This is a genomic window from Microbacterium sp. zg-YB36, from assembly GCF_024623575.2.
Classification (GTDB): domain Bacteria; phylum Actinomycetota; class Actinomycetes; order Actinomycetales; family Microbacteriaceae; genus Microbacterium.
Genome location: NZ_JANJFD020000003.1, coordinates 112,993 through 225,568, shown reverse-complemented (window position 1 = coordinate 225,568; position 112,576 = coordinate 112,993). Strand labels below are relative to the sequence as shown.

The window sequence follows — 112,576 nt, the reverse complement described above, 5'->3', positions numbered from 1 at the left end:
CGCGGCGGGGCCTTGCCCGCACGTTCCAGCATCCGGCCCTGCAGCTGCACTCCAGCGTGCTCGAGAACGTCCTGCTCGGCGCCCACACCCGGCTGCCGGGCGGGCCCCTGAGCTGGTCCGTCCGGATGCCGGCGACGGTGCGGTCCGAACGGCAGCGCCGGAGCGAGGCGCTGGAACTGCTCGAGCGCCACGGCCTCGGGTGGGCGACGGATCTGCCCGCCGATGAGCTGTCGCACGGCCTGCACAAGGGCATCGAACTGTGCCGTGCACTGCTGTCGCGCCCCAGCCTGCTGCTGCTGGACGAGCCGGCGGCGGGGCTGCCGCACACCGAGGTCGAACAGCTCATCGCGTCCGTCCGCGCGATCCGCGACGACGACATCACCGTCGTGATCGTCGAGCACCACATGGGCCTCATCGCCGCGCTGACCGACCGGGTGGTGGTGCTCGATCACGGCAGCAAGCTCATGGAGGGCACGGCCGCCCAGGCACAGTCGGATCCGCGGGTCATCGAGGCCTACATCGGGAAGGATGCCGTCGATGACGTTGCTTGAACTCGAGAACGTCACGGCGTTCTACGGGCCGGTGCAGGTGCTCGACGGAGTGTCGCTGACGGTGCCCGAGGGCGGCGCGGTCGGCATTCTCGGAGCCAACGGCGCCGGGAAGACCACGACCCTCCGTGCCATCAGCGGCACCGTGCGCGCGGGCGGCAGCATCCGCTTCGACGGCAAGGAGATCCGCGGGCGACGGCCGGACCGGGTGGCGTCCTACGGGATCGCGCATGTCCCGGAGGGGCGGGGGATGCTCGGCGGCCTCACGGTGCGGGAGAACCTGCGCGTGGGCGCCTACCAGCGCAAGGACCGCAAAGGCATCGAGGCCGACGTCGAGTACTGCCTGGACCTGTTCCCGAACCTGCGGGAGCGCATCCGTTCGCATGCCTCCGCGTTGTCCGGCGGTGAGCAGCAGATGCTCGCCGTCGCGCGCGGGGTGATGGCAAAGCCCCGACTCATGCTGCTCGACGAGGCGTCGCTGGGGTTGGCCCCGTCCACCGCGAAGAACGTCTACGACGCGATCGCGCGCCTCCGGCAGGAGTCGGGGATCGCGATGCTCGTGGTCGAGCAGAACGCCAACCTCGCCTTCCGTCTGGTCGACACCGCGACGGTGCTCGAGACCGGGCACAACGCCCTCACCGGCACCTCGGCCGAGCTCAAAGGCATGGACGAGATCCGACGCGCCTACCTGGGGGGCTGACGATGGGGACCTTCATCCAACTCGTGGTCGACGGACTCTCGCTCGGCTCGGTGTATGCCGCGCTCGCCCTGGCCATCGTGCTCGTGAACCAGGCCACCGGGCTGATCAACTTCGCCCAGGGCGGTATGGCAGTGCTCTCCGCGTACATCGCGTGGTGGTTCACCGGGCTCGGTGTGCCGCTGATCCTCGCGATCCTGATCTCGATCGCCCTGTCGTTCGCGTTGGGTGCGCTCATCGAGCGGTACCTGATGCGACGCTTCGAACGCGGCGACCCCGACACCGCGGTCGTGGTCACGATCGGACTGCTCACGTTGATCACCGGCATCTGCGGGTGGCTGTTCACGTACAACAACCAGCAGTTCCCGTCGCTGTTTTCCCTGGACACCATCTCGGTGCTCGGCGCCTCGGTCAGCATCCGCTCCATCGGCACCACGCTCGTGATCATCGCGATCATGATCCTGCTGCAGGGGCTGTTCCTCGGCACGAAGCTGGGGCTGGCCCTGCGCGCCGTCGCGATCAACCCACAGTCCGCCGCACTCTCGGGACTGCCCGTGGGCCGCCTGCTGATGGTCGGCTGGGGTCTTGCCGCATGTCTGGGCGCGGTGGCGGGGGCCCTCATCGCCCCGCAGCTGACGCTGACCCCGGGGATGATGGACACTGCGCTGGTCTACGCACTGGCCGCCGTCATCCTGGGTGGCATGTCGAGCCCCATCGGCGTCGTGATCGCCGCGTGGCTCATCGGCGTCCTGGAGAACCTCGCCGCGGTGTACATCCCCTTCATCGGCTACGACCTGAAGGTCGCGGTGCCGTTCATCCTCATCTTCATCGTGCTGATCGTGAGGCCGCAGGGCTTGTTCGGCCGGAAATCGGTGGTGCGCGTCTGATGTCTGCCTCGTCTGATTTCCTCTCCCGGCGATGGGTGCGGGTGCTCATCGCTCTCGTCGTGGTCGCCGTCGTGTTGGTGCTGCCGCTGGCCCTTCCCGAGTTCGCCAACCAGACCCTCGCCCGCATCGGCGTCTTCGCCGTGGCCGTGCTGGGGCTGAACGTCGTGATGGGCTACACCGGCCAGGTGTCCCTCGGTCAGATCTTCTTCGTCGGGCTCGGCGCCTACATCACCGCCTACGGCGTGAACAACGACTGGAACATCATCGTCGTGTTCCTCGCGAGTGTGCTCGTGCCCGCCGTCGTGGGTCTGCTGATCGCGCTGGCGGCGGCTCGCCTCGGGGGCCTGGCGATCGCGATGGTCACGATCGCCCTGCCGATCGTGGGGGTGCCGCTGGCGAAGCGTCTGGCGGAATTCACCGGCGGGTCGCAGGGCACCTCCGCTCGCTTCTCCGACGCTCCGGACTGGACCGGACTGTACGACGACCAGTGGCAGCTGTACATCGTCATCCTGATCGGCGGGATCGTGTTCCTGCTCACCCGCAACCTCGTAAGCGGCAAGTACGGCCGAGCGTTCGCGATCGTCAAGGAGAACGAGGCGGTCGCCTCGTCGATGGGCATCTCTCCCTACCGATTCAAAGTGCTCGCCTTCACGATCGCCTCACTCATCGGCGGCGTGAGCGGATTCCTCTACATGGTCGTCGTGCAGTACACCTCGCCGGAGACCATGAGCTTCGGTCACTCCATCCAACTGCTGGCCGCGATGGTCATCGGCGGGGCGGGCAGCATCGTCGGATCGCTCCTCGGCGGGGCCTACTACGTGCTGGCACCGCAGCTGACGAACACCGTGGACCCGAACCTCACCGCCGTGCTGCAGGGCGCACTGCTCCTGCTCGTGCTCTTCCTGCTCCCCGGTGGGCTCGCCTCCCTCCCCGCGCGCCTGCGTCGCCTGCGCCGCCGGCGCGGCGGCGGCGGCGAGCATCGAGGGCGCGCATCAGCCACTTCGAGTGCGGACGTCCCGACGCCCGTCGCGCCGAAGGGAACCCAAACAGAGAGGCACGATCAGTCATGAACATGAGCAAGAGACACCGGAACATCGTGGGCATCGTCGCCCTCGGCTCCGCGCTCGCGTTGACGCTCGCCGGCTGCGCCCGCGGCGGCGACGGCGGGGGAACGGATGCCACCGAGGGCGGCGGGGAGGCGAGCCCCGGCATCACGGACAGCTCGATCTCGCTCGGCATCACCACCCCGCTCAGCGGTGCCACCGCCGGACCCGGCACCTGCACCGTCGCCGGAATCACCGCCTACTTCGGCGAGCGCAACGCCGCCGGCGGCATCGAGTTCGGCGACGGCACCACCCGCACCGTCGAGATCGAGGCGCTCGACGACGCGTATGACCCGCAGAAGGCCAAGGCCAACTACGACCAGCTCAAGGACAGCGTCTTCGCGATGACCTCGGGGCTGGGAACCCCGACCAACCGCGCCTATCTGGAGGCGGCGATCGCCGACGAGGTGCCGCAGGTGCTCGTCATGACGGGCGACCCGATCTTCAGCAACACCGAGGAGAGCCCGTGGCAGCTCGGTTTTGTGCCGATCTACCAGAACGAAGGGCTGGCGTTCGGTGAGCTGCTGGCGGCATCCGGCGAAGATCACAAGGTGGCGATCCTCTCGCAGAACGACGATTTCGGCGCGGGGTACGTCGAGGGCTTCAAGGAGGCCGTCGAGGGAGCGGACAACATCGAGATCGTCGAGGAGCTCACATACGAGGCGACCGACACGGCGGTGGACGGCCAGCTGACCGAGCTCGCGGCATCCGGCGCTGACGTGTTCTTCAACGCCATGTCGATCACGCCGCTGGTGATCTCGTCGCTGCAGAAGGCGCAGCAGTTGAACTGGACACCGAGCTGGTTCCTGCCGTCGAACACCTCCAGCCCGGCCGCGATCCTGCAGCCGGGTGGGGCGGAGGCGTTCCCCGGGGTGTACTCGGTGTCGTTCTCCAAGGCGCCCGCCAGCCCGGCATTCGCCGAGGACGAGGACGTGCAGACGTTCCTCGCGAGCCTCAAGGAGTACGCGGACTACCAGGACATGCCCGCGTTCCCGCACTGCATGTGGAGCTACATGGTCGGAGCGACGCTCGAGCAGGCGTTCATGGAGATGACCGAGCCGACGCGCGAGAACTTCATGACGGCGCTGCGCTCCATCACCGACTTCCAGGCGCCGCTCATGCTCGAGGGCACCGCGGTGGACACCACGGTGGACGGTCAGCCTGCCGTGTCGAGCGTGGTCGTCCAGAAGTACAACGGCAAGGGTTACGACACGGTCGAGGCCTTCGGCTGACCTCGCGTCGATCCGCGGCGGCGGCCTGACCCACAGTCGGGCCGCCGTTCGCATGTCGGCCTCAGGTCATGCCAGGCTGCGCAAGAACGCCACGATCCCCGCGAGATGCGCGCGGGTCGCCGCCTCGGCGGCATCCGGATCCCGCGCGATCACGGCGTCGATGATCGCGATGTGCTCCGGCAGCGACTGGGCCGCCCTGCCGGGGGCGAACGCGAGGCGGAACTGATGCCGGGCCGACTGCGCCCGCAGGCGCTCGAGCAGCTGCGCGGCGGTGGCGTGACCGCTGAGTGCCCGCAGCTGCCGGTCCATGTCCTGGTTCAGGCGCGAGTACTCCACCAGATCTCCCGACGCGACCGCCTGCTCGATCCTGGCGCGCAGGTCGCGAAGCACCGCGATGCCGTCGTCGTCGATGCGCTCCGCGGCACGGCGGGCGCACAGCGACTCCAGCCCCGCGCGCACCTCGACGATCTCGACGGCCTCCTCGATGCTGATGGCCCGCACGCGGGCGCCGCGGTTGGGAAGGCGCTCGACCAGCCCCTCGTTCTCGAGAGTCAGCAGCGCCGTGCGGACCGCTGCCCGAGTTGCGTGGAATCGTTCACTCAGATCCGCCTCGATCAGCCGCTGGTGCGGCGCGAACTCGCCGCCGAGGATGGCGTCCCGGATCTGCTGTGCGATGTCGGTTCGCGCGCTGGGGTCGACGGCTCGGGCGGCGGGCGGGAGTGTCATGGGCGCCAACTCTCTCGACCCCGGCGGAGCTGGGGGATCGTCGGCACTATTGTCGCCGATTTTCGCGGCAATCCGCCACCGCGCCCACCGCGGGGGAGTTCAGGACAAGGGCGTGTCGCGGCGCGCCAGCCGCCAGGTTGCGTCGGGGATCACACCGACGGTAGCGACCGTGACCGCCCTGGATGCCGCGGCGTTGGGCTGCAGGTGTGCGACACAGCCATGGGTCGCCTCGATGCGGACGGCGACACCGTGCGGCTGCAGCACCGTCATCAGGGCGTCCGCGATCTGCTGCCCGAGTCGCTCCTGCAGCTGGGGGCGCTTGGCGGCGACCTCGACGAGGGCGGCGATGCGGCTGAGCCCGGCGATGTGACGGCTCGGCGCGTAGTACACGTCCGCCGTCCCGTCGAACGGCAGCAGGTGATGCTCGCAGATCGAGCGGAACGGGATGCCGGTGACGCCCACCAGTTCGCCGGGGTGCTCGTTCTCGGTGAGCGCGACAGGAACACCGAGTGCGGATACAGGGTCGACGCCGAGCCCCGCGAACACGTCGAGCACGAGGTCGGCGACGCGTTCGGGAGTGCGCAGCAAGCCCAAGCGGTCGGCGTCCTCGCCCACCGCGAGCAGGAGTTCGCGCACGGCGGCAACCGCGCGATCACGAGAGGTCTGAACTGCGGAAGATGTCATCGTCTGCGGGAGCCCTCCGGGGGTTCGAGGTGCTCGACGAGGTCGAGCCCATGTCGTGCCCACTGGATCTCGCCGAGCGCACGCTCGACGAGACCCTCATAGGCGAACCGCTTGTACGCGATCGTGCGTTCCCGATCGGCTTCGGCCGTGACGGCAAGTCGGCGCCGCAGCATGGGATTGTCGACGGCGTCGATGCGGCGGATCTCACCCTCCCACTGCTCCAGCTCGCCCTCCCACTGCGCGATGTGCGCGCGTAGGAAGGCGCGGGCCTGGTCGGGTGTCGCCGACTCCAGATACGCGGCGCGAAGGTGAGCAGGATCGCGCACCCGCTGATACTCCGGCGGCGATGCCATCCAGTCCAGGAACGCCTGGTCGCCGGCGGGGGTGACGTGGTACATCCGCCGCATGCCACGCTCCCCGCGTGCCTGCTCCTCACCGAGGATGAGCCCTTCGCCCTCCATCTTCCGAAGCTCCGGATAGATCTGCGAGTCCGGAGCATGCCAGAGGTGACCGACTGACACCGAGAACTGCTTCTGCAGGTCGTAGCCGGACTGCGGGCCCACCCGCACCAGTGCGAGCAGGGCGTAGCGCAGACTCATCGGATTCCCTCCTTCGGCGGCGTCGCGTGCTCGCCGCCGACCGTCTGCCGAGATTACCGGTGGATGCCGGTGGCGACGATTCAGCTCTGATAGCCGGTGCGCCAGCCGCCGTGGTAGGACTGGCGGACGACCGTCGAATACGGCACCGGACTGACCACCACACGCACCTCGGTCTGCTCGTGCCGCTCGACGGAGGCTTTGGCCGTGCCGCCGTCCGGCTCCCCCCAGATCACCTTCAGCTCCGTGCCCTCCGGCACGTTGGGGTCGACAACGCCCAGCGACAGGCCGCGCCGCTCGTTGGCGCTGTACCCGGTGAACATCGAGAACCCGACCGTGGTGCCGTCGGCATCCACGATCGAGTCGTAGTTGGCCGAGCCGTAGTTGGCCAGCGGCAGGTCGAAGAACTTGTACTGCGGCCCGTCCACGTTCAGCAGCGACCCCCACACCCGGGTGAGATCCTCGGCGTTCCAGGCCAGCGTCACCTTGCGGCGCTGGGTCTCCTTGTCGATCTTCTCGAGGGCATCGCGACCGATGAAGTCGTGGTCGAACTTGACGAAGGAGCCGTAGCCGAGCTCCCACGGGGTCAGGTAGTAGTCCTCGATGTTCTCCGAGACGTAGGAGCCGGCCAGCGTGCCGGTGGCCTCGTAGCTGTCCACGCCGAGCCATTCGCGGTAGGCGCGCTCGGGTTCGCCGGTGTAGATCGCCGGCAGGGGCGAGGGGATCCAGCCCGACTCCAGCGTGTTCGAGGGGTAGGCGCGGGACCCGACCGGCACGAGCCCGAATTCGGCGCCCGCCTCGACGATGGCGTCGCGGACCTGGTCGTGGTCGGCGTACGGCCCCCACACCTCGAGGCCGGGTGCGCCGGCCATCCCGTGGCGGAGGGTGCGCACCTCTTTGCCGGCGATGCGCATCGTCGACATGTTGAAGAACCCGAGCTTTTCGAGTTCGCCGCCGTTGAGCTTCTCGATCACGGCCCAGGCATTCGGGCCCTGGATCTGGAAACGGTAGTACTCCCGGGTCACCGGGTGCCCGTAAGGGCGGGAAGGTGACCGGCGGTCGACCGTGACATCGAGATTGCGGTAGCCACCGGTCTCGCCGTGGAACAGCAGCCAGTTCGAGGCGGGGGCGCGGCCCACGTAGACATACTCGTCTTCGCCTTGGCGGAAGAGGATGCCATCGCCGATCACATGGCCCGATGAGGTGGTCGGCACGTATTGCTTGGCCTTGTTCACGGCGAAGTTCGCGACCGAGTTGATGGCGGTGTCGCTGATCAGGTTGATCGCGTCGGATCCGCTCAGGAACACGTTGTCCATATGGTGCGACTGGTCGTACAGCACGGCGGTCTCCCGCCACGCCTGCTGCTCCTTGATCCAGTTCTGGAAATCGGCGGGCACGACGGGGTAGATGTACGAGCCGATCTGCGAGTTGCGCAGCATGTCGACCGGGTTGGTCTGGTCGATCAGCTCCTGCAGGTTCTTTGCCACGGATGAACTCCTCTGTTCTGTGGGTGGACGCCTCGGGCGAGGCATCCGTGTCAGGCGAAGACGATGGTCTGATTGCCGTGCCGGATCACCCGGTCCTCGGCGTGCCACTGGACGGCACGGGACAGCACGGCGCGCTCGACGTAGGCGCCCCGTGCCTGCAGGTCGGTCGCGCTCATCGCGTGGGTGACGCGGGCGACGTCCTGTTCGATGATCGGTCCCTCGTCGAGGTCGCCGGTGACGTAGTGCGACGTCGCGCCGATGAGCTTGACGCCGCGTTCCTTGGCCTTCTTGTAGGGGCCGGCACCGATGAACGCAGGCAGGAACGAGTGGTGGATGTTGATGATGGGCACGCCGACCTGGGTGAGGAAGCCGTCGGAGAGGATCTGCATGTAGCGCGCGAGTACGACCACGTCGACGTTGCCGACCAGGAGCTTCATGATCTCCGCCTCGGCGGCGGCTTTGTCCGGTCCGGGCGAGGGCACGTGGAAGAACGGGATACCGAAGGAGCGCACCGACTCGGCGCTGTTGGTGTGGTTGGAGATCACCATCGGGATCGTGACGTTCAGCTCGCCGCGGCGGTGGCGCCAGAGCAGTTCCAGCAGGCAGTGGTCGCTCGTCGAGGCGAGGATCGCCATGCGCTTGGGTACCGACTGATCGGTGAGCTGCCAGGTCATGCCGTAGGGGGTGAGCGTGTTCTCGAGGTCGCCTTGGATCTCAGGCATCGCGGCCGCGAGGTCGGGGCGGTGAAACACCAGCCGCTGGAAGAACGCGCCACCCTCCGGATTGTCGGAGTACTGGTCCAGGGTCACGATGTTCCCGTTGTTGCGGGCCACCAGTGCCGTGATCGCCGCGACCAGCCCCGGCTGGTCGGGGCCGTGGGTGATGAGGCAGGCGTGATCGCTCAGCGAGTTCGGTTGCAGAGACACGGGCATCCTCAGGACTGGCCGTTGCGGTAGTCCTGCGCCCACTGCGCCGTCGCCTGCAGGCCGCCGAACGTGTAGAAGTGCAGCTTGACCGTTCCCGCGGCGGGGGACTGTGCGAGCTGGGCGGCCAGATCCGTCACGAACCGGTCGGGACCGGCGGTTCCCATGAGGTTGGTCAGCGAGAAGCCGTACTTCTTCACGATCATCGCGTTCGCGCCGACGCCGAAGCGCCGCGCGAAGCCGATCAGCCGTTTGATGCCGGCAGGGCCGGGCGTGCCGATGCGGATCTCGGTCTGGATGCCGCGGTCGCGCACCTGCTGGATCCACACGGTCACCGGGTCGGTGTCGAAGGCGAACTGGGTGAGGATCACCGCTCCCAAGCCCTGCTCCCGCAGCGCGGCCGACTTGTCGTCCAGATGACGCCAGAGCACGTCGTCGGGAATGTCGGGGTGACCTTCCGGGTAGCCCGCGATCGACACCTCCTTGACGCCGTATCGCTGCAGGATGCCGGATCGGATCACCGAGAGCGAGTCAGGATACGGACCCTCTGGTTCGGCCGGGTCGCCGCCCACGGCGAAGACATGGTCGGTGGCACCGACATCCTGCAGTCGGCCGAGGAACTCCTCCAGCTGCCCCTGCGACGACAGCCGCCGGGCCGAGATGTGCGGGACCGGCACGAAACCGAGGTCGACGACGGCCTTGGCGGCGGCGACCCGCATCTGAAGATCCTCGTTGCCGAGGAATGTCACGTTGATCTTCGTGCCGGCGGGGATCGTGTCCCGTGCCTCTTCGAGGCCCGGCACGTCCTTCCCGGTCATCTCCAGCGAGAAGCCGTCGAGGAGGCGGAGGGCGGCGCTGCGTGCCGCCGGTGAAGTCTGGGCCACTGATCGAGGTCCTTTCCTCTCAGGGAGAGGGCATCATTGCGCCTCCGAGATGCAGATTACCTATGGTGATAGGTAATGGCAAGAGGTACTGCGCGAACCCGTGAGACACCATGACGGGGTCCGCCGCTTCGGCGGACCCCGTCATGCGCGCCTGTCGGTCAGTGCGCCATGCCGGCCAGGGCCTCGGGGTCGATCGTGGCGATCGAGCGGGTGTCCTGGAAGGAACGGATTCCGTCGATGCCCTGCTCGCGTCCCATCCCCGACTGCTTCATGCCGCCGAAGGGTGCACGCAGGTCAAGGCGAGTGGCGCCGTGATCGTTGACCCAGACATATCCGCAGCGCAACTGGCTGCCGACGCGGTGGGCGGCGGTGGGGCTGCCGGTCCACACCGACCCGCACAACCCGGCCCACGTGTCGTTGGCGAGACGTACGGCCTGCTCCTCGGTGTCGAACGGGATCACCGGGATGACAGGACCGAACTGCTCCTGGGTCACCACGCGCAGCCCCAGCGGGGGGTCCACGACGATCGCGGGCCGCAGGAAGTTGCCGCCCGCGAGGTCGCCGCCGGGCAGCTCGCCGAATTCGCGGACGTCGGCACCGGCATCCTTCGCCTCGGCGATGATCTCCTCGACGAACGCCTTCTGCGCCGGCTGGTGGAGCGGCCCCATCGTGGTGCCCTCGTCGAGGCCGTAGCCGATGACGACGTTCTCGAGCCGCGCAGTGAGCCCGGCGACGAGCTCGTCCAGCCGCGAACGGTGCACGTAGACGCGCTTGGCGTTCATGCAGATCTGCCCCGTGGTGTCGTACACCGCGGCGTAGAGCCGGTCGAGGTGCACATCGTCGATGACGGCGTCCTCCAGGAAGATCGCGGCGTCGTTGCCGCCGAGTTCCAGCATGACCCGGGTGAGGGTCTTGGACGCCATCTCCATGATCCGCTTGCCGCCGTTGACCGAGCCGGTGAAGGACACCTTGGCGATGTCGGTGTTCTGGATGAGGCCGGTCATGTTCTCGTCACGGCCGGTCACGACGTTCAGCACGCCGGCGGGGAGCTTCTCGGCGAGGCGCTGGACCACCCGGGTCGTGGCCAGCGGCGCCGACGGCGGGGGCTTCACGATCGCGGTGTTCCCGGCCAGCAGCACGTGCGGCAGGGAGGCGCCGAGGATCGCGATCGGCCAGTTGAACGGCACGATCACGGTGACCACGCCGAGCGCCTGGTAGGACACCTCGGTGGACACCGGGATGGCGCCTGGTACGACGGGCAGGGTCCGCGGCACGTCGACCTCGTCGGCGAGCATGAGCGCGAGGTTCCAGCGCAGTTCGAACACGAGGGCATCCACCCACGCTTCGAAGCGCACCTTGCCGTTCTCCTGCGACAGGATGGCGGCATCCTCATCGCGGTCGTCGCCGATACCGGCGATGGCGTCGGCCATGAGTCGCGCGCGCTCCTTCGCGCCCATCGCCTCCCACGCGGGGTGAGCGGCCTTGGCCGCGGCCACGGCATCGCTCACGTCGTCGGCGGAGGCCGCGGCGGCCTCCCCGACGATCAAGCCGGGTCTGGCCGGGTCTGGGATCGACAGGGTCTCGTCGGTGAAGCGTTCCTGGCCTCCGATGTAGAGCCCCGTTCGCGCCCCGGTGGTGATGGCGTCTGCAGTCATCTCGGCATGCACCTCTCTGTGTTCGGCGCAGATCGCGCCGGCGTCGATGGATTCGTTTGATTCTGCGGCCTGACCGTCCCCGGATCAACCGCGGCCGGCACTCTCACGCAGGGTTCCGACGCTCCAGCATGCGCCCGGCACCGGCTGCCCCGACAGCCAGCAGGGGAAGCAGGGTCATGAAGAACAGTGCGGGCACCGCGGTGCCGGTGCCGAGCAGCCCGCCCAGCGGCGAGGCCGCGGCGCCGAAAGCGAACTGACTGAAGCCGATCAATGCGGAACCCGCCCCCGCCGTCCGGGCGGCGCGGCCGACGGCGATGGCGGATGCCGTCGACATGACCGCCCCGCATCCCACGGCGAACCCGCCCATCAGCGGCAGGTACCAGGCCAGGGTGAAGGCTCCGGACACCGCGAGCACACCGGAGATCCCCGCCGCGGTCAGCTGCAGCAGCTGGGCTACCAGCAGGGTGCGGCCGGTGCCGACGCGCTGGGCGACGCGGCCGCTGAGCCACGCGCCCGACATGATGCACAGGCCCGTGAACGAGAAGGTCAGCGAGTAGCCCAGCGGAGTCGTCCCGAAGATGTTCTGCACGATGAACGACGACGAGCTGATGTACACGATGAGCGTGCCGTAGCCGAGGCCGAAGGCGACGGCGTAGCCGACGAACGCGCTGTCGCGCAGCAGGCGACCGATGTTGCCGCCGATCGCGGCGAAGGTGAACGGATGCCGGCGGTCCGGCGGCAGGCTCTCGGGGATGACGAAAGATGCGACCAGCAGCATCGCCGTGGCCAGCACCGCCACCCCGAGAAGCGTCACGCGCCAGCCCCCCGTCTGGGCGAGCCAGCCACCCAAGGGAACCGCGATGGCGGGGCCGAGGGCGATCATGGCCCAGAGCAGGCTGAACGCGCGCACCGCCTGCTGCCGGTCGGCCAGATCTGCCACGATCGCGCGTGCCAGCACCGCCCCCGCGGAACCCGCGAACCCCTGCACCGCGCGGATGGCGATGAGTACGCCGACGGAGGGACTGACTGCGGCAAGGTAGGCGCAGGCGGTGAACACCGCCAAGGCGGCCAGCAGCGTGCGCCGCCGGCCGAGGGCGTCCGAGAATGCGCCGATGACCAGCTGTCCCGCCGCCGAACCGATGAGGAAGGCCGTCATGGTCAGCTGCACGGCGGATGCTTCGACCTGGAACGCCGCCGCGATCTGCGGGAATGCCGGCAGATACACGTCGGTCGAGAGCGACCCCGCCATCGCGACGAACCCCAGGGCGAGCATGAGTCCGGGATCGATGCGTCCCGGGGTGCGCGGCACGGGGCGCGGTGGGCTCATGCGCGGGTCGCCACGTCCGGACGGAACCCCTTCTTCGCCAGCTGGATCTGCTCGTACACATGGCGACGCAGCTCGGTGAAGCGCGGCAGCGACCGCGTCTCCAGCTGGTCGCGCTCCTCGGGGAGGTCGACGAGGAGGTCCTCCTGCACGATGGTCGGCGAGCTCGAGAGCATGATCACCCGCTCCCCGAGATAGACCGACTCGTCGATGTCGTGTGTGACGAAGAGCACCGACAGCCCCAGCGTTTTGCGCACCCCTCGCACGAGGTCCTCGAGGTCGGCGCGGGTCTGGGCGTCCACAGCGGCGAACGGTTCGTCCATGAGCAGCACCTCCGGTTGGTAGGCGATGGCTCGGGCGATGGCCACGCGCTGCTGCATTCCGCCGGAGAGCTGCCACGGATACGACCGCGGTACGTGATCGAGGCCCACGTTGGCCAGCGCCTCCTCGACGAGAGCCCGGCGCTGGTCCTTGCCCATGCCGGAGTTCTTCAGCGGCAGCTCGACGTTCTCGAAGACCCGCAACCAGGGGAACAGGGAGCGGCCGTACTCCTGGAAGACGACCGCCATCTTCTTCGGCGGCGCGGTCACCTTCTTGCCGTCGAGCACGACCTCACCCGATGTCGGCGTAAGTAGGCCCGCGATGCATTTGAGAAGCGTCGTCTTTCCCGAACCCGAGGGGCCCACCAGGCACGTGAGCTCGTTCTTGCCGAGGTCGAAGGTGAGGTCGCGGACGGCCTCGATGTCACCGCCGTCGGTGGTGTAGACCTTCTTCAGGTTCCGTACCGACAACAGGGTGTCCGCAGCGGGCAGGGTGCGACCGTACGAGACGGTCTGCAGTGGTGCAGAAGAGTCAGACAGCATTCTCGAGATCCTTCAGTCCGTAGTACCAGCGGAGGATGCGTCGTTCGACGACGCGGAACAGCATGGCGACGAGGAAGCCGACGATGCCCAGGAGCAGGATCCCCGACCACATCTCGGGGATGGCGTAGGTGCGCTGGAAGCGGATGATGGCAGCGCCCAGCCCCCCGGTGGGGGCGAACATCTCGGAGATCACCATGAGGATCAGCCCGATCGGCAGGCACTGTCGCACCCCTGCCAGCACCTGCGGCGCGGCGGAGGGGAGCACCTGGTAGCGCACCCGGTTGAATCCGGAGATGCCGTACGAGCGGCTCGTGTCGTTCTGCACCGGGTCGGTCGCCCGCACCCCCTCGACCGTGTTCAGCAGCACCGGCCAGACCGCGCCGATGGCGATCACGACCACCTTCATCGCGTCGTTCGGGCCGATGATCAGCAGCAGCGGCGGCACCAGAACCGGTGCGGGCAGGGCGCGGAAGAACTCGAACAGCGGCTCGGTCATCGCCCGCAGGGTGCGGTTCAGGCCGATGACGATGCCCAGGAGCACCCCCACGACGATGGCCAGGGCCACGCCCATGCCGAACCGAGCAAGGCTCGGCAGCACGTCCGCCCACAGGCGAGGGCCGAACCAGAGCCCGAAGAACTCGGCGATCAGCTCGGGGGGTTCCGGGATGAAGAAGTTCGGCGACAGGATCGTGTTGATCCACCAGAGCGTGACGAGGATCACGGGCAACCCGAGGGTGAAGGCGATGGCGACGAGGGTTTTTCTCATGCCGGCACCTCCCCCCGCACCGACGTGTGCCACGACAGCAGCCGGCGCTCCGCCGCGCGGGCGCCGACGTTGATCAGCACCCCCAGGAGCCCCGTCGCGATCATGAGCGCGTACATCGTGTCGTAGTTGCCCGCGTTCTGGGCGAGCGTGATCTGATAGCCCAAGCCCGGCGTGCCGATGATCAGCTGCGCGGTGATCGCCAGGATCAGGGCGATCGCCGAGGCGAGTCGCACGCCCGTCATGAGGAACGGCAGCGCCGTCGGGAACACGATGTCCCTGATGAGCTGCCAGCGGGAGAAGCCGTAACTGCGCCCCGTGCTCATGGCGACCTGATCGACGTCGGCGACGCCGTACAGCACCTGGATGAAGATCTGCCAGAACGCCGCGTACACCACCAGCAGCAGGGTCGCCTCGAACCGGATGCCGAACAGCAGCACCGCGAGGGGGATGAGCGCGACGGACGGGATCGGACGGAGGAACTCCACCGTCGAGTTCGTCGCACGGCGCAGGAACGGCGACAGCCCGATCACGACACCGGCGATCGTCGCCAGCACGAACGCGATGAGCAGGCCCGTGCCCCACGCCAGGAGGGTGTCGCCGATCGCCACCCAGAAGTCGGGGAACGTGGCGATCTGGAACAGGTGGGGGATCACCTCGGTGGGTGGCGGCAGATAGCGAGGGTCCACCAGGCCCGTCCGTGACGCCATCTCCCAGATCGCGAGGAACAGCACGATGCCCGCGATGCCGAGCAGGGCCTTGCGTGGGGAGAACCGCCGTCGAGCGCGCGCCTTCGCGATGGCGACGGTGCGAGTCACCGTGTTGTCGCCGGGTGGTGCGATGGTCATCGTCGACCTCCTTGGTGGGCAGTGGACTCAGCTCAGGGCGTCCCGGAGCCGTAGCGCGCACGCAGATCGGCCTTGCGCACTTTTCCGCTGGCCGTTCTCGGCAGTTCTTCGGTGAAGACCACCCGGGTGGGGATCTTGTACTTGGCCAGTCGGCCGTCCAGGTGCCGGGCGATCGCCTCGGCGGGCAGGTGAGCCCCTTCTTTCAGGCTCACCACGGCCAGCGGCACCTCGCCCCACTTGTCGTCCGCGACACCGATGAGGGCGACCGACGAGATCTCGGGGATCTCCATGATGACTCCCTCGACCTCCGCCGAGTAGATGTTCTCCCCGCCCGAGATGATCATGTCCTTCAGGCGATCCGAGACGCGAAGGTACCCCTCCTCGTCCATCGAACCGAGGTCGCCGGAGCGGAACCAGCCGTCCACGAACGCGGCCGCGGTGGCTTCCGGGCGGCGCCAGTACTCCTTGATCACGTTGGGTCCGCTCACCAGGATCTCCCCGACCATTCCGGCGGGCACCGTGACGCCCTGTTCGTCCACGACCTTCACATCGGTGAAGAAGTGCTTGATCCCCGACGACCCCATCTTCACCTTCGACATCCGCGGCGGCATGGCCGTTGCGCCGGGGGAGGTCTCGGTCATGCCGTAGCCGCAGGAGAAGGACAGGCCCCGCTTCTCGTACGCCTCCAGCATCCGTTCCGGCATGGTGGAGCCGCCGCAGGTGAGGTGCTGCAGGCTGCTGATGTCGGTGGTGTCCCAGTCCGGATGCTCCTGCAGCATCTGGAAGGTCGTCGGCACCCCCGCGAGCATCGTCACGTGCTCCGCGGCTACCGTGTGGAGCACCCCGGCGGGATCGAACTTCTCGTGCAGGATGACCTGGCCGCCCTGCAGAAGTACGGGCAGGGCCCCCATGCTCAGCGAGGCGACGTGGAACAGGGGAGAGATCAGCAGCACGCGTTCGGCGGCGTGGATGCCGTAATCGACGATGGCGTTGAAGCAGTTCCAGGTGAGGTTGCCGTGAGTGAGGACGGCTCCCTTCGGATGCCCGGTGGTGCCGGAGGTGTAGAGGATGATCGCCGGGTCGTCGAGAGTGACGGGAACGTCGATCTCGCGATCCACCCCCGACGCGATCACCTCGTCGTACGACTCGACCGCGGGGTAGGCGTCGGCCTCGACGATGATCCGCCGGGTGACGCCGGTGGACCAGGCGCCGGAGCGAGCGCGGTCACGCAGGTCGGCGTGCAGGATGAGGGTCGTGGATCCGGAGTCCTCGAGGGCGAACTCGATCTCGGGAGCGGCCAGGCGGGAGTTCAGCGGCACGAAGATCGCACCGAGGGTCGCCGTGGCGAACAGCGACTCGAGGAAAGAAGGGTGGTTGTTGCCGAGGTAGGCGACCCGGTCGCCCGCTGAGACACCGCGGTCGGCGAGGGCCGCGGCGAGCAGGCGGATGCGGTGGGCGAGCGTGCGGTAGCCCACCGTCTCGTCGCGGAACGAGATCGCGACGTCGTCCAGCGAACGCTCGCTGCGACGGGAGATCCAGGTCCCGATGCCTTGGTTGTGCACAACGGCCTCTTTCGAAGTCAATCGATCGGTGACGCCCCGCCGCCGCCGGAGCGGCGACGGGGCCGCCGGGTCAGTTCAGGAGCAGAACCTGTTCCAGGTCCGGCTCCTGCTCGAGGAACTCGTACTTCAGAGCGAGGGCGGAGAGGTCCTCGATGATCGACTCGTCCAGATCGGCGGAGAGGTGCTCGAAGTTGATGTTCTCGACGACCTCGGCATCCATTCCGGTGAAGGTCACCACGACCTCGCGGTAGCCATCGGTGTCGGCCATCGCCATCTCGAGCGACTCAGCGATGCCGGCGCGGAACTTCTCGACGATCTCCGGGTTCTCCTCGGCGTACGCCGTCGAGGTGAATGTCACCATCGACGCAAGCCCGGGGATCGCGTTGCCCATCGGTTCGCCGAGCACGGTCATGCCCTCGGTGGCCGCACCGGCGCCGAAGAACGGATCCGGCATCCAGGCGGCATCGATGTTGCCCTGCTCGAGCTGCGGGAGCTGGTCAGGGAAGGCGAGCTCGGTGAACTCCACCGCCGCCGGGTCGCCGCCGTCGAGTGCGACGGACTCCATGATGGCGAGGTCGCCCTGCGTGTTGAAGGCGTTGACGGCGACCTTCTTGCCCTCGAGGTCCTTCCAGGTCGTGATGCCGGAGTCCTCCTTGACGATCACGCCGGTCGGCAGCATGTCGGCGGGGACGTCCACGCTGGAAAAGCCCGCGATGATGCTCATCTCCAGGCCCTGGCTGGCGGCCACGAGCACCGACAGCGGGTTGCCGACTGCGAACTCGATGTCGCCGTTCGAGACGGCCGGCAGCAGCGCGGCGCCCCCCTGGCCGATCTGGACGGACACGTCGAGGCCCTGCTCTTCGAACACCCCGGCGTCGATGCCCATCTGCACTGCGGCGGATGCCGCGATGGGGATGAGCCCGACGGTCACCGGCGTGAGCTCCTCGGTGCCCTCGCCGCCCCCGCCCGGCTCTTCGGTCTCGCCGCTGAGTGAGCCGCTGCCGGCGCAGGCGGTCAGCATCAGCCCCGCCACCGCCATCGCGGCGACGGCTGTCATTCGTAGATTGCGCATCTCAGAAACTCCTTTGTCACTGACGGATGGTGCAGAAACCGCCGCAGGCGGCGGGTACAGCGCAATTTTCAGTTTTGTGGTGTGGGCTGTCGGGTTGTGGTGTGGCTGTGGAGTTGTGGTGTGGTCAGGCGGCGTACAGGCGCTGCAGGCTGCGCGCGACGACGGCGGGCTTCGTGCCGCCCTCCGTCTCGATCGTGATGTCGACGGTGAGCTGGTAGCCGCCGGCGACCTCGGCGACGTCGGCGATCGTGCCGGTCAGACGGATGCGGGAGCCCACCGGGACGGGGGAGACGAAGCGGACCTTGTCCAGCCCGTAGTTGACCTTGGTTCCCGCGCCTTCCACCTCGAGCAGTTCGGTCCACAGCGGAATGAGCAGCGACAGCGTGAGGAAGCCGTGGGCGATGGGTGCGCCGAACGGGCCGTCCTTCGCGCGCTCGGGGTCGGTGTGGATCCACTGGTGGTCATCGGTCGCGTCGGCGAACGTGTTCACGCGTTCCTGCGTGATGTCGAGCCAGTCGGAGTAGCCGAGGTCGGCCCCGACGAGCGAGGGCAGGTCGGCGTAGGCGATGGTGGTGGTCATGGGTTCTCCTTGGGTCGGGATCAGACGAATGCGGACTGGCCGGTGAGGCCCCGCCCGACGATGAGGGCATTGATCTCGTGCGTGCCCTCGTACGAATAGACCGCTTCCGCATCGGCGAAGAAGCGGGCGACGTCGTGCTCGAGCAGGATGCCGTTGCCGCCGAGGGCCTCGCGGCCGAGGGCGACGGTTTCACGGGCCAGCCGTGCGGTCTGCAGCTTCGCCAGCGCCGAGTTCTCGTCGGTGACCATGCCGGCATCCTGCCGCGCGGACAGCTGCACCGCCATACCGAGCGAGGCGACGGTGTTGCCGAGCATGCGGGCGAGTTTCTCCTGCACGAGCTGGAAGCCGCCCACCGGCCGGCCGAACTGCTCACGTGCGGTGACGTAGCGCACGGCTGCCTCCAGCGCCCCGGATTGCAGCCCGGCGGCGATCCAGGCCGCGTCCGAGCGCATCGTGCGCAGGATCGCGGTGACGTCGCGCCACGAGTTCACACCCTGCAGTCGGTCGCTCTCGCCGATGCGCACGCCGTCGAGGTGGATGACGGCGTTCTGCATCGGACGCAGCGACACCTTGCCCTCGATCGTCTCGAGGCGGACGCCGGCGGCGGTGCGGGGCACGAGGAACGCCTTCACCTCGCCGTCGGCGACGTTGCGGGCGAACACCGCCAGCACGTCGGCGGAGGCCGCACCGCCGATCCACCGCTTCGCGCCGTCGATGACCCAGCCGTCGCCGTCTCGGCGCGCGGTCGTGGCCAGCCCGCCGGCGATATCGGAGCCATGGTCGGGTTCGGTGAGCGCGAATACCCCCTTCAGAGCGAACGAGCGCACGTCGGCATCCATGCGCTGTGCCTGGTCGGGTGAACCGCCCAGCGCGACCGTGGCACGGAAGAGCCCCGATTGCGCGTTGTACATCGTCGCGACCGACACGTCCGCGCGGGCGAGGACGAAGGTGCGGAAGCCGGAGAACACCGACGACGTCGCCTCCCGGTGCTCGACACCGGTGGGGTCCATGAGGTGCAGCGGAATGAGCGCCCCGAGCACGCCATCTGGCATCGTCGCCGACTCCCACGCGTCGCGCATGAGCGGTGTGACGTCGCGTTTCAGCACGTCGGCGAGCTCGACCAGTGCCGCGCGGGCAGCCGGAGTCAGGTGCGTTTCGGCGAACCCGTAGGGGTCGAAGCCGAGCGGGCCGGGGGCGGTCTTCACGATGTGTCCCCGAGTCCCAGCAGTCGCGCGGCGTTGTCCTTCATGATCCCGGGGAGCACTTCCGGCTTGAAGGCGGCGTGCTCGGCGTCACGGATCCACCGGTCGGGCGTGATCATGGGGAAGTCCGACCCGAACAGCACGCGCTTCTTCAGCATCGAGTTGGCGTAGCGGACCAGCTCGGCGGGGAAGTACTTGGGGCTCCAGCCGGACAGGTCGATCCAGGTGTTGTGCTTGTGGGTCGCCACCGACAGTGCCTCGTCCTGCCACGGCACCGACGGGTGGGCCATGATGATCTGCAGGTCGGGGTGCTCGGCGGCCACGACGTCCAACAGCATCGGGTTGGACAGGCCCAGCCGGAACCCGCGCCCACCCGGCATCCCCGCACCGATCCCGGTCTGGCCGGTGTGGAACAGTGCGACGACGCCGGCATCCTGCAGCACCCGGTACAGCGGGAAGTGAATCGGATCCGAGGGATCGAACCCCTGCACGGTGGGGTGGAACTTGAACCCGCGCACGCCGCTGTCCTCGATGAGGCGGCGCGCCTGCGTGATCGCCGCGTCGCCCTTGCGGGGGTCGACGGAGCCGAAGGGGATGAGCACGTCGTTGTTACGCGCTGCGCCTTCGGCGATGCCGGCGCTGGAGATCGGGGCGTGGCCGAGGTTCGTCTCGGAGTCGACCGTGAACACGACCGCAGCCATCCGCCGCTCGCGGTAGTACGCGGCGATCCCGTCGAGGTCCGGGCGCGGGCCGTCGGCGCTGAAGTAGGTCGACGCGGCCTCGGCGAGGTCGTCTGGAAGGGACGAGTGCCCGTGCGGGTCGATCTCGATGTGCACGTGCACGTCGATCGCGGTGATCGCGTCGAGGTCGATTGCGGGAGAGTACCGGGTCACTGTCGCTCCATTGCGAGGGGGTGCAGGGGGTGCCTGTGCTGCGGGGTCGTGCCGCCGCGGAGGGCTCGGATCAGGCGGTGGGCGCAGGCTGCTGGAGCTCCTCCGGCAGGGGTGGGAACTTCTCACCGACGCTCTGCAGGTTGCCGCCCAGCAGTGCCTCGCCTGATTCGGTGAGGGCGTCGAACGTCCAGCCCCCCTCGCGGTACGCCGTGACGATGGGCTCGGGGTGCGACCACACCTGCAGGCGGTCGCCGCCGACGCCGATGGCCTGGCCGGTGATGCCGGCGGCGGCATCCGATGCCAGATATGCGATGAGCCCGGCGACGTCGTCGGCGGTGCCGAAGCCGAGGTCGTGGCGGAAGAACTCCGGCATCGCCTCACCCGCGGCATCCGCGGCGACGGCGGCGGCGAAGTACGGCACGGTGGCGGTCATCGCGGTGGCGGCGACGGGGATGACGGTGTTGGCGGTGATCCCCGCCTTCTTCAGCTCGAGGGCCCAGGTGCGCACCATTCCGGCGATGCCGGCTTTGGCGGCGGCGTAGTTGGTCTGCCCGAAGTTGCCTCGTTGGCCCGTGGGAGAGCCGATGCAGATGATGCGCCCTGCGACGGCGTTCTCGCGCATGTAGGTGGCCGCTTCCCGCACGCACGTGAACGTGCCACGCAGGTGCACGCCGATGACGAGGTCGAAGTCGTCGTCGCTCATCTTCCACAGCACGGTGTCGCGCAGCACGCCGGCGTTGGTGACGAGGATGTCCACGCCTCCGAACGCGTCCACTGCGGTCTGCACCAATTGCTTCGCCGTGTCGGTGGGTCCCACCGGCGCGACCACGGCGACGGCCTTGCCGCCGGCGGACACGATGGACTCGACCGCTTCGGCGGCGATCGTCTCATCGACGTCGTTCACGACGACCGATGCGCCCTGGCGAGCGAGTTCCTGCGCGTAGGCGAGCCCGAGTCCGCGACCGGACCCGGTGATGATGGCGACTTTGCCTTCGAGTGACATGCAAGCTCCTTCGGTTGCTCACATGAAACTCCCCATTGTTGAGAATGTCAATTATTTGAGCGGGGACGCTGGATCTGGGCGGGGGCGGAGCCGCGCTCATGCACCGGCGAGGAGTGCTCCATCGGGTGCCGGCGCGTTGACGGCGAGCTGCGCCGAGAGGGTTCGTCCGGCCGTCACGAGAGCCTGCGCGAGGTCGTCGAGACTCCGGCCTCCGCTGCCGGGTTCGAGGTCACTCACCGTCAGCACGAGCACGACCTCTCCCGCACCGTCGAAGACGGGTACCTGTACCGCCGCGATGTCGTCCGCGGCGAGCCCCGGAGTGATGTTCTCGATGGTACGGGAGGCGTATTCGCTCCACACTTTCGCGTAGGAGTCGCGCTCGGCGGCGGGATCGGTGAGCATGCTGTAGAAGCGATCGGTGAGATCCCGGTCTACCGAGATCCCGAACCCGCGCTCCCGGATCGCCGCCAGCTGGGCTTCCACGCTGCGCCGATCGACCGCGCCGACAAGGTGCCGGGCGCGCTCGATCCACAGCGAACGATCGCGCTGCGGGGCCCATGCCGCGAACACCGGTTCGATCGGCGCGGCAAAAGGCAGGGAGACGCCGATCGAGCGCACCCGTCGTTCCTTCGCCTCCAGCTCGTCGCGGCCGGCGACGCCCACCGAAGCCGGAACGATGGCCAGCACCACGACCGACTCGCCGACCAGCGTCGTGATGGCGATGTCCCGCCCGATCCGGTCGGCGACCGACGTGAGAGCGTCCGATGCTGCGCGAGCCGCAGCCAGACGGTCGCCGACGAGCCGGGCATCGACCGCGTCGGCGGGGATCGCGAAGGCGCCGAAGCCGCCACGGCGGTAGAGGAGTGGATCGCCGGCATCGCGCGTCCCGACGCCGAACTTCTCGACACGCCCGACGACGAATCGGTGGTCGCCGAACCGCTCGACTCTCTCCGTACGTGCTTCGAACCAGGCGACAGCATCGTCCAGGCGCGGGATTCCGTGTGCGGTGCGGATGAGTCCCGGCTGTTCGAAGCGCTCGGCTTCCTTGCGGATGAAGGAGCGCAGGATATCGTCCTGCCGTTCGCCCAGCACGCTCACCGCGAAGCGGTCGGCGTCGACGACCTTCGCGAAGCTCGCGGAGGAGTCGTCGCCGAAGAATCCAATCAGTGGCGGGTCCTGGCTCACGGCGACAAAACTGCCGACGATCATGCCGACGGGCTCCCCCGTCGGTCCGAGCGCGGTGATCAGCGAGACCGCGGTCGGGTACTCACCGAGCACGGCCTTCCACCACTCGGTTCGCTCGACGCCGTCTTCTGCCGTTCGTGTCACAGTGCTAGGCCTTCCACACGGTTTTGACGTTGGTGAACTCTCGCATCCCCTGCGCGGCGAGTTCCCGTCCGTAGCCGGAGTTCTTACTTCCCCCGAACGGCAGTTCCGGAAACGACACGGTCATGCCGTTGACGAACACCGCGCCCGCGTCCAGCCGGAGGACGAAGAAGTCCTCTTCGTCCGCGTCCCGCGTCCACACGGACGAACTCAGCCCGAAGGGTGTCTGGTTGGCGATGCGGATGGCCTCGTCGCGGTCCGCGACGCGATACACCGACGCCACCGGACCGAAGGCCTCCTCGAGGACGAGGCGCATGTCACCGGACAGGTCCGTGAGCACGGTGGGCGGGTAGAACCAGCCCCGCTCGTCGGGGACGCCTCCGCCGACCAGCACGCGCGCGCCTTTCGCGATCGCGTCGTCGACCAGCTCAGCCAGTTCGTCCCTTCCGGCACGAGTGGCGAGGGGCCCGACGTCCACGCTCTCGTCCGCGGGGTCCCCCATCGTGAGGGCGGCGACGCGCTCCGAGAAGCGGCGGACGAATTCGTCGAACACGTCGGCGTGCACGATGAACCGCTTCGCGCATACGCAGCTCTGCCCGTTGTTGGTGAACCGCGCAGTGACGGCCGTGGCGACGGCGGTTTCGAGGTCGGCGGACGGCATCACGATGAACGGGTCGGAGCCACCCAGCTCGGTCACGCTCTTCTTGATCTCGCTGCCGGCTGTCGCTGCGACGGAGCGACCCGCCGGCTCGGAGCCGGTGATGGTCACGGCGCGCACCCGCGGGTCGCGGATGACCGCTTCCACCGCACCGGAACCGATGAGCAGAGCACCGAAGGCCCCCTCCGGGAAGCCGCCTCGGTGGAACAGCGTGTCGAGATACAGGGCGGCCTGGGGCACATTCGAGGCGTGCTTGAGCAGACCCGCGTTCCCCGCCATCAGTGCCGGCGCGGCGAAGCGGACCACCTGCCACAGCGGATAGTTCCAGGGCATGACGGCAAGCACGACCCCGAGCGGCTCGTATACGACGGTGGCCATGCGGGCTCCGACGACGGAGGGATCGGCCAGCGGTTCGTCCGCAAGGAAGCCCTCCGCGCGCTCCGCGTAGAACCGCATCGCTTTCGCGCACTTGGCGACTTCCGCGCGCGCCTGGGAGATGGGCTTGCCCATCTCGAGGGTCAGCAGGCCGGCGACCGCGTCTGCATCGGCCTCCAACAGGTCCGCCGAGTGCCGCATCCACTGTGCACGTTGGTCGAGAGCGGTCTCGCGCAGCGTCTCGAACGCGGACTGCGCCGCGGCGATGCGCCGTTCGACCTCGCTGGCATCGTGCGGCGCGAACTCGGCCACGAGTTCACCCGTACGCGGGTCGATGGTGGCGATGGTCATGGTTCTCCTCGGGTTCAGGCGGTGCGCCAGGGGTCGGTGCCGTCCCAGCCGGCGCACATGGCACGCAGATCCTCGAGGGCGGCGGCCTGCGCAGGGGTGAGCTCCACGAGCTCGATCAGCCCGGCAGACCCCGGCGCGCCGGGGAAGAAGGCGACGCGTGCTCCGTTGGGGAGCACGTCCTCGAAGGTGGCGGGCCCGCCGACGGCCACGAGGCCCGCGGCGCGCTCGTCGAACTGGTCGGGCGGACTCGTGATCGCGACGTGATGGAACCCGTGGCCGCGGGAGCGGACCGCGTCGCGGAAGATCGATGGGTGGTCGTCGTGCTGCTGGATCAGCTCGATCATGACGGGGCCGTCGAACGTCCGCGCCACGGTGAGGCTCGCCCGGAACGGCTCGCCCTGGTAGGTGGCATCCGGGGCAGTGAAGGGTCCGCGCACCGTCCACGGGCCGACGCCCAGCGTCTCGGTCCAGGCCCGCGCTGTCGCCTCGATGTCGGGGCTGGTGTAGGCGTACTGGAAGATCTTCATGTCAGTCTCCGATGACCGTTCCACCGTCGACGACGATGTTCTGACCGGACGTGAAGGATCCCGCCGCGGAAGCGAGCCACAGCACCGTGCCGGCTACATGGTAGGGCTCGCCGAATCGACGCATCGGCGTCTTCGCAAGCCGTGCTTCGCGGTGGGGGCCCTCGGTTATCACTTTCGCGAAATCGGTCTGGATGACCCCTGGGGCGATGGAGTTCACTCGAATGCCGGACGGTCCCCACTCGACCGCGAGGTTCCGGGCGAGCTGGGCGTTCGCGGCCTTGGTGAGGCCGTAGACGGGAATCTTGGTGTTGCCACGGATCCCGGCCAGGCTCGACATGATGATGAAGGCACCTCCGCCGCCGGCGGCCATCCGGGGGAGGGCGCACGCGGCCAGGTGCAGGACGCTGCGGACATTGACGTCGAACATCCGGTCGAACTTCTCATCCGATGACAGGTCGCTCGGCCGATCCTCGAGGGAGATGCCCGCGTTGGCGAACACGGTGTCGATACGGCCGAACTCTGCGTGTGTGGCGTCGACGAGCGCGGCCACTTCTTCGGCGGAGGATACGTCGCAGACGCGCCCCACGATCGGCAGCCCACTGTCGGCGAATTGCGCGGCGACGCGCTCGGGATGCTCCGAAGCCAGGCCGCTCAGCACCGTCGTGGCTCCTGCGGAAGCGAGAAGGCGTGCCGTCTCCCGCCCGAGTCCGGTTGTCGCTCCGGTCACGATCGCGACCTGCCCGTGCAGGGAGAACAGCTCAGCAGCGGTCACATTATCGGCCATGCGACAACTATAGAACGAAACGGTTTCGTATATAAGCGCGCGGGTCCCGCTCTACTGAGGCGCGGGAGGCAGTACGCGACGGTTCTTGAGACTACGCTCGGGGGGTGAGTGAAGCGAAGGGCGGGACCAGCATGAGCAACGTGAAGCCGAAGGCGAAGGGCGCCGCACGGTCGCGCGGCGAGGAACGGCGCGAAGACATCCAGCGGGTCGTTCTCGAGCTCGTGGCGGCGCGCGGCATCGAGGGCGTCACCGTCGACGCGATCGCCGCGGCCGCGAAGGCATCCAAAGCGACCTTGTACCGGCGCTGGCCCACCAAGGTGGACCTCATCCGCGAGGCGATCGAAATGTCCTTCGGCGGTCAGCGTCCGAGCGACCCTGGTGACCTGGGTGCCCTGCGGCCGGAACTTCGCGTGATCCTGGATGGGGCAGCGCAGATGCTCCGAGAGAACCGCCGGCTCATCATCGCCCTGCTGGACGGGGCGCAGCGCGATGAGACGGTCTTCCGTCTCATGCGGCAGGAGACGCAGGAGAGTGTGCGGGAGGCAACCCAACGACCTCTCATGCGAGCGATCGCTCGCGGCGAGGTCGGCCCCGGGGTCAACCTCGACCTCGTGCCGGACATCGCATTGCCGATCATGCACCACCGCGCGGTCTGGAACGAGCCGATCGACGACGCCTTCCTGGACTACCTGCTGGACGATATCCTGCTTCCCCTCGCCACCGCGTCGCGGGAGCCGTCCGAGGATTCCTGACTGCCGCGTCGGGGCGCCGTCACTGAGTGACGCCGACCGCACGCTCGAGAGGCTCCGGGCGCTCACCGGTGGCGAGCATCGCGGCCACGAGCTCCTTCGTGTACAGGTGCTGGGGCGACCGCACGACGTCGTCCGCGGCGCCGATCTCCACGATCCGGCCATGCTGCAGGACGGCGATGCGCTCGGACATGAAGCGGACGATCTCGATGTCGTGGCCGATGAACAGGAAGCTCACGCCGGTGTCGCGCTGCACCTCGCGCAGCAGGTTCAGTACCTGGGCCTGGACCGACACGTCCAGCGCCGTCACCGGCTCATCGCAGACGACCAGGGCGGGACGACTCATCATCGCTCGTGCGATGGCGATGCGCTGACGTTGACCGCCGGAGAATGCGGCGGGGAAGCTGTCCGCGGCGCCCGCGGGCAGACCCATCCGGTCGAGGAGGTCCTGGATCCGCGTCGTCGCATCTCGCTCCGTGCGAGGGATGCCCTCCAGTAATGCGCTCCGGACGCGTTTGACGGGGTTCAGCGTGCTGTTGGGGTCCTGGAACACCGCACGGATCTGTGAGCCGAACGCCCGGCGGCGGGCCGCCGACAATGCCGACAGTTCTGTCCCGCGGAAGAAGATCCTCCCCGAGGTGATGGGTGCGAGTCCCAGAAGGGCCCGCCCGATCGTCGACTTGCCCGAGCCGGATTCGCCGAGCAGACCCAGCGTCTCGCCCTCTGCGATCTCGAAGCTCACGCTGTCGACGGCCCGATGTCGCCGTCGGCCAGAGCCGTAGTCGACCGTGAGATCTTCCACCCGGAGCAGTGAGTCAGCAGTCATCGGGCGACCTCCACGGTCTGGGCACGGACCTCGTGCGCGAACAGACAGCGACTCGCCTGGTCGCCCGGGAGGTCGAACAGGGGAACCGGTGCACTCCGGCACTCGACCCGCGCGATCGGGCATCGCGGGGCGAACCGGCAGCCGCTCGGCCATGATCCCGGGGCGGCGACCTGCCCGGGTGTGGACACGAGCGGTAGGGAACGGTCGGCGTCGGCGCGGGGCCGGCAGGCCAGCAGCGCCCGCGTGTAGGGGTGCGCGCTGTGCTCGAGCAGGTCGTCGACTCGGCCCTCCTCGGAAATCTGCCCGGAGTACATCACCATGGCCCGGTCGCAGAGGTGGCGGATCACGTCCCAGTCGTGACTGACGATCAGGAGCGCCATGCCGGACTCCTGCTGCAGGCTGCGCAGCAGGTCCAGCACGCCCAGCCGGATGGAGGCGTCGAGAGCGGTCGTCGGCTCATCCGCAATGAGGAGATCAGGCTCGCCCGCGATCGCCCGTGCGATCGCGACGCGCTGCGCGAGGCCCCCGGAAAGCTCGTGCGGGTACCGTCGGGCGATCGTCTCCGCGTCGGTGATCTGCACGCGACGGAGCAGGTCGAGTGCGCGCGTCCGCGCCTCGCGCTTGGTGATGTCGTGATGCAGGCGAAGGACCTGGGCGAGCAGCTGGCCGACCCGGATTGTGGGCTCCAGGGTCGCCATCGGGTCCTGGAAGACGTAGGCGACGGAACCTCCGCGGTAGGTGCGCAGTTCTTTGCCGGTGAGTTCGAGCACGGCCTGGTCGCGGAAGCGAACCCCGCCGCCGGTGGTTCGGCCGGCTGCCGGCAGGATGCGCGCGAGCGCCCGCGCCACCGTGGATTTGCCGCACCCGGACTCGCCGACCAGCCCCACGGCTTCCCCCGGGGCGATGTCGAAGCTGATGCCGTCGACCACGAGGGCGTCTCGTGACCCGGCCGTGTAGTGCACGTCGAGGTCGCGGACTGAGACGAGCGCGGAGCCGGCCTCGACCTTGGCGGGACGGGTGGCGATCGCGGCCTTGCGGGACGCGCCCGTCCACGGGTCAACGCTCGCCTCCCGCAGGGTGTCACCGAGGACGTTCAGTGCCAGCACGGTGACCGCCACGGCGGCGCCGGCGACGATCATGGGTCCCTGCGACCGGGAAAGGGCGAGGACGGCATCCTGGATCATGCCGCCCCACGTCGCGTCCGGAGGCTGCGGGCCGAATCCGAGGAAGGCGAGGCCTACGGTGAACGCGACGCCGACTCCGGCGATCAGCGTCGCCTGGACGAGCAGAGGGCCGACGATGCGCGGCAGGATGTGCGAGGCCATGATCTTCAGGGGCGGGAGGCCCGCCACTCGAGCCGCGTCGACGAAGTTCTCCCGGCGCACGGCGATCACGGCGCCCCGGATGTTGCGCACAACCGGTGGGGACATCAGCACGCCGAGCAGCACCATGGCGACCAGGAAAACGCCGTCGAACACGCTCAGGATGACGATGGTCATGACCAGCACCGGCATGGCCAGGCCGATATCGGCGCTCGTCGTGATGACCCGGTCCCACCAGCCGCCCTGGAAACCGGCGAGGATCCCCAGCGGGACGCCCAAGAGCAGGGCGACGATGAGGACGACACTTGCGTAGCCGAGCGACGGGATGCCGCCGAACAGCAGGCGGCTGAGGAGGTCGCGGCCCAGCTGGTCCGTGCCGAGCGGGTGCTCAGCGCTGGGGGCGGCCAGCGCGGCGAGCAGGTCGACCTGGTTGGGGTCGGGCAAGGGGAGGACCGGAGCGAGCAGGCACGCGATGATGACGACGGCCAACACCGCACCGGAGACGATCGCGGCAGGGCGGCGGATCAGTCGGGAGAACGGGCTTCGTACGGCTCGGCGTCGGGGGATGACGAGGGAGCGGGTCATCGTCATGACATTCTCGCCTTCGGGTTGAGCCAGCCGTAGAGCATCTCTACGACGAGGTTGACGATGACCACACCGAGGCAGAGTACGACGACGACCCCCTGCACGAGGGGGAAGTCACCGGTCTGCGCCGCGCCGACCACCAGGGTGCCCAGACCCGGGAGGGAGAAGACCGTCTCGGCGAAGACGGTGCCTCCGATCATGGCGATGAAGAACACGCCCACGATGGTGACGATGGGAATCGCTGCGCTCTTGAGCACATGCGCCCAGATGATGCGCATCTCGGACCTGCCGTCCGCGCGCAGCGCCGCGACGAAGTCCTTGGCGAGGGCCTCCTGCATGGAGTCCTTGGTCTGCTTCGCGATTCCCACCAGGGGTGCGGCCACCAAGGTCGCCACCGGGAGGATGAGCGAACGGATCCAGCCGTCGATCGACTGCGTCGGCGGGACGTATCCGGTTGCCGGCAGGAGAGGCATCTGAAGGGCGAACCAGGCGATCAGGAGGAAGCCGAGCCAGAAGGGCGGGATCGCCGAGACGACGACCGCCGCCCACTCGAGCGCGCGGCTCAGCCACCCCCCGCGCAGCGCACCCAGCATGCCGATCAGGACGCCGCCGATCGTGGACAGGGCGAGCGCGGCGAGGACGAGGCTGAGGGTGACCCCGATGCGCTGGCCGATCGTGTCCAGCACAGGCTGAGCGGTCAGCAAAGACACTCCGAGGTCGCCGTGCAGCGCGGCAGTCAGCCAGTTCCAGTACTGCAGGAGGAGCGGCTGATCGAGGCCCAGCTGAGTGCGCACCTCCGCGACCCATTCGGGGGTGGCGGCGTTGCCCAGCACCGTCGCGGCGGGGTCCCCCGGCGCGATGGCGATGAGGAGGAAGGTGAGGAAGGAGACGATGAACAGCAGCGGCACGGCAAGTGCGAGGCGTCCCAGAATGAGGCGGGTCATGGAAGGACCATCTCTCAGTCCTCCGCGATGAATGTGTCGTAGGGCTTCGGTGGGACCGGAACGAGCGCCGGTGCTCGATTGTGACTGTACTTCGTCTCGAATGAGATGGGCTCATCGGGGCGCCCCGGACCGTTCGGGATGGGCGGTTCCGGCGGCGGGGGAGCATCCAGGATGCTCTTTCCGACCTCGCTGGCCCACGTCTGGTAGACGTGCAGGTGCCAGATCTTCCAGCCGGATTCCGTGCGCAGGAAGTCCACCGAGTAGGTGCACCAGTACCAGAACTCGATCTGCGGGCTTCCCTCGACCCAGAAGAAGCGATGTGCTTCATGGCCGGGTGAGTTCCAGACCGCCTTGGCGGTCTGCGCGTCGGCGGCCACCTCGATGACAGGGGTGGTCAGAGTGTGCTCGACGAGCTCGCCGCGGCGGTCGGGCCGGGTGAGCTCCTGCTCGAATGTCACGCCGAAGCAACGGTACGCGGCATCCCGCCCCCGCCAGATCCCGGCGGGCATCTCGATGAGCAGGTCATCGACGTCGGCGAAGAGGTCGACGATCTCGGCGTTGCGGTAGGCGGAATGAAGGTACTCGTACGTGCCCATCACGTTCTGCACGGCCTGGGCCGCCTCCAGCCGGTCCAGGCGTCGCAGGACATCCTCGTCGGTCATGCTCTCGGTCCTCTTCCGCGGCGAATCAACGCATCAGTACAGCGCATCAATACAGGTCCTCAATACAGGGCATCGGCGTGGTCGCCGAGGCTCTGTCCGAGCAGTACTCGGCCTGCGAGTAGCTGTGCGTGGCGCCAGTCCAGGGTGGTGTGATTGCGCATGACCAGCGTGTTGCGGGCTATGCGGTCGTAGTCGGTGCCGTCGCGCAGGACGCTGGCGCCCGCAGCCTGAACGATGGTGTCGACGGCGGCGAATGCCTCCGTGCCGCTGGCTGCCACGTCGAGGTTGAGCTTCGCACGCTCCGCCATCGACGGCTCCGGGCTGCCGGGCGCGTACAGCCGCTCGGTGCGGGAGACGGCGTCATCCAGCAGCAGTCGGCCGATGAGCGCCTGCTGCGCCGCCTGACCGTACGCGGCGTGAGTTTCGGGCTCGTGCAGGTACGGCACGCGGCTCGCCGGGCGCACGCGCGTGCCCATCGCCTGCGGAAACAGTTCCAGTGCAGCCTCGGCCGTGCCGACGGCGACGGCGCTGTGGATGAGGGAGAGGACGCGGTACATCGGATACTGCAGCAAGTCGTATGACGGGTGAAGGGCGGCGCCGTCGTTGTCGCGCGATGAGTAGGCGATGAAGTCGACGACCCGATGGGTGGGGACGAACGCATCGGTGAGCTCGAAGTCGTTCGACCCGGTCGCCCGCATTCCGGGCACGCGCCAGGTGTCGATGATCGTCCCGTCATCGACGCGCGCGACCACCGCGAGCGGTCCGTGCTCTCCGGCGGCGGCGACCACGACCCAGTTCGAGTGCAGGATCGCGGACGCGAAGCGCCACCTCCCGGTCACGCGGTAGCCGCCCTCGACGGGCACTGCCTGCCCGGGAGGGGCGGCGACCGCTGCGGCCAGCCCAGGCCCGGCGCCGAAGATCTCCTCCTGCGCCTGCGTGTTGAGCCGCGACAGCAACCAGTTGTGCGAAAGCAGGAACGCGCCCACCCACCCCGCCGACGCGTCCCCGCGGGAGAGGGTGCGGACGATGTCGATGAAGGTGCCGAAGTCGATCGCCGAGCCGCCGGTGTCCACAGGGCGCATCGCCGTGAAGAAGCTGGCCGCTTCAAAGGCGTCGATGACGCGGTCAGGCAGGCGCCGCAGTGTCTCCGCCTCGGCAGCTGTCTCGCGCAGCAGCGGCACGAGCTCTTCCGCGCGGCTGAGCAGGGTCGCCCCGTCGGCGGCGGTCATGGTGGTGTGGGTCACGATCGGTTCTCCGTGTCTTCCGTGCTCGGCGCCCGCTCAGGGGAGGCCGGGCAGGCCGCCGGCTGTGTTGTGGTTCGTACGCCCGAGGGCGTCGCGCCCCGTGAGTTCGGCGAGGGGATCGAACCGGATGGCGCCGTGCGAAGCGAGGACACGGATGTCGCGGTGCGCGCGTTGGATCTGATTCGTCAGGATGGCGGCGGAGGATCCGAGCGCCTCCTCGATGTCGGCGATCGCGTCGCGGCACAGCCGAATCGTGTAGACGAGCTCCATGTGGGTGCGCGTCGCGTCCACCGGCGAGAAGTCGATGCCCTCGGCACTCATCCGATCAACGGTGTCTGCCACCCGCTCCACGGCGGCCCGCGCCACGTCGATCGCCGCCTGCGACCGCCCGACCGCGATCTGGGTGCCCGGGGCATCCGCGATGGTCGCGTAGGGCAGATTGAACGGCGTCCGCTTGGCTGCGGTGCCGATGAACGACTCCAGGGCGCCCTGCGCCATGCCGACGGCGACGCTGGCGAGGTTCAGGGTGATGACGACGATGCGCGCTTCGGAGCCCCAGGAGAACGTGGGCCCGGTGAACCGGTCCCGCAACGCATTCATCCGCTCCGGCATCTCCCGAAGGTCGAAGAAGCGGCCGTCCGGGATGAACACTTCCTCGTCGGCCACGAGGGTGTTGCTGCCGGTGGCGGCCATCCCGGTCACCTTCCAGTCCTCCACGACCCGGCAGGCCGCGGCCGGAATGAGGGCGAGCCCGCGGCCCGGGGTGCCGTCGGGCTTCTCGAAGTCCGCGCCCACCATGTTCCACGTGGCCGTGCGGCACCCCGTGCCGAACCCCCACGTGCCCTTCACCTTCCAGCCACCGGGGACGGCGACTGCGGAGCCGACCTTACGGGCGAACACCGATGCGCCGGTCAGCCGTGGGCCGGGGACGTCGGCAGAGGACTCGAACACCTCTTTGACGGCCTCGTCGGAGTAGGCGAGAGCGAGGGTGTGGTTCGTCGCGGCTGCCTGAGCGAGCCAGCCGGCCGAGCCGTCACCCTTGCCGACGGCCTGCAGCACCTCAGCGAGGTCGCGCGCGCCCGACGCCGTGCCGCCGTACTCGAAAGGCGTGCCCAGGTCCCACACACCGATCGCCTTGAGGCGGACGTTGACCTCGTCGGTCAGTGCGGTCCTCTGTTCGGCCTCGAGGCCCTGCCGCTGCATCTCCGCGGCGAACTCGAGTACCTCGTCGCGCATGCGGCGCGCGCCTTCGGTCAGGGTCGACTCCGGCGCCGAGGTTTCGCGCGTCGGCGTCGCAATGGCGTTGTCGGTCACGATGATGTTCCTTCGATCGGGTGGTATCGCTGTCGCGATGCCGTGTCAGCGGGGGGTGGAGCCGGGCGGCGGGGACGCCGCGCTCCAGTGCTCGGTCATGCGCCCGCCGCCCACGCGAAACATCGTGGGGATGTTCTTGCGTCCGCCGTCCGGTGTGACCCTTTCCAGCAAGAGGGCGGCGATGTCGCCCTCGACGACGACCGCCACCGGCATCGGCGGCCACATGTCGATCCCCGCCGCAGCCGCACCCTTGAAGAAGGCGGCCAGGGGCTCACGGCCGTCGGTCAGGTGCGCATCGTGCTGCTTGTACCCCTCGTCGAGGAACTCCTCCAGGAGCGCATCGATGTGGCCGGGGATGTCTCCGGTGGCGACGACCCCCGCCATGCGGCGCTGGAACTCGACCGCGAGGCGCTTGACCTCGCGCACGTCCGGGTCGTCGGCGGCGATGAGTCGTTCGATGAACGATTCGTCGTCGATCCACGTTCGGAAGAACGCCTCGTCGTGGATGGTCGCCAGCGGACCGGCGAAGGAGTAGGGGGCGGAGGCCGCCGGGGATCCGGCGACCTCCGTCTCGTTCAGTTCCCGGACCATGACTCGCCCTCGTTCGGGGAGTACGGGGCCGGCTCTGCGGTGACGTAGCTGGCCGGGACGCCGGTGACGCCGGGCTGGACGACCGTGAGCCGGGGAATCGACAGCAGGGTGGTGGACCACTGCAGCTCGTCGACGGCGCGGGTGACGTCGGCGAGCGCCTCGTCCTGCTCTTCTGCCGGCGCGGCCGCAACCGCCGCGATGGCGTCCGACACCGATGCCGGGATCTCCTCCGCGTTCGGGTTGAGCGGAGCGACACCGGTCATGCTGCTCGTGACGAGCGTGAAGACGCTCTCGCCGGGTTCGGTGTAGACGTAGGCCTCGAAGCCGCCGCCGCCCAGGATCTTGCCCATCAGGGCGGTGAACGGGTCGTCGTTGCGGTCGAGGGTCACGGCGACGCCGATCTCCCCGAGCGCGCTCTGCAGGGCGAGCCCGATGAGGTTGCCCGGGTCGGCGGCGGACGGAGAGGTAATCGTCAGCTCGAAGCCGTCCGGGTAGCCGGCATCCGCGAGCAGCGCCTTGGCCGCGTCGACGTCATACGGGAAGGGATCTTCGCCCGTGTGTCCTCCGACCCCCGCGGGCGTCGCGGAGCTGGTGGCTGTCGCCATCCCAGCCTGGAGCGAGGTGTTGAGGTCATCGCGCGGAATGGCGTGGGCGATCGCCTGACGCACGCGCACGTCGGCCAGTGGCCCGGTGGTGCGGTTGCCGAAGACGAGCATGGCCGTACCGGAGTCTCCGATGCCGAGCGCGCCCGTGGACAGCTGCATCCCGGCGGTCTCGGCCTGCTGAGCGAGGGGGGCCAGCAGGGACACTGCGTACGTGACCTGGCCGCTCGTGAGGGCGTTCGCGAGCGCTGACGGGTCGCTGAACGGCTTGATGACGATTTCGTCGTACGTCCTCGTCTCGGGGGCGAAGTAGTGCTCGTTCGGAACGAACGTGTACTCGGTGCCGCTCACCGACTTCGCCTGATCGAGAACGTAGGGCCCTGCGCCCATCGTCTCGGTGTTGAGGGCGTCAGGGTCGGCGGCGCCCGCCTCGGAGGTGATCATCGCGAAGGCGCTGTCCTGGTTCACCAGGGCGAAGGCGTAGGACTGCGGGACCGCGATCTTGAAGGCGATCTCGACGGTGAATTCATCGGTGGCCGAGACGCCGGCGATCTGGGCGCCGTACTGGGGCAGCTTTGCGGACGGTGTGGTCAGGAATCGGGTCATCGAGGCGACGGCGGCGTCCGCGGTGACGGCGGTGCCATCGCTGAACTTCGCGTCGTCCCGGAGCGTGAAGGAGAGTGCCTTCGAGTCTGGGGCGAGCTCCCACGACTCCGCCAGGTACCCGCCGAACTCGCCGTCCGCGGTCTGGAAGAGCGGCGTCGCGTACGCGAACGTGTTGTAGGTCGGCAGGTTGGAGAAGATGGGGTCGAACTTGCCGACGTCCTGCGTCAGGCCGATCGTCAGCGTCCCGCCTTCCTCACCCTCGCCCGCCGGGTCGGCCGTGTCGGAACCCGCGCAGCCCGCCAGCGCCAGGGCTGCGGCCGCTACAAGGGCGGTGAGACCGATGCGGCGCCGTGGCGGTGAGCCCGGGATCGCTCGATGCTGTGACTTCATTGTCTGCTCCAAACGGTGTCATGGCGGCCGCCGGTGCCCGATCCGACTCTGGTTCGGGCGGCAGCGCAAGTGTACTGTACCGAATCGTTCTCCTCAGTGGGAGGCTTTTCCAATGTCAATTCGGCCGCGGTTTACCACGTATCTATGTGCAACTCCGTTGCTAGGAGATTGCGTGAGCATAGCGTACGCTTTCGTACAGTTTACAAAGGGGTGAAGATGACCGACAGTGCGGACCAGCTCGCGGCCAACAAGCAGGTCGTGCTCGACTACTTCCGCGACGTCGTCGCGGCGTTCGACGTACGCCCGCTCGAACATTTCATCGCGCGGGACTTCGTGCTGCACGGTGCCGACGATCTCGTGGGAATCGACGCATTCGAGCAGATCCTGTTGCGCGATTTCGCCGGCCATCCGCCGCTGGACCCCGCCGACGTCAAGCTGTTGCCGCCCGCCTTCGTGCTCGCCGAGGGTGACCTGGTGACCATCGCGTTCTACATGCCGATGGCCGAACCGGATGAGGCGGGTGCCGCCTACGACTACTACGGCTTCAACACGTACCGGATCACGGACGGCAAAATCGCCGAACGGTGGACGAACGAGCACCGCTATGCGCGGCCGCAGTTCCTCCCCGAAATGGCACTCGGCAATCCAGCCACCGGGCCGGAACACGTCGGCGGCACCGACCTCGAGGCCAACAAAGCGCTGGTCGCGGGCTTCTACGCGGAGGTCTTCGGTCCGCTGAACGCGGAGGCGGTGAAGGATTTCGTCACCGACGACTACCTCCAGCACGTGAAGCACATGCCGCAGGGCCGGCGCGGGCTCGAGGCGTTCGTCGAGAGCCTGGCAGCTCAGGCTCCGCCCCCGCCCGCCCCCGCCGAGGACGGGGCGCCGCCGGTCGCGCCCGCCCCCGACGTCCTGCACGCCGAGGGGGACATGGTCGTCATCGCGGCCGGTCTGCCGCAGCCTCTTCGCGATGGCTCTGGCGGCACGTGGAACTACTTCGCGTACGACGCCTACCGCGTGCGCGACGGAAAGCTCGCGGAGCACTGGAGCGGTATCGACAAGCACGCACGCCCTGAGCATGGCTGAGGCCATGTCTGACGGGCGCCTGCTGAGGGAGGAAGAAATCGATATGAGCACTGCGAACGCGCACGCCGCCAGCGTCAGCGGATCCCCTCGCCCTGGCGGTGAGACCGTTGCGCTGCCGGGCGGCGTGTCGCCCGAGGAGTTCAAGCTGGCTTTCCGCAATCACCCCGCCGGTGTCGCGGTGATCACCGCCGACGCGGGCCAGGGCCCAGCAGGTCTGACCGCAACGAGCGTCTTCTCGATCAGTGCTGAACCGCCGCTGCTGATCTTCTCCCTGTCGACACTGTCCTCAAGTACGCCCACCATCGTGGCTGCAGACACCGTCGTCGTCCATCTTCTGGGGGCAAGGCAGCATATGGCCGCCAAACGCTTCGCGACGAGCGGGATCGACCGCTTCGCCGACGTCTCCACGTGGGGCCGACTGCCCGGCGGCGAGCCCTACCTGCTGGATGCCGCAGTCCTACTGCGCGGTCGGATCATCGACCGCTTGGATGCCGGGAGCTCGACCGTCGTCGTCGTGCACGTGCTGGACACGCACGTCGGGCAGGCGGCTGATGAGCCGCCGCTGGTCTATCACAACCGCACATGGCACCAGCTGGACGGGAGCTCCGCGCTGACGGTCTGACCGGCCGACAACGAAGGGGGCGGTGGTCCGGAGTCATCCGGAGCACCGCCCCCTTCGTCGCGTGAGGGGCCGGGCCTTCAGGTCACCAGACGATGAGACCCCCGGGCCCGTCGGCGCCGGTGATGAAGCTCTGATTCACCTCGGTGCCGTCGAGGTGCGCGCGGCCGATGGTGCCGTTGTTGTTGGACCAGTAGATGTACCGTCCGTCGACGGCGACGCCGCCCGGGAAGTCAGCCCCGGTGATGAAGCTGTAGTCCCCCTCCGTGCCGTCCAGGTTCGCCCGGCTGATGGTGTTCTGCTGCATGTTCGACCAGTAGATGTAGTTGTCGTCCACTGTCAGGCCCACCGGTAGGGGTGAGAGTACGGCGCCGCTTTGGCTGCCGGTGTTGATCATGAAGTTCTCGTCTATCTCGGTGCCGTCGATGTTCGCCCGCCCGATCTGACTCGCGACGTTCGACCAGTAGATGTGACGGTCGTCGACTGCAATCGCATTCGGCATCCGGATGCCGGCCGAGAACTTCATGAATTCCTCGTCGATCTGCGAACCGTCCAACCTGGCGCGACCGACTGAGAGCGTGCCGTTGTTGGCCCAATAGATGTACTCATCGTCGACGGCGACACCGACGGCGAAGTAGACCCCCTCGGCGATGAAGGAGTGGTCCGCCTCCGTGCCGTCCAGCTTGGCCCGCCCGATCGTGTTGCTGAAGATGTCGGTCCAGTAGATGTACTCCCCCTGAGCGGCCATACCACTGGGATAGTCGATGCCGTCGATCAGACTCTGGTCGGCCCCGCTCCCGTCGATGTTCGCCCAGCCGATGGTCTCAGCTGTGGCCATCAGCGCGTCCCCCTTGGCGATGCCGTTGTTCGCCCAGTAGATGTGGGTCGGCTCGTGCGGCTCGCTTTCGGGGCCGGGGCCGGGGGCGGGCGTGGCGGTCGGCGTGCTGTCGGTGGCCGTCGGCGCAGCGGTTCTGCCGGGGTCCGCGGCGGCGCCACCGCATCCCGAGAGGAGCGCGATCAACAGCGCCGAGGCGCCGATCATGAGTGATCGCCGCCTCGCCAGGTGGGTGGTCCCCGTGGAAGATCTCATTTACGCTCCTTCATCCCGTCTCCTGCTGCATCGCTCGCCGGCCTCACCGGACGGCGAGGCCGGCTGGGGCGTCTGCGCCCTCGATGAAGCTCTGGTTGGCCTGTGAACCATCGAGCTTCGCCCGGCCGATCGTGTCGTTGTTGTTGGCCCAGTAGATGTGTTCATCGTCGAGGGCGATGCCAGCGGGGAACGTCGCACCGGTGATGAAAGCGACGTCCGGCTCGGTTCCGTCGATGTTCGCCCGACCGATGGTGTTCTCCTGCTGATTCGACCAGTAGATGAATTCACCGTCGACGGCGAGCCCGATGGGGATGGGTGACAGGATCTGTTCGCTCTGGGTGCGGGCATCCAGGATGAACTCCTCGTCGATTCCGCTGCCATCGAGGTTGGCCCGCCCGATCGCGTTTACCCAGTTGGTCCAGTAGATGTAGTCGCCATCCACGGCGATGCCATTGGGCACCTGAATCCCCTTGATGAAGAAGCCGTCGACCTCTGAGCCGTCGATGTTCGCCCGGCCGATCGAGTTCGTGCCGTTGTTCGACCAGTACACATGCTCGCCGTCCACGGCGATGCCGTTGGGCAGGCGGACGCCGTCGGTGATGAACTCCGGGTCGGCCTCGCTGCCGTCCAGCTTGGCGCGTCCGATGCCGCCCTGTTCGATGTCGGTCCAGTAGACGTAGTCGCCGTGGACGGCGACCCCCGTCGGGAACGTGACGTCGCTGATCAGCTCCTGGTTCGTCTCGGTGCCGTCGATGGCCGCCACCCCGATCGTGTGGGCGGTCGCCGACAGGGGCTCGTTCTCGTGGATCCCGTTGTTGGCCCAGTACAGGTGCGTCGGCCCATCGTCGGCGCCGCCCCCCGCGGCCGCACCGCACGCGGCGAGCAGCAGGATGACCAGGGTGGAGGCGCCGACAGCGGCTGCGCGGGTGAGGATGCGCGGGGTGGTCACGGCGCAGCGATGCCCTCGGTCGACAGGGGCGTCCCGTCGGCACCGATGGCCGCCCACACTCCACCGCCGAAGTTGCTGGCCAGACCATGACCGCCCGCGATACCGGGGTTGTTGTCGCCGCCGAAGGTGTACAGCGGACGGTCGTCGAGGGTCAGGTGGTCGAGGTTGTCGTGATTCCAGACGCCGACGGTCGCGGTGACGCCCTCCCCGAGCTTGAGCTCGGGCGCGCCGGTCAGCACGGGCGGCCAGAAACCCAGGCAGTCCAGAGCGTTGCACGCGGGATCCTCGGTGCTGTCCTCCGTGAGCAGGTATACGACATTCCCCTCGAAGTCCACCAGCACCTCGGCCTCGCTGCCATCCTTGAGCGCGACCGTCGCGGTCTGCAACACGGTCGCGTCCGCGGGTGGCGCAGTCGGCGGCGCCGCCGGGGCGCCCTGCGGGGCTTCGGCGCCGTCGGGGGGTTCGACGCCCTCGGGGGGTTCGACGCCCTCGGGCGGTGTCCCCGCCGGTGTCTCAACGGGGGCGGTGGACTCGTTCTCGGGCGCCGCCGGGCTGCTGCACGCGGCGGTGCCCAGAACGAGGCCGGAGGCCAGCAGCACGGGCACTATCAGGCGGTGGATTCTCATCGTCATGCTCTCCTGTCAGCGGTACAGACCGGGCTCGACGACCCCGGCGTAGTAGAGGAAGTTGGCGTGGGTGTACTCGTGACTGCCGCCCATGGTGGCCACACGGTTCGGGCCGTACTCCAGGTCCGCACCGAGGAACGGGGTGAAGCCGGGCTGCTGATTGAGGTAGCAGCGGCCGTCGTCGCGCATGATGCCGATGAGTGTCTCGGTCACGATGCGTGCGCCGACGGGACCGAGGGTCAGACCGCCGGCGGCCACCTTGGCCTCGGCCATCTCGTAGTACCACATGGGGGTCTTGGTCGCGAAGGGCTCGTAGACGCTGCCGATCTCCTCGAGGTCGGCCTTGGTGAGGGCATCGACCCCCATCTCGCGCGCGACGGCCTGCCCGGGAGGCAGGGCCCACGTGAGTACGCGCAGGAGGTCACGCTGCGTCAGCATGCTGAACTCGGTCTCCAGCCCTCCGGGGATGGCCGGACCGGGCAGCGTGAACAGCACGCTCGTGATCTTGGGCGTGATGCGCCGGTTGTGCACGACCTGACCGTCGCCGAAGTCGAAGAACGACTGCCACCCGAGGTACCGCCGCGGTGCCGGATACCCGCCGAGCATGTCGTCACGGTCGAAGGTGTTGTTGTCGAAGCGCGTGGTCGGAATGGCTGCATTGAATCCGAGCCCGTAGAAGGGGGCCTTCGCCGGGTCGGCGCTGGCGCCTGTACCGCTGGAGAAGTTGGCTCGGTAGGCGGCGTCGGCCTGGCTGTGACCGAACTTGAACGAGGCCGAGTTGAACTCGATCGGCATGAAGGCGTTTCCCGCCGGCGGCTTGTAATAGCGGTTGCCGTTCGCGAGCACATCGTCGACGACGGCCTGCCCGACGACCTGCGGCAGGTACTCGTTGATGATCAGCCAGTGGTAGTGCCAGAGGATGACCTCCTTGGCCACCAGGTGACGTTCGTTCAGGTTGGTGAGGTCTGCGTCGCGTGCGGTGGAGTAGGGCTTGAGGTCGATCTCCGACAGGTCGTCCAGAACGCGGTTGTACGCCATCATGTATGCCGCCATGAGGCCCTCGAGCGTCAACGTCTGGGTGTTGCGGCCGTCCGGGGCGAGGGTCTCGTAGGAGCCGTCGGACTTGGAGGTGAAAGGCACTGTCTCGTAGACGCCGCCGGTGCCGATCTTGACCTTGCCATCGGACTCGTACAACCTGCGGGATGTGCCGGGGCCACCGCCGAAGACCGCGTCGAGGTCGAGTGACGGGGTCCGCTCGTTGGGCGTGAGCAGCGGGTTGGCCGGAGCCCCCAGCACCGAGGTCGCGTCGAACGTGATGTCGTGCGTGATGAACTGGCCGAAGAATGTCGTCCCGACCGTCTGCGTCGGGTTGAAAGGGTTGCGTCCGAAGGTGTCTGTCGCCGTGGGAGTGCCGTTCACGGCGGGGTCGAAGAGCAGGCGCTCCGGGGCGACGGTGAGGTCGTCCATGGCGTCCATGATGCCGCCGCGCTTGCCGACCTCCATCAGCGCCTGCCGAACGATGTCGTCAGGGTGTGCGAACGGTTCGGTGCGCAGTGAGGGGAACATGATGCCGAATTTTCCGGCGTTCTGCGGGATCCCCTTCGATGCTGACGCCGCGAGGGTCTGCGAGGGCGTCGGCGCCGGTACGGGGGTGCCGCCGCCCTGCCCCGAGATGGCGGCGGCGATGCCGGCCCCGCCGGCGACCAGGCCCGCCCCGGTCACGCCGAGCACCTTCAGGAAGTTGCGGCGGGAGGAGCCTGCACCCGATTGTGCGTTCTGCTCCGGCGCAGCGTCTGCCCGCTCTCCAGAAGTCATTCGGATCCTCCTTGACCCTTCGCCCGCCAATCGAGCACTGTACGGTACCGTATAGTACAGATCCCAGAAATGCGATATTGAGGTTCCTAGGGATTTTAGTACCGTACTGTACAGTTCACGCGAGCACGAAGGAGTGCGTCGCCGGGTTCTGTCCGCACGAGGGCGTGCCGGCGTCCGGTCAAGTGAGACGAAGGAGCAAGAGCATGGGGTTTTCCCTTCACGAGCACCGAAGGATGCGGCGCATCGTCGCCGCCGGGCTGGCTGTCGGTCTCGCCGCCGTGCTGGCATCGTGCAGCGCCGGCGGCGGAGGCGGCCAGATCTTCTGGACGAACAGCGGCACCGAGGTCGGTGTCCCCAACCGGGACGAGGGGATCAACTCCATCGGGGCCGCCAACCTGGACGGCAGTGAGTCGAACCCCGAGTTCATCACCGGGGCGAGCTTCCCGATCGGAGTGGCCACAGACGGCGAATACCTCTACTGGAGCAACGGAGATCAGAACACGATCGGCCGCGCGACGCTCGACGGCTCGGAGGTCGACCAACGGTTCCTCGCCGAGCTGAGTTCGCCCGCCGGCCTGGCGATTCACGGTGACTACCTCTACTGGAGCAACGCCAGCCACAACACGATCGGACGATCGAGCCTCGACGGCTCCGATGTGAACGACGCCTTCCTCAGTGGCGCTGACTTTCCCAACGCGATCGCCGTCGACGACGACTTCGTCTACTGGGCCAACAACGGCGACAACACCATCGGCCGATCCAACCTCGACGGCTCCGACCCGGACCAGGCTTTCATGACCGGTGTCGTCACGCCGGCGGGCCTGACTGTGACGGATGAACACCTGTACTGGACCAGCCGCAGCGACGGCACGGTCGGCCGGGCGAACCTGGATGGCAGCGAGCCGGAGCCGGACATCATCTCCGGCGCGAACACGCCCGCGGGCGTCGCGGTGACCGACTCGTACCTCTACTGGACCAGCAGCGACGGCACCGTCGGCCGCGCGAACCTCGACGGGAGTGACGCCGACCCCGACTTCTTGACGGGGGCTCAGGGCCCGGGCGCGCTCATCGTCTGGCAGGGGTGACCCCGCTGCTTCATCTGCGGTGAGGAGGGCCGCCCGGAGTCGTTCCGGGTGGCCCTCCTCACTCTGCAGAGACGACGGCTCAGGAGGGGCCGCCGGGACCGCCGAAGAGCGCAACGCCCTGGCGGGTCCACGCGCTGTCGTTGAGCGTCGCGTGCTGGGCGATCGTATAGATGTCGCGTAGCCGACGCTGCAGCGATGAGTCGCTGTAGATGCCGCGGGCGCCGTAGGTGCGGAAGCACATCCCGACCACGTCGATGCAGGTGTCGATCACTGAAGCGTTAGCGGCGGAAGCCTCGGTCATGAGACCGATGAAGTCCTGCTCCGGGTTCTCCCGCAGGGAGAGGGCGCTTGCGCGGATCAACGCCCGAGCGGCGCGCAGTTCGGTGTGCGCGCGGCCGATGCGGTGCTGGGCGACGGCGTCATCCGCGATGCGGGTGCGGGCCATCACGCGTTGACGACCGGCGGCGGAGTCGGCGACGTCGTTCAGCGCCCCCTGTGCGACGCCGATGGCGATGGAGGCGAGTTCGAAGCCGAACTCGATGAGCGGGTACCGCGTGATGCCGGGGATGCAGGGTTCTGCGCCCAGCCCGAAGGTGAACTCCTCCGGCACGAACACATCCTGCAGGGTGAAGTCGTTGCTACCCGTGCCGCGCATGCCCAGCGTGTGCCAGGTGTCGATGATCTCGGCGTCCGCGCGGGGCACCAGCATGGCACGGGTCGCCGGCTGGCCGGGCGGACCGTCCGGTCCACCCGGCCGCGGCTGCCCACCCTGCGTGACCACGCAGTTCGCGAACAGGAAGTCCCAGTTGTCGCAGCCGCTGGCGAACCCCCAGCGTCCGGTGACGCGGTAGCCGCCGTCGACGACCTCTGCCTGCCCCTGCGGACCGAAGGCGCCCCCGACGGTGATGTCGGAGCCCTCGGCGTAGATCCGCTCGAACGTTGCGCGCGGCAGCCAGGAGAGCACCGCGGGGCTCTGGATGCCGATCGAGGTGGCCCAGGCGACCGACCCGTCGACCGCGGCCAGGGTCTCGATGACGTCGAGCACCTCATCCGAACTCGCCTGCAGTCCGCCGTGGCTGGACGGCAGCAGCAGCCGGTACATCCCCGCGTCACGGAGCGTCTTATGCAAGTCGGCCGGAATCCGGCGGAGCCGCTCGATCTCCTCGATCCGCTCACGGATCTCGCCGACCACGTCCTCCATCGCCGTTCGCACGCCGTGTGGTGCCCCGATCGTCGTCATGATTCCTCGCTTCTCATTCGCGCGTCCTCGCACGAGTCGGTCGCTTTGGCGGCGTTCCGATGTGGGATTAAACGTACTGTACGGTACTGTTCTTGTGTTGTCAGCAGACGGAGGGAGATCGAGTGAAGGTGCTCATCACGGGGGCGTCCGGACACCTGGGGCGCGCGGTAGCCGGCCTCCTGCTGGAGCGGCTGGCGCCGGCGGACGTGGTCCTGGGTACCCGGAGCCCCGACGCTCTCGCGGACTTCATGGCGCGCGGTGCCGAGGTGCGCGAACTCGACCTGGACCGCCCGGAGACCCTGCCGGGCGCGTTCCTGGGTGTCGATCGCGTCCTCCTGATCTCCACGGACGCGTTGGGTCGCCGCGGGGTGCAGCATCAGGCCGCAATCGATGCCGCGACGCGCGCCGGTGCGACCTTCATCGCCTATACCTCCTTCCCCGTTCTGGGGTCCGGAGACGTCATCTCCGCAGATCACGCGGCCACGGAACAATCTCTCAAGGACGGTCCGCTGGAGTGGTGCATTCTGCGGAACTTCCCCTATGCCGAAGGCGAGACGCGCGCGTTGGCGGAGGCCGTCGCGCGCGGCGAGCTGGTCTCGAACACGGGGGCCGGGCGCACGGCGTTCGTCTCCCGGGCGGACTGCGCGGCGGTGGCAGCGGCGGTGCTGACCACGAGCGGTCACGCCGGTCAGGTGTATGACGTCACCGGCCCTGCAGCGCTGGATGCGCAGGACCGCGCGCGCCTCTTCTCCGAGGTCAGCAGCCGGTCGGTCCCCGTGCGCCATGTCGATGACGAGACCTTGGCTCGGGAGCTCGCCGCGGCCGGCGGCGCGCCGTTCCCGGTCGCGCTGGCCATGGTCTCGGGCATCGGGGGCGCCACCCGGGAGGGAGCTTTCGCGACCGTCAGTGGAGTCGTCTCGCGGTTGACCGGCCGCGAGGCGACCCCGCTGCGCACCGTCCTGGTGAGCGCGCAGGCAGCTGGCTGACGGGGCGCTAGGCACCCATCCGCCGCGCTGCCGGTGCCCGATGGCCCGGACTGGCCGTCGTGACGATCCGGTTCTCGATCGTGCCGAGACCCGCAACGGTCATCGTCACGACGTCGCCCACCTGGAGCGGTGGCGGCGTCTGCTCGCCTCGCCGACTCCACCACTCGGCGAGGGCGCCGCCTCCGACCGTTCCGGTAGCGAGCACATCACCGGCACCCACCCAGGCGTCGCGCGAGGCGTGCACGAGCAGCTCGGGGAAGCTCCAGGCCAGGGTGGCGAGGCTGTCGCCGCCGACCAACTGGCCGTTGACGCTCACCTGCATGGTCAAGTCGTAGCGATCCGCGGTACGCCATTGCTCCAGTTCGTCCGGGGTCGTGATCCACGGACCCAGGGTGTGGGCGAAATCCTTGCCCTTGCTCGGGCCGAGGCCGACCTGCATCTCGCGGCGCTGGACGTCTCGGGCCGACCAGTCGTTGAAAACGGCGTAGCCGACGATGAGCGATTCCGCCTCGTCCAGTGCAGCGTCGCGCACGCGGGTGCCGACGATCGCGGCCACCTCGAGCTCGAAGTCCAAGGCCGTAGTAAATGGCGGCATGGGGATGTCGCCGAACGGCGCGGTGAGCGCGTGCGGGTTCATGAACAGGAACACCGGCGCCTCGTACCAGGCGTCCGGCACTCCCGCCGCACCGCCGCCGACCGTGGCGTTCACACCTTCGACGTGCCTCTCGAAAGCGACGAAGTCCCGCATGGCAGGCGGGTCGATGGGGGCAACGAGGGCGGCTCGGTCGAGCGGGACCGCCTCGCCAGCCTGGGCAGACAGCTCCTCGCGGGCGTCGGCGGGAAGATTCAGGATGTCGAGCACGTCCGAGCCGACCGGAAGCGGTCGGAGCGTGTCTGCTTCGACGAGGGCGACGCGGATCGCGCCGCCCTCGCGATACCGGGCAACGCGCATCGCTCAGTAATCCAGGGTCTCGTAGAACTCCCGCTGGCGCGTCTCCAGGGCGGGGATCGCCTGCCCGAGGGCCCACGTCTTGAAGTGGTCGTACTCGGCGTGCGCCTTGAAGGCCGCCTCGTCGGTATAGACCTCGAAGATGCGGAACACGTTCGGCTCCGCCGGGTCCTGGTACGGCTGGTAGTAGAGATTGCCCGCCTCCGTGCGGCTGGCCGGCGCAAGCTGTTCCAGGGCCGCGCTCACGGTCTCGGCCTCGCCGTCCTTGGCGGTCCACGTCGCGCTGCAGATGAATGCCATGTCTCGTTCTCCTTCTCATTCGGCGGTCCCGGCGGCGGGACCCCTCGCCCATCCAATACGAGCCGGTGACGGGGACCAGGGGTTACTTCCGATAATCGGAAGCCGTCGGCAGGCACTGATTGCCGTCACATTACCGGTACTGTACAGTTCAGTACGGCGACGCGCCTTCCCGGCTGCGACAGCGCTGTCGAGTCGCCCGCAACGAGAGAGAGCGTCGCCCGTGTTCGACACCGTGGACCACACCCCACCCGCCCAAGGCACTGATCGATTCCTCACCGACGAAGGCCGGCGCATCGCCGCCGCGGTCGCGGAGCTTCGTCCGCGGATCCAGGCCGCCGCGCAGGCTGCCGAGCAAGCCAGAAAGCTGCCGGACGACCTCATTGAGGCTCTCGCCGACACCGGCCTCACGCGCGCGGTGGTGCCCATCGAGTACGGCGGGCTCGCCCTCGGCGCCCGTGACGTCGCCGAGATCGCGATGGAACTCGGTCGCGCCGACGCCGCCGCCGGCTGGGTGTTCATGGTTTCCGGCGGCGCCCGCATGATCTCCACCTTCCCCGAGGAGTTGGTCGACGACCTGTACCGCGAAGTGGACACCTGGAAGGGGCCGATCGCAGCAGGCGGCTCCACGTTTGCGGCTGTCACCGGTGAGGGGCGGCGGGTGGAGGGCGGCTGGATGGTCACGGGCAAATGGACCTTCGTCAGCGGCAACCACAGCGCTGCCCGGATCTTCGGCGGCATGCACTGGGTGGACGGTGAGCGGGAGGGACACGGTCTCGTCATGTTCGACCCCGGGCAGCTCGAGCGCCTCGATGACTGGGCGGTCGCGGGCATGTCAGCGTCCGACAGCAACAGCATGCGGGCCGTCGATGAGGTGTTCGTGCCCGACCACCGATTCGTGGACATGGCCGACCTTCCCCGGCATATGGACTCCGCCCACCAGCGATACGGGGGTCTGGCCTACCAGGCGAAGATGCGGGCCTCAATGCTCACGGTCTCGATCATCACGATCGGGATCGTGGCCGGCCTGGCCAGAGGATCCTTCGACGCCTTCGTGAAGCAGACTGGAAAGAAGCCGTTCAGCCCGCCCTACGCGTCGGTCGCCGAGATGGCGACATCACAGGTGACGGCAGCCAAAGCACGCGCCGCGATCGAGATCGCCGAGACCATGCTCGTGAAATACGCCGACCTGATCGATGCGCACGCGGTTGCCGGCACGGACTTCAGCGGACCCGAGGAGTCGCAAGCAAGCGTGGAACTCGCCTACGTCGGCCAGCAGTGCCACGACGCGATTCAGAGCATGGCCCGCATCATCGGATCTTCGGCATACGCGCTGTCCAACCCGATCCAGCGCTACCTCCGCGACGCTGCGGTGATCCTGTCCCATGGCGCGATGCGCCTCGAGTCGCTCGCCGAGATCTCCGGGCGCCAGCTGCTCGGCCAGCCGCCGTTCGACATGTTCGCTGCCGGCCTGCAGAACAAGGCGCCGGGCAAGTGACGGCGGGCCGCGCTGCCGGCTCCCGGCCGCCTCGTCGGCGCGGGGGGTCACCGCCGCTGGGAGACGCACGCGCTTCCGAATAGCGGAATTCACCCCGGTTCCCTCGCTAGGATGATCCGATGAGGTCTCTCGGCACCGGCGAGGGGGCGGTCGCGGAGGTCGTCGCCGTCATCCGCACAGCGATCGTCAGCGGGCGGCTGGCTCCCGGTAGTGAAATCGCTCTGGCCGAGCTCTCCGAGCAGCTCGATGTCGCGATGACGACCACTCGCGACGCGCTGACGCGCCTCGCCGATCAGCGCCTCGTCATCGAGTCCAGCGACTTCCAGTTCCGCGTTGCGCAGGCGTCCCGCGCAGAGCTCGCCGAACTCACCGAGTTGCGTCAAATCGTCGAAGGCGCTGCCGTGCGGCTGTCGGTGGAGCGCGGCGACTCCGGGTGGGTGCAGCGGGTCCGGGAGAGCTACTCCGCCCTTGCCGCGGTGGAGCGCGTCTCGAATCGCCCCGGGACGCAGGAGGACTGGCGGGCCGCGCACACGGCCTTCCACGAGGCGCTCTGCGCCGATGCGCACAACGCGCGCCTGACCGCGCTGGCGGCGATCCTGCGGGATGAAGCCGAGATCTACCGTCAGCTGTCCGACTCCGCGTCGACGCCCGAGCGTCGCGTCGAGGTCGCGGGCGAGCACCGGCGTCTGATGGAGCTCGCCGTCGCTGGGCGGGGCGACGAGGCGAGAGATCTACTCCACACGCACTTGGCCGGCACGAGGGATGCCGTCATCGGCTCCGTGTGGCCGGACGACAGGCCATGAGGGCGGCCAGGGTGCCGAGGGTGCGCTGATGTCGGTCATCGAACGCAGCGTTCAGATCATGGACGAGCTGGCGACCGCCGGAGCGCCGGTGATGCTGACGGATCTGAGTGCCCGCACCGGGCTGCCGCTGACCACAGTGCACCGGTTGTGCGCCCAGCTTCTGGCGGAACAGCTCATCGAACGCGGCGAGGGTGGCGGGTTGATGATCGGTACGCGCACGTGGGTGCTTGGTCGCAGGCATGCACGGACGGAGCGGACCCGTTTTGTCGCGGGGAGGTTCCTGCACGATCTGCACGAGGTCACCAGAGGGACGGTGGACCTCGTCCTCTTGGATGGCGAGCGCTTGCGCGTGGTCGAACGCTTGAGCGGGCTGACCCACACCCGCGCCGACTGGCGGAGCCTCCCGGAGGGCGTGCCCCTGCACCGTACGAGCGCGGGGGTCGCCATCCTCGCCGCGCGCTCCGATCACAGCGTGGCGGAGCTCCGCCGCGCGGCAGGGCCGGAAGAGGCGGCCGACGTCGACGCCGCGATCCGTGACGCGCGCGCTGGCCGCGTGGTCCGGCGTGCGGACCCTCTGGACGGGCGGCGTGTGACTCTGGCCGCCGCAATCCGCACCAGAGGCGAGGTCGACAGTGCCCTGGTCCTCACCGTCGACGGCGACCGGGCCGCCCGCGTGCAGGCGCCCTCGGTACTCGTCACGGCTCGCCGCATAACGGCGGCGCTGGCCGCCGAGGGATAGGACATCGGATGACGGATTCCGGATACCGGAATCCGTCATCGCCCTCCCGTCCGCCGCTCGCTACGTTGACTTCGGCTCACAACAGCGGGAGGACCGGCACCATGACCATCGGATCGATTTCCGAGATCGGCTACGTCTCGCTGGGGACGCGCGATTTGCGCGCCTCAATCGAGAACGCGGAGAACATCCTCGGCCTCACTCCCGTGGAGATCACGGGGACCAAGGCGTACTTCGGTTCCGGCACGGGCACGCGCGACCTGGTCTACACGGTCTCCGATATCGATGGTGCCGACCACTTCGGTCTCATCGCACCCACCCTCGACGAGCTCCACGCCATCCGAGCCAAGGTCGACCGGGCCGGCTACCGGGTCGTCGCCGATCAGCCGTATGAGGACTACATCGAGGCAGGGTTCGCGTTCGTGGGGCCCGAGGGCTTCACGTTCCACGTGCATCTGGGCCCCACCCGCTGGGCTGTCCGCGCCGGCGGGTTCGGCCCCGACCGTCTCGGCCATATCACCGTCCGCACGCAGCACACTGTCGCCTTCGCGAAGTTTCTGGTCGACGTCTTCGACTTCCGTGTCTCCGACCGGATCGGTGTGTCTGCGGGGTTCTTCCTGCGCTGCAACCCCGATCACCACGGGATCGCTCTCATCGAGAGCACCTGGAGCGGACTGCACCACCACGCCTGGGAGACACAGTCGATCGCCGACATCGGCCGCCTGGGCGATCGCCTCGCCCGTGCGGGCTCCCGCCTCGTGTGGGGCCCGGTGCGCCACGGCGCCGGCCATAACATCGCGGCCTACTACGAAGAGCCCAACGGCGCGATCATCGAGCTCTACACCGATCTCGAGCGTATCTACGACAAGGAGCGCCCCGAGATCGTCTGGGACCCGGAGGATCAGTACTGGCTGAACCAGTGGGACGGCAACATGCCCGTTCGCATGACCACCGCCGGCTGCCCGCTGTTCGACCGCTGATCACCCCCCGACAAGGAAGACCCGCATGCGCATCGCCAATCTCGACTCCCGCGCCGTACTGAAGACCGACGACGGGTGGCTCGACATCGAACGCAGCAGCGGCGGCCGCTTCCCGGCGGACATCCAGGCCCTCTACGAGCGGTGGGCGGAGTTCACCGCCTGGACCGAGGATGCCACCGGCCATGCTGTCGACGTCTCCGCCGACGCCGTCTGGGGCGCGCCGACACCTCGGCCGGCGCAGGTCTTCGCCATCGGCCTCAACTATCAGTCGCACGTCGACGAGAGCCCGGTGGGCGTGTCGCCGGTGCCGGCGGTGTTCACCAAGTTCCCGTCCAGTGTCATCGGGCCCTACGCCGAGGTCGTGCTGCCAGACGGCGGCAACACCGATTGGGAGGCGGAGGTCGTCGTCGTGATCGGCGCAGCGGCCCGCAACGTGAGCGCCGCCGATGCGTGGCGGTACGTCGCCGGGCTCACGATCGGACAGGATCTGTCCGAGCGGATCTTGCAACTCGGTGCGCATCCCCCGCAGTTCAGTCTCGGGAAGTCGTTCCCCGGCTTCAGCCCGATGGGGCCAGAGTTGGTCAGCGTCGACGAATTCGACAACCCCGATGACCTCGGCTTCGGGTGTGCGATCGACGGTGAGGTGATGCAGGACGGGCGCACCCGGAATCTGATCTTCTCCATCCCGACGCTCATCGAGCACTTGTCCGGCGTCCTGAAGCTCTCCCCGGGTGACATCATCTTCACCGGCACGCCCGGTGGTGTCGGCAACGCGCGCGAGCCCAAGCGGTTCCTTCAGCCCGGCGAGGTGCTCACCACGTGGGTAGAGGGCATCGGAGAGATGCGGAACACATTTCGGCCTGAGCGCGCACCGCGGGGCCCCGCCTTCGAGCGCTGAGCGTCGAAGGCGAGGCCCCGTGGGATCCGTTCAGACGCCGACGGGTGCGGGAATCTGACCCGGCTTCGGAGCGCCGGGCGGCAGCTCCATGCGTCGCTCGGGCACCTGCGCCTGCAGGGGGAGCAGCGCCTCCGTCCAGCGCAGCACCTCGTCGAGGTGGAACGGCAGGGTGTCGGCGACGATCGGAGTCGGGTTGAACACGCCGTCCTTCACAAGGGGAGCGACGAAGGGGATGCAGACGTTGTCGCCGATGGGCACCATGCGCAGTGTCGTGACGATCTGCTTGAGCACCTGGACACCCCGCAGGCCGGCTGCGATCCCGCCGTAGCTGACGAATCCGACCGGCTTGTACGCCCACTCCCAGAAAAGATAGGAGATCGCGTTGAGCAGGCTCGCCGGTGGCCCGTAGTTGTACTCCGGGGTCACGAACAGGAACGCGTCGGCGGAGGCCACGAGTCGGCTCCACTCCTTCGTGTGATCGCGCAGATACTGCCCCATGCGCGGATGATTCGGCTCATCCAGCATGGGCAGGTCGAGTTGCGCCAGGTCCGCGACCGTGACGTTGAAGCCGCCGTGCTCGCGGGCGCCCTGGGCGGCCCAGTCGCCGATGGCGCCCCCGACGCGCCCTGGTCTGGTGCTGGCGATGATGACGAGCAGTTCAGGCATAGTGATCTCCGATCGTGGATCTAGGTGCGTACGGTACTGTACGGTGTCGTTCGGTGAGTGGCAAATGCTCCGGTGTGACGACGACCCATGCGGACCGTCCGACTCGGGCAAGACGTTGCCGACCTGATCCCGGCGATAGCCGCGGTCACCGCTGACGATTGAACTGAGGACACCCATGAGCACCGAGACATCCGTCTACGCCACGTCGCCCAAACCTCGCCCGATCCGCGTGCCCAAACTGCACCACGCCACGTTCATGACCCTCGAGATCGACCCCATGGTCCGGTTCTACGAGGCGGTGTGCGGCTTGCAGCCCGTCTTCTACTCGCAGGATGCTGCCTGGCTGACCAACGACGAGGCCAACCACCGCATCGCGCTGCTGCGCATTCCCGGTACGAAGGCGCCGGTGGACAAGCCGCACACCGCGGGGCTTCACCACACCGCGTTCGAGTACCCCGACTTCGACCAGTGGCTCGACAACTACGTGCGACTGCGCGACATGAACATCGTCCCGGCCTTCTCCATGGATCACGGCATGACCATGTCCATCTACTACAACGACCCCGATGGCAACGGCATCGAGATCCAGGTCGACAACTTCCACGACTGGGGCAAGTCGACCGAGTGGATGTGGGCGTCACGCGAATTCTCAGAAGATCAGCTCGGGCCGCAGTTCGACCCGGACAAACTGGTCGAGGCCCGTGCCGCCGGGCTGGACCACGACGAGATCCACCGCCGCGCCTACGCCGGCGAGTACCGCCCAGCCGTCGAAGTGCCCAACCCCGCCTTCCCCGAGGTGTGGGCCGACCGCATTGCGGCCAACCCGGCGCTCGCCGCCGGCGTGCCGTTCCCGACGGGGGCCTGACCTATGCGGATCGCAAATCTCCGCGGCCGGGCTGCCCTCATCACAGACACGGGCGCCCTGGACATTGCAACTGCCTCCGACGGGCGGTTCGGCCCCGACCCGATGAGCGTCTACGAGAACTGGAGTTCCTTCGTCGACTGGGCGGACGCAGAGCCCGCCGGCGACCGGACTCCCTGGGCCGAGTCAGACCTCGGGGTGCCGGTGCCCCGGCCGCCGCAGGTGCTCGCCATCGGTGCGAATTACAAGGATCACGCGGAGGAGGCCGGCATCCCCGCCCCCGACGATCTCATCGTGTTCACGAAGTTCGTCTCCTCCCTGGCGGCCCCCAATGCGACGGTGTCGCTGACCGGCGACGACGTCGACTACGAGACGGAGATCGTCGTCGTGATCGGACGCGGAGGACACCGCATCCCCCGCCAGGATGCGTGGGACCATGTCGCCGGCATCGCCGTCGGCCAGGACTACAGCGACCGCGCCGTCCAACTCCGTCCTCCCGTTCCGCAGTTCTCGCTCGGCAAGTCGTACCCGAACTTCGGCCCCTTCGGGCCGTACGTCGTGACGCCTGACGAGTTCCTCGACCGTGACGCCATCAGCTTCTCGGCCTCGCTCCAGCGAGGGCAGGAGAGGATCGCGCTGCAGACCGGTGACACGGCGCAGATGTTCTTCCCGATCGCGGAGACGGTCCACCGCCTCTCGCAGATCGTCACCCTTCTGCCGGGTGACATTCTGTTCACCGGCACCCCGGCCGGTGTCGGCAAGGCGCGGGGGCTCATGCTGCGCCCCGGCGACCGGCTGACGACTGTCCTGGACGGCTTCGGCTCGTTCACCAACGAGTTCCTCGCCGCGTCATGAGTGACCGTGCCGTTCCCGGGGTAGTCCCGGCGCCCGCACCCGAGATCGCCTGGCAGCCGACCCCCGAGAGCATCGGGTCGGGCCGGCTGTGGGCGTTCAGCGAGTGGCTCCGGGAGCGGCACGGGCTCACCCTTCGTGAGTACCCCGCCCTCTGGGAATGGTCGGTCACGGATCTCGGCACGTTCTGGGACGCCGTGCGCGAGTTCTTCGGCATGGTCGGAGACGGGCTGACAGCCCCCGCGCTTGCGGAGGAGCGGATGCCGGGTGCCGTGTGGTATCCGCATGCAGCGGTCAACTACGCGGAGAACGTCCTCCGGCACGCGACGGAGCGCCCGGACGATACCGCGCTCGTCCACGTCGAGGAGGACTTGACCGTCCAGGAGTGGTCGTGGCGTGAGCTGGCCGGGCGCGTCGGCGCCTTCCAGCAGCGTCTGCGTGCCGCCGACGTGCAGCCGGGCGACCGAGTCGGCGCGACGCTCCCGAACATCCCGGAGACGCTCGTCGCGATGCTCGCGACCGTCGGCCTCGGAGCGATCTGGTCGGTCTCCTCGCCCGACCTCGCGGTCACGGCGACCGTGGACCGGCTGCGACCGTTGACACCGAAGGTGCTCATCGGGGTCCGCGGATACACCTTCAAGGGTGACTGGTTCGACACCTCCGCGGCTCTGGCCGAGATCGGCGAAGCCTTGCCGGGGACCACCGTCCTCGTGGTCGATGACGCCGCCGGCGATCTGGTGGAGCCGACGTTTCATCGCGTGCCCTTCGACGCGCCGCTGTGGGTGCTGTTCTCCTCCGGTACGACCGGCGCCCCCAAGGGGATCGTGCACGGTCACGGGGGCATGATGCTGGAGGCGTACAAGGGGATCGGGCTGCACTACGGCTTGGGCGCGGGTCACCGGTACTTCACGGCGGCCAACACCTCCTGGATGGTGTGGAACACGTTGGGCAACACCCTCCTCACGGGTGCGTCCGTGGTCACCTATGCCGGCGCCCTGACGTGGCCGCGCCTCGATCGGCAGTTCGAGATCGTCGCTGTGTCGAGGGCCACGATGATGTCGACCGGCGCGGCCTACCTCGGTGTGCTCGAGCAGTCCGGGCTGCGCCCCGGCGACGACTGGGATCTCTCGGCGCTGACCGAGATCATGTCCACGGGGTCGGTGCTCGCGCCGTCCACCTGGCGCTGGGTGCTCGACGCGGTCGCACCGGGCGTTCACCTGCACAGCGACTCCGGCGGTACGGATATCTGCAGCGGCTTCATCGGCGGAAACCCTTGGCAGCCGGCCATCGTCGGCGAGTCCCAGGGGCCGACGCTCGGCCATGCGATCGATGTGCGCCGCGAGGACGGCACATCCGCCGGCGTCGGCGAGGTGGGCGAGATGACGATCACCAAGCCCACTCCCTCGATGCCGGTTGCGTTCTGGAACGATCCCGACGGCGCCCTTTACCGCGCCGCCTACTTCGAGCAGGACCCCAGCGTGTGGACACAAGGCGACTGGATCCGCCGTACGGCGCACGGCGGCATCGTCGTCGAGGGCCGAAGCGACGCCACGCTCAACCGCGACGGCGTGCGGCTGGGCTCGGCCGACATATACGCCGCGCTCCAGACCATCCCGGGGCTGCGCGCAGCGGTGGTGCTGGGAGTGGAGCTGCCTGCCGGAGGCTACTGGATGCCGCTGTTCGTGGAGCTCGCCGACGGCGCGGTGATCGACCAGGAACTGGAGGAGCAGATCCGTGCAGGCATCCGTGCCCGCGCCTCGGCGCGCCATGTGCCCGACATCATCGAGGCGGCACCCGCGATTCCGATGACGCACGCCGGCAAGCGGATCGAGATCCCGCTGAAGAAGCTCTTCCTGGGATACCCACCCGAGCGAGCGGTCAACCGCGGCGCCCTGGTCGACCCGGGCGCTCTCGACTGGTTCGTCACCCGGGCCGACGCCTTCATCGAAGACGAAGGGGTCGATCGGAAATGACGGACGTCGACGTCCTCGTCGTCGGGCAGGGGGTCGTGGGGCAGTTCGCCTCCCTGCTGCTGGCGCGTCACGGACATCGGGTGCTGGCGGTCGAGCGACACGCACAGCCCTACGCACTGCCTCGTGCCGTCCACTACGACCCCGACGTGAATCGGATGCTCGCGGGACTCGGCATCGGAGCCGAAGAGCAGGCCACCTTCAGCGAGCCGGCCGCGAGCTATGACTGGTTGAATGCCGACGGACGACTGTTGCTGAGCTTCCCCGCCCCGCTCGATGGGGAGCAGGGCTGGCCGGAATCGACGATGTTCTCCCAGGCCGACCTCGAGGCGTCCCTGCGCCGGCAGCAGGGGAGAACCCCGACGCTCGAGACGCGGTGGGGAACTTCACTCACGGCGATCTCGCAGGACGGTGACCGTGTGACGGCCACGCTGGTCGGCCCCGACGGCACCGCCGAGGTCCGGGCTTCCTATGTGATCGGGTGCGACGGCGCGAACTCGACGGTCCGCGACCTCGTGGGGATCCAGATCCAGGACCTGGACTTCAGCTCGGACTGGCTGGTCATGGACCTGAAGATGCCACCGCGGGTGTGGACCCCGGAGAACGGGCAGATCTGCGATCCGAAGCGTCCGACGTCGTCCGTGTCGGGCGGGCCCGGCCGCCGGCGCTTCGAATTCATGCTCATGCCGGGGGAGGATGCCGCGACCTTCAGCACGGAGGAGAACGCGTGGCGCCTCGTCGAGCCCTGGGGGGTCGACCCCGCCCACGCGGAGCTCGAGCGCCTCGCGATGTACACGTTCCACGCTCACTGCGCGACGACGTGGCACGTGGGTCGGGTGTTCATCGCCGGCGACGCCGCGCACCGGATGCCCCCGTTCTTCGGTCGCGGAATGGTCTCCGGTGCCCGTGATGCGATGAACCTGACCTGGAAGATCGACCTCGTGATGCGGGGGCTGGCCGACGAGCACCTGCTGGACACGTACAGCACCGAGCGGCACGCTCACGTGCAGTACGCATTGGGCATGTCCATAGAGCTCGGCCGGGTCATCTGCGAGACCGACCCGGAGAAGGTCGCGGCGCGCGACGCGCACCTCCTTGCCCGCGGTCCGCTGCCGTGGAACGCCCTGCCGCCGATGCCTCCGGAGATGCTCGGCCCCGGGTTCTTCCCCGGTGGCGAGGCCGGTGCCGACCCCGTGGCGGCGCGCGGCGGACAGCAGCATCCGCTCCTCGGACCCGACGACCGCGTCGCCCTCCTGGATGAGGTGGCCTTCGCCGAGTTCACCATTCTCGTCGACCGCCGTCGGCTGAGTGCCGAGGACGCGGCGGCGATCCGATCGGCCACGCCCGCCGGACTGCCGGCCAAGATCATCGAGGTCGAGCCGGTCGATGCGCAGCGGCCCACCGTGCATTCCGGTGTCGACGTCACCGGGCGCTACGGGGCGTTGTTCGACGCCATCGACCGCGCCGTGATCGTGTACCGCCCGGACTTCCACGGCTACGGCTCGGCCGTGTCGCTCGACGAAGCACTCACGCTGGTCGGCGGGCTGTCCGCCTCAGGATCCCTACAGAAAGGCTGACCATGAACTTCGCCGACGACGACGCGCTGATCGTCTCCATCGCCCGCACGCCGATCGGACGGGCCCGCAGAGGGGGGCTCATCGACGTGCGCGGGGACGAGCTGGCCCGGCAGGTGCTCAGCGCCGTCCTCGACCGAGTGCCCGAAGCGGCGGGCGACGACATCGACGACCTGATGCTCGGCACCGCCGGCCCCGATGGCGAGCAGGGGTTCAACATGGCGCGCGTGGTGGCGACGCTGCTGGGCCGCGACTCGCTGCCGGGCACGACGGTCAACCGTTTCTGCGCCTCGTCCATCCAGACCACGCGGATGGCCTTCCACGCGATCAAGGCGGGTGAGGGCGACGCCTTCCTCGTCGGCGGGACCGAGTCGACGTCTCGCGCTCAGCCTCCGGCTTCCGCCGGCAACCCCGCATTCGACGCGGCAGCCGAGCGCACGCGCCAGGCGATGCTCACAGACGCAGGCTGGCACGATCCTCGGGAGGACGGCCGGATGCCGGATGCGTACATCCAGATGGGGCATACCGCCGAGTACGTCGCGCGGGTGACGGGCGTGACCCGGACCGAGCAGGATGCGTTCGCGCTGCGCTCGCAGCAGCGGGCGGCACAGTCGCAGGCGGACGGCTTCTTCGCCCGCGAGATCGTGCCGGTGGTACGTCCGGACGGCTCGGTCTTCGAGGCCGACGACTCCCTGCGCCGCGGCACCACAGCCGAAGGCCTCGCGGCGCTCGAGCCGATCTTCTCGCCGGCCGGCACGATCACCGCGGGCAACGCCTGCCCGCTCAACGACGGTGCTTCGGGCGCGCTCGTGGTGTCGGGTCGATACGCGAAGGAGAAGGGGATCACCCCCCTGGCGCGTGTCGTCTCCACCGCTGTGACCGGGCTGAGCCCCGAGATCATGGGTCTCGGTCCGGTCGAGTCGTCGCGCCGCGCGCTCGCCCGTGCCGGCCTGCAGACGGGGGACATGGACATCGTCGAGATCAATGAGGCGTTCGCCGTCCAGGTCGTCGCCAGCGCGCGCGAGTTGGGGCTCGACCTCGAGGAGCAGGTGAATCCCTTCGGTGGGTCGATCGCGATCGGCCACCCCTTCGGGGCGACCGGCGTCCGGCTGATCGGCACGTTGCTCAACGGCCTGCGCACGCGCGACCAGACCCTCGGCATGGCAACGCTCTGCGTCGGCGGTGGCCAGGGCATGGCCGTGGTCCTCGAGCGACTGTCCTGAGGAGTGCCCCCACTCCACGGCCGACGAAACTCCCATTGTTGAGGAAGTCAATAATTTGAGGGATCCAGGTTCGGACCTTTAGCATTCAGTCATGTCCTCCGCCTCGCCGTCGCCGTCCGAGCTGCGATCATCCGCCGGCTCAGAGCGACTGTGGGCCACCGCAGCGGGGGGCGACACCGCATTCCTGCTGGCGCGCGCGAACGCCCGTTCCGTGGCCAGTGCCAATCGCGCGCTGGCCGAGTACGAGTTGAAGGTGCGCTCCTACTCGGTGCTCTCGCTGGTCGCCGACGATGCGCGGCCGACCCAGCGCGAGCTGTCGGAGTTCCTGCGGCTGGATCCGAGCCAGATCGTGGCGCTCGTGGACGATCTTGAGTCGCGTGGGCTCGCACGCCGCGAGCCCGACCCGAACGACCGGCGGGCGAACGTCGTGGTGGCAACGCCGGCGGGCCGGGAACTGCACCGTCGCGCCCGCGCTGCCGTCGAGGCGGCGGAGGTCGATACGTTCGGCACCCTCGCCCCGGACGACCGCGAGCGGCTGACGGCGCTGCTGCGCAGTCTCGCCGTCGACCCCGTCACCGTTTAGGCGGCCGGGGCGCCGTCACTGCCGGCCGGCGAGGACGTAGCGGTCGCGTCCGGCGAAGATCCCGGTGATGCTCTGCGCCGCCAGCACCACCAGCAGCAGAGCGAGGGATGCCAGCCACGCCCCGGTAGCGTCGTGCAGCCAGCCGAACACCACCGGGCCCATGGCCGCGATCACGTAGCCCACTGACTGTGCCATGCCCGACAGTGCCGCCGCGGTGTCATGGTCGCGGGCGCGCTGCGCCATCAAGGTCAGCGTCATACCGAGGGATGCGCCAGAGGACAGCCCGAGCATGGGTGCCCACAGCAGCACGAGGTCAGGTGCGACCATGAGGCCCACCACCCCGACGACCGCCAGCGAGGGGACGAGGGCCGGGATGCGGGTGCGCGCGCGCCCGCGCAGCAACAGCGGCAGGATCAGTGAACCTGCGATCGAGAAGAGCTGGTAGAGCATGACGTCCAGGCCCGCGACGATCGCGGAGCGGCCGATCGAGACGGACAGCGGCGCAAGCCACGTCACGATCATGTAGAACACGGATGCCTGCAGGCCCATGTAGAGGGCGACGAGCCAGGCCGTCCGGTCGCGCCAGATGCCGGTCGGCACGCGCCGGCGTCCCCGGCCGGGCGCCGGGCCACGACCTTGGTCCGGCACCGGCACGTCGGCGGGCCCGCGCGTCGCCCACGCCCACGCGACGATCGCGAACGGCAGCAGGGCGCCGCCGGTCACGAGCAGCGAGAACTGCCAGCCGGCCGGATCCTGTGGCCAGGGAGCCTCGGAGATCGGCACGGCGAGCCCGGAAGCGACGGCCCCGAATCCGCCGAGCAGCGCGGAGTACACCGCCGTCATCGACGCGACGTTGCCGGGGAAGTCGCGCTTGACGACAGCCGGCATCAGCACGTTGACGATCGCCAGTGCGATACCGATCAGCGCGGCGCCGATCCACAGGCTCGCCACCGGTCCGGGTACGGAGCGGACGACGGTGCCGACGGCCAGGAGCAGGAGCGACCACAGCATGACGCGGGACATCCCGAACCTGCGGGTGAGGTCGTGCGCGAGCGGGGAGAAGATCGCCCAGGCGACCAGCGGCACCGAGGCGATGAGGCCCAGCGCGCCCGGCGCCATGCCGGTGCCCTCGCCGATCTGCTCCAGCAGCGGGCCGACTGCGGTGATCGTGGGCCGCATGTTCGCCGCGACCAGGCACACCGCCACGATGAGCGCGACGGACGCGGTGCGTCGCGTGGCCACGGCATCGGGGGTCATCAGTACGGGACTATACCCGCCGGTGTGGTTTGCGTGCCGGCATCCGACCGACTCGCGTCAGAACACGATCGTGTGGTTGCCGTGGCGGATGACGCGGTCCTGCGCGTGCCACAGCACGGCGCGGGACAGCACCTGACGCTCGACATCGGCGCCGCGTCGGGCGAGTTCGGCCGCGGAATCGGCGTGGGTCACGCGCACGGTGTCCTGCTCGATGATCGGACCCTCGTCGAGGTCGGTTGTGACGTAGTGGCTCGTCGCACCGATCAGCTTGACCCCGCGCTGCTTGGCCTTCTTATAGGGCTCCGCGCCGATGAAGGCGGGCAGGAATGAGTGGTGGATGTTGATCACCGGCACCCCGAGCTTGTCGAGGAAGTCCGACGAGAGGATCTGCATGTAGCGCGCCAGCACGACGAAGTCGACGTTGCCGACCAGCAGCTCGAGCATCTTCGCTTCGGATTCGGACTTGTCCGGCCCCGGGTTCGACGGTACGTGGAAGAACGGCACCCCGAAGGAGCGGACGTCCTCCGCGGCGGTGGTGTGGTTGGAGATGACCATCGGCACCGTCACCGGGAGGTCGCCCCGGCGGTGGCGCCACAGCAGGTCGAGCAGGCAGTGGTCCTGCTTGGACGCGAGGATCGCCATGCGCTTGGGCACCGACTGATCGGTGAGCGACCACTGCAATTCGAACTCGTCGAGCACGCCGGCGATCTCCGCCTCGATCTGCGGGCGGTCGGCCGCGAAGTCGGGGCGGTGGAACACAACCCGCTGGAAGTACGCGCCACCGATCGGGTCGTCGGAGTACTGGTCGAACGCGACGATGTTGCCACCGATGCGGGTGATCATCGCCGAGACCGCCGCGACGATGCCGGGCTGGTCCTTACCGTGCACGATGAGGCACGCGTGGGCGGGGAGAAGGTGCGGTGTGTGCACGGCCATCCTTCGATTCTGCCGTGCCGCGGTGGATGCCGCCGACACCCGGCATCCGCTCCCCTGTCGCAGGTGGCCGCCGCCGGCCCATACGCGACAGGGGAGCGCGTGGATGCCGCGGGTCAGACCCGCGCGGCGGCGCGGCGGGCGCCCTCGCCGAGGGACGCGAGCTTGGCCCACGCGATGTCCGCGTGTACCCGGCCGCCCAGGCCGCAGTCGGTCGAGGCGATCACGCGGTCGGCACCCACGATGCCGGCGAACCGGGCGATCCGCTGCGCGACGAGGTCGGGGTGCTCCACGACGTTCGTCGCGTGGCTCACGACACCGGGCACGAGCACCAGGTCGTCGGGCAGCGCCTGCTCGCCCCACACCGTGTACTCGTGCTCGTGGCGGACGTTGCCGGCCTCGAACGAGATCGACCCGACGTTGGCCCCCAGCACGACCGGCAGGATGTGCCGCAGCTCGACGTCGGTCGTGTGAGGCCCGTGCCACGAGCCCCAGCACAGGTGCAGGCGCACCTGCTCCTTGGGGAGCCCCGCGATGGCGTGGTTGATCGCGTCGACCCGGATCTTCGTGAACGCCTGGTAGTCGGCGATCGACGGCTCCGGGCTGATCTGGTCGAAGTTCTCCGCCAGTGACGGGTCGTCCAGCTGCACGATGAGCCCGGCATCCACGATCGCGCGGTACTCCTCGCGCAGCGCGTCCGCCCACGCCCAGATGTGCTCCTCCTCGGTGGCGTAGTAGTCGTTGCGCACGCGGGCGGCCGACCCCGGCGCGATCGCGGTGAGGAAGCCCTGCTCGCCCTCGCGCAGCGACGCCTTGAGGTGCCGGATGTCGGATGCCACGGCCGCCTGGCCGCGGTACGTGATCGGCCCCGTCGTGGTCGGGAACCCGGTGGCGTTGCGCCCCACCTCGACGACCTCGGCGTACACCGCAGGGAACAGCTGCCGGTCACGGCGGTCCAGGAACGAGGTGAGCTTGATGTCGCCGGGCTCGGAGCGCACCGGCGGCTCGTTGAACGCGTTGACCTCGGTCAGCGACAGCCCGGCGGCGCGCTGGAACGAGTACGACCACCACGCCCCGTAATCGACGGCGTTCGACATCGCCTTGCCGAACTCACCGTCGCCGACCAGCGTGATGCCGGCGTCGCGCTGACGCTCGACGACGTCGGCCACCGCCTGCGCCGTGAGCTGCTCGAACTCCGGCGTCGACTGCAGCGTGAAGCCGTCGTCGGCGAAGGTGCGGGCACCGTTCGCGTCGATGAGAGCCTGCGTGCGGGGCAGGCTGCCGGCGGTGGTGGTCTGGATCTCGGTCATGAACTGCTGCGCTTTCGTTCGGGGGGCGCCGCGAGCTTATCGGCGGCTCCGGCGGCGGCCCGAAGCGGCCGTCATGTACCGTCACGCAGCGGCGCAGCCCACCCGCGGCGCCGCTCGCCTGCCGCGAAGCGTGGCTTCGCGGGTGCCGAAGCGACATCGCAGGACAGGGGAGCCGAGTGGGCCGGCGCCGCGCGCCGCCCCGACCTCACCGCTCCAGCGGCCACCCGGTGTACGCCTCCGCGAGATACGTGCGACCCGCCTCGGATTCGACCACCGACCGCAGCTCGCCGACCTGCCGCAGCCGGTCGAAGTCGGTGGCATCCGGCGCGACGTGCAGCATGTTCGTCATCCACCACGAGAAGTGCTGCGCCTTCCAGATGCGCCGCAGCGCCCGCTCGGCGAACGAGTCGATCAGCCCCGCGTCGCGGTCGACCAGCAGGGCGCGCAGCGCATCGGCGAGCAGCACGACGTCGGCAACGGCGAGGTTCATCCCCTTCGCTCCGGTGGGCGGCACGGTGTGCGCGGCGTCGCCCACGAGCGCGGCCCGGCCGTGGCGCACCTCGTGCGCGACGAAGCTGCGGAACCTCAGCACATCCCGCTGGAAGATCGGGCCCTCGACGAGCGTCGTGCCCGGCACCCGATCCTGCAGGGTCTGCCAGATCTGCTCCTGCGTGAGCGCCTCGGGATCGGCCTCCGGGTCGCACTGGAAGTACATGCGCTGCACCGTGGGGCTGCGTTGGCTGATCAGCGCGAAACCGTGGTCGGAGTTGGAGTAGATCAGCTCCTCGGCACTCGGCGGCGCTTCGCACAGGATGCCGAACCACGCGAACGGGTATTCGCGGAAGTACCCGCCGGTCGCCGACCCCGTCACGGCGGCGCGCACGACGCTGCGCGAGCCGTCGGCGCCCACCACGAAGTCCGCGTCGATCTCGATCCCGCCGCCTTCGGCATCCGTCGCGATCACCCGCGGCCGGTCGGTGTCGACGTCGTCGACGCGCGTCGCGGTCACCCCGAACCGCAGATCCTGCCCCGCGGCCAGGCGCAGCGCCAGCAGGTCCTTCAGCGCCTCGTGCTGCGGGTACAGCCAGACACCGCGCCCCACGAGGGCCGCGAAGTCGATGCGGTGCCCCTCACCCTGGAACCGCAGCTCGATCCCGTCGTGCCGCCGGCCCACCGTGTCCACGCGGGTGCCAGGGTCGATGCGCCGCAGCAGCTCCACCGTCCCCTGCTCCAGGATGCCGGCGCGCACCGTCGTCTCGATCTCTTCGCGGGAACGCTGGTCGATGACGACGGAGTCGATCCCCGCGTCGGCGAGCAGCTGGGACAGCACGAGGCCGGCGGGACCGGCCCCGACGATGGCGACACGCGTACGCGTGATGGTGGTCATGGCGGCTCCTTCGACGGCTGACAGGCCCCATCGTCGCCCCGCGCCGCGCGAACGCCGCACGAACTCCCGTTCAACGGGAGTCGTTTCCCTATCGGCGGTAGCCGAGTGAGCGCTCGATGTCCCGTGCCGCGCGTTGCAGTTCCACGACCGCGAACTCCGACTCCGCTCCCCGCGGCACGACGACCGAGAGGGCAGCGACGACGTTGCCGGTCTCATCCAGAATCGGCACGGCGATGCCGGTGGAGACCTCCTCGATGTATCCGGGCGCGATCGCGTGCCCCAGCGTGCGCACCTCCGCGAGCTTGCGGCGCACGGCGGCCGGATCCGACAGCGTCGCCGATGTCAGGGGCCGCAACGCACCGCCGAGCACCCGTTCCTGCAGCGCGGGCCCGCCGAACGCCAGCAGGACGAGGCCCGAGCTGGATGCGTGAAGCGGCAGCCGACCTGCGACGCGTGTGATGTTGGCGCCGGAATCGGGGCCGCTGAGGCGCTCGAGGAACAGCGCCTCGTCCTGCTCGAGGATCGCCAGCTGCGTGTGCTCGCGCACCCGCGACTGCACCCGCTCCATGAAGGGCAGCGCCGCCTGGCGCAGCCGCAGCGCCGACGAAGAACGGGTGGCCAGCTCCCACAGGCGCATCCCGATGCGCACGCGCCGATTCTCGTCGCGCTCGAGCAGCCCGGCGTCGGCCAGTTCGCCCACGAGTCGATGTGCTGTCGAGCTCGGCAGCCCCGCCCGCCGCCCGATCTCCGCTGTCGTCTGCACGGTGCGCGTGGGCGTGAAGGTCTCGAGGACGCGGACCAGCCGGTCGATGCCGGATTCGCCGGACGGGGAGTTCGCCATGGCCAGAGTGTGGCACACCCGGCAAGGGCGATTTTCATTCAGTGGGACACCACTCCCCAGGCACGCTTACTCGCGCGACGATAGGACGAGCTGACCCAAGGCGTCGAAGGAGACCCATGACCGACACCACAGCCGCCGCGCCCGAGACGCTGCTCGCCTCGCCCGATCAGTTGTCGCAGGCCGAGATCACGCAGGAGATCAGGGACCGGCACGCAGAGTACGCCGCGCGCGAGGCGTCAGGCGAGCGCCTGCCCGCCACGATGCACGACTTCCCGCCCTACCGTTCCAGCATCCTGCGGCATCCGACGAAGAACCCGAAGCTCGTCGACCCCGAGACGATCGAACTGGTCTCGCCCGCATTCGGCCAGCGTGACGTCGCCGCGATCGAGTCCGACCTGACGCTGCAGCACGCGGGTGAGCCGCTGGGAGAGCGGATGACGGTGCGTGGCACGCTGCGCGACTCGTGGGGGCGCCCGATCCGCAACCAGTTGATCGAGATCTGGCAGGCCAACTCCGCCGGCCGGTACATCCACCAGCGCGACCAGCACCCCGCGCCCCTGGATCCGAACTTCACCGGCGCGGGACGCACGATCACGAATGACGCCGGCGAGTACCTGTTCACCACGATCAAGCCCGGGCCCTATCCGTGGAAGAACCACGTCAACGCGTGGCGGCCCGCCCACATCCACTTCTCGATCTTCGGGTCGTCGTTCACGCACCGGCTCGTGACGCAGATGTACTTCCCCGGTGACCCGCTGTTCGCCCTCGATCCGATCTACAACACGATCTGGCGACAGAGCGACCGCGACCGCCTCGTCGGCGTCTACGACCACGACCTCACCTCGCCGGAGTGGTCCACCGGCTACCGCTTCGACATCGTCGTCGACGGTTCGGATGCCACCTGGTTCGAGCCTGAGGAGCACGACGCATGACCGTCCCCGAGCGCACCCACGTCCCCAGCCCCGGTCAGACCGTCGGCCCGTTCTTCGCCTACGGCGTCGAGTACGCCAAGATGCACGAGGTCGCGTTCCCGCATTCGCCCGGGGCGATCCTGCTCAGCGGCACCGTGTCCGACGGGGAGGGCAACCCGATCCCCGACGCGTTCGTGGAGATCTGGGGCGCCGACCAGGACGGCACGCTCCCGGACGCCCGAGGTGCGTTCCGCCGCGACGACCACACGTTCACCGGGTTCGGGCGCGCCTTCACGAACGACGAGGGCCACTACGAGTTCTGGACGCGCAACCCGGGCGCCGCAGCGGGCAAGGCGCCGTTCTTCGCCGCGATCGTCTACGCCCGGGGCCTGCCCGACAAGCTGCACACCCGCATCTACCTCCCCGACGACCAGGCGGCGCTGGATGCCGACCCGCTGCTGTCCTCGCTCGATCAGGACGAGCGCGCTACGCTCATCGCGTCGCGCACCCCCGACGGCAACCTTCGCCACGACATCCGGCTGCAGGGGGAGAAGGAGACCGTCTTCCTTGTCTTCTGATGCACGCCTCCCCGTCGATGTCGGGCTGCTCTCGCCGGTGACTGCACGGTACGACCAGGACACGACGGATGCCGCGGTGCTCGCCGCGCTCGTCGCCGCCGAGATCGCCCTGACCCGCGCCTGGGCGCAGGTGGGCGTCGCATCGGAGGAGACCGCCGATGCCGTCGCCGCCGCGCTCGGCGGGCGCGACCGGGATGCCGCCGGCGACCTGCCGGACGTGTCGTGGCTGTCCGCCGCGGAACTGGCCGCCGCCGCCCGTGCCGGCGGCAACCCGGTGATCCCCCTCGTCGGCGCGCTGAAGGACCGCGCCCCGGCCGACGGGCGCGAATGGGTGCACCGGGGAGCGACGAGCCAGGACATCCTCGACTCCGCGCTCATGCTCACCGCGCGTCGCGCCGGCGCGCTGATCGTCGCCGACCTCGCCGCGCTCGAGATCCTGCTGGCATCCTTCGCCGCCACCCATCGCGACGAGGTCGCCGCCGCGCGCACCCTCGGCCAGCATGCGGTGCCGACGACGGTCGGGCTGCGTGCGGCGAACTGGCTGCGCGGCATCGCGCGTGCCCGGTCGCGGCTGACGGGCGTCCTGGCCGAGCTGCCGGCGCAGCTGGGCGGCGCCGGTGGCACCCTCGCCTCGTTCCTCCAGATCGGCGGTGCGGATGCCGCGGCAGGACTGCCCGCGGCGTTCGCCACCGAGCTGGGCCTGGCGGCACCCGACGCGCCGTGGCACACCACCCGGTGGCCGGTCACCGAGCTCGGCGACGCGCTGACACAGGTCACCGACGCACTGGGCGTCATCGCCGCCGACGTCGTGACCGGCAGCCGCACCGAGATCGGCGAACTCGCCGAGGGATCAGGCGGCGGATCCAGTGCGATGCCGCAGAAGCGCAACCCCGCCGCTGCCGTGCTGGTGCGCTCCGCGGCACTGCGGGCGCCGCACCTGTCCGCCACGCTCCACACCGCCGCCGCGCTCGCCGTCGACGAGCGCCCGGACGGTGCGTGGCATGCCGAATGGCCTACCCTGCGGGAGCTGCTGCGGCTCGCCCGCGGCGCCGCCGCGACCGCCGTCGACCTCGTCGGGGGCTTGCGGGTCGACTCCGCCGCCGTCGCGCGCAACCTCGCGGTCACCGATGGTCTCATCGTCGCCGAGCGGGTGGCCCTGGTGCTCACCCCGGTGATCGGGAAGGCTGCCGCCGCCGAGCTGCTCACCCGCGCCGTGGCCGGCGAGGCGCTCACCGCCCTCGTGACGGCAGCCACCGCGGGCAGCGACCTCGACGTGACCCACCTGCTCGACCCCGCCGGCTACGTCGGTCTTGCCGGCGCCCTCGTCGACGACGCCATCGCCCGCACGCATCGCGAGGAGCATCCGTGACCCGTCCCGCCGTCGCCCTCACCGCCCCCGTCGGACCCGACGACGCGGCGCTGCTGGTGCTGGGTCCGTCGCTGGGCACCACCGGGATCCTCTGGGAGAAGGTGCTGCCCGCCCTCACCGGCCGCTACCGGGTCGTCACGTGGGACCTGCCGGGCCACGGCCGGTCGGCACCGGCATCCGCCCCCTTCACCGTCGCCGACCTCGCCGATGCCGTCGTGGACGCGGCACGCGAGGTCTCCGCCGGCCCGTTCTGGTACGCCGGGGTCTCCCTGGGGGGTGCGGTCGGGCTGGAACTGCTGCTGCGGCATCCGGATGCCGTGCGCGCGGCTGCCATCATCGCGTCGGGTGCGCAGCTGGGCGACCCGGCCGGCTGGCACGAGCGCGCCGCGAAGGTGCGCGCCGAGAGCACGTCGAGCATCATCATCCCCTCAGCGCAGCGCTGGTTCGCGCCGGATTCGGTCGCCCGCGAGCCGGAGCTGTCGGGGCGGCTGCTGCACGCGCTGCAGAACACCGACGACGACTCCTACGCCCGCTGCTGCGAGGCGCTGGCCGACTACGACGTCCGCGACCGGCTCGATGCGATCACCACCCCGGTGCTGGCGGTGTGGGGCGAACACGACGCCGTCGCACCCGAGGCCAAGGCCCGCGAGATCGCCGACGGGGTGCCGGGCGGCCGCATCGCGCGCATCGCGGATGCCGCGCATCTGCCGCCCGCGGAGCAGCCGGAAGACGTGGCACGCGTGCTGGTGGAATTCTTCGACAGCAAGGGGACGCGATGACCAGACCACAGGGCGAAGGACTGAGCGACCAGGAGCGCTACGACAACGGCATGGCCGTGCGTCGAGCGGTGCTCTCGGACGCCCACGTCGACCGCGCGAACGCCGCGACGACCGAGCTGACCGCCGACTGGCAGGACTTCATCACCCGCGTCGCCTGGGGGGATGTCTGGTCGCGGCCGGGCCTGGACCGCCGATCCCGGTCGGTCGCGGTGCTGTCGTCGCTCATCGCACACGGGCACCACGAGGAACTCGCGATGCACCTGCGCGCGGCGCTGCGCAACGGCCTCACCGTCGACGAGATCCGTGAGGTGATCCTGCAGTCGGCGGTGTACTCCGGCGTCCCCGCCGCCAACACGGCGTTCCGCATCGCGTCCGAGGTCTTCGCCGAGGACCAGTCGTGATCGACAAGACCGTCCCCGATGCCGCGGCGGCCGTCGCCGGCATCCACGACGGTGCGACGGTCATGATCGGCGGATTCGGCCGCGCCGGCCAGCCGGTGGAACTCATCGACGCGCTCATCGCGCAGGGCGCCACCGATCTGACGATCGTCAACAACAACGCCGGCAACGGCGACACCGGACTGGCGGCCCTGCTCGCGGCGAGGCGGGTGCGCAAGATCGTGTGCTCGTTCCCGCGGCAGCACGACTCGTGGGTGTTCGACGAGCTGTACCGGGCCGGTGAGATCGAACTGGACATCGTGCCGCAGGGCAACCTCGCCGAACGCATTCGCGCCGCCGGCGCCGGGGTGGGCGCGTTCTTCTCGCCAACCGGGGTGGGCACGCAGCTGGCCGAAGGCAAGGAGCAGCGCGAGATCGACGGCCGGCACTATGTGCTGGAGTACCCGATCAAGGCCGATTTCGCGCTCATCTCCGCGCTGCAGGGCGACCGCTGGGGGAACCTGGTGTACCGCGAGACGGCGCGCAACTTCGGGCCCATCATGGCCACCGCCGCGACGACGACGATCGCGCAGGTGGACCGGATCGTGCCCCGGGGGGCGCTGGACCCGGAGCGGGTCGTCACCCCCGGGATCTTCGTCGACCGCGTCGTCGCCGTCGGCCCCCGGGCCTGGCTGCAGGACGGGATCTTCGTCGGCGGCGTCGACATCGAGGGGCGCCCGCTGGGCGCACCGGCCACGGCATCACAGGAGAAGGCGCGATGACCGGGATCACACGGGACGAGCTCGCGGCGCGGATCGCCGCCGACATCCCCGAGGGTTCGTACGTCAACCTCGGCATCGGGGCTCCCACCCTGGTGGCCAACTACCTGCCCCGTGACCAGGAGATCATCCTGCACACCGAGAACGGGCTGCTGGGCATGGGCGAGGCGCCGGAGCCCCACCTGATCGACCCCGACCTCATCAACGCCGGCAAGCAGCCGGTCACCGCGCTGCCGGGGGCGGCATACTTCCACCACGCCGACTCGTTCGCGATGATGCGCGGCGGCCACCTGGACGTCTGCGTCCTGGGTGCGTTCCAGGTCTCGCAGTCGGGCGACCTGGCCAACTGGTCCACCGGCGCCCCGGGCGCGATCCCGGCCGTCGGTGGCGCGATGGACCTCGCGATCGGCGCGAAGAGCGTCTACGTCATGACGGATCTGCTCACCAAACAGGGTGAATCCAAGCTCGTGGCATCCTGCACGTATCCGCTCACCGGCGTCGGCTGCGTCACCCGGGTGTACACCGACCACGCCGTCTTCGACGTCACCGCCGACGGGCTCGCGGTGCGGGAGCTGTTCGGCGATGTCACGATCAGCCGACTCGAAGAGCTCACCCGATTGACCATGATGGATGCCACGGAAGGACGACGATGACCGCCTCGTTCATCTACGACGCCGTACGCACCCCGTTCGGCCGCGCCGGCGGTGCGCTGGCCGGGGTGCGACCGGACAACCTGGCCGCCCTCGTCATGAAGGCGACCGTCGAGCGCACCGGGATCGACCCGGCCCGCATCGCCGACGTCATCTTCGGCGACGCCAATCAAGCCGGCGAGGACAACCGCAACGTCGCCCGGTTCGGCGCGCTGCTGGCGGGCTTTCCCACGTCGGTGACCGGTGTCACCGTCAATCGGCTGTGCGCCTCCTCGGTCGAAGCGGTCATCCAGGGGGCGCGGGCGATCGAATCAGGCGACGCCGACATCGTGCTGGCCGGCGGCGTCGAGTCGATGAGCCGGGCGCCGTTCGTCGTGGAGAAGTCGGCCAAGCCGTGGCCGGCGGTGGGCAACCAGACGATGTGGAACACCGCGATCGGGTGGCGCATGGTCAACCGTGCCCTGCCGACGCACTGGACCATCAGCAACGGTGAGTCGGCGGAGAAGATCGCCCGGGAGTGGGGGATCTCCCGGGAGGCGCAGGATGCCTTCGCGGTGCGCTCGCACCGCCTGGCCGCCCAGGCGTGGGCCGCCGGCGTCTACGACCCGGAGATCGTGCAGGTCCCCGGTGCCGAGCTCGCCCGCGACGAGGGGATCCGCCCCGACTCGTCCGTGGCGAAGCTCGCCGGGTTGAAGCCGCTGTTCGCCGCCGACGGCACCGTCACGGCGGGCAACGCGTCACCCGTCAACGACGGCGCTTCCGCGGTGCTGCTGGGGGCGGAGGGGGCGGTGGATGCCGAGCCGCTGGCCCGGATCGTCTCGCGCGCCGCGCACGGTGTGGACCCGGACGACTTTCCCATCGCCCCCATCGAGGCGGCGAACAAGGCGCTCGTGAAGGCCGGGAAGACCTGGGCCGACGTCGATTTCGTCGAGCTCAACGAGGCATTCGCGTCGCAGTCGCTCGCGTGCCTCGCCGGCTGGCCGGACCTCGACCCGGAAAAGCTCAACATCCACGGCGGCGCGCTGGCGATCGGTCACCCGCTGGGCGCCTCCGGAGGCCGCATCATCGGCCACGCCGCGCACGAACTGCGCCGGCGCGGCGGGGGCGTGGCGGTCGCGGCGATCTGCATCGGCGTCGGGCAGGGGCTTGCCGTGGTGCTGGAGCGCTGAGGGTCAGCGCACCCCCTGCATCAGCCGCAGCACCGGCTTGACGAGCAGCAGCAGCACCACGCCGACCCCGATGGCGATGAGCCCGAGGATCGAGAAGTACGGCACCTCGTTTTCGGGGTTGTAGTACTGCGCCAGCTGGCCCGAGATCGCCGTGCCGAGCGCCACGGACAGGAAGAACAGCGCCACCATCTGGGTGTGGAAGCGCTCCGGGGCGAGCTTGGTCGTCACCGACAGGCCGACCGGCGACAGCAGCAGCTCGGCGACGGTGAACACCAGCAGGATGCCGATCATCGCGATGAGCGGAGTCGAACCATCCCCGCCGTTGGCGAACGGCAGGAACAGCAGGAACGCCGCTCCCATGATCATGACGCCGAGGCCGAACTTGACCGGCGTCGACGGCTGGCGGGCGCCGAGCTTGGTCCACAGCCACGCGAAGACGCCGGAGAGGATGATGATGAAGATCGGGTTGATCGACTGCACCCAGGGCACCGGCATCTCGAACCCGAAGATGTCGCGGTCGAGCTTCGTGTCGGCGTAGATGGTGACCACCGTGAACTGCTGCTGGTACAGCGACCAGAACGCCACCGAGGTGATGAACAGCGGCACGAACGCCCACACCCGGCTGCGTTCAGTGCCGGTGATGTGGCGGCTGGAGAGGATGACGACGAAGTAGGCGAGGGTCGCGGCGATCGTGACGTAGATGACGATGCTCGACAGATTGTCGGCGCGGATCACGCCGGTGAGCACCAGCACGAGGATCAGCGCGACCGCGGCCACCGCGATCCCGATGAACATCGGGTAGCGGCTGCGGGGGAGCGGGTTGGGCACGTGGCGGGATTCGTCGGGCAGCGACTTGCGGCCGAACGAGTACTGCAGCAGCCCCAGCGCCATGCCGATGGCTGCCAGCCCGAAGCCCCAGTGGAAGCCGAGGGTCGACTGGAGCAGTCCGGTCAGCAGCGGACCCAGCAGCGCGCCGAGGTTGATGCCGAGGTAGAACAGCGAGAACCCGGCATCCCGTCGGGGGTCATCCTGACGATAGAGGGTTCCCACGACGCTGGTCGCGTTGGCCTTCAGGCCGCCTGAGCCGAGGGCGACGAGCATGAGGCCCACCGTGACACCGGCGAAGCCGGGCAGCAGCGCCAGGGCGATGTGCCCGGCCACGATGATCATCGCACTGTAGAACAGCACCCGTTCGGAGCCGAGAACGCGGTCGGCGATCCATGCGCCGAGGATCGTGGAGAGATAGACGCTGCCGCCGTACGCGCCCACGATCCCGGCGGCGACGGTCTGGTCCATCCCGAGCCCACCGTCGGCGACGGAGTAGTACAGGTACAGCAGCAGGATGCCCTGCATGCCGTAGAAGCTGAAACGCTCCCACATCTCCACGCCGAACACGTGGGCCAGAGCCCACGGCTGGCCGAAGAATCGGGTGTCGTTATCGCCTCGGGAACCTGTCGAGACGGCATCGGCCGGTGGCGTGGGAGGTCCCACGGGTACCTGGGCCGGCTCGTTGGTGCTCATTGCCCAAGGCTAACCCTCACCGGGGCAGAGAGGGATGGGGTTCGTTTGCCGGCCGTTGCGGGATGAAGACGGCCAGCACGAGCGCGACGACCGCCGCGCCGCCGCCGAGCACGAATGCCAGGTCGAACGCGGCCGCCGTCGGAACCTGCACACCGTCCTGGGTGACGGACATGCTCGCGAGCACGGCGCCGATCACGGCGGCCGCCGTGCTGGTGCCCAGCGACCGGAACAGCGCGTTGAGCCCGTTGGAGGCGCCCGTCTCGCTCTGCGGGACGCTGCGCATGATGAGCATGGGCATGGCGGCGTACCCGAACCCGATGCCCACACCCACCAGCAGGTTCGCCACCAGCAGGTGCCAGACCTCGGAGGAGAACAGCAGGGTGAAGCCGTACGCGAGGATGAGGGCGATCGCGCCGGCCACCAGCAGCAGCCGTGGTCCCACCGTGCGGGCCAGCCGCCCGGAGTACGGCGAGAGCACCATCATCACCAGGCCCGCCGGGGCGATCACCAGGCTCGCCGCCAGCAGTGACAGCCCGAACCCGGCGGGGGCGGGCAGCTCCAGCAGTTGCGGGTAGGACACGTTCGACGCGAACAGCGAGAACCCCATCGCGAGCGAGGCGATGTTGGTCAGCAGCACGGGGCGGCGGGCGGCGACGCGCAGGTCCAGCAGCGGCTCGGCGATGCGCAGCTCGAACCAGCCCCACGCCAGTAGTACCGCAAGCCCTCCCAGCCCGCAGATCAGCACGGCAGCAGACGTCCAACCCCACTCGTTGCCGCGGGACACCGCCAGCAGCACGCCGGTCAGGCCCACCGCGAGCCCCGCCGCGCCCACGTAGTCGAACTTGCCGGCGGTGCGCAGCACGCTCACCGGGATGATCCACAGCACGAGACCGAACACCACGACGCCCATGCCTGCGGCCATCCAGAACAGCGCGTGCCAGTCGCTGTACTGCGTGACCAGCGCGCTCAGCGGCATGCCGAGCGCGCCACCCACGCCCATCGTTGCGCTGATCAGCGCGATCGCGGCATCCACCCGGTCTTCGTGCAGCACGTCGCGCAGGATCGAGATCGCCAGCGGCACGACACCGGTGACCGCCCCCTGCAGCGCGCGGCCGATGATGACGCCGATGATGCCGGTGGACAGTGCGGCGATGACCGAGCCGAGCACGAGCACCCCCAGCAGCACGAGCACGATGCGGCGCTTGCCGTACATGTCGCCCAGTCGCCCGGCGATGGGGGTGACCACCGCAGCGGCGAGCAGCGTCGCCGTGACCACCCAGGCGGTGTCGTCGCGGCTCGCACCCAGCAGCTCGGGAAGCTTCGCCTGGATCGGCACGACGAGGGTGAACATGAAGGACGAGGCCAGCCCGGCCAGCGCCAGCACAGCGACGATCAAGCCCTGGCGCGGCATCCGAGTGAGGCGCCTGCGTGCGTTCTCTTCCCGGGTGGCCATCGGTCCAGGCTAGCGTCGCGGGCGCAGAGGCGGCTCGAGTCGTAGGGTGAGGGCATGGCCGACCTCGACGACCTCAGCGCTCCTCCCGGCATCGAAATCCGCCCGCTGGAGACCGTCGACGAGGTGTTCGCTGCGTCGGATGTGCTCGCCGAGGTGTGGGGCGGCGACTGCAGCGGGATGCCCGCGGGACTGTTGCGGGCGCTCGCCCATTCCGGCAATTACGCGGTGGGGCTGTACGACGCAGGTCGCATCATCGGGGCGTCGGTGGCGTTCTTCGCCGCCCCCGCCGAGCGGTCGATGCATTCGCACGTCACCGGGGTGCTCGCGGAGTACCGCGGCCACCGGCTCGGCAGGCTGCTCAAGCAGCATCAGCGCCAGTGGGCCTTCGCGCGCGACGTCGGGCACATCACCTGGACGTTCGATCCGCTGATCGCACGCAACGCCCACTTCAACCTCGTGGTGCTGGGCGCACGGGTGACCGAGTACCTGCCCAACCAGTACGGCCCGATGGACGACGTCATCAACCGCGGCGACGAGAGCGACCGGCTCATGGTGTCCTGGGCACTGGCCGCCCCCGCCGCCACGACCGATCCGGGTGACGTGGTCGCAACGGTCGCGGTGCCGCCCGACATCGAGACGATGCGTCAGGAGTCGCCGGACGAGGCGATGCTGTGGCGCCGCCGGGTGCGGGAGCAGTTCGCCGCACACGCGGCATCCGGCCTCGTCGTCGGCGGATTCGACGACGCCCGCGGGTACCTGTTCGTCCCGGCGTGAGCCCGGCGCGCGCCGCGCCACGTTCTCGGAGAACTGCACGAATTCGGCGAGTTTCGGGCTGTGCGCTCCGAAGAACCGGATTTCTCCGAAACTGTGGTGCAGCGGATGCCGCAACCCGCGGACGCCGGCAAGCTCGCCTTCACCGCCTGAGCCGCCGCCGCTAGCCTGAGCGCATGCCCATCGTCACGCCCGCGGCAGCCGTCGCCTTGGAAGGCCTCGAACTGCGGGTGCTGCGGATGCCGCTCACCTCGCCCTTCACCACCTCGTTCGGCACCGAGTCCGAGCGCGAGGTGATCGTCGTGCGTGCCCTGACCGCCGACGGCGACGGCTGGGGCGAGATCGTGACGCAGGCGTCGCCGCTGTACTCCAGTGAGTACACCCAGGGCGCGTGGGACGTCGCGCTGCGGTGGCTGGGTCCGGCGCTGCTGGATGCCGGCACCCTCGCGCCCGAGCAGGTCGCCGGCATCCTCGAGCCGTTCAAGGGGCACCGCATGGCCAAGGCCGGGCTGGAGCTGGCGGTTCTCGACGCCGCGCTGCGCGCCGAGGGCCGCCCGCTCGGTGCCTACCTCGGCGCCGAGCGCGACCGGGTGCCCAGCGGCGTCTCGGTGGGGATCCAACGCGACCCCGCGGCGCTCGTCGATGCCGTCTCCGAATACCTCGATGCCGGGTACGTGCGCATCAAGATCAAGATCAAACCCGGTCGTGACATCGCCGACACCGCGGCGGTGCGCGACGCGTTCGGCACGATCCCGCTGCAGGTGGACGCGAACTCGGCCTACACCCTCGCCGACATCGACACCCTGATGGAGCTGGACCGGTTCGACCTGCTGCTGATCGAGCAGCCCCTGCAGGAGGACGACCTCGTCGACCACGCGGTGCTCGCCGGGCGCCTGCGCACCCCGCTGTGCCTGGACGAGTCGATCGTCTCGCTGAAGGCGGCGCAGGACGCGCGGGCGCTGGGCGCGGCATCCGTCATCAACATCAAGGCGGGCCGTGTCGGCGGCTACGTCGAGGCCGTCGCGATCCATGACCTGTGCCGAGCGGCGGACATCCCGGTGTGGTGCGGCGGGATGCTCGAAACCGGCATCGGCCGTGCCGCCAACGCGGCGCTCGCCGCCCTCCCCGGGTTCACGCTGCCCGGCGACGTGTCGGCCTCCGACCGCTTCTATCCGCGCGACATCGTCACCGAGCCGATCGTGCTCGACGACGGCCACGTGCGGGTGCCCACCGGTGCCGGCATCGGGATCGACATCGACCCGGTGGCGCTGGAGGACTTCACCGTCGCGCGCGAGACCCTGCGGCGGTAGGCGGGCGCCGTGCGCACAACGTCGCTGTTCCGGGCGCACGGGTGCGGGAAACCGGGCGAATCGGCCGGCGCCACGCGACAAAGGCGACGGTGTGCACGCGCCGCGCTTGCGACCCTCGCCGTCGCGGCGGCGGCGGCACTGGCCGGCTGCGCGCCGGACCCCGCCCCGACCCTCCCCGAGGGCGTGCGAGTGACGCTGCAGCAGCTGCGGTCGGACGTCGCCGACCGCACGGCTCAGGTGCGGGTGGCCAACGGCTCCGACACCGAGCTGCTCATCACCCGCCTCGAGCTGCACGACGACTGGTTCGACGGCCCCGCGGTGCGCGACCGCGACAGCACGATCACCCCGGGGCGCACGGTGGACCTGCGCATCGACCTGCCGCCGTCGGCATGTGAGGGGGAACCGGATGCCGACGCTCGCGAGAGCGTGCTGGTGTTCACGATGCGCGGCGGCACCGAGTACCGCGTGCCGACGGAGGATTCGCTCGGCTTCACCGGGCGCCTGCACGAGCGGGAGTGCCTCGCCCACGACGCCGCGGCGGTTGCGAGCCTGTCGTGGGGCGCGTTCACCCCGTCGGCGGCCGGAGAACCGGCCACCCTGCAACTCGACATCGCACCGGCCGGCGGCGACGGGTCGCTGCGGATCGTCGAGGTGCTCCCCACCAACCTGCTGCGGTTCGCCGACGTGACCGCGCCGCTGCCGCTGGGGCTGGAGGTCGGCGGCCGCGCACAGCCGGCACCCGTCGACGTGCCCCTGGTCCCGTCGCGCTGCGACCCGCACGCCGTGCAGGAGGACAAGCGCGGCACCGTGTTCACCGTCGCGATCGAAACCGATTCGGTCTCCGGCGTGATCGAGCTGCCTGCGACCGCCGACCAGCGGGCGCGGATCCTCAGCTGGGTCGCCGCGTGGTGCGGGTACGGCTGAGCGCTGCGCACGGGGGGAGCGGCGCCGCCGAATAGGGTGGGGTCATGAGCACCGTCGCTCCCGAGGACCCCGCCGCGTTCGCCCGCGGCATCTCCCGGCGCACCCAGTCCGACGTGTACCGGGCCGGCATCAGCGGCACGACCCCGCGCGTGCCGGTGGATCCGGTGCGGCTGGAGCAGGCCGCGCGCCGCGCGCTGAGCGCCGAGGCGTTCGCGTACATCGCCGGCGGGGCCGGTGCCGAGCACACGGTGGCGGCGAACGCGGCCGCCTTCGATGACTGGCAGGTGTGGCCCAGGCCGCTGCGCGACGTCTCGGATCGCGACCTGTCGATCGACCTGTTCGGCACGCGCCGGCCCAGCCCGCTGCTGCTGGCGCCGCTGGGCGTCATGGAACTGGCCCACGCCGACGCCGACGTCGCGGTCGCGCGCGCTGCGGCATCCGCCGGCGTTCCCTACACGTTGAGCAACCAGGCATCGCAGTCGATGGAGCAGGTGCGGGATGCCGCGCCGGCCGGTTCCCGGCTGTTCCAGCTGTACTGGTCCGCCTCGGACGACCTCAACGCGTCGCTGCTCGCGCGCGCCGAGGCGTCGGGGTGCGAAGCGGTCGTCATCACGCTCGACACGCACCTGCTCGGCTGGCGCACCCGCGACCTGGATCTGGCCTACCTGCCGTTCACGCGGGGCCTCGGCATCGCGCAGTACACCAGCGACCCGGTGTTCCGCCGGCTGGTGCAGGAGCGCGCCGGGACGGCGGGTGCCGCGGCGCAGCCTGCCGCGAAGGTGCGGATGACGCCGAAGACCGTGCTGGCCGGAGTGAGCATCGCGCGCAAGGGCGCCGGGCTCACCGGCACCACCAGCGTGCGCGACAACCTCCGCTCGCCGCTGCCGCGCGCCGCCGTCGAGACGTTCCTCGACGTCTTCTCCACCCCGACGCTCACGTGGGAACGGCTCGCCCTGGTGCGGGAATGGACGTCGCTGCCGATCGTCCTGAAGGGCATCGTGCATCCGGATGACGCGGCGCGCGCGCTGGATGCCGGCGTCGACGGCGTCTGGATCTCCAACCACGGCGGCCGCCAGATCGACCGGTCGGTGCCGACGCTGGCCGTGCTGCCGGCGATCGCGCAGCGGGTGGCCGGCCGTGTGCCGATCGTGTTCGATTCCGGCATCCGCACCGGCGCCGACGTCTTCATCGCCCTGGCGCTGGGAGCGACGGCGGTCGCGCTGGGCCGTCCGTATGCGTACGGCCTCGCGGTCGCAGGCGAGGACGGCGTGGGTGAGGTGGTGCGCAATGTGCTCGCCGAGCTCGACATCACCCTCGGCCTGTCGGGACACACCGCCGTCGCCGACCTTGGACCGGATGCGCTGCGGCACCTCCCCGCTCTAGGCTGACCCCGTGAGCATGCCGCCCCCGCCCCCGCAGCCTCCGTATGGCGCGCCCTACGGGCCGATGCCGATGAGCCCGGCGGACGAGAAGATGTGGGCAACGCTCGTGCACATCGGCGGGGTGTTCTTCGGCTTCCTGCCCGCCCTCATCGGGTACCTCATCCTGCGCGACCGCGGCCCGTTCGTCCGCGCGCACACCGCGCAGGCGCTCAACTTCCAGCTGACCGTGCTGATCGGAATGGTCGCCGGCGGCATCCTGGTGTTCCTGCTCATCGGCGTGCTCGTGATGATCGTCGTCGCCGTCCTCGATGTCGTGTACTCGATCATCGCCGGCGTGAAAGCGGGCCAGGGGCAGTGGTACCGCTACCCCATGACGATCCAGTTCGTGCGCTGACCGCCACGGCACGCGGCGGGCGTCACGCAGGCGGCGACTAGAATCGACGGATGCCGCCGCCTCGCGGCATCCGCGATCTCCGCGCCCCGCGCACCACGACCATTTGGAGCCACCTGTGGCCGAGCAGTCCCGCCTCGACAAAGTCATCGCCCTGGCCCGCCACCGCGGGTTCGTCTTCCAGGCCGGTGAGATCTACGGCGGATCCCGTTCGGCGTGGGACTACGGCCCGCTCGGCACCGAGCTGAAGGAGAACATCCGCCGCCAGTGGTGGCAGACGTTCGTCCGCGGCCGCGGCGACATGGTGGGCCTGGATTCGTCGATCATCCTGCCCAAGCGCGTGTGGGAGGCATCCGGCCACGTCGCCACGTTCACCGACCCGCTCGTGGAGTGCCTGCAGTGCCACAAGCGCTTCCGCGCCGACAACCTCATCGAGGACTTCGAGGCCCGCAAGGGCCGTCCCGCCGAGAACGGCCTGGCCGACGTGCCGTGCCCCAACTGCGGCACGAAGGGCAAGTACACCGAGCCGAAGGCCTTCTCGGGTCTCGTGAAGACCTACCTCGGTGTCGTCGACGACGAGTCGGGACTGCACTTCCTGCGGCCCGAGACCGCGCAGGGCATCTTCGTGAACTTCACCAACGTGCTCACCGCGTCGCGCAAGAAGCCGCCGTTCGGCATCGGCCAGGTCGGCAAGGCGTTCCGCAATGAGATCACGCCCGGCAACTTCATCTTCCGCACGCGCGAGTTCGAGCAGATGGAGATCGAGTTCTTCACGCCGCCCGCAGAGGCCGGCGAATGGTTCGACCACTGGGTCGAGGCCTGCTGGAACTGGTTCGTGGACCTCGGCGTCAACCCCGACAACATGCGCCGGTTCGACGTTCCGGAAGAGGACCGCGCGCACTACTCCGCCGGCACGATCGACGTGGAGTACCGCTTCGGCTTCACCGGCAAGGAGTGGGGCGAGCTCATGGGCGTCGCCAACCGCACCGACTACGACCTGAGCAGCCACACCGAGGCATCCGGCCAGTCACTGACCTACTTCGACCAGGCCACCGGCGAGAAGTACACCCCCTACGTCATCGAGCCGTCGTTCGGGCTGACGCGCGCCATGATGGCGTTCCTCGTCGACGCGTACGACGAGGAGCAGGTCCCCAACGCCAAGGGCGGGGTCGACACCCGCACCGTGCTGCGCCTGGACCCGCGCCTGGCGCCGGTGAAGGTGGCCGTGCTGCCGCTGTCGCGCAACGAGCGGCTGTCGCCGCTGGCGCGCGAAGTGGCCGACAGCCTGCGCAGCAACGGCTGGAACGTCGACTTCGACGACGCCGGCGCGATCGGCCGCCGCTACCGTCGCCAGGACGAGGTCGGCACGCCGCTGTGCGTCACGGTCGACTTCGACTCCCTCGACGACAACGCCGTCACGGTGCGTGACCGCGACACGATGGCGCAGGAGCGCGTGCCGCTGGACGCGCTGACGGCGTACCTCGCCGAGCGCCTGCGCGGCGCCTGACCGCTCGCGGGCCGGTGCCGCCGCGGCATCCTGCCCGCTGCATCCTGCCCGCTGAGAAACCACTTCTCGGTTGAGAAACCATGCGATGCGTGGTGTTTCGACCGAGAAGTGGTTTTTCGTGGTGCCGGTGGACGCCGGGGCACGTTCCGCGAACCGGGGGCGGCCGGATGGCGGATGCCGCGCGGCGCGGGTTCTCCGGAGAACGCCGGTTTTTCGGAGTCCAAGGCGAGGAAAGCTCCGAAATCGCGGCGTTCTCCGAAGTCGTGGTGCGGGGCGCCCGCCGCGAACGGGGCGCCCCGCGGGTCAGGCGCCCTTCACCGGGGCGGCGGAACCGTTTCCGGAGACGGCCGCGGACGCGGCGCCGGCGGCATCTGCAGCGCGTGCTCCGGCGAAGCCGGCCAGCAGCGTGCCGAGGTCGAGCCCGGTCAGCGACTTCACGATCTCGGTGCCCTCACCGAGGACGGTGCCGACGGTCTTGGTGACCGCCGATGCGCCGTCGGTGGAGATGACCGTGAGCTGGTCGATGTTGCTGATCGGCTCCGCGGCGGCGCGGACGATCTCGGGCAGGCGCGAGATGATCTCCTGTGCGAGGGCGGCCTCGCCGTACTTCTGCAGCGCCTCGGCCTTCGCGTCGGTCGCCGCGGCCTCGGCGACACCGACGGCCTGGGTGGCGGCGGCGCGCGCCTCACCATCGGCCCGGATGCCGGCGGCCAGCGCCACCTGCCTGTCGCGCTCGGCCTCACCGGCGAAGCGCACGGCGGTGGCGGATGCCTCGGCGTCCTGGACCGCGGCGACCTTGTTGGCCTCGGCGATCTTCGTGCGCTTGTAGGCGTCGGCCTCGGTGGCGGCGTTGGCCGCGTCACGGAGGGCGGTGGCCCGCTGCACCTCGGCGTACGCCTCGGCCTCGGCGGGCTTGCGGATCTCGATGTCCAGGCGCTCCTGGGTCACGAGGGCCTGCTCGATGAGCGCCTCGCGCTCCTGCTGGGCGACGAGGCGATCCTGCTCGGCCTTCGTGAACGTACCGGCCGCGTCTGCTTCGGCGTTGGCCCGGTCGGTCTCGGCCTTGATCGTCGCCTGGCGCAGGCTCAGCGCCTTCTGACGCTCGGCGATCTGCTCGGCGGCCTCGATGCGGGCGAACTCGCTCGCCCGCGCGGCCTCGGCCTCGCTGACCTCGGCGACCTGACGGGCGCGGGCGGCTTCGGCGCGACCCAGGTTGGCGAGGTAGTCGCTGCCGGGCGTGGAGATGTCGCTGATGTTGAGCAGGTCCACCTGCAGGCCCTGCTCGACGAGGTCGGCCTTGGTCTCTGCGACGACGCGGTCCGACAGGCCCTTGCGGTCGGAGATGATCTGCTCGATCGTCATGTCGCCGATGATGGAGCGCAGCGACCCCTCGAGCGACTCGCGGATGATGTCGGTGAGGGTCTCCTGCTGCGACAGGAAGCGCTGCCCGGCACGGCGGACGCCTTCCTCGGTGCCCGAGACCTTGAAGTTGATGGATGCCTTGATGGCGATCTTGATGCGGTTCTTGTCGACGCCCTCGACGGTGATGCCGATCTGACGCTGCTCCAGCGAGATCGGGAAGCCCTGCTGCAGGATCGGCCACACGAACGTGCGACCGCCGATCACGACGCGCTGCCCCACGCTCTCACCTGGCGCCTGCTTGCCGGCGCCACGGCCGACGATGATGAGCGCCTCGTTGGGCGGCACCCGGCGGATGCGGCGGGCGATGAACGCGAGCAGGCCCACCGCCGCGACGATGAGCGCGAGGACCGCGGCGATCTGGATGATGTCGACCGGCATGGGGAACCTTTCCTGGTGCGGCTGTCGCCGCGGGGTTTATTCGGCGACGACTTTGATGCGGGTGCCGCCGTGTTCGATGACGCGGATGCGCACGCCTTCGGGGATGTCGCCGTCGGCGTACGCCAGGCGCCGCTCGATCTCGTGCGGGCCATCGAGGGACACCTCCCCGCCGGCGGGGGAGATGGGGGAGCGGCTGACCCCGGTCAGGCCCACCGTGTTCACCGGCGTGCCGTCGGAGCTGCGGGAGAGCTTGCGGATGAACAGCACCGCGAGGGCGTACGCGATGAGAGCGAACACCGCGGCGAGCACGTACACCCAGACTCCGCCGAGGCTGGATGGGACCGTGAAGACGCCGCTCGCGCCGAACACGATCGCCGCGACACCCAGAGCCGTGCCCGAAATGGCGCCGTCGCCGAAATCGAGGTTGTCGAACACATCGCCCAGCACGAGCGAGACGATGAGCAACAGCAGGCCGACGCTTCCGATGATGATGAACGGCGTGAGCAAGGAGGCCTCCGCGGGCATCGAGGATCGGGTCACTCCCACCCTATGAGAAACCTACGAGTCCCGCAGAAAATCTTCCTGCCGTGTCGGCGCGACCGCCGATTCAACCCTTCGCGGCGGCCTTCGCGGCCTTCTTGAACTCCCGCACCTTCTGCAGCGAGTCGGGGGAGACGATGTCGGCGACGCTGCGGTGCGAGCCTTCCTCGCCGTAAGGGGCGGATGCCTCGCGCCACCGGTCCCCGGTGTAGCCGTACTGCTTGCCCAGCAGTGCGAGGAAGATCTTCGCCTTCTGCTCCCCGAAGCCGGGCAGCGCCTTCAGCCGCTTGAGCACGGTGGGCCCGTCGGGGTCGCCCTGCGTCCAGATCGCCGCGGCATCCCCGCCCCACTCTTGCACCACCGCGGCGCACAGGCCCTGCACGCGGCCGGCCATGGAGCCCGGGAAGCGGTGCACGGCCGGGGTCTGCGCGAACAGGGCGGCGAACTGCTCGGGGTCGGCTCCGGCGATCGCCGCGGCATCCAGGCTCCCCAGGCGCTCGCTGATCTTGAGGGGGCCGGCGAACGCGGTCTCCATCGGCACCTGCTGGTCCAGCAGCATGCCGATCAGCAGCGCGAGCGGGTCGCGCGTGAGCAGCTCGTCGGCCGCGGGGTCATCCGTGATGTGCAGGCTCATGCCTTCCATCGTCCCACCGGGTCGCTCGCCTGTCGCGAATCGCCCCGCGGCGACGATCTGCGACAGGGGAGGGGACAGAAGAGACCCCCGGGGTGGGGGCGCGGGACGGGCGGGGTCAGCCGGCGGATGCCACGTCGTCGATGATCGCGATCTCTTCCGGCTCGACGATCTCGAGTCCGAACAGCGCCGACACGGCGGTGAACACGTCGTCGGCGCGACCCTGCTCGGCCAGCTGGTGCGCGCGGACGGTGGGGGTATGCATGAGCACTCCGGCGAGGTGCCGCAGCGCCTGCTCGGTCGTGCCGTCGTCGCCGCGGCTGCGGGCCCGGGCGATCTCGGTGTCGAGCACCGTCGCGACGTGCGCGCGCATCGCCACGACGGCGGGCGTCACGCTGCGGCGCTCACCGGCGACGACGAAGCGCGCGGCAGCATCGGCGACGAGCCGGCGGGCGTCGTCGGTGGCCTGCAGCTCCTCCAGCGGGGCGTGCAGCCGGATGGTCTCCAGATCCAGCAGGTCGGTGTCGGGGACGGCCGCGACGTCGTGGTCGACGTTGCGCGGCAGGCCGAGGTCGATCACCATGCGCCGGGCCGGGTGAGTCGCGGCATCCGTGACCGCCAGCCCCTCGGTGAACGTCGCGGCCGACAGCACCGGGTGCTCGGCGCTGGTGCAAGTGATGACGAGATCCGCCGTGGCGACGGCGCCGGCGAAAGCCGCCGCTGATACCGGCTGCAGGGAGTGCCGGGCGGCGAACAGCGCCGCGCGGCCGGAGGGAGAGGCCACTGAGATGTCGGCGGCGCCCCGGTCGCGCAGGGCCGCGACGGTGGCGGCCGCGTACGACCCGGTGCCGACCATCACTACGCGCAGCTGCGACCAGTCGGTCACCCGGCTGTCGGCCAGTTCCAGCGACAGGCGCACGAGGGAGCGGCCGGCGCGCCCGAGCGCGGTGGCGTTCTTGATGCCCCGCTGGGTCTCGCTGGCGCGCTGGAACAGCCGCTCGAGTTCGGGGGAGGTGGTGCCGTTCTCGCGGGCCTCGGTCAGCGCGCGGCGCACCTGACCGGCGATCTCGCCCTCGCCGATGACGACGGATTCCAGACCGGATGCCACCGAGAACAGGTGATGGGCGACGTCGTCGCCGGCGACGACCTCGTAGGAGCCCTCGAGCTCAGTGGGAGTCACCCCGGTGGCGGATTCGATGGCCATGAGGGCTGCCTCGACCCCGACGGCACCCGCCGCAGTGACCGGTTCGTCCATCTCGACGTACGCCTCGAAGCGGTTGCAGGTGGCAACGACCACGGCCCCCTGCACGCATTCGTCGTGCCCCGCGATGGTCGCGGCGACCCGGTCGGTGTGCACGCTGAGTCGCTCGAGGAGCTCGAAAGGGGCGGTCTTATGACTCGCGGTGACACACAGCAGCACTCGTCAAGGGTACCTGGCCACACCTGGGAGGTGCGGAATCCCGAAGTGGGAGGATGGAGGCATGGCCACCGCCCCCCTGCTGAGCGCGCTTCACGGCGTCCGACCCGATCGCCTCCCCGTCTGGTTCATGAGACAAGCCGGCCGCTCCCTGCCCGAATACCGCGACCTGCGGGTGGGTACCCGCATGCTCGATGCCTGCCTCGATCCGGCGCTGGCCGCCGAGATCACGCTGCAGCCGGTGCGCCGCCACGGCGTGGATGCCGCCGTCTTCTTCAGCGACATCGTCGTGCCGCTGCTGCTGGCCGGCATCGATGTGGAGATCCAGCCCGGGCGTGGCCCGGTGTTCGCCGAGCCGGTGCGCACCACCGCCGATGTCGCCCGCGTCACCGCGATCGAGCCGGCGGCGGTTGTCGCGGCATCCGGTCCCATCGCCGAGGCGATCGCCATCATCACCCGCGAACTCGGCGACACTCCGCTGGTCGGCTTCGCCGGCGCCCCCTTCACGCTGGCGGCCTACCTCGTCGAGGGCGGCCCGTCCAAGGAACACCTCCGCGCCCGCGGCATGATGCACGCCGACCCGAGCGCGTGGCACCGCCTCGCCGGCTGGCTCGCCGAGGTGTCCCACGCGTTCCTGAAGGTGCAGACGGATGCCGGTGCCGCCGCCGTGCAGCTGTTCGACTCGTGGGCGGGGTCGCTGTCGGTGGCCGACTACCGCGCGTTCGTCGCTCCGCATTCGCACACCGCGCTGGAAGGCATCACCGTGCCGCGCATCCACTTCGGCGTCGGCACCGCGCACCTGCTGCCCGACATGCGGCTGAACGGCCTCGCCGACGCCGTCGGCGTCGATTGGCGCACCCCGCTGGACGAGGCCGCCGCGATCCTCGGCTCCGATGTGACGCTGCAGGGCAACATCGACCCCGCGCTGCTGACCGCCCCCTGGCCGGTGCTGTCCGCCCACGTGCGCGATGTCATCGCCCGCGGGGGCGCCGCCCGCGCGCACATCCTCAACCTCGGCCACGGCGTGCCGCCCGAAACGGATCCCACGGTGCTCACCCGCATCGTCGCCCTCGCCCACGGGGAGGACGTGTGAGCGAGGTCGGCGACCTCGTCACCCACGCCCACGAGACCCGGGTCGTCGTGATCGGCGGCGGCATCGCCGGTATGGTCGCGGCGCTGGAGTGCGCGAAGGTCGGGATGCCGGTGACGCTGCTGGAGGCATCCGACCGCCTCGGCGGCGTGGTGCGCTCGGTCGAACTGGACGGGGTGACCGTCGACGTCGGGGCGGAGAGCTTTGCCGTCCGCGGCGGCACGGTCGCCGCCCTGGTGGCCGAACTCGGACTGTCGGATGCCGTCGTGTCGCCGAACCCGGCGGGCGCGTGGGTCGCGGGTCTGCCCGGCGGCGGCGCAGCCCCGATGCCCGTCGGGGGGATGCTCGGCATCCCCGCCAACCCGTTCGCCGACGACGTGCGCCGCGTCATCGGCTGGCCCGGCGCCTGGCGGGCGTACCTGGATCGCCTGCGTCCCCCGATGACGATCGGCCACGAGAAGAGCCTGGGCGCTCTTGTGCGCCGCCGCATGGGCGCGGCGGTGCTGGACCGGCTGGTGGCGCCGGTGACCTCGGGTGTGTACTCCGCACGTCCCGACGACATCGACGTGGACCTCGCCGCCCCCGGGCTGAACAACGCGCTCACCCGCACGGGTTCGCTCTCCGGTGGCGTGGCGCAGCTGCGCGGCGCGGCGACCACCGCACCGGGCTCCGCGGTGCGGGGACTGGCCGGCGGAATGACCCGGCTCGTCGACGCGCTCCGGGACCGGCTGGTCGAACTGGGCGTGGACGTGCGCGTGAACACCCCCGCGCAGGCGATCGTCGCCGACGGCGACGGCGACGGCTGGGCCGTCGAGATCGCCGCCGCCCCGGAATCGGGCGACCCCGCGACGGACCCGAGCGCACCGGCCGATCCGACCGAGCCGGCCGCGCCGGCGCCCGAGGCGACCCGGCTGCCCGCCGAGGCGGTCATCGTGGCGACCAGCGAAGCGCAGGCCCGCCACCTGCTGGCACCGGTCGTGCCGGACCTCGACCCCGGCGGCATCACCGCGCCCGTCGTCGAGATCGTCACGCTCGTCGTGGACGCCCCCGCGCTGGACGCCCACCCGCGCGGCACCGGAGTGCTCACCGTGCCGGGCTCCCACACCGCCAAGGCCCTCACACACTCGACGGCCAAGTGGGAATGGCTGCGGAAGGCGACGGACCACCACATCGTGCGGGTCTCCTTCGGCGCGCAGGGTGAGGCCCCGGCGACCGAGGCGCTCGACGACGACGCAGCGGCAGCGCTCGCGCTCGCCGAGGCGGCGAAGCTGCTGGGCACTGCGCTGGACCGCTCGCAACTGCGGGCGGCGCACCGCGAGCGGTACGTGCAGTCGCAGCCCGCCGCGGCGATCGGTCGCACCGCGGTGACGGCGGCGGCGCGTGCCGCCGTGCACGCCACCCCGGGTCTCGCTGCCGTCGGCGCGTGGCTGGCGGGCACCGGGCTGGCACAGGTGATCCCCGACGCGATCGCCGAGGCCGAGCGGGTGCGCCGCGAGGCCCTCTGGGGCGACGCGGCGATCCTCGACTAACCCACGACGCCGCCGCGCGCAACCCCGGATACCTGAGAAGGCATACGGCGCTACCCTGGGACCACTGAAGCACCTCCATCGAGCGTGAGGAGACCCCATGAGGGGCAAAATTGGACTCGTCGTCGGACTGGCCGCGGGCTACGTCCTGGGCACGCGCGCCGGTCGTGAGCGTTACGAGCAGATCAAGGCACAGGCCATGAAGGTCTGGGAACTCGAGCCCGTGCAGAAGCAGGTCGGCAAGGCCACGGAGCTCGGCAAGTCAGCCGCCATGGCGCTGCCGACCGCCGTTTGGGACAGCGCGGTCAAGGTGACCAAGGCTGCGACCAAGCGCGGCACCACGCCCGGCCAGAAGCTCGACGCCGCCATCATCGCGGGCAAGGAATCCGTCGACGAGGTCGCCGAAGGCGCCGAGACGACCGTGACCGAGGTCCACAAGGCCGCCCACGACGCGATCGACGACATCAAGAAGGCCGCGGACAGCTGAGATGACCACCCCCCGCGGTTTCCGCGATCGCACCGACGACAGCCTGATGACGTTGCTCGGCGAGGTGCCCGAGCTCGTGCGCAACCTGGTCATGGCCGAAGTCGACTCCGCCAAGAAGTGGGCGAAGAAGACCGGTAAGGACGCCGGCATGGGCGGGCTGTGGTTCCTGGCCGCCCTGTTCGTGCTGTTCTGGGCGATCCCGGCCCTGGGGGCATTCGCGATCATCGGCCTGGCCTCATGGTGGCCGGCCTGGCTTGCCGCGCTGACCGTCTTCGTCGTGATGCTTCTCATCGCCGTCGTGCTGGCGTTCCTCGGCATCCACCGTTTCAAGCGCCTCTCCTCGCGGGACACGCCCGTGAAGGCACTGTCCACCGACGCCCAGATCGTGAAGGATGCCGCGAATGAGTTCTGACCGCCCGCTCCCCGTGCCACGCACCGCCGTGCCGCTGGGTATCGCCGACCCGGTCGAGAAGGCTCGCGCCGAGCTGAAGGCTGCGCTCTTCGCGATCGAGGAGAAGGCGAACGTGCCCAAGCGCGTCGGTCAGGCCACCGACCGCGGCGTGGCCGAGGCCCGGCTGTTCGCCCGGCGCAACCCGACCGGAGCGATCGCGGCGACCGTCGGCGTCGCCGCGACGATCGGTCTGGCCGTGTGGGGGGCCGTGCGTCTGATCGCGCGCTGAGCACGAACACCGGCGGCGCCGTGAGCGTCGCCCGGCAGCGGCGGTTTGCCGCGCCGCGAAGCGCGAGAGAGACTGGAGAAATGTCCGACACCTCTTTCACGCTCTGGTCCGTGCTGCGCCGCGACCCCGCCAACCCGGTCACGGCCCAGGAGGCGACCGAGCTGGAACACCTGGTCGCCGACCTCGCCGAGGGTGGCACGACCGTGCGGGGCTTCTACGACGTCAGCGGCCTGCGCGCCGACGCCGACGTCATGATCTGGCTGCACGGCCCGACCGCCGACGGCCTGCAGCGGGACCTGCGGCGCCTGCGCCGCACCCCGCTGCTGCAGCCGCTGCTGCCCACCTGGAGCGCGATGGGCGTGCACCGTGACGCCGAGTTCAACCGGGCCCACGTGCCGGGGTTCCTCCGCGGCATCGCGGCCAAGCAGTGGCTGACGGTGTACCCGTTCGTCCGCAGCTTCGAGTGGTACCTGCTGCCCGATGAGGAGCGGCGCGCCATGCTCGCCGATCACGGCCGCAAGGGCGCCGCGTTCACCGGCGTGACCGCGAACACCGTGGCATCCTTCGCTCTCGGGGACTGGGAGTGGATCCTGCCCATGGAAGCCGATGAGCTCACCGACCTCGTCGACATGATGCGGGAGCTTCGCTACACCGAGGCGCGCCGCCACGTGCGCGAAGAGGTGCCGTTCTTCACCGGCCGGCTGGTGGCCCCCGCCGAACTGGTCGAGGTGCTGCGATGAGGATGCCGCGATGACGCGGCCGTTCCGCCTCGGCACCCGCCGCAGCGCCCTGGCGACCGCGCAGTCGCAGCAGGTCGCCGACATGCTGGCGGCTGCGTCGGGCCGCCCCGTCGAACTCGTGCCGATCGTGTCGGAGGGCGACGTCTCGCGTGCCTCGCTGTCGCAGATGGGCGGCACCGGGGTGTTCGCCACGCGGCTGCGCGAGGCCCTGCTCGCGGGGGAATGCGACCTGCTGGTGCACTCCCTCAAGGACCTGCCGACCGCGCAGCCGCCAGGGCTCGTGATCGCCGCGATCCCCGCCCGCGAGGACGCCCGTGATGTCGTGGTCACCCGCGACGGCACCCCGCTGCATCAGCTCCCGCCCGGTGCGCGCGTGGGTACCGGCTCGCCCCGGCGCCGCGCCCAGGTGCACCGCCGCAACCCGCGGGTGGATGTGCAGGACCTGCGTGGAAACGTCGATTCCCGGTTGCAGCGGGTGCGCGATGGGCAGCTGGATGCCGTCGTCCTCGCCGCTGCCGGCCTGGCGCGCATCGGTCTGGACCTGACCGACCTGGGACTGGAGGCGCTGGGCCTGGCGGCCTGGCCGACCGCACCGGGTCAGGGCGCGCTGGCCATCGAGACGACCGCCGACGCGCCCGAGGAGCTGCGCGCGGCGCTGGCCCTCATCGACCACACCGACACCCGCATCGCCGTCACGGCCGAACGCGCGGTGCTGGCCACCCTCGAAGCCGGCTGCCACGCTCCGGTGGGCGCGCATGTGGAACTGGCCGGCGGCGACCTGCGCATCGACGCGGTCGTGTACGCGCTGGACGGCAGCAGCCGGATCGGCCTGGACCGATCCGTGCCGGTGCCGCAGGAGTATGGTGGATCCGAGGGCAGTGGCGATGGTGCGGATGCTGCCGATGACGCGAGCCCGATCGCGTACGCCGTACGCGCCGGGTCGGAAGTCGCCCGTCGACTGCTCGAACGTGGAGCAGCCGAACTGGTACCACGAGAGTCGACCCCATGAATTCAGCCTCCCTGCAGTCGCAGCCGGCCAAGCCGCTGGCCGGCTGGCGCGTGCTCGTGCCCCGCGGCGGGCCCTGGGGCGACGGCGTCGCGGCGACCCTGCGTGCGCAGGGTGCCACGCCGGTCATCGCCCCGCTCATCAACTTCGCGCCCTCCACCGACGAGGCAACGCTCGAGCAGGCCCTGGCCGACCTCGCCGCCGGGGTTTTCGACTGGCTCACCGTGACCAGCGCGACCACGGTGGACGTGCTCTACGCGTACCGCGCGCAGATCCCCGCCGAGACGAAGGTCGCCGCCGTCGGCGAGACCACCTCCGCCGCGCTCACGGCCGTCGGCTACAAGGTCGACCTGGTGCCCGACGACGACAACTCCGCCGCCGGCATGGCCGACCAGCTGATCGGCCTGGAGACCGAGCCGCGCGACGTGCTGACGCTGCGCAGCGAAATCGCCAAGCCGGTGCTCACCGAGCGGCTCAGCGCCGCGGGGCACCGGGTGCGCAGTGTCGTCGCCTACCGCACCGTCGGCGTACCGGTCACCGAGAAGATCGCCGAAGACGTGCGCAGCGGCCGCATCAACGCGATCCTCGTCACCAGCGGCTCGGTCGCCGAGCAGGTGCGGGAGCAGTTCCCCGACATCCCCCCGGCCACGGTGCTGGCCGCGATCGGCCCCCGCACCGCCGAGGATGCCCGCCGCCTCGGCCTGCCCGTGAACGTCGTCGCCTCCGAGCAGACCGTCGCCGCGCTCATCCGGGCGGTCTCCGAACTCGCCCTGCCCCATTCGACGGATGAGACCGTGCCGTGAGTTTTCCCGCCCACCGCCCCCGGCGGCTGCGCCAGTCGCCAGCCGTGCGCCGACTCGTGCGTGAGACACACCTGGTCCCCTCGCAGCTCGTGCTGCCCGCGTTCGTGCGGGAAGGACTGACCGAGCCCGCGCCCATCGGCTCGATGCCCGGTGTCGTGCAGCACTCCGTCGATTCGCTGCGGCGTGCCGCCGCCGATGCCGCGGACGCCGGCATCGGCGGGCTCATGCTCTTCGGCGTGCCGACCGTGCGCGACGCGATCGGCTCCGGCGCGGACGACCCCCGCGGCATCCTGAATGTCGCCACCGAGGCGGTCGTCGCCGAAGTCGGCGACGCGCTGGTGGTGCAGACCGACCTGTGCCTGGACGAATTCACCGACCACGGCCACTGCGGCGTGCTGCGGCCGGACGGCGTCGTGGACAACGACGCCACGCTCAAGCGCTACGCCGCGATGGCGCTCGCGCAGGCCCGCGCCGGCTCCACGCTGCTGGGGCTGTCGGGCATGATGGACGGCCAGGTCGCCCACATCCGCGCCGCGCTGGAGGCCGAGGGGTTCACCGACACGCTGATCCTCGCCTACGCCGCGAAGTACGCCGGCGCCTTCTACGGCCCGTTCCGCGAAGCGGTGGACTCGCAGCTGCAGGGCGACCGCCGCACCTACCAGCTCGATCCGCCCAACGCCCGTGAGGGTGTGCGCGAAGCGGTGACCGACGTCGACGAGGGCGCCGACATCGTCATGGTCAAGCCGGCCCTGCCCTACCTCGACGTGCTCGCCGCCGTGCGCGACGCCGTGGACGTACCGGTGTGGGCCTACCAGGTGTCCGGCGAGTACGCGATGGTCGAGGCCGCCGCCGCCCAGGGGTGGATCGACCGACGCGGCGCCATCACCGAATCGCTCATCGCGATCCGCCGCGCCGGGGCCGACGCCGTGCTCAGCTACTGGGCTGTAGAGGCCGCGGGGTGGCTGCGCGAGGGGCTGTGACCTTCGCCGTTGCCGGGGGTGCGCTACACCGGCCCGCCCGTTCCTGCGCGCCGCCGCGGCGGCATCCGCCGAGAGAAAGTGACTCATGACCGACCGTAACGAGCAGCTGTTCGCCCACGCCCGAGAGGTGATCCCGGGCGGGGTGAACTCGCCGGTGCGCGCCTATGGCTCCGTCGGCGGCACGCCCCGGTTCGTCGCGTCCGCGCGCGGGCCGTACATCACGGACGCCGACGGGCGCGAGTACGTCGACCTCGTCGCCTCGTGGGGTCCGGCCCTCCTCGGCCACGCGCACCCCGAGGTCGTCGCGGCCGTGCAGGACGCGGCATCCCGTGGCCTGTCGTTCGGCGCCCCCACCGGCGCGGAGGTGGAGCTGGCCGATCTCATCGCGGCGCGCGTCGCCAGCGGCGACAGTCGGCCCGTCGAACGCGTGCGGCTGGTGTCCACCGGCACCGAGGCGACGATGACGGCGATCCGCCTGGCCCGCGGCTACACCGGCCGGGACCTGCTGATCAAGTTCGCCGGTCACTACCACGGTCACTCCGACGGGCTGCTGGCCGCCGCCGGATCCGGCGTTGCCACCCTCGCGCTGCCCGGCTCGGCGGGAGTGCCTGCCGCGATCGCGGCACAGACCCTCGTGCTGCCGTACAACGACCTGGGCGCGGTGGAAGAGGCCTTCGCGGTGCACGGCGACCGCATCGCCGCCGTGATCGTCGAGGCCGCCGCGGCGAACATGGGCGTCGTCCCGCCGCTGCCCGGCTTCAACGCCGCGCTCACCGATCTGGCGCACGCCCACGGCGCGCTGCTGATCCTCGACGAGGTGCTCACCGGTTTCCGCGTGCACCCTGCCGGGTTCTGGGGACTGCAGCAGGACGCGGGCGAGCAGTACACCCCCGACCTGTTCACCTTCGGCAAGGTCGTCGGCGGCGGCATGCCGCTGGCCGCGCTCGGCGGCCGCGCCGACGTGATGGAGATGCTCGCCCCCGTCGGCCCGGTGTACCAGGCCGGCACGCTGTCGGGAAATCCGCTGTCGGTGGCCGCGGGCATCGCGACGCTGCAGCTGGCGACCCCCGAGGTGTACGCACGGGTGGATGCCGCGGCATCCACCGTCGCCGACGCGCTGGACGCGGCGCTGACGGCCGAGGGCGTGGTGCACGCGGTTCCGCGCGCCGGGTCGCTGTTCGGTGTCGTGATGCTTCCCGAGGCGCCGCGGTCCTACGCCGAGGCGCAGCAGCAGCAGGCGGCGCGGTACACGCCGTTCTTCCACGCGATGCTCGACGCCGGGGTATCCCTGCCGCCCAGCGTCTATGAGGCGTGGTTCCTCACCGCCGCGCACGACGAGGCCGCCCTCGCGCGGGTGCTCGAAGCGCTCCCGGTGGCCGCCCGCGCCGCCGCCGGCGCCGCGGCGTAGCCGCCGCCCCGCCCGCGCCGCCGCCGGCGCCGCGGCGTAGCCGCCGCCCCGCCCGCGGCGTTGCCGCCGTAGGGTGGATGTCGTGGCATCATCCCCTCGCGTCGTCGTCCTTGCCGGGGGCGTCGGCGGCTCGAAGTTCACTCTGGGAGTGCGGGAGGCCCTCGCGCGGCGGGGGGCGCCGGAGGCGACGGTCGTCGTCAACACCGGCGACGACCTGTGGCTGTCGGGGGTGCGCCTGCAGCCCGACGTGGACTCGATCCTCTATGCCCTCGCGGGGGTAGGCGACACCGAGCGGGGCTGGGGTCGTGCCGGCGACACCGAGCGGGTGAACCACGAGCTGCAGCAGTGGGGCGCCGGGTGGCCCTGGTTCACGCTCGGCGACCTGGACCTCGGCACGCATCTCGCCCGCACCGGGTGGCTGCGCGAGGGGCTGACGCCGACCCTCGTGCTGGAGCGGCTGTCGCGCCGGTGGCCGCTGGGCGTGCGGATGCTCCCGATGACCGACGCGGAAGTCGACACGTATGTGCGGGTGGACGGCGGGGCGGTGCTGCACTTCCAGGAGTGGTGGACGCGGCACCGCGCGCAGCTGACGCCGCTGGAGTTCACCAACCCCGGCATGCGGCATGCCCGTCCGGCACCCGGCGTGGCCGAGGCGATCGCCGACGCCGACGTCGTGCTCGTCGCGCCCTCGAACCCCGTCGTGTCGATCGGGCCGATCCTCGCCGTCCCCGGGATGCGTGAGGCGCTCGCCGCGACGTCCGCGCAGGTCGTGGGCGTCTCGCCGATCATCGGCGGCGCGGTCGTGCGCGGCATGGCCGATGTGTGCCTCACGGCGATCGGTGTGGAGACCTCCGCCGCGGCCGTCGCCGCGCACTACGGCGCGCGCCGTGACGGTGGCGTGCTGGACGCGTGGCTGCTCGCCGAGGAGGACGCGGCACTCGCGGCGTCGGTCGATGCGGGGGGCGTGCGCGCGGTGGTCGCGCCGTTGTGGATGCGAGACGCCCTGGCATCCGCCGACATCGTCGACGCTGCCCTCGCCGCCGCCGGTCACTGACCCGGGCTGCGGCTCAGCCTCCCCGAGTGCTCGCCTGTCACGAATGGGGCGCTGCCCCCGACGATCTGTGACAGGGCAGCGGGGTGGGGGTTAGAGAGCCATCCGCATCACGGTGATGCCGGTGGCGGCGGACTCGGCGGCGTCGCGGTGCATGCCGACCTTCCCGGCGACGCGGACAGACGCGGCGTTGCCGGGGTGCACGAGCGCGCGCAGCTCGGTGAACCCGAGCGTGCGGGCGAGGTCCCGGGAGGCGGATGCCGCTTCGGCGGCGAACCCACGCCCCTGCAGTGACGGGGCCACGTGGTAGCCGACCTCCAGCACCAGCCGCTCGCCCAGCGGCTGCCAGGTGAGCCCGCAGTCTCCGACGAATCGGCCGTCGGCATCCTCGATGCACCACAGCCCGAACCCGTCGGCGCGGTACCGCAGGCGGCTGCGCGCGATCCACTCCGCCGCCTGGGCGCGGGTGCGCGGCGCGGCGTAGAAGCGCATGACCCCGGGATCGCCCAGCAGCGCGGCCATGTCGTCGAGGTCGTCCTCGCGCAGCTCGCGCAGCCGCAGCCGCGCCGTCGCCGGCGGGGCACTGCTGCCTGCCCGGGCGGCGCGCAGCAGCGCGGTCGTGCGGGGCCCGGCGCCGAGGTCGTCCAGCTGCCGCAGCTGGGCGGCCGTGTCGATGTCGCGCCGCAGGCCGGATGCCGCGGGCAGCCGCACCGGCACGGCGCCCAGCCGCTCGTGGCGGGCGAACGAGTCGGCACCGAAGGCCGAGTCCCACGGCACGCCCGCCGCGGCGGTGACGAGCGTAGAGCCGGTGCCTTCGGCATCCGGCACCACCGCCCGCTCGACGGTCAATGCCCGCCGCAGGGCCGTCGCGAGCTCGCTCGGCCGCAGCGCCGGCAGGTCGCCCAGCAGCGCGGCACGGGGACCGGCGTGCCCGGCCAACCCCGCGGCGATCGCGGCGTTGAGCCCGCCGCCGGGATCGGGGAGCACCGTGACGGTCGCCCCCGGCCCGGACGGGATGGTCGCCGCCGCGTCGGCGTCGTCGCTCACGACGATCACCCGGGCGACGCCGGGGGTCCGCGCCGCGGCGTCGATGGTGTCGCGGGCGATCGCGCGGGCCAGCGCGGTGCGGTCGACTCCCGCCGCCGCGAGCCGCGACTTTCCGGTGGCGGCCGGCTTCACCGGGACCACGACGACCCAGCCGGCGTCGGCCGGACCCCGTCGGAATTCAGGCTGTGGCGCACTTTCCGCCCCGGATTCGCCGGTGTCGGTGCTCTCAGCCTGAATTCCGACGCCCCCGGCGGCCGGACCGCCCGTCACTGACCGAACCGGGCCCGGAGCCGCGGCAGGATCTCGGTGCCGTACGTGCGCAGGAACGTCTCCTGGTCGTGTCCGGGGTCGTGGAACACCAGGTGCCGGAACCCCAGGTCGACGTACCGCGCGATCTGCTCCACGTGCTCGTCGGGATCGGTGGAGACGATGAACCGGGACGCGGCGCGCTCGATCGGCAACTCGTCGGCCCGCCGCTGCATCTCGATGGGGTCGTGGATGCCGGTCTTCTCCTCCGGAGACAGTGCGAGCGGCGCCCAGAACCGGGTCTTGTCCAGCGCCTCCTGGCGGGTCGGCGCGAGCGAGACCTTCACCTCGATGAGCGTGTCCACATCCCCGGCCGACCGGTCTGCCTTCTGCAGCCCCTCGTCCAGCGCCGGCAGCAGCTTGTCGGTGTACAGCGCCGGGTCCTTGCCGCTGGTGGTGATCCAGCCGTCGGCCATGCGGCCCGCCAGGCGGGTCGCGGCCGGTCCGGAGGCGCCGATGTAGATCGGCACCGGGCGGTCGGGGCGGTCGTAGACGGTGGCATCCGTCACCTTCCAGAAGTTGCCCTCGAAGGTGACGCGCTCGCCCTGCCACAGCTCGCGGATGAGGGTGATCGCCTCCTTCATGCGCTGGAAGCGCTCCGGCGGGTCGGGCCAGTCGAGGCCGAGTGTGACCTCGTTGAGCGACTCGCCGGTGCCGACCCCCAGGATCACCCGATCCGGGAACATCACGCCCAGCGTCGCGAACGCCTGGGCGATGACGGCCGGGTGGTAGCGGAACGCCGGGGTCAGCACGGAGGTTCCCAGGATCACCCGCGAGGTGCGCGCGCCGACGGCGCCGAGCCACGGCAGCGCGGCGGGCGCGTGCCCGCCCTCGTGCATCCAGGGCTGGAAGTGGTCGGAGATGAACACCGAGTCGAACCCGACGTCTTCGGCCAGCACGGCGAAGTCCGCCAGTTGGTCGGGGCTGAACTGCTCGGCGGATGCCTTGTACCCGAGGCGGAGCGGAAAGGTCATGCGGATCTCCTGTCCTCCCCGCCGGTGCGGGCGGGGGTGGTCGTGAATTCCGACCCGTCGGCGCGCGCGAGCCGCGCGCGGAACGCATCGACGGTGCCGGGCCACAGCAGCGTCAGCCGGCCGCGGTCGACGTACCAGTTGCGGCATCCGCCGGTCAGCCACGGCGTCGTGCGCGCGGCCCGGGCGATCTCGGCGGTGTAATCGGCCTCGGCATCCGGGTGCACCCGCAGCACACCGCCCGGCGTCGCCGCGCGCTGCGCAAGCGCCCGCACCGTGTACGCGGCCTGCTCCTCGAGCATGAGCACCGAGGAATTGTGCCCGAGCGAGGCGTTGGGCCCGTCGAGCACGAACATGTTGGGGAAGTCCGACACCACGGTCGACGCGAACGACGTCATGCCGCCGGACCAGTGCTCTGCGAGGGTCTGCCCCCGCTCACCGGTGACGAGTTCGGCGTAGGGCTGCCGCTGCGAGACGAACCCGGTCGCCAGCACGAGCGCATCGGCGGTGTGCCGGGTTCCGGATGCCGCGACGAGCCGATCCCCGTCGACGGCGACGAGCGCGGAGGGCTCGAGGGTGACGGCGGGCGAGGCGACGGCCGGGTAGAAGTCGTCCGACAGCAGCACCCGCTTGCACCCGAAGACGTAGTCGGGGCTCAGCGCGGCGCGCAGCGCCGGGTCGGGCACCTGGTTCGCCAGGTGCGCGAGCGCGACCTCCCGTGCGCCGGCGGATGCCGCGGCGTCGCCGGACCGTGACGCGTACCGCGCCTCGCCCTCGACGTACAGGGCGGCGCGGAGCGCGGCGAGCTCCTCGGGATGTGCGGCGAAGCGCTCGCGCTCGGCGGCGTCGTACCCGCGCTCGCCGCGCGGCACGATCCAGGCGGGGGTGCGCTGGAACAGCGTCACGTGTGCGGCGGTCTCGGCCAGCCGGGGGAGCAGCTGCACGGCGCTCGCGCCGGTGCCGATGACCGCGACGCGGGAGCCGGCGATGTCGGCGGAGTGGTCCCACCGCGCCGAGTGGAAGATGGGCCCTGTGAAACCCTCGAGTCCGGGGATCTCCGGGATCGACGGTTCGGTGAGCCGGCCGCAGGCCAGCACGAGGGCGTCGGCGGTGAGCGCGCCGGACCCGGTGTCGAGGTGCCACCGCGAGGCGGCGGCATCCCACCGCGCCGCCAGCAGCGCGGTGCGCAGCCGCAGCCGGTCGCCGAGGTCCTCGGTGTCGGCGACGCGCTCGAGATAGCGGTGGATCTCCGCGCCGGTGGCGTAGAGACCGGACCACTCCGGGTTCGGGTGCGTCGCGAACCCGTACAGGTGGGATGGCACGTCGCAGGCGACGCCGGGGTAGGTGTTGTCGCGCCAGGTGCCGCCGACGGATGCCGCCCGCTCGAGGATCACGAACGACTGCCGGCCCGCGCGTCGCAGCGCGATGGCCATGCCGAGGCCGGCGAACCCGGCTCCGACGATCGCGACCTCGATGTGTTCGGTCATTGCGTCACGCGGGGCGTGCCGTAGTCGGTGGTGCGCAGCCGGAACGGGCGCAGCAGGCGCGCAGCGATGCGCGCGGCATCGGCCACCGGCAGCTCCTGGCCGTGTTCGATGCCGGACTCCGGGCGCACCCGGCCGTCCAGCAGCGTGCCGCCCAGGTCGTCGCCGCCGGCCTGCAGCAGCACGGCGGCGGCATCGCGACCGACCCGCGGCCACGGGACCTGCAGGTGCGGGATCGAGCCGCTCAGCGCGAGGCGGGATACCGCGACCATCGCGCGGTGCTCGTCGATCGGCGCGCGGCCGGGCACCAGCGGCACGCCGCCCGCGGGCCCCGGCAGCGGGATCGGCACGAACTCGCTGAAGCCCCCGCCGGCGCCCGCGGCCGCCGCGGCATCCTGCAGCCGGCGCAGCAGCCGCAGGTGGGCGACGCGCTCGGCGGCGGTCTCGACGTGCCCGTAGAACAGCACGCTCGTGGAGCGCAAGCCGTGCCGGTGCGCCGCGGTGATGCCCTCGATCCAGCGGTCGATCTCGAGGTCAGCGGGGAACAACGCGCCGCGCACCCGCTCGGTGGCGACCTTCACGCCGGTGCCGGGGACGGTGTCGACGCCGGCGTCCCGCAGTGCGGTGAGGGCGCCGTCCAGTCCCAGCCCGCCCCGGTCGGCGAGGTCCCACACGTCCTGCGGGCGGTAGGCGTGCAGGTGGATGCCGGGGTGCGCGGCCTTCACGGCGCGGGCGATCGCGAGGTAGCCGGCCGGGTCCTCGGTGGCCGGCAGCACCCCCTGGACGCACAGTTCGGTGGCCCCGAGCGCGACGGCATCCGCCGTGATCGCGGTGACGTCGTCGACCCCGAACTCGTCCGGCGAAGCCGCACCCCCGGCGCGGAACCCGCTGGAGGTGAGGTTGCGGTTGACCACCAGGCTCACCGCCTCGCCCACGGTGTAGCGGCGCACGTCGTCGGCGGTGGCCACCACGGCCTCGAGATCGTCGCCGGTGGCGTGCAGCAGCAGTTCCCAGTCGTCGTCGCCGAGGCTCAGCGGGTCGGCTGCGGCCTGTTCGGCCAGCCGCCCGGCGGCGCGGGCGGTCGCGGTGCCGGCCGTGGCGCGTGCATAACGTCGCTGATCCGGTGCGGAATCGCCCGGAACCGGGCCCGAAGTCGCCGTATCGCCCGATTCGGCGACGTTGTGCACGTCGCCGACGGCAGACCCGGCGGCAGACCCGGCGGCCGCGAGCCCCGTCTCGGGGTCCACGAGCGCCGCGACCGGCGCGTGCATCGCGGGATCGAGCCATTCCTCGGCGCGCTGGACGTACTCGGGGTGGGCGGTGAGCCGCTCCTGCAGCGCGAATCCCATCGCCGCGGTGCGTGCGGCCAGGTCGTCCAGGTGGGGCCAGGGCCGCTCCGGGTTGACGTGGTCGGCGGTGACGGGCGACACCCCGCCCCAGTCGTCCGCTCCGGCGCGGACCAGCAGGTCGAACTCGGCCGGGTCGGACAGGTTCGGCGGCACCTGCACCCGCATCCGCGGCCCCATCACCAGGCGCGCCACCGCCACCGCCGCGACGTACTCCTGCAGCGCGGCATCCGGGGCCGACTGCGCCGCCGTCCGCGGCTTCGCGCGGAAGTTCTGCACGATCACTTCCTGCACGTGCCCGTGCCGCTCATGCGCGTCGCGGATGGCCACGAGCGACTCGGCGCGGTCGCGCAGCGTCTCGCCGATGCCCACCAGGATGCCGGTGGTGAACGGCACCCGCGCCCGCCCGGCATCCTCGATCACCTGCAGCCGCAGCGCCGGGTCCTTGTCGGGCGAGCCGAAATGCACCTGGCCCGGTTCGGTGAACAGCCGCTCGGAGGTGGTCTCGAGCATCATCCCCATCGACGGCGCCGTGGGGCGCAGCGCCACCAACTCGTCCCGCGTCATCACGCCGGGGTTCAGGTGCGCGAGCATCCCGGTCTCGGCCGTGATCAGTCGCGCCATCGCGCCGACGTAATCCAGCGTGGAGGCGTAGCCGTGCTCGTCCAGCCACGCGCGGGCGGCCGGCCAGCGGTCCTCGGGGCGGTCGCCGAGGGTGAGCAGCGCCTCCTTGCAGCCGTGCGCCTGCCCCTGCCGCACGACCGCGAGCACCTGTGCCTCGGTCATGAACATCGGCTTGTGCAGCAGCGCCAACTGCCCGGGGGTGTCGACGAACACGCAGTAATGGCAGCGGTCGCGGCACAGTGTCGTCAGCGGCACGAACACCTTGCGCGAGTAGGTGATGACGCCCGGGCGACCGGATGCCGCGAGCCCCTCATCCCGCAGCCGGGCGGCGGCCCGCAGCAGCCGGTCGAACGCCTCGCCGCCGGCGTGCAGGAGCACCTCGGCGTCATCCGCGTCCAGGCGGGCGCCGGCCTCGGCGCGCGCGAGCGCGTCATCGACGGTCGCCGCCTCGGGGGAGGGCTGCAGGAGGGTCATCGACCAAGTCTCGCACCGTCGCGGCCCCACGGGTCCGTGCAGATCGTTGCCGTCCCGTAAGCAAATGAAGGGCGTTGCGCTGGCAGACTAGGAGACATGGTGACCCTCCTGCTGGATTCGACGCGGCTCGAGGTCGTGCTGTCGGCCACCGAACGCGCGCTTGCATTCCGTAAGGGGAATGTGATCGTCGCTCGGGACACGATCGCGAAAGTGCAGCTCATCGACGATCCGTGGACCTGGCTGCGCGGCATCCAGAGCCCCGGCACGCGCCTGCCCGGTGTCGTGGCGATGGGCACGTGGAAGTCGGTCAACGGCGAGGACTTCGTCATCGTGCGCCGGCGCCGTCCCGGGGTCGTCATCGACCTCGAAGGCCACCCTGAGTTCCAGCGCGTCGTGCTGACCACGCGTCATGGCCTGGCGCTCGTGCAGGCGTTCCAGGTGGATGCCGGTGAGCAGCCGGCCGACGTCGTGGACCTCGCCACCGGCGCGGTGCCCACCGCGCCGGACGCAGAGGAACCGGCCGCCGTCGAACCGGCCCACGCGAAGCCGGAGCCCGCCGCCAAGCCGGCACGCAAGCCCCGGTCCACAGCGAAGCCGGCAACCGCGACGAAGAAGGCAGCCGGCCCGAAGCCGGCCACGGCCTGACGCCGCCTGCCCGACCCGGCGATCCTCAGGCCACGTCGCGTCGCCAGCTGAACAGGTAGGCCAGCGCCAGGAGCCCCGCGGCGATCGCCAGCAGCACCAGGCCGCCGGCCCACCACTCCAGTGCGTCGTTCCCGCTTGCGCTACCACCGGTGAAGGCCGCGGCGTTGAACAGGCTCGCACCCACGAGCGCATCGGATGCCGCGCCGGGGAGGAACCGCACGACCTCGCCTGCCCCCTCGATGAACGTCACCAGAGTGCGGGCGATCGGCTCGATGAACTGTGTGAACACGAGCACGCCGACCACGGCGAGGATCTGGTTGCGCACGAGTGCCCCCACCGCGATGCCGATGAACACCCACAGCACGAATGCGAGGATCATCCGCGCGAGCATCGCCCAGATGTCGCTCTCGCCCAGCTGCGTGTTCACGCCCTGCATGGCCAGCATCGCCGCAGACGGCGCCACCGACGAAACGATGCCCACAACGCCGTAGAGCACACCCAGACCCACGCCCACGACGAGCTTCGCCGTGAGCACGCGACCGCGCCGCGGGGTGGCCAGGAACGTCGGGGTGAGGGTCTGATGCCGGATCTCGGTGGTCACCATGAGGGTGCCGATGAGGAGCGGAAAGACGTACCCCATCGCGGTGGCAAGGCTGTACAGCAGGGGCGGAAGCGTGTCGGGGCGCAGCCGTGGGGCGTTGTCCGACAGTGCTCCGGTAGCGGAGGCGCCGAAGAAGTACCCCAGCGCGGCGGCGGTCAACCCGACATAGAGCACCAGCAGGAGCACCAGGATCCACCACGCCGACGTGGAGAACTGTTTCGTGATCTCGGACTTGATCGTGCCGACGAGGTTCATCGCACCGCCCCTTCCTCGAAGGCGCTGGGATGGGTGCGCGTGCCGTCGGCCAGCTCGAGGAACACCTGCTCCAGAGACGGCCCCTGCCGCTGCAGCAGCGACAGGGCGACACCGGCGGATGCCGCGATCTGCCCGATCTCGGCAGGATCTGCCACCGCGACCCGCAGTCCCGCACGCAGCGGCTCGGTCCCCACGCCCGCGGCAGTCAGCGCCGCAGTCAGCGCGTCGCGGTCGGGAGCGTCGACGACGGTGGCGTATTCGCTGGGGTCGACCAAGTCGTCGATCGTCCCTTGGAACACCAGGCGCCCGCGGGCGATCACCAGCAGCGAGTCGACCGTCTGCTGCACCTCGGCCAGCAGATGCGACGAGACGAAGACGGTGCGCCCCTCGCGGGCGAGTGCCCGAAGCAGGTCGCGCATCCAGCGGATCCCCTCCGGGTCGAGGCCGTTGGTGGGTTCGTCCAGCACAAGCACACCGGGATCGCCCAGGAGGGCCGCGGCCAGCCCCAGCCGTTGGCGCATGCCCATCGAGAAGCCGCCGACCTTGCGCCCCGCGGCATCCGTCAGCCCCACCAGCTCGAGCGTCTCGTCGACACGGGATCTGGGTACGTCGGATGCCTGCGCAAGTGCGGTCAGGTGCGCCGCGGCGGTACGGCCGGGGTGGAAGCTCGACGCCTCCAGCGCTGCGCCCACGCTCTGCAGTGGGCGGCGCAGCTGCGCGTAGGGCGTTCCGCCGACGGTGGCGGTGCCGTCGGTCGCGCGCACGAGGCCCAGCAGCATGCGCATCGTCGTGGTCTTGCCGGCACCGTTGGGGCCGAGGAATCCGGTCACCCGTCCCGGCTCCACCCGAGCGGTGAAGCGATCGACGGCGGTCAGGCTGCCGAAACGCTTTGTGAGACCGGAGAACTCGAGCGTCTGTCCGTCGGGCATGCCGACATCCTCTCGTTTTCGGCCAGTCTGCCGGGGATGGGCGGTGAACGCGAGCAGATAACGTGATGCTGTGAGCCAGACCAGCCCCGAATCCCGCATCCGGGTGGAGCGCCGTGACAGTGTCGGGCAGCTGACGCTCGATCGACCGCGTGCCATCAACGCCCTCGACCTCGGCATGATCGAGGACCTGTCGGCGGCGCTGGACGCGTGGCGCGACGATCCCGACGTCGCGATCGTGCTGCTGGACGGAGCGGGAGAGCGGGGGCTGTGTGCCGGCGGCGACGTGCGCGGGCTGTACGACCAGATCGCGGCGGGGCAGCCGGCCGAAGCCGGCCGGTTCTTCCGCGCCGAGTACGCCCTCAACGCCGCGATCGCGGAGTACTCCAAGCCGGTGGTCGTGCTGGCCGACGGCATCACGATGGGCGGCGGCATCGGGCTGGCAGGTCACGCCGCGGTGCGGATCGTGACCGAGCGCTCCCGCCTGGCCATGCCCGAGACCCGCATCGGCTTCACCCCCGACGTCGGGGGCACCTGGCTGCTCGCGCAGGCGCCGGGGCGGCTGGGCGAATACCTCGGCCTGACCGGAACGACGATGGATGCCGCCGATGCCATCTACGCCGGGTTCGCCGACCATCTGGTGCCGTCGGAGCACCTCGCGCAGCTGCACCACGCGCTGCAGACCCGCGCCGATCCGCACACCCCTACCGAGCTGACCCTGCTGTTCGACGAGACGGCCGGGCCCAGCCGGCTCGAGGCCGCGCGGGAGTGGGTCGACGACGCCTTCGCCGCTGCGTCCGTCGCCGACATCGTGGTGCGGCTGCGCGCGCGGCCGGAGCCGGCGGCATCCGACACCGCAGACGAACTCGAAACGCTCTCGCCGACGGCGCTCGCGGTGACCCTCGCCGCCGTCCGCCGGGCGCGGGAGCTGCCCGACCTGCGCGCCGCGCTGGCGCAGGAGTACGGCCTGGTGATGTGGTTCGCTCACACCCAGCCGGACCTGGTGGAGGGGATCCGTGCGCAGCTGGTGGACAAGGACCGCTCACCGCGGTGGCATCCCCCGGTAATCGCCGACCTCGACCCGGGCGTCGCCGCGACCGCCCTGGCGTTCGTCCCCGACGTGCCGCTGTGGGGCTAGTGCCAGGCACGCGCGACTAGCCTGAAGGTTCCAGTTCCGGGGAGAGACTCGTGTTCGACAGTCCGCTGTCCGCGTCGGCGTACGACGTGCTCGCGGTCGACCCGTCCGCCGACGAGGACGCACTGCGCAAGGCCTACCGGCTGCGGTTGCGCCAGACGCACCCCGACACCGGCGGGGATGCCGCCGTGTTCGTGCAGGTGCAGCGGGCGTGGGAGCTGGTCGGCACCCCCGAGGCGCGGGCCGCGTACGACCGCGGGCACGGCTTCGCCGACACCCCGGCGCCGGACTACTCAGGGTGGAAGGCGCCGGCGGCCCGCCCCGACACCCGGCCCCGGGCCCGCTCGTTCGGGCACCCCGGCGGGTGGCGCCGCGAGCGCTACCTGAGCCTCATCCGGGAGTGGGCGGGACGCGGCGTGGACCTGCCGGACCCCTATGACCCGGCGCTGGTGCGCACCGCCCCGCACGAGGTGCGCCGGCTGCTGGCCGACGCGCTCGCCGAAGAGGCCACCGCCCGGGTGGTCGCCGACCTCGGCATGGGCTACACCGTGTGGCACGACGTCTCGGCGCCGGCGCGCGGCGACCGGCCCGACGCGAAGCTCGACCACATCGTGCTCGGCCCGAGCGGGCTGTATGCCGTGCTGTCGGAGGACTTCGGCGGGCCGGTGCGGGTGCGCCGCGGCGAGCTGATCGGCGACGGCGTGGAAGGTGCCCCGATCGCGGACCTCGTCGCGCGGGCGCGCACGATCGCCCGCGCCGCCGGGGTGCGCTTCAGCGGCGCGGTCGTGGTGCTCCCCGACGACGACCTGTTCCAGCCGGTCGAGGAACTGGGCAAGGTGCGCGGGCTCCCCGTCGCGGTGGTCTCCCGCAGCACGCTGGCGACGGTGCTGCGCCGCGGCATGACCGGCGCGCGCGACATCGGCGGCAACGAGCTGTTCGACGTGCGCGCCCGTCTGCAGCGCACCGTCCGCTTCGTCTGACCCGCGGCATCCGCCCCCTTTCCAGGCCGTGAGACCGCAACTGGTGGCCGAGACCGTGGGAAACAACCACTGTCTCGGCCGTCAGATGCGGTCTCAGCGGTTCGGGGGCGCCCGGGCGGGGCGCCGAGGGCCGGGGTACCGTTGATGGGTGGACCCCGTGATCGCGACTTTCGTCATTCTGGGGCTCGCAGTGGTCGCCTTCATCAGCGGCAAGATCCCGATCGCGATCGTGGCCATCGGGGTGCCGCTGGGGTTGTGGGTGACCGGCATCCAGACCCTTCCCGAGGCCCTCTCCGGGTTCGGCGACCCGACCGTGCTGTTCATCGCTTCCCTGTTCGTGGTGAGCGAGGCGTTGGATGCCACGGGCGTCACGGCCTGGGTCGGCCAGCAGGTGATCACGCGGGCGGGGTCCAATCCTCGCCGGCTGCTGGTGATCGTGGGGAGCATGGCGGCGGTGCTCACCGGGTTCATCAGCATCAACGGCGCCGTTGCGGCGCTGCTGCCGGTGGTCGTGGTCGTCGCGGTGCGCGCGGGCATCGTGCCGTCGAAGATGCTCATCCCGCTGGCCTTCGCCGCCAGCGCCGGGTCGTTGCTGACCCTCACCGGGACGCCGGTGAACCCGGTCGTGTCGCAGTTCGCACTGACCGCGGGGGGCCGGGAGTTCGGGTTCTTCGAGTTCGCCCTCGTAGGGGTGCCGCTCGTGGCACTGACGCTCCTGGTGGTGGCGACCCTCGGTCCCCGGCTGGTTCCCGAGCGCAGCCCCGACCGTCTCGGCGCCGCGCCCGACCCCAGCGCGGCCGCCCGCAGCTGGCGGGAGAGCTACGACGTCGACCTGTCGACCCAGTCGCTGTTCAGCGTGCGGGAGGGCGTGGCGGAGGTGCTCGTGGCCCCGCGGTCGAGCCTCATCGGGCGGAGGGTCTGGCCCGGGATGACCACGCGCGAAGAGGACCTCGTCATCCTCGCCGCCCGTCACGGTCGAGCCGAGGGGCAGAACGCCTCGCGCGGCTCCGGCGGCGTCGGGCAGTTGACGCTGCAGGCCGGTGACGCCCTGCTGGTGCAGGGGCCGTGGGCGGCGCTGGAGCGCTACACCCACTCACCCGACGTCATCGCGGTGACGCCGCCGCACGCGCTGCGGCGCACCGTGCCGCTGGGCCGCGGCGCCCGTCGGGCGCTGGTGGTCCTGGGGCTGATGGTCGTACTGCTGGCCACCGGCATCGTGCCGCCCGCGGTGGCGGGGCTGCTCGCGGCGGGCGCGCTGATCCTCACCCGAGTCGTCACCATGCCGCAGGTCTACCGAGCGATCTCCTGGACGACCGTCATCCTCATCGCCGGGATGGTGCCGCTGTCGTCGGCATTCGTCTCGACCGGAGCCGCCGACGTCGTCGCCGATCTGGTGCTCGGCTTCACCGGGGAGACCTCGCCGCACCTGGCGCTGCTGGTGCTGTGCGTCGTGACGATCCTGCTCGGCCAGTTCATCTCCAACGTCGCGACGGTGCTCATCGTCGCGCCGATCGCGGTGTCGATCGCGGCGACGCTGGATCTCAGCATCCAGCCGTTCATGATGGCGCTGACCGTCGCCGGCGCGGCCGCCTTCCTCACCCCGATCGCCACCCCGGTGAACCTCATGGTGATGCAGCCCGGCGGCTACCGCTTCGGTGACTACTGGCGGCTGGGCCTGCCGCTGGCGCTGGTGTTCCTCGCCGTGGCGGTGCTGTACGTGCCGCTCATCTGGCCGTTCTAGCGCGGATGTCGCCGCTCAGCCCGCCAGGCCGAACAGTTCCAGCGGGTGCGTGAGGCGCCACCACGGCGTAGGGTCCTCGATCTCGGCGGCCAGGTGCACCTCGACGGTCTCCGCGTCCAGCGGTCCGGTCACCGTCAGCGTGCCGACGGTCGTGTCCGCCGCGCGGTCCTCGCCCACCGTGAGGTCCGACGTGACCGTCGCGGCGCCGCCGTTCCACAGCACGACCGATGCGTCGTCCGACGTCAGCATGTCGACCCGCTCGCCCCAGGCGGTGGTGACGACCCCCGCCACCGTGCCGGCTGTGACCGACGGGCGCAGCTGCAGCTCCGCCTCCAGCTGTGCCAACAGCGCCCGGGCGGCGGCAGTGCGCGTCTGGCTGGTGGGCTGCCCGAGCACCGAGGCGTACACCCGCACGGTCGTGTCCCCGACGAGCAGGTCCTTCGCCGCGATCAGGTTGTAGTGCTCCCACAGCGACCCGGTCTTGACCCCGACCACACCGGGATCCGCCAGTAGCGCGTTGGTGTTCTCGATGAGGCCGGCGCCGGGCAGTTCCGCCGTCGGCATCCGCACGATCTCGGCGACGACGGGGTCGGCCAGCGCCCTGTCGGCGAGGGCGAGCAGCGCCGCCGGATCGGCGGTGTTGTCATCGTCGATGCCGCTGGGATCGACCACGGTGATGCCCGACAGGCCGTGCTGGGACAGCCAGGATGCCGCCGCGTTGGCGAACACATCGTCGCTCGGCCACAGCACCGACGCGAGGCGGTCGGCGTAGTTGTTCGCTGACGCGATGAGGATGCCCTGCAGCAGCTGGTACTGGGTCAGCGTGCCGCCGGCGGGAACCGGCAGCGCCGACTCGCCGCGCTCGCGGTAGGCCCAATACTCGGACTGGTCGGCCCCCGTGAACTGAAACTCCGGACCCTGCTCGCCCGGGGCCAGCGGCATCTCGTCGAGCACCATCAGCACCGTCACGACCTTCGTGAGGCTGGCCATCGAGATCGGGTCGACGCTGGAGGCCGCGCTCGCGTCGATGCCGTCCACGCTGACGGCCGCGGCGCCGGCGGCGGGCCACGCGGGTGCGGCAGCGGGGGCGGCGACGGGAACCACGGTGCTGGGGGTCACCTGCGGTGGCAGGGCGTGCAACGGCCACAGCAGGGTGGTCGCGACGTACAGTGCGATCACCGCGAGCACGCTGAGCAGCGGCACCAGTACGCCTGCGCGAAACGGCGACCGGTGCGGGCGCCGCGCGAGCAGATCCGGGTGCACGACCGTGTAGGGCGCGGCGGCGGCATTAAGGCTCAGCGCCGTGGGGGCGGTGGCGAGGGAGTCCTCGTCTACCCATCCCAGTGCGACGTGCCGCGACGGCGCGGTCGGGGCTGTCGGTTGCAGGACGACGGCTGCCGGGTCGGCAGATGCGTCGGCGACGGATGCCTCAGCGTCGGATGCCGGAGGCTCCGCTGCCGGGGCTTCAGGTGCGGCGCCAGGGGTCGATGAGTCGCCGGCCGCGGTGTCCGGCGCGGAATCGGCCGGCGCGGAATCGGCCGGCGCGGCATCCGTTCCGGCTGCGGCAGCCGTCCTCGCATCGGCGGGCGCCTGCGCGCGCGAACGGCGCGAACGGCGCGTCAGCGGGGGCGCGTCCTCGGTGGTCACCAGGAAAAGGTACTCCCTCCGCCCGTGGGTATACTCGACGCGACAACCACGGGAGTCCGGTGAGCCGGGCTGAGAGGAAGCGATCCACGCTTCGACCGTCGAACCTGATCCGGATCATGCCGGCGCAGGGAGGAGAACGAAATGCACGCATCCGCGTCTGCCCACGAAGCCTCGCAGGGCTCGTCCGATCGGCGCGTCCCGCTGTCCGAGCGCTGGCGCTGGCGGGTCGTCGACATCGTCGTCGCCAGTGTCATCGCCGTCGCCTGCGGCGCCGTGTTCCTGCTGTGGAACGTCGGCTACGAAGGTCCCAGCGCGCTGCTGAAACCGTTGCTGCCCGGCATCCAGGGTGTGTTCGCCGGTCCGTGGCTCATCGCCGGGGTGCTGGGCGGGCTCATCATCCGAAAGCCCGGCGCGGCGCTGTACACCGAGACGGTCGCGGCGGTGCTGTCCGCACTCGTGGGCAATCAGTGGGGTCCGCTGACGATCGTCTCGGGACTGGTGCAGGGCGTCGGCGCGGAACTGGTGTTCCTGATCTTCCTCTACGGCGTCTGGCGGATGCCGGTGGCGATCCTCGCCGGGGCCGGGGCGGGCCTGGCGGCCGGTATCAACGACCGCATCCTCTGGTATGCCGGGGCGGACACCCTGTTCACGACCGTCTACATCGTCTCCACGACCCTCTCCGGCGCGCTCATCGCGGGCCTCGGCGGATGGTTCATCGCGCGGGGGCTCGCCGCGACCGGGGCGCTGAACAGGTTCGCGGCGGGCCGCGAGGTCTCACGGCGCGTGTAGCGGTGCCGGCATCCACTGCCGTCCCGCCCGCCGCCGTCGAGGCCCGCGGGTGGGGATGGCGCTACGCGACGCGACAGGCCTGGGCTACCCGCGAGGTCTCGCTGCGCATCGAACCGGGGCAGCGCGTGCTGCTGCTGGGCGCGTCGGGCTCGGGCAAGTCGACGCTGCTGCAGGGCATCGCCGGCGTGCTGGGCGGCGCCGACGAGGGGGAGCAGGAGGGTGCACTGCTCGTCGGCGGCGAGCCGGCGGCGGCGTCGCGCGGGCATGCCGGCCTCGTGCTGCAGGATCCCGACAGCCAGACGATCCTCGCCCGCGTCGGCGATGACGTCGCGTTCGGGTGCGAGAACCTCGGCGTGCCCCGCGACGAGATCTGGCCGCGGGTGACGGCGGCGCTCGCCGCCGTCGGGCTTGAGCTGCCGCTGGACCGTGCGACGTCGGCGCTCTCGGGCGGGCAGAAGCAGCGGCTCGCCCTGGCCGGCGTGCTCGCGATGCGCCCCGGTGTCGTGCTGCTGGACGAACCGACCGCCAACCTCGACCCCGACGGTGTGATCGAGGTGCAGAGCGCCGTCGGCCGGGGGCTGGATGCCACCGGGGCGACTCTCATCGTCATCGAGCACCGGGTGGACGTGTGGCTGCCGCTGGTGGACCGCGTGATCGCGCTGGCACCAGGGGGCGGCGTGCTCGCGGATGGGACGCCCCGCGCGGTGCTCGGGGTGGGCAGGGGGACGCGCGCCGCGCGCGCGGCCGAGCCGCGAACCCACACCGCCCCCGGCGACCTCTCGCGGCAGCTTGCTTCCGCCGGGGTGTGGGTGCCCGGCATCCCGCCTCGCGTGCCGCCGCCGCCGGCGGTCGCGCCGGGCGAGGCGCTGCTGTCCGCCCGTGGCCTCGTCGTCGCCCGCACCCCCGGCACCCCGGTCGCCGGTCCCCTCGACGTCGACGTGCGGGCCGGCGAGGTGCTCGGCGTCGTCGGGCCGAACGGCGCCGGCAAGTCCACGCTCGGGCTCACGCTCGCCGGGCTCCTGCCGCCGGCGGCGGGGCGCGTCGTGGCATCCGCGGCCCTTGCCGAGGGGGCAATCCCGCGCCACCGTCGAACGGATGCCGGCACCGACCCGATCGCGTGGTCGTCGCGGAGTCTGCTGACCCGCATCGGCACGGTGTTCCAGGATCCCGAGCACCAGCTTCTCGCCCGGACCGTGCGGGAGGAGCTGGGCGTCGGTCCGCGCGCGCTGGGGCTGCCCGAGACGGACATCGCGGCGCGCGTGGACGAGCTGCTCGAGCGGCTGCGGCTCGCGCGGCTGGCCGACGCCAACCCCTACACGCTCTCCGGCGGGGAGAAGCGTCGCCTGACGGTCGCCGCGACCCTCGCCACCCGGCCGCGGGTGATCGTGCTGGACGAGCCGACGTTCGGGCAGGATGCCGCGACCTGGGCGGAGCTCGTCGCGATCATCGCGGGCCTGCGCGACGGCGTCGACGAACGCGGCCCGCTCGCCATCGTCGCGATCACGCACGACGAGGCCGTTCTCGCGGCGCTGCACGCCCGCCGGTTCGAGGTGCGCCGGTGAGCCCGGATGCCGGGAAGGGCCCGGTCGCACGTCGCAACGCCGTGGCCAAACTCGGCGCGGCACTGCTGATCGCGCTGCCGCTGGTCGCGACGATCGACCCGGTGTCGGCGCTCGTGGCGCTGCTGCTGGAGATCCCGCTGCTCATGGCGGCGGGCCTGAGCGCGAAGCAGTTCTGGCTGCGGACGCTGCCGCTGTGGATCGCGGCTCCGGCGTCGGCGGTCACGATCGCGCTCTACGGCGCCGCGAGCGGCGAGGTGTACCTGGAGTGGCTGTTCGTGCGCGTCAGCGAGGGGTCGCTGCTGCTGGCGGCGGCGACGTTCCTGCGCGTGCTCGCGATCGGCCTGCCCGCAGTGGTGCTGTTCGTGACGGTCGATCCCACCGACCTCGCCGACGGTCTCGCGCAGATCGTGCGGCTGCCGGCCCGGTTCGTGCTCGGAGCGCTCGCCGGGATGCGGATGCTGGGCCTGCTCGCCGACGACTGGCGGGCACTGTCGCTCGCACGCCGCGCGCGGGGCGTGGCCGACGCGGGACGCGTGCGCCGAGCGCTGGGGACGGCCTTCGCCCTGTTCGTGCTGGCGATCCGGCGCGGGTCGGCGCTGGCGACCGCGATGGAAGCGCGTGCCTTCGGAGCTCCCGTCGCGCGCACGTGGGCGCGCGAGTCGCGCCTGACCGCGGGCGACGGCATCCTGCTGCTGACGGGAGCGGCGATCTCGGCCATCGCGCTCGCGGTGTCGATCGCGGTCGGCGCTTTCAACCCGATCCTCGGCGCCTGACCCCTACCCGCCCGCGCCCGCACCGCGAAGCGCAGGAGCCGCCGTGGGTGTCGCGGGCTATCGCGCGTCGAGCTCGCGCACGAGACGCGCGGGCGCTGTCACCCGGAACGAGGCGTCGATCAGCTCCCCGAGCTCGGTGTCGTCGAGGTCGGCCAGGTCGATCCCGAGCCACCCCGACGGCCCGAGATACGACGGCACCCAGAAACGGCGGTCCTGGCGCAGTGCCGGCTCGTCATCCGGATCCGGGCGCACTGGTCATCGAGGGCGATCCCCAGCGGGTACGGCATCGCTCCATCATGTCGCGTTCCACAGGTCCCGGTAATAGGCCAGGCGCTGCGGATCGGGGTCGATCCCGTAGGCATCGAGCAGCGCTTTCTCCCACCCAGGGCCGTAGTTCCAGCCGGTGCTGATGGCCGCCGCTGCGATGTCGGCCCACCGGTCTCCCAGGCCCAGGTCACCCAGATCCACGTGCGCAGTCCAGTGCCCGGCGTCGTCGATGAGGACGTTCGGCGCGCACGCGTCGCCGTGGCAGACCACGAGCAGGTCGACCGGGGGCGCGTCGTGCAGCGCATCGGGCACGCGGATGCCGCGGGCGGCCGCGTTCGCGATGCGGGCAGCAACGCCCCAGTCGTAGGGGCAGGATGCCACGGGCAGCATGTCGTGCATCGCCCGCAGCCCCTCGCCGATCGCACGCACCGCGGTCGCCGGCTCCGCCACCCAGCGCGGATCGACGGCGG

110 protein-coding genes and 1 riboswitch (2 of these 111 running past the window's edge) are annotated in these 112,576 nt (G+C 70.3%); of the genes, 53 read left to right on the top strand and 57 right to left on the bottom strand.

Annotated elements, in window-relative coordinates:
* The 5 genes in view from NQ151_RS10350 to NQ151_RS10330 are tightly spaced (at most 2 nt apart) and all read left to right on the top strand, a layout consistent with a single transcriptional unit that may run on beyond the window.
* A protein-coding gene (locus NQ151_RS10350) for an ABC transporter ATP-binding protein (RefSeq protein WP_257507400.1) crosses the window boundary here: on the top strand, positions 1 to 551 show its 3' portion. Its footprint begins 229 nt before the window's first position; 551 of the gene's 780 nt are visible here — the last part of the coding sequence; its start codon lies beyond the left edge, outside the window; its stop codon occupies positions 549 to 551.
* Positions 538 to 1,248 carry an ABC transporter ATP-binding protein gene (locus NQ151_RS10345; RefSeq protein ID WP_257528025.1) on the top strand — a complete coding sequence of 237 codons (711 nt, stop codon included), beginning with the start codon at positions 538 to 540 and terminating at the stop codon, positions 1,246 to 1,248. Before NQ151_RS10350 ends, NQ151_RS10345 begins: the two co-directional genes overlap by 14 nt.
* Before the next feature lie 2 nt (positions 1,249 to 1,250).
* Positions 1,251 to 2,132, top strand: a complete 882-nt coding sequence (locus tag NQ151_RS10340; RefSeq protein WP_257507402.1) for a branched-chain amino acid ABC transporter permease — start codon at positions 1,251 to 1,253, stop codon at positions 2,130 to 2,132.
* Positions 2,132 to 3,202 carry a branched-chain amino acid ABC transporter permease gene (locus NQ151_RS10335; protein WP_257528024.1) on the top strand — a complete coding sequence of 357 codons (1,071 nt, stop codon included), beginning with the start codon at positions 2,132 to 2,134 and terminating at the stop codon, positions 3,200 to 3,202. The genes NQ151_RS10340 and NQ151_RS10335 overlap by 1 nt, the downstream gene beginning before the upstream one ends.
* 2 nt (positions 3,203 to 3,204) lie before the next feature.
* Positions 3,205 to 4,467, top strand: a complete 1,263-nt coding sequence (locus NQ151_RS10330) for an ABC transporter substrate-binding protein (RefSeq protein ID WP_257528023.1) — start codon at positions 3,205 to 3,207, stop codon at positions 4,465 to 4,467.
* A gap of 66 nt (positions 4,468 to 4,533) precedes the next feature.
* On the opposite strand, the gene NQ151_RS10325 is transcribed toward NQ151_RS10330, so the two are convergent.
* The 21 genes from NQ151_RS10325 to NQ151_RS10225 all read right to left on the bottom strand — a co-directional run bounded on the left by NQ151_RS10325 (position 4,534) and on the right by NQ151_RS10225 (position 25,553).
* A complete protein-coding gene (locus NQ151_RS10325; protein ID WP_257528022.1) occupies positions 4,534 to 5,193 on the bottom strand; it encodes a GntR family transcriptional regulator in 660 nt (219 codons plus the stop codon).
* Positions 5,194 to 5,292: 99 nt separating this feature from the next.
* Entirely contained in the window at positions 5,293 to 5,877 is a 585-nt protein-coding gene (gene folE, locus NQ151_RS10320; RefSeq protein WP_257528021.1) for a GTP cyclohydrolase I, read from the bottom strand.
* Positions 5,874 to 6,476, bottom strand: a complete 603-nt coding sequence (locus tag NQ151_RS10315) for a PadR family transcriptional regulator (RefSeq protein ID WP_257507407.1) — start codon at positions 6,474 to 6,476, stop codon at positions 5,874 to 5,876. Before NQ151_RS10315 ends, folE begins: the two co-directional genes overlap by 4 nt.
* 80 nt (positions 6,477 to 6,556) lie before the next feature.
* Positions 6,557 to 7,960, bottom strand: coding sequence for a vanillate/3-O-methylgallate O-demethylase (ligM, locus tag NQ151_RS10310; RefSeq protein WP_257528020.1), 1,404 nt, complete (start codon positions 7,958 to 7,960; stop codon positions 6,557 to 6,559).
* Positions 7,961 to 8,010: 50 nt separating this feature from the next.
* On the bottom strand, positions 8,011 to 8,892 hold the full coding sequence (gene purU, locus NQ151_RS10305; RefSeq protein WP_257507409.1) for a formyltetrahydrofolate deformylase: 882 nt from the start codon (positions 8,890 to 8,892) through the stop codon (positions 8,011 to 8,013).
* Positions 8,893 to 8,894: 2 nt separating this feature from the next.
* On the bottom strand, positions 8,895 to 9,701 hold the full coding sequence (locus tag NQ151_RS10300) for a methylenetetrahydrofolate reductase (RefSeq protein WP_257507725.1): 807 nt from the start codon (positions 9,699 to 9,701) through the stop codon (positions 8,895 to 8,897).
* Between the two features lie 224 nt (positions 9,702 to 9,925).
* Positions 9,926 to 11,422 (bottom strand): aldehyde dehydrogenase family protein, encoded by a 1,497-nt coding sequence (locus tag NQ151_RS10295; protein WP_257507410.1) that lies wholly within the window; start codon positions 11,420 to 11,422, stop codon positions 9,926 to 9,928.
* 103 nt (positions 11,423 to 11,525) lie between these two features.
* A complete protein-coding gene (locus tag NQ151_RS10290) occupies positions 11,526 to 12,749 on the bottom strand; it encodes a multidrug effflux MFS transporter (RefSeq protein ID WP_257507411.1) in 1,224 nt (407 codons plus the stop codon).
* Entirely contained in the window at positions 12,746 to 13,609 is an 864-nt protein-coding gene (locus NQ151_RS10285) for an ABC transporter ATP-binding protein (RefSeq protein WP_257528019.1), read from the bottom strand. Before NQ151_RS10285 ends, NQ151_RS10290 begins: the two co-directional genes overlap by 4 nt.
* Positions 13,599 to 14,375 carry an ABC transporter permease gene (locus tag NQ151_RS10280; RefSeq protein WP_257528018.1) on the bottom strand — a complete coding sequence of 259 codons (777 nt, stop codon included), beginning with the start codon at positions 14,373 to 14,375 and terminating at the stop codon, positions 13,599 to 13,601. Before NQ151_RS10280 ends, NQ151_RS10285 begins: the two co-directional genes overlap by 11 nt.
* Entirely contained in the window at positions 14,372 to 15,220 is an 849-nt protein-coding gene (locus NQ151_RS10275) for an ABC transporter permease (protein ID WP_257528017.1), read from the bottom strand. The genes NQ151_RS10280 and NQ151_RS10275 overlap by 4 nt, the downstream gene beginning before the upstream one ends.
* A 32-nt stretch (positions 15,221 to 15,252) precedes the next feature.
* Positions 15,253 to 16,782, bottom strand: a complete 1,530-nt coding sequence (locus NQ151_RS10270) for an acyl-CoA synthetase (protein ID WP_257528016.1) — start codon at positions 16,780 to 16,782, stop codon at positions 15,253 to 15,255.
* A 70-nt stretch (positions 16,783 to 16,852) separates the two neighbouring features.
* A complete protein-coding gene (locus tag NQ151_RS10265) occupies positions 16,853 to 17,839 on the bottom strand; it encodes an ABC transporter substrate-binding protein (protein ID WP_257507416.1) in 987 nt (328 codons plus the stop codon).
* A gap of 139 nt (positions 17,840 to 17,978) precedes the next feature.
* Positions 17,979 to 18,434 (bottom strand): MaoC family dehydratase, encoded by a 456-nt coding sequence (locus NQ151_RS10260; RefSeq protein ID WP_257528015.1) that lies wholly within the window; start codon positions 18,432 to 18,434, stop codon positions 17,979 to 17,981.
* Positions 18,435 to 18,454: 20 nt separating this feature from the next.
* Positions 18,455 to 19,639 carry an acyl-CoA dehydrogenase family protein gene (locus NQ151_RS10255; RefSeq protein WP_257528014.1) on the bottom strand — a complete coding sequence of 395 codons (1,185 nt, stop codon included), beginning with the start codon at positions 19,637 to 19,639 and terminating at the stop codon, positions 18,455 to 18,457.
* Complete coding sequence (locus tag NQ151_RS10250) at positions 19,636 to 20,529, bottom strand: amidohydrolase family protein (protein WP_257528013.1); 894 nt, start codon at positions 20,527 to 20,529, stop codon at positions 19,636 to 19,638. The genes NQ151_RS10255 and NQ151_RS10250 overlap by 4 nt, the downstream gene beginning before the upstream one ends.
* Before the next feature lie 70 nt (positions 20,530 to 20,599).
* Positions 20,600 to 21,532 carry an SDR family NAD(P)-dependent oxidoreductase gene (locus tag NQ151_RS10245; protein WP_257507420.1) on the bottom strand — a complete coding sequence of 311 codons (933 nt, stop codon included), beginning with the start codon at positions 21,530 to 21,532 and terminating at the stop codon, positions 20,600 to 20,602.
* A gap of 96 nt (positions 21,533 to 21,628) precedes the next feature.
* Complete coding sequence (locus NQ151_RS10240) at positions 21,629 to 22,861, bottom strand: flavin reductase (protein ID WP_257528012.1); 1,233 nt, start codon at positions 22,859 to 22,861, stop codon at positions 21,629 to 21,631.
* Between the two features lie 4 nt (positions 22,862 to 22,865).
* On the bottom strand, positions 22,866 to 24,242 hold the full coding sequence (locus tag NQ151_RS10235; RefSeq protein ID WP_257528011.1) for an NADP-dependent succinic semialdehyde dehydrogenase: 1,377 nt from the start codon (positions 24,240 to 24,242) through the stop codon (positions 22,866 to 22,868).
* A gap of 14 nt (positions 24,243 to 24,256) precedes the next feature.
* Positions 24,257 to 24,769, bottom strand: a complete 513-nt coding sequence (locus NQ151_RS10230) for a VOC family protein (RefSeq protein ID WP_257507423.1) — start codon at positions 24,767 to 24,769, stop codon at positions 24,257 to 24,259.
* A 1-nt stretch (position 24,770) separates the two neighbouring features.
* Positions 24,771 to 25,553 (bottom strand): SDR family NAD(P)-dependent oxidoreductase, encoded by a 783-nt coding sequence (locus NQ151_RS10225; RefSeq protein ID WP_257528010.1) that lies wholly within the window; start codon positions 25,551 to 25,553, stop codon positions 24,771 to 24,773.
* 104 nt (positions 25,554 to 25,657) lie between these two features.
* On the opposite strand from NQ151_RS10225, the gene NQ151_RS10220 reads away from it, so the two are divergent.
* Entirely contained in the window at positions 25,658 to 26,305 is a 648-nt protein-coding gene (locus tag NQ151_RS10220) for a TetR-like C-terminal domain-containing protein (RefSeq protein ID WP_257507425.1), read from the top strand.
* 19 nt (positions 26,306 to 26,324) lie between these two features.
* On the opposite strand, the gene NQ151_RS10215 is transcribed toward NQ151_RS10220, so the two are convergent.
* Genes NQ151_RS10215 through NQ151_RS10180 form a run of 8 tightly spaced genes read right to left on the bottom strand, consistent with a single transcriptional unit; the run spans position 26,325 to position 35,388 of the window.
* Positions 26,325 to 27,128, bottom strand: coding sequence for an ABC transporter ATP-binding protein (locus NQ151_RS10215; protein WP_257507426.1), 804 nt, complete (start codon positions 27,126 to 27,128; stop codon positions 26,325 to 26,327).
* The gene (locus tag NQ151_RS10210) at positions 27,125 to 29,041 is read right to left on the bottom strand and encodes a dipeptide/oligopeptide/nickel ABC transporter permease/ATP-binding protein (protein ID WP_257528009.1); all 1,917 of its coding nucleotides are present in this window, start codon (positions 29,039 to 29,041) and stop codon (positions 27,125 to 27,127) included. Before NQ151_RS10210 ends, NQ151_RS10215 begins: the two co-directional genes overlap by 4 nt.
* Entirely contained in the window at positions 29,038 to 29,979 is a 942-nt protein-coding gene (locus tag NQ151_RS10205; RefSeq protein WP_257528008.1) for an ABC transporter permease, read from the bottom strand. Before NQ151_RS10205 ends, NQ151_RS10210 begins: the two co-directional genes overlap by 4 nt.
* 14 nt (positions 29,980 to 29,993) lie before the next feature.
* Positions 29,994 to 30,641: a nuclear transport factor 2 family protein gene (locus NQ151_RS10200; protein ID WP_257528007.1), complete on the bottom strand. Its 648-nt coding sequence runs from the start codon at positions 30,639 to 30,641 to the stop codon at positions 29,994 to 29,996.
* Between the two features lie 59 nt (positions 30,642 to 30,700).
* Entirely contained in the window at positions 30,701 to 31,885 is a 1,185-nt protein-coding gene (locus NQ151_RS10195; RefSeq protein ID WP_257528006.1) for an acyl-CoA dehydrogenase family protein, read from the bottom strand.
* A 36-nt stretch (positions 31,886 to 31,921) separates the two neighbouring features.
* Complete coding sequence (locus NQ151_RS10190; RefSeq protein WP_257528005.1) at positions 31,922 to 33,199, bottom strand: acyl-CoA dehydrogenase family protein; 1,278 nt, start codon at positions 33,197 to 33,199, stop codon at positions 31,922 to 31,924.
* Positions 33,200 to 33,244: 45 nt separating this feature from the next.
* A complete protein-coding gene (locus NQ151_RS10185) occupies positions 33,245 to 33,790 on the bottom strand; it encodes a hypothetical protein (protein ID WP_257507432.1) in 546 nt (181 codons plus the stop codon).
* Positions 33,775 to 35,388, bottom strand: a complete 1,614-nt coding sequence (locus tag NQ151_RS10180; protein WP_257528004.1) for an ABC transporter substrate-binding protein — start codon at positions 35,386 to 35,388, stop codon at positions 33,775 to 33,777. The genes NQ151_RS10185 and NQ151_RS10180 overlap by 16 nt, the downstream gene beginning before the upstream one ends.
* A 258-nt stretch (positions 35,389 to 35,646) precedes the next feature.
* Between NQ151_RS10180 and NQ151_RS10175 the strand changes: the two genes are divergently transcribed.
* Both NQ151_RS10175 and NQ151_RS10170 read left to right on the top strand, forming a co-directional pair.
* Positions 35,647 to 36,474 (top strand): nuclear transport factor 2 family protein, encoded by an 828-nt coding sequence (locus tag NQ151_RS10175; protein ID WP_257528003.1) that lies wholly within the window; start codon positions 35,647 to 35,649, stop codon positions 36,472 to 36,474.
* A 43-nt stretch (positions 36,475 to 36,517) separates the two neighbouring features.
* Positions 36,518 to 37,096, top strand: coding sequence for a flavin reductase family protein (locus NQ151_RS10170; RefSeq protein ID WP_257507435.1), 579 nt, complete (start codon positions 36,518 to 36,520; stop codon positions 37,094 to 37,096).
* Positions 37,097 to 37,178: 82 nt separating this feature from the next.
* On the opposite strand, the gene NQ151_RS10165 is transcribed toward NQ151_RS10170, so the two are convergent.
* From NQ151_RS10165 to NQ151_RS10150, 4 genes are read right to left on the bottom strand one after another with little or no spacing between them, the layout of a single operon-like run.
* The gene (locus NQ151_RS10165; RefSeq protein ID WP_257528002.1) at positions 37,179 to 38,183 is read right to left on the bottom strand and encodes a DUF5050 domain-containing protein; all 1,005 of its coding nucleotides are present in this window, start codon (positions 38,181 to 38,183) and stop codon (positions 37,179 to 37,181) included.
* Positions 38,184 to 38,226: 43 nt separating this feature from the next.
* On the bottom strand, positions 38,227 to 39,132 hold the full coding sequence (locus NQ151_RS10160) for a DUF5050 domain-containing protein (protein ID WP_257528001.1): 906 nt from the start codon (positions 39,130 to 39,132) through the stop codon (positions 38,227 to 38,229).
* Complete coding sequence (locus NQ151_RS10155) at positions 39,129 to 39,764, bottom strand: COG4315 family predicted lipoprotein (RefSeq protein ID WP_257528000.1); 636 nt, start codon at positions 39,762 to 39,764, stop codon at positions 39,129 to 39,131. Before NQ151_RS10155 ends, NQ151_RS10160 begins: the two co-directional genes overlap by 4 nt.
* A gap of 9 nt (positions 39,765 to 39,773) precedes the next feature.
* Positions 39,774 to 41,573, bottom strand: coding sequence for a peroxidase family protein (locus tag NQ151_RS10150; RefSeq protein WP_257527999.1), 1,800 nt, complete (start codon positions 41,571 to 41,573; stop codon positions 39,774 to 39,776).
* Between the two features lie 203 nt (positions 41,574 to 41,776).
* On the opposite strand from NQ151_RS10150, the gene NQ151_RS10145 reads away from it, so the two are divergent.
* Positions 41,777 to 42,658 (top strand): virginiamycin B lyase family protein, encoded by an 882-nt coding sequence (locus NQ151_RS10145; protein WP_257527998.1) that lies wholly within the window; start codon positions 41,777 to 41,779, stop codon positions 42,656 to 42,658.
* Between the two features lie 79 nt (positions 42,659 to 42,737).
* Here NQ151_RS10145 and NQ151_RS10140 read toward each other — a convergent pair whose 3' ends face one another.
* Positions 42,738 to 43,898, bottom strand: a complete 1,161-nt coding sequence (locus NQ151_RS10140) for an acyl-CoA dehydrogenase family protein (RefSeq protein ID WP_257507441.1) — start codon at positions 43,896 to 43,898, stop codon at positions 42,738 to 42,740.
* Positions 43,899 to 44,020: 122 nt separating this feature from the next.
* Between NQ151_RS10140 and NQ151_RS10135 the strand changes: the two genes are divergently transcribed.
* Positions 44,021 to 44,884 (top strand): NAD(P)H-binding protein, encoded by an 864-nt coding sequence (locus tag NQ151_RS10135; RefSeq protein WP_257527997.1) that lies wholly within the window; start codon positions 44,021 to 44,023, stop codon positions 44,882 to 44,884.
* Between the two features lie 7 nt (positions 44,885 to 44,891).
* Here NQ151_RS10135 and NQ151_RS10130 read toward each other — a convergent pair whose 3' ends face one another.
* Together NQ151_RS10130 and NQ151_RS10125 are read right to left on the bottom strand one after the other, a co-directional pair.
* Complete coding sequence (locus tag NQ151_RS10130; protein WP_257507443.1) at positions 44,892 to 45,836, bottom strand: fumarylacetoacetate hydrolase family protein; 945 nt, start codon at positions 45,834 to 45,836, stop codon at positions 44,892 to 44,894.
* A 3-nt stretch (positions 45,837 to 45,839) separates the two neighbouring features.
* Entirely contained in the window at positions 45,840 to 46,133 is a 294-nt protein-coding gene (locus NQ151_RS10125) for a putative quinol monooxygenase (protein ID WP_257507444.1), read from the bottom strand.
* A gap of 220 nt (positions 46,134 to 46,353) precedes the next feature.
* On the opposite strand from NQ151_RS10125, the gene NQ151_RS10120 reads away from it, so the two are divergent.
* The 5 genes from NQ151_RS10120 to NQ151_RS10100 all read left to right on the top strand — a co-directional run bounded on the left by NQ151_RS10120 (position 46,354) and on the right by NQ151_RS10100 (position 51,045).
* Positions 46,354 to 47,628 (top strand): acyl-CoA dehydrogenase family protein, encoded by a 1,275-nt coding sequence (locus tag NQ151_RS10120; RefSeq protein WP_257507445.1) that lies wholly within the window; start codon positions 46,354 to 46,356, stop codon positions 47,626 to 47,628.
* A gap of 119 nt (positions 47,629 to 47,747) precedes the next feature.
* A complete protein-coding gene (locus tag NQ151_RS10115) occupies positions 47,748 to 48,431 on the top strand; it encodes a GntR family transcriptional regulator (protein ID WP_257507446.1) in 684 nt (227 codons plus the stop codon).
* A 28-nt stretch (positions 48,432 to 48,459) separates the two neighbouring features.
* The gene (locus NQ151_RS10110; RefSeq protein ID WP_257507447.1) at positions 48,460 to 49,170 is read left to right on the top strand and encodes a helix-turn-helix domain-containing protein; all 711 of its coding nucleotides are present in this window, start codon (positions 48,460 to 48,462) and stop codon (positions 49,168 to 49,170) included.
* 101 nt (positions 49,171 to 49,271) lie between these two features.
* Positions 49,272 to 50,147, top strand: a complete 876-nt coding sequence (locus NQ151_RS10105) for a VOC family protein (protein WP_257507448.1) — start codon at positions 49,272 to 49,274, stop codon at positions 50,145 to 50,147.
* Positions 50,148 to 50,172: 25 nt separating this feature from the next.
* Complete coding sequence (locus NQ151_RS10100; protein WP_257507449.1) at positions 50,173 to 51,045, top strand: fumarylacetoacetate hydrolase family protein; 873 nt, start codon at positions 50,173 to 50,175, stop codon at positions 51,043 to 51,045.
* A gap of 30 nt (positions 51,046 to 51,075) precedes the next feature.
* Here the strand turns inward: NQ151_RS10100 and NQ151_RS10095 are convergent, their stop codons facing one another.
* Entirely contained in the window at positions 51,076 to 51,711 is a 636-nt protein-coding gene (locus tag NQ151_RS10095; RefSeq protein WP_257507450.1) for an NADPH-dependent FMN reductase, read from the bottom strand.
* 175 nt (positions 51,712 to 51,886) lie between these two features.
* Here NQ151_RS10095 and NQ151_RS10090 point away from each other — a divergent pair, with 175 nt between their 5' ends.
* The 6 genes from NQ151_RS10090 (at position 51,887) to NQ151_RS10065 (ending at position 58,775) form a co-directional block, all read left to right on the top strand.
* Positions 51,887 to 52,576 carry a VOC family protein gene (locus NQ151_RS10090; protein ID WP_257507451.1) on the top strand — a complete coding sequence of 230 codons (690 nt, stop codon included), beginning with the start codon at positions 51,887 to 51,889 and terminating at the stop codon, positions 52,574 to 52,576.
* Between the two features lie 102 nt (positions 52,577 to 52,678).
* Positions 52,679 to 53,428, top strand: coding sequence for a fumarylacetoacetate hydrolase family protein (locus tag NQ151_RS10085; RefSeq protein ID WP_257507452.1), 750 nt, complete (start codon positions 52,679 to 52,681; stop codon positions 53,426 to 53,428).
* Positions 53,425 to 55,398 (top strand): acetoacetate--CoA ligase, encoded by a 1,974-nt coding sequence (locus tag NQ151_RS10080; protein ID WP_257527996.1) that lies wholly within the window; start codon positions 53,425 to 53,427, stop codon positions 55,396 to 55,398. The genes NQ151_RS10085 and NQ151_RS10080 overlap by 4 nt, the downstream gene beginning before the upstream one ends.
* Entirely contained in the window at positions 55,395 to 56,972 is a 1,578-nt protein-coding gene (locus NQ151_RS10075; protein ID WP_257527995.1) for a bifunctional 3-(3-hydroxy-phenyl)propionate/3-hydroxycinnamic acid hydroxylase, read from the top strand. Before NQ151_RS10080 ends, NQ151_RS10075 begins: the two co-directional genes overlap by 4 nt.
* Positions 56,973 to 56,974: 2 nt before the next feature.
* Positions 56,975 to 58,192 carry an acetyl-CoA C-acetyltransferase gene (locus tag NQ151_RS10070; RefSeq protein ID WP_257507455.1) on the top strand — a complete coding sequence of 406 codons (1,218 nt, stop codon included), beginning with the start codon at positions 56,975 to 56,977 and terminating at the stop codon, positions 58,190 to 58,192.
* A 91-nt stretch (positions 58,193 to 58,283) separates the two neighbouring features.
* On the top strand, positions 58,284 to 58,775 hold the full coding sequence (locus NQ151_RS10065; protein WP_257507456.1) for a MarR family winged helix-turn-helix transcriptional regulator: 492 nt from the start codon (positions 58,284 to 58,286) through the stop codon (positions 58,773 to 58,775).
* A gap of 15 nt (positions 58,776 to 58,790) precedes the next feature.
* On the opposite strand, the gene NQ151_RS10060 is transcribed toward NQ151_RS10065, so the two are convergent.
* From NQ151_RS10060 to NQ151_RS10040, 5 genes are all read right to left on the bottom strand, one after another.
* A complete protein-coding gene (locus NQ151_RS10060) occupies positions 58,791 to 60,032 on the bottom strand; it encodes an MFS transporter (protein WP_257507457.1) in 1,242 nt (413 codons plus the stop codon).
* Positions 60,033 to 60,089: 57 nt separating this feature from the next.
* Positions 60,090 to 60,968: a formyltetrahydrofolate deformylase gene (gene purU, locus NQ151_RS10055; protein WP_257507458.1), complete on the bottom strand. Its 879-nt coding sequence runs from the start codon at positions 60,966 to 60,968 to the stop codon at positions 60,090 to 60,092.
* A gap of 113 nt (positions 60,969 to 61,081) precedes the next feature.
* A complete protein-coding gene (locus tag NQ151_RS10050) occupies positions 61,082 to 62,275 on the bottom strand; it encodes a cobalamin-independent methionine synthase II family protein (protein ID WP_257507459.1) in 1,194 nt (397 codons plus the stop codon).
* A gap of 205 nt (positions 62,276 to 62,480) precedes the next feature.
* Positions 62,481 to 63,662, bottom strand: a complete 1,182-nt coding sequence (locus NQ151_RS10045) for a 4-hydroxybenzoate 3-monooxygenase (RefSeq protein WP_257507460.1) — start codon at positions 63,660 to 63,662, stop codon at positions 62,481 to 62,483.
* Between the two features lie 88 nt (positions 63,663 to 63,750).
* Positions 63,751 to 64,503, bottom strand: a complete 753-nt coding sequence (locus NQ151_RS10040; RefSeq protein ID WP_257507461.1) for an IclR family transcriptional regulator — start codon at positions 64,501 to 64,503, stop codon at positions 63,751 to 63,753.
* Between the two features lie 116 nt (positions 64,504 to 64,619).
* Here NQ151_RS10040 and pcaH point away from each other — a divergent pair, with 116 nt between their 5' ends.
* From pcaH to NQ151_RS10000, 8 genes are read left to right on the top strand one after another with little or no spacing between them, the layout of a single operon-like run.
* Positions 64,620 to 65,435 (top strand): protocatechuate 3,4-dioxygenase subunit beta, encoded by an 816-nt coding sequence (gene pcaH / locus NQ151_RS10035; protein WP_257507462.1) that lies wholly within the window; start codon positions 64,620 to 64,622, stop codon positions 65,433 to 65,435.
* Positions 65,432 to 65,992 carry a protocatechuate 3,4-dioxygenase subunit alpha gene (pcaG, locus tag NQ151_RS10030; protein ID WP_257527994.1) on the top strand — a complete coding sequence of 187 codons (561 nt, stop codon included), beginning with the start codon at positions 65,432 to 65,434 and terminating at the stop codon, positions 65,990 to 65,992. Before pcaH ends, pcaG begins: the two co-directional genes overlap by 4 nt.
* Positions 65,982 to 67,361 (top strand): lyase family protein, encoded by a 1,380-nt coding sequence (locus NQ151_RS10025; protein WP_257527993.1) that lies wholly within the window; start codon positions 65,982 to 65,984, stop codon positions 67,359 to 67,361. The genes pcaG and NQ151_RS10025 overlap by 11 nt, the downstream gene beginning before the upstream one ends.
* Positions 67,358 to 68,140, top strand: coding sequence for an alpha/beta fold hydrolase (locus NQ151_RS10020; protein ID WP_257507465.1), 783 nt, complete (start codon positions 67,358 to 67,360; stop codon positions 68,138 to 68,140). Before NQ151_RS10025 ends, NQ151_RS10020 begins: the two co-directional genes overlap by 4 nt.
* Positions 68,137 to 68,541 carry a 4-carboxymuconolactone decarboxylase gene (gene pcaC / locus NQ151_RS10015; RefSeq protein WP_257507466.1) on the top strand — a complete coding sequence of 135 codons (405 nt, stop codon included), beginning with the start codon at positions 68,137 to 68,139 and terminating at the stop codon, positions 68,539 to 68,541. Before NQ151_RS10020 ends, pcaC begins: the two co-directional genes overlap by 4 nt.
* On the top strand, positions 68,538 to 69,299 hold the full coding sequence (locus NQ151_RS10010) for a 3-oxoacid CoA-transferase subunit A (RefSeq protein ID WP_257527992.1): 762 nt from the start codon (positions 68,538 to 68,540) through the stop codon (positions 69,297 to 69,299). Before pcaC ends, NQ151_RS10010 begins: the two co-directional genes overlap by 4 nt.
* Positions 69,296 to 69,949, top strand: a complete 654-nt coding sequence (locus tag NQ151_RS10005) for a 3-oxoacid CoA-transferase subunit B (RefSeq protein ID WP_257527991.1) — start codon at positions 69,296 to 69,298, stop codon at positions 69,947 to 69,949. The genes NQ151_RS10010 and NQ151_RS10005 overlap by 4 nt, the downstream gene beginning before the upstream one ends.
* Complete coding sequence (locus NQ151_RS10000) at positions 69,946 to 71,115, top strand: thiolase family protein (protein WP_257527990.1); 1,170 nt, start codon at positions 69,946 to 69,948, stop codon at positions 71,113 to 71,115. Before NQ151_RS10005 ends, NQ151_RS10000 begins: the two co-directional genes overlap by 4 nt.
* A gap of 3 nt (positions 71,116 to 71,118) precedes the next feature.
* Here the strand turns inward: NQ151_RS10000 and NQ151_RS09995 are convergent, their stop codons facing one another.
* Both NQ151_RS09995 and NQ151_RS09990 read right to left on the bottom strand, forming a co-directional pair.
* Entirely contained in the window at positions 71,119 to 72,636 is a 1,518-nt protein-coding gene (locus NQ151_RS09995; RefSeq protein WP_257507470.1) for a peptide MFS transporter, read from the bottom strand.
* Between the two features lie 16 nt (positions 72,637 to 72,652).
* Complete coding sequence (locus NQ151_RS09990; protein WP_257528195.1) at positions 72,653 to 74,047, bottom strand: MFS transporter; 1,395 nt, start codon at positions 74,045 to 74,047, stop codon at positions 72,653 to 72,655.
* Between the two features lie 96 nt (positions 74,048 to 74,143).
* Between NQ151_RS09990 and NQ151_RS09985 the strand changes: the two genes are divergently transcribed.
* The 6 genes from NQ151_RS09985 (at position 74,144) to NQ151_RS09960 (ending at position 80,374) form a co-directional block, all read left to right on the top strand.
* Positions 74,144 to 74,863, top strand: a complete 720-nt coding sequence (locus tag NQ151_RS09985; protein ID WP_257527989.1) for a GNAT family N-acetyltransferase — start codon at positions 74,144 to 74,146, stop codon at positions 74,861 to 74,863.
* A gap of 173 nt (positions 74,864 to 75,036) precedes the next feature.
* Positions 75,037 to 76,170, top strand: a complete 1,134-nt coding sequence (menC, locus tag NQ151_RS09980) for an o-succinylbenzoate synthase (protein ID WP_257507473.1) — start codon at positions 75,037 to 75,039, stop codon at positions 76,168 to 76,170.
* A 9-nt stretch (positions 76,171 to 76,179) separates the two neighbouring features.
* On the top strand, positions 76,180 to 77,094 hold the full coding sequence (locus tag NQ151_RS09975) for a hypothetical protein (protein ID WP_257527988.1): 915 nt from the start codon (positions 76,180 to 76,182) through the stop codon (positions 77,092 to 77,094).
* 44 nt (positions 77,095 to 77,138) lie between these two features.
* The gene (locus tag NQ151_RS09970) at positions 77,139 to 78,482 is read left to right on the top strand and encodes an alpha-hydroxy-acid oxidizing protein (protein WP_257527987.1); all 1,344 of its coding nucleotides are present in this window, start codon (positions 77,139 to 77,141) and stop codon (positions 78,480 to 78,482) included.
* Between the two features lie 10 nt (positions 78,483 to 78,492).
* A complete protein-coding gene (locus NQ151_RS09965) occupies positions 78,493 to 78,870 on the top strand; it encodes a DUF4870 domain-containing protein (RefSeq protein ID WP_257528194.1) in 378 nt (125 codons plus the stop codon).
* A 115-nt stretch (positions 78,871 to 78,985) separates the two neighbouring features.
* Positions 78,986 to 80,374: a glycine--tRNA ligase gene (locus tag NQ151_RS09960; protein ID WP_257507476.1), complete on the top strand. Its 1,389-nt coding sequence runs from the start codon at positions 78,986 to 78,988 to the stop codon at positions 80,372 to 80,374.
* 303 nt (positions 80,375 to 80,677) lie between these two features.
* Here NQ151_RS09960 and NQ151_RS09955 read toward each other — a convergent pair whose 3' ends face one another.
* The 4 genes from NQ151_RS09955 to NQ151_RS09940 all read right to left on the bottom strand — a co-directional run bounded on the left by NQ151_RS09955 (position 80,678) and on the right by NQ151_RS09940 (position 84,765).
* Positions 80,678 to 82,174 carry an SPFH domain-containing protein gene (locus NQ151_RS09955; RefSeq protein WP_257507477.1) on the bottom strand — a complete coding sequence of 499 codons (1,497 nt, stop codon included), beginning with the start codon at positions 82,172 to 82,174 and terminating at the stop codon, positions 80,678 to 80,680.
* Positions 82,175 to 82,210: 36 nt separating this feature from the next.
* Positions 82,211 to 82,714: an NfeD family protein gene (locus NQ151_RS09950; RefSeq protein WP_257527986.1), complete on the bottom strand. Its 504-nt coding sequence runs from the start codon at positions 82,712 to 82,714 to the stop codon at positions 82,211 to 82,213.
* A gap of 67 nt (positions 82,715 to 82,781) precedes the next feature.
* The gene (locus NQ151_RS09945; RefSeq protein ID WP_257507479.1) at positions 82,782 to 83,348 is read right to left on the bottom strand and encodes an HhH-GPD-type base excision DNA repair protein; all 567 of its coding nucleotides are present in this window, start codon (positions 83,346 to 83,348) and stop codon (positions 82,782 to 82,784) included.
* 115 nt (positions 83,349 to 83,463) lie between these two features.
* The gene (locus tag NQ151_RS09940; protein WP_257527985.1) at positions 83,464 to 84,765 is read right to left on the bottom strand and encodes a glutamyl-tRNA reductase; all 1,302 of its coding nucleotides are present in this window, start codon (positions 84,763 to 84,765) and stop codon (positions 83,464 to 83,466) included.
* A gap of 61 nt (positions 84,766 to 84,826) precedes the next feature.
* On the opposite strand from NQ151_RS09940, the gene hemE reads away from it, so the two are divergent.
* From hemE to cofD, 11 genes are all read left to right on the top strand, one after another.
* A complete protein-coding gene (hemE, locus tag NQ151_RS09935; protein WP_257527984.1) occupies positions 84,827 to 85,855 on the top strand; it encodes a uroporphyrinogen decarboxylase in 1,029 nt (342 codons plus the stop codon).
* Positions 85,852 to 87,381, top strand: a complete 1,530-nt coding sequence (locus tag NQ151_RS09930) for a protoporphyrinogen/coproporphyrinogen oxidase (RefSeq protein WP_257527983.1) — start codon at positions 85,852 to 85,854, stop codon at positions 87,379 to 87,381. The genes hemE and NQ151_RS09930 overlap by 4 nt, the downstream gene beginning before the upstream one ends.
* A 97-nt stretch (positions 87,382 to 87,478) precedes the next feature.
* Positions 87,479 to 87,865, top strand: coding sequence for a hypothetical protein (locus NQ151_RS09925; RefSeq protein WP_257507483.1), 387 nt, complete (start codon positions 87,479 to 87,481; stop codon positions 87,863 to 87,865).
* Between the two features lies 1 nt (position 87,866).
* Positions 87,867 to 88,277, top strand: coding sequence for a phage holin family protein (locus NQ151_RS09920; RefSeq protein WP_257527982.1), 411 nt, complete (start codon positions 87,867 to 87,869; stop codon positions 88,275 to 88,277).
* Positions 88,267 to 88,545: a hypothetical protein gene (locus NQ151_RS09915; RefSeq protein ID WP_257527981.1), complete on the top strand. Its 279-nt coding sequence runs from the start codon at positions 88,267 to 88,269 to the stop codon at positions 88,543 to 88,545. Before NQ151_RS09920 ends, NQ151_RS09915 begins: the two co-directional genes overlap by 11 nt.
* An 80-nt stretch (positions 88,546 to 88,625) precedes the next feature.
* A complete protein-coding gene (hemQ, locus tag NQ151_RS09910; protein ID WP_257507486.1) occupies positions 88,626 to 89,285 on the top strand; it encodes a hydrogen peroxide-dependent heme synthase in 660 nt (219 codons plus the stop codon).
* Positions 89,286 to 89,295: 10 nt separating this feature from the next.
* Entirely contained in the window at positions 89,296 to 90,294 is a 999-nt protein-coding gene (gene hemC, locus NQ151_RS09905) for a hydroxymethylbilane synthase (protein WP_257527980.1), read from the top strand.
* Complete coding sequence (locus NQ151_RS09900; protein ID WP_257527979.1) at positions 90,291 to 91,094, top strand: uroporphyrinogen-III synthase; 804 nt, start codon at positions 90,291 to 90,293, stop codon at positions 91,092 to 91,094. The genes hemC and NQ151_RS09900 overlap by 4 nt, the downstream gene beginning before the upstream one ends.
* On the top strand, positions 91,091 to 92,074 hold the full coding sequence (gene hemB, locus NQ151_RS09895) for a porphobilinogen synthase (protein WP_257527978.1): 984 nt from the start codon (positions 91,091 to 91,093) through the stop codon (positions 92,072 to 92,074). Before NQ151_RS09900 ends, hemB begins: the two co-directional genes overlap by 4 nt.
* Before the next feature lie 85 nt (positions 92,075 to 92,159).
* Positions 92,160 to 93,482 (top strand): glutamate-1-semialdehyde 2,1-aminomutase, encoded by a 1,323-nt coding sequence (gene hemL / locus NQ151_RS09890; protein WP_257527977.1) that lies wholly within the window; start codon positions 92,160 to 92,162, stop codon positions 93,480 to 93,482.
* Between the two features lie 82 nt (positions 93,483 to 93,564).
* The gene (gene cofD, locus NQ151_RS09885) at positions 93,565 to 94,536 is read left to right on the top strand and encodes a 2-phospho-L-lactate transferase (RefSeq protein ID WP_257527976.1); all 972 of its coding nucleotides are present in this window, start codon (positions 93,565 to 93,567) and stop codon (positions 94,534 to 94,536) included.
* A 90-nt stretch (positions 94,537 to 94,626) separates the two neighbouring features.
* Here the strand turns inward: cofD and cofC are convergent, their stop codons facing one another.
* From cofC to cofG, 4 genes are all read right to left on the bottom strand, one after another.
* Positions 94,627 to 95,721 carry a 2-phospho-L-lactate guanylyltransferase gene (gene cofC, locus NQ151_RS09880; RefSeq protein WP_257527975.1) on the bottom strand — a complete coding sequence of 365 codons (1,095 nt, stop codon included), beginning with the start codon at positions 95,719 to 95,721 and terminating at the stop codon, positions 94,627 to 94,629.
* A gap of 125 nt (positions 95,722 to 95,846) precedes the next feature.
* Positions 95,847 to 96,860, bottom strand: a complete 1,014-nt coding sequence (gene fgd, locus NQ151_RS09875) for a glucose-6-phosphate dehydrogenase (coenzyme-F420) (protein WP_257507493.1) — start codon at positions 96,858 to 96,860, stop codon at positions 95,847 to 95,849.
* The gene (locus NQ151_RS09870) at positions 96,857 to 98,344 is read right to left on the bottom strand and encodes a flavin-containing monooxygenase (RefSeq protein ID WP_257527974.1); all 1,488 of its coding nucleotides are present in this window, start codon (positions 98,342 to 98,344) and stop codon (positions 96,857 to 96,859) included. The genes fgd and NQ151_RS09870 overlap by 4 nt, the downstream gene beginning before the upstream one ends.
* Positions 98,341 to 100,785 carry a 7,8-didemethyl-8-hydroxy-5-deazariboflavin synthase CofG gene (gene cofG, locus NQ151_RS09865; RefSeq protein WP_257527973.1) on the bottom strand — a complete coding sequence of 815 codons (2,445 nt, stop codon included), beginning with the start codon at positions 100,783 to 100,785 and terminating at the stop codon, positions 98,341 to 98,343. The genes NQ151_RS09870 and cofG overlap by 4 nt, the downstream gene beginning before the upstream one ends.
* Before the next feature lie 96 nt (positions 100,786 to 100,881).
* Between cofG and NQ151_RS09860 the strand changes: the two genes are divergently transcribed.
* Positions 100,882 to 101,430, top strand: a complete 549-nt coding sequence (locus NQ151_RS09860) for a hypothetical protein (protein ID WP_257527972.1) — start codon at positions 100,882 to 100,884, stop codon at positions 101,428 to 101,430.
* A gap of 25 nt (positions 101,431 to 101,455) precedes the next feature.
* On the opposite strand, the gene NQ151_RS09855 is transcribed toward NQ151_RS09860, so the two are convergent.
* Together NQ151_RS09855 and NQ151_RS09850 are read right to left on the bottom strand one after the other, a co-directional pair.
* Positions 101,456 to 102,286, bottom strand: a complete 831-nt coding sequence (locus tag NQ151_RS09855; protein WP_257507497.1) for an ABC transporter permease — start codon at positions 102,284 to 102,286, stop codon at positions 101,456 to 101,458.
* Positions 102,283 to 103,215, bottom strand: coding sequence for an ABC transporter ATP-binding protein (locus NQ151_RS09850; RefSeq protein ID WP_257507498.1), 933 nt, complete (start codon positions 103,213 to 103,215; stop codon positions 102,283 to 102,285). The genes NQ151_RS09855 and NQ151_RS09850 overlap by 4 nt, the downstream gene beginning before the upstream one ends.
* 70 nt (positions 103,216 to 103,285) lie before the next feature.
* Between NQ151_RS09850 and NQ151_RS09845 the strand changes: the two genes are divergently transcribed.
* The 3 genes from NQ151_RS09845 to NQ151_RS09835 all read left to right on the top strand — a co-directional run bounded on the left by NQ151_RS09845 (position 103,286) and on the right by NQ151_RS09835 (position 107,068).
* Positions 103,286 to 104,350: an enoyl-CoA hydratase/isomerase family protein gene (locus NQ151_RS09845; protein WP_257507499.1), complete on the top strand. Its 1,065-nt coding sequence runs from the start codon at positions 103,286 to 103,288 to the stop codon at positions 104,348 to 104,350.
* Positions 104,351 to 104,400: 50 nt separating this feature from the next.
* The gene (locus NQ151_RS09840) at positions 104,401 to 105,327 is read left to right on the top strand and encodes a J domain-containing protein (RefSeq protein ID WP_257507500.1); all 927 of its coding nucleotides are present in this window, start codon (positions 104,401 to 104,403) and stop codon (positions 105,325 to 105,327) included.
* 148 nt (positions 105,328 to 105,475) lie between these two features.
* Positions 105,476 to 107,068 (top strand): SLC13 family permease, encoded by a 1,593-nt coding sequence (locus tag NQ151_RS09835; RefSeq protein WP_257527971.1) that lies wholly within the window; start codon positions 105,476 to 105,478, stop codon positions 107,066 to 107,068.
* A gap of 15 nt (positions 107,069 to 107,083) precedes the next feature.
* On the opposite strand, the gene NQ151_RS09830 is transcribed toward NQ151_RS09835, so the two are convergent.
* On the bottom strand, positions 107,084 to 108,715 hold the full coding sequence (locus NQ151_RS09830) for a D-alanyl-D-alanine carboxypeptidase family protein (RefSeq protein ID WP_257527970.1): 1,632 nt from the start codon (positions 108,713 to 108,715) through the stop codon (positions 107,084 to 107,086).
* Positions 108,716 to 108,753: 38 nt separating this feature from the next.
* Positions 108,754 to 108,863: riboswitch (TPP riboswitch) on the top strand.
* On the opposite strand from NQ151_RS09830, the gene NQ151_RS09825 reads away from it, so the two are divergent.
* The 3 genes from NQ151_RS09825 to NQ151_RS09815 all read left to right on the top strand — a co-directional run bounded on the left by NQ151_RS09825 (position 108,857) and on the right by NQ151_RS09815 (position 111,839).
* Positions 108,857 to 109,504, top strand: coding sequence for an ECF transporter S component (locus NQ151_RS09825; RefSeq protein ID WP_257527969.1), 648 nt, complete (start codon positions 108,857 to 108,859; stop codon positions 109,502 to 109,504). (Overlaps the previous riboswitch by 7 nt.)
* Before the next feature lie 2 nt (positions 109,505 to 109,506).
* Positions 109,507 to 111,066: an ABC transporter ATP-binding protein gene (locus NQ151_RS09820; protein WP_257527968.1), complete on the top strand. Its 1,560-nt coding sequence runs from the start codon at positions 109,507 to 109,509 to the stop codon at positions 111,064 to 111,066.
* Positions 111,063 to 111,839, top strand: coding sequence for an energy-coupling factor transporter transmembrane component T family protein (locus tag NQ151_RS09815; RefSeq protein WP_257527967.1), 777 nt, complete (start codon positions 111,063 to 111,065; stop codon positions 111,837 to 111,839). The genes NQ151_RS09820 and NQ151_RS09815 overlap by 4 nt, the downstream gene beginning before the upstream one ends.
* 57 nt (positions 111,840 to 111,896) lie before the next feature.
* On the opposite strand, the gene NQ151_RS09810 is transcribed toward NQ151_RS09815, so the two are convergent.
* Positions 111,897 to 112,091 carry an MmcQ/YjbR family DNA-binding protein gene (locus tag NQ151_RS09810; protein ID WP_257527966.1) on the bottom strand — a complete coding sequence of 65 codons (195 nt, stop codon included), beginning with the start codon at positions 112,089 to 112,091 and terminating at the stop codon, positions 111,897 to 111,899.
* A gap of 42 nt (positions 112,092 to 112,133) precedes the next feature.
* Positions 112,134 to 112,576, bottom strand: partial view of a phosphotransferase gene (locus NQ151_RS09805; RefSeq protein WP_257527965.1) — the 3' portion only. Its footprint extends 283 nt past the window's final position; only the last 443 of its 726 coding nucleotides appear in the window; the start codon falls outside the window, past its right edge; it ends in the stop codon at positions 112,134 to 112,136.

Bases quoted from the DNA above. Each gene is read 5' to 3' on its own strand.
- NQ151_RS10345 (WP_257528025.1), top strand. From the start codon at position 538: ATGACGTTGCTTGAACTCGAGAACGTCACGGCGTTCTACGGGCCGGTG.
- NQ151_RS10340 (WP_257507402.1), top strand. From the start codon at position 1,251: ATGGGGACCTTCATCCAACTCGTGGTCGACGGACTCTCGCTCGGCTCG.
- NQ151_RS10335 (WP_257528024.1), top strand. From the start codon at position 2,132: ATGTCTGCCTCGTCTGATTTCCTCTCCCGGCGATGGGTGCGGGTGCTC.
- NQ151_RS10330 (WP_257528023.1), top strand. From the start codon at position 3,205: ATGAGCAAGAGACACCGGAACATCGTGGGCATCGTCGCCCTCGGCTCC.
- NQ151_RS10325 (WP_257528022.1), bottom strand. From the start codon at position 5,193: ATGACACTCCCGCCCGCCGCCCGAGCCGTCGACCCCAGCGCGCGAACC.
- folE (WP_257528021.1), bottom strand. From the start codon at position 5,877: ATGACATCTTCCGCAGTTCAGACCTCTCGTGATCGCGCGGTTGCCGCC.
- NQ151_RS10315 (WP_257507407.1), bottom strand. From the start codon at position 6,476: ATGAGTCTGCGCTACGCCCTGCTCGCACTGGTGCGGGTGGGCCCGCAG.
- purU (WP_257507409.1), bottom strand. From the start codon at position 8,892: ATGCCCGTGTCTCTGCAACCGAACTCGCTGAGCGATCACGCCTGCCTC.
- NQ151_RS10300 (WP_257507725.1), bottom strand. From the start codon at position 9,701: ATGACCGGGAAGGACGTGCCGGGCCTCGAAGAGGCACGGGACACGATC.
- NQ151_RS10295 (WP_257507410.1), bottom strand. From the start codon at position 11,422: ATGACTGCAGACGCCATCACCACCGGGGCGCGAACGGGGCTCTACATC.
- NQ151_RS10290 (WP_257507411.1), bottom strand. From the start codon at position 12,749: ATGAGCCCACCGCGCCCCGTGCCGCGCACCCCGGGACGCATCGATCCC.
- NQ151_RS10285 (WP_257528019.1), bottom strand. From the start codon at position 13,609: ATGCTGTCTGACTCTTCTGCACCACTGCAGACCGTCTCGTACGGTCGC.
- NQ151_RS10280 (WP_257528018.1), bottom strand. From the start codon at position 14,375: ATGAGAAAAACCCTCGTCGCCATCGCCTTCACCCTCGGGTTGCCCGTG.
- NQ151_RS10275 (WP_257528017.1), bottom strand. From the start codon at position 15,220: ATGACCATCGCACCACCCGGCGACAACACGGTGACTCGCACCGTCGCC.
- NQ151_RS10265 (WP_257507416.1), bottom strand. From the start codon at position 17,839: ATGACAGCCGTCGCCGCGATGGCGGTGGCGGGGCTGATGCTGACCGCC.
- NQ151_RS10260 (WP_257528015.1), bottom strand. From the start codon at position 18,434: ATGACCACCACCATCGCCTACGCCGACCTGCCCTCGCTCGTCGGGGCC.
- NQ151_RS10245 (WP_257507420.1), bottom strand. From the start codon at position 21,532: ATGTCACTCGAAGGCAAAGTCGCCATCATCACCGGGTCCGGTCGCGGA.
- NQ151_RS10235 (WP_257528011.1), bottom strand. From the start codon at position 24,242: ATGACCATCGCCACCATCGACCCGCGTACGGGTGAACTCGTGGCCGAG.
- NQ151_RS10230 (WP_257507423.1), bottom strand. From the start codon at position 24,769: ATGAAGATCTTCCAGTACGCCTACACCAGCCCCGACATCGAGGCGACA.
- NQ151_RS10225 (WP_257528010.1), bottom strand. From the start codon at position 25,553: ATGGCCGATAATGTGACCGCTGCTGAGCTGTTCTCCCTGCACGGGCAG.
- NQ151_RS10215 (WP_257507426.1), bottom strand. From the start codon at position 27,128: ATGACTGCTGACTCACTGCTCCGGGTGGAAGATCTCACGGTCGACTAC.
- NQ151_RS10210 (WP_257528009.1), bottom strand. From the start codon at position 29,041: ATGACGATGACCCGCTCCCTCGTCATCCCCCGACGCCGAGCCGTACGA.
- NQ151_RS10205 (WP_257528008.1), bottom strand. From the start codon at position 29,979: ATGACCCGCCTCATTCTGGGACGCCTCGCACTTGCCGTGCCGCTGCTG.
- NQ151_RS10200 (WP_257528007.1), bottom strand. From the start codon at position 30,641: ATGACCGACGAGGATGTCCTGCGACGCCTGGACCGGCTGGAGGCGGCC.
- NQ151_RS10185 (WP_257507432.1), bottom strand. From the start codon at position 33,790: ATGGTCCGGGAACTGAACGAGACGGAGGTCGCCGGATCCCCGGCGGCC.
- NQ151_RS10180 (WP_257528004.1), bottom strand. From the start codon at position 35,388: ATGAAGTCACAGCATCGAGCGATCCCGGGCTCACCGCCACGGCGCCGC.
- NQ151_RS10170 (WP_257507435.1), top strand. From the start codon at position 36,518: ATGAGCACTGCGAACGCGCACGCCGCCAGCGTCAGCGGATCCCCTCGC.
- NQ151_RS10165 (WP_257528002.1), bottom strand. From the start codon at position 38,183: ATGAGATCTTCCACGGGGACCACCCACCTGGCGAGGCGGCGATCACTC.
- NQ151_RS10155 (WP_257528000.1), bottom strand. From the start codon at position 39,764: ATGACGATGAGAATCCACCGCCTGATAGTGCCCGTGCTGCTGGCCTCC.
- NQ151_RS10150 (WP_257527999.1), bottom strand. From the start codon at position 41,573: ATGACTTCTGGAGAGCGGGCAGACGCTGCGCCGGAGCAGAACGCACAA.
- NQ151_RS10145 (WP_257527998.1), top strand. From the start codon at position 41,777: ATGGGGTTTTCCCTTCACGAGCACCGAAGGATGCGGCGCATCGTCGCC.
- NQ151_RS10140 (WP_257507441.1), bottom strand. From the start codon at position 43,898: ATGACGACGATCGGGGCACCACACGGCGTGCGAACGGCGATGGAGGAC.
- NQ151_RS10130 (WP_257507443.1), bottom strand. From the start codon at position 45,836: ATGCGCGTTGCCCGGTATCGCGAGGGCGGCGCGATCCGCGTCGCCCTC.
- NQ151_RS10125 (WP_257507444.1), bottom strand. From the start codon at position 46,133: ATGGCATTCATCTGCAGCGCGACGTGGACCGCCAAGGACGGCGAGGCC.
- NQ151_RS10115 (WP_257507446.1), top strand. From the start codon at position 47,748: ATGAGGTCTCTCGGCACCGGCGAGGGGGCGGTCGCGGAGGTCGTCGCC.
- NQ151_RS10110 (WP_257507447.1), top strand. From the start codon at position 48,460: ATGTCGGTCATCGAACGCAGCGTTCAGATCATGGACGAGCTGGCGACC.
- NQ151_RS10105 (WP_257507448.1), top strand. From the start codon at position 49,272: ATGACCATCGGATCGATTTCCGAGATCGGCTACGTCTCGCTGGGGACG.
- NQ151_RS10100 (WP_257507449.1), top strand. From the start codon at position 50,173: ATGCGCATCGCCAATCTCGACTCCCGCGCCGTACTGAAGACCGACGAC.
- NQ151_RS10095 (WP_257507450.1), bottom strand. From the start codon at position 51,711: ATGCCTGAACTGCTCGTCATCATCGCCAGCACCAGACCAGGGCGCGTC.
- NQ151_RS10090 (WP_257507451.1), top strand. From the start codon at position 51,887: ATGAGCACCGAGACATCCGTCTACGCCACGTCGCCCAAACCTCGCCCG.
- NQ151_RS10085 (WP_257507452.1), top strand. From the start codon at position 52,679: ATGAGCGTCTACGAGAACTGGAGTTCCTTCGTCGACTGGGCGGACGCA.
- NQ151_RS10080 (WP_257527996.1), top strand. From the start codon at position 53,425: ATGAGTGACCGTGCCGTTCCCGGGGTAGTCCCGGCGCCCGCACCCGAG.
- NQ151_RS10075 (WP_257527995.1), top strand. From the start codon at position 55,395: ATGACGGACGTCGACGTCCTCGTCGTCGGGCAGGGGGTCGTGGGGCAG.
- NQ151_RS10070 (WP_257507455.1), top strand. From the start codon at position 56,975: ATGAACTTCGCCGACGACGACGCGCTGATCGTCTCCATCGCCCGCACG.
- NQ151_RS10065 (WP_257507456.1), top strand. From the start codon at position 58,284: ATGTCCTCCGCCTCGCCGTCGCCGTCCGAGCTGCGATCATCCGCCGGC.
- NQ151_RS10060 (WP_257507457.1), bottom strand. From the start codon at position 60,032: ATGACCCCCGATGCCGTGGCCACGCGACGCACCGCGTCCGTCGCGCTC.
- purU (WP_257507458.1), bottom strand. From the start codon at position 60,968: ATGGCCGTGCACACACCGCACCTTCTCCCCGCCCACGCGTGCCTCATC.
- NQ151_RS10050 (WP_257507459.1), bottom strand. From the start codon at position 62,275: ATGACCGAGATCCAGACCACCACCGCCGGCAGCCTGCCCCGCACGCAG.
- NQ151_RS10045 (WP_257507460.1), bottom strand. From the start codon at position 63,662: ATGACCACCATCACGCGTACGCGTGTCGCCATCGTCGGGGCCGGTCCC.
- NQ151_RS10040 (WP_257507461.1), bottom strand. From the start codon at position 64,503: ATGGCGAACTCCCCGTCCGGCGAATCCGGCATCGACCGGCTGGTCCGC.
- pcaH (WP_257507462.1), top strand. From the start codon at position 64,620: ATGACCGACACCACAGCCGCCGCGCCCGAGACGCTGCTCGCCTCGCCC.
- pcaG (WP_257527994.1), top strand. From the start codon at position 65,432: ATGACCGTCCCCGAGCGCACCCACGTCCCCAGCCCCGGTCAGACCGTC.
- pcaC (WP_257507466.1), top strand. From the start codon at position 68,137: ATGACCAGACCACAGGGCGAAGGACTGAGCGACCAGGAGCGCTACGAC.
- NQ151_RS10005 (WP_257527991.1), top strand. From the start codon at position 69,296: ATGACCGGGATCACACGGGACGAGCTCGCGGCGCGGATCGCCGCCGAC.
- NQ151_RS10000 (WP_257527990.1), top strand. From the start codon at position 69,946: ATGACCGCCTCGTTCATCTACGACGCCGTACGCACCCCGTTCGGCCGC.
- NQ151_RS09995 (WP_257507470.1), bottom strand. From the start codon at position 72,636: ATGAGCACCAACGAGCCGGCCCAGGTACCCGTGGGACCTCCCACGCCA.
- NQ151_RS09990 (WP_257528195.1), bottom strand. From the start codon at position 74,047: ATGCCGCGCCAGGGCTTGATCGTCGCTGTGCTGGCGCTGGCCGGGCTG.
- NQ151_RS09985 (WP_257527989.1), top strand. From the start codon at position 74,144: ATGGCCGACCTCGACGACCTCAGCGCTCCTCCCGGCATCGAAATCCGC.
- menC (WP_257507473.1), top strand. From the start codon at position 75,037: ATGCCCATCGTCACGCCCGCGGCAGCCGTCGCCTTGGAAGGCCTCGAA.
- NQ151_RS09970 (WP_257527987.1), top strand. From the start codon at position 77,139: ATGAGCACCGTCGCTCCCGAGGACCCCGCCGCGTTCGCCCGCGGCATC.
- NQ151_RS09965 (WP_257528194.1), top strand. From the start codon at position 78,493: ATGCCGCCCCCGCCCCCGCAGCCTCCGTATGGCGCGCCCTACGGGCCG.
- NQ151_RS09955 (WP_257507477.1), bottom strand. From the start codon at position 82,174: ATGCCGGTCGACATCATCCAGATCGCCGCGGTCCTCGCGCTCATCGTC.
- NQ151_RS09945 (WP_257507479.1), bottom strand. From the start codon at position 83,348: ATGAGCCTGCACATCACGGATGACCCCGCGGCCGACGAGCTGCTCACG.
- hemE (WP_257527984.1), top strand. From the start codon at position 84,827: ATGGCCACCGCCCCCCTGCTGAGCGCGCTTCACGGCGTCCGACCCGAT.
- NQ151_RS09925 (WP_257507483.1), top strand. From the start codon at position 87,479: ATGAGGGGCAAAATTGGACTCGTCGTCGGACTGGCCGCGGGCTACGTC.
- NQ151_RS09920 (WP_257527982.1), top strand. From the start codon at position 87,867: ATGACCACCCCCCGCGGTTTCCGCGATCGCACCGACGACAGCCTGATG.
- NQ151_RS09915 (WP_257527981.1), top strand. From the start codon at position 88,267: ATGAGTTCTGACCGCCCGCTCCCCGTGCCACGCACCGCCGTGCCGCTG.
- hemQ (WP_257507486.1), top strand. From the start codon at position 88,626: ATGTCCGACACCTCTTTCACGCTCTGGTCCGTGCTGCGCCGCGACCCC.
- hemC (WP_257527980.1), top strand. From the start codon at position 89,296: ATGACGCGGCCGTTCCGCCTCGGCACCCGCCGCAGCGCCCTGGCGACC.
- NQ151_RS09900 (WP_257527979.1), top strand. From the start codon at position 90,291: ATGAATTCAGCCTCCCTGCAGTCGCAGCCGGCCAAGCCGCTGGCCGGC.
- hemL (WP_257527977.1), top strand. From the start codon at position 92,160: ATGACCGACCGTAACGAGCAGCTGTTCGCCCACGCCCGAGAGGTGATC.
- fgd (WP_257507493.1), bottom strand. From the start codon at position 96,860: ATGACCTTTCCGCTCCGCCTCGGGTACAAGGCATCCGCCGAGCAGTTC.
- NQ151_RS09870 (WP_257527974.1), bottom strand. From the start codon at position 98,344: ATGACCGAACACATCGAGGTCGCGATCGTCGGAGCCGGGTTCGCCGGC.
- cofG (WP_257527973.1), bottom strand. From the start codon at position 100,785: ATGACCCTCCTGCAGCCCTCCCCCGAGGCGGCGACCGTCGATGACGCG.
- NQ151_RS09860 (WP_257527972.1), top strand. From the start codon at position 100,882: ATGGTGACCCTCCTGCTGGATTCGACGCGGCTCGAGGTCGTGCTGTCG.
- NQ151_RS09855 (WP_257507497.1), bottom strand. From the start codon at position 102,286: ATGAACCTCGTCGGCACGATCAAGTCCGAGATCACGAAACAGTTCTCC.
- NQ151_RS09850 (WP_257507498.1), bottom strand. From the start codon at position 103,215: ATGCCCGACGGACAGACGCTCGAGTTCTCCGGTCTCACAAAGCGTTTC.
- NQ151_RS09825 (WP_257527969.1), top strand. From the start codon at position 108,857: ATGCACGCATCCGCGTCTGCCCACGAAGCCTCGCAGGGCTCGTCCGAT.